This window comes from Nostoc sp. UIC 10890 (assembly GCF_054786515.1).
This window is the reverse complement of the sequence record NZ_JBSGKF010000001.1, coordinates 2088357-2203699: the sequence shown is the minus strand read 5'-3', so window position 1 is coordinate 2203699 and position 115343 is coordinate 2088357. Positions and strand designations below refer to the sequence as shown.

The window sequence follows — 115343 nt, the reverse complement described above, 5'->3', positions numbered from 1 at the left end:
AGTCCCAGTAGCGCCAGCAAAAGATGATATTACCCCTGATAAAGCATTGCAAGAATTATTAGATGGAAATGAAAGATTTGTTCAAGCAAAACGTCGCAATCCTCACCAAAGTCAATCACGTTTAGTCGAAGTTGCCAAAAGTCAAAAGCCCTTTGCTTCTATTCTAGGCTGTGCAGATTCACGAGTGCCTTCAGAGATTGTTTTTGACCAAGGGCTTGGAGATATATTTGTCTGCCGTATAGCTGGTAATATTGCCACAACACAGCAAATTGGTAGCTTAGAATTTGGCAGCTTAGTATTAGGTACTAAAGTCATCATGGTAATGGGACATGAAAGATGTGGTGCAGTAGATGCCGCAATTAAAGGTGCTCAAGTTCCAGGGCAAATTGGAAGTTTACTTGAAGCAATTAAACCAAGCGTAGAAAAATCAAAAGATGAATCAGGAGATAAGTTAGAAAACGCTTGTAAAGCAAATATTTTAGCACAAGTTGAAAAATTGAAATCATCGTCAGTTTTATCTGAGTTAATCAAGGCAGAAAAGCTGAAGGTAGTTGGTGGTTATTACGATTTAGATACTGGCAGAATCAGTCTAGTTAGTTAGATTTTTGTGAGAATTCAGCACCCAGAAGTCAGAATTTAAAAGGAATGCAGGATGAATTAGTACATTTATGTATCAAATTTTCTCCTAATTCTTTTAAAGATTCTGAATTATGTTATGAATAGCGGGGCGTTTAGCTCATTTTGATTCATGAATTCTTACGATTTTTTAAGTCTCGTTTCCAGGTTCCACCTGGAAATGTACTTCGTTGATCTGCTACCGCGAATTCAGAGACATTTATAACAATTACCAATTTTCTAAAATCCCAAATTGCCATGTTAAGTGTTTTGATTTGGCTGCCAATTTTAGCTGCTGCTCTCATAGCAATATTACCTGTAAGCTTCCCTCAACATCGCATTCGTTTAACAGCATTAATTTTTTCTGGTATAGTTCTTTTTTGGAACCTTTTTATTCTGCTAAAATTTGATATTAGCAATCCAGGGATGCAATTTAAAGAGTATTTGCCCTGGAATGAAACTCTGGGATTAAGCTATCAATTAGGTGTCGATGGGCTTTCTATATTAATGTTGGTGTTAAATAGCCTGCTCACCTGGATTTCTATTTACAGCAGTAGTAAAGAAACTGAGCGACCCCGGCTGTTTTACTCCATGATTTTATTAGTTAGTGGAGGAGTTGCAGGCGCTTTTCTAGCAGAGAATTTACTATTGTTCTTCCTATTCTACGAGCTAGAATTAATCCCCTTCTACTTACTAATTTCCATTTGGGGAGGGGCAAAACGGGGTTATGCTGGGATGAAATTCCTGATTTATACTGCTGTTTCGGGAGCATTAATTCTGGCGACCTTCTTAGGTATGGTGTGGCTGAGTGGTTCTACCAATTTTGCTTTTGATGCAGTCTCTACAGAAAACCTGTCAACAGCAAAGCAAATCCTTTTACTAGCAGGAATAGTATTAGGTTTTGGGATTAAAATTCCCTTAATTCCCTTTCATACTTGGCTACCCGATGCTTACGTTGAAGCTTCAGCACCAATTGCGATTCTTCTTGGTGGCGTGTTAGCAAAACTGGGAACCTATGGACTGCTACGATTTGGTTTGGGTATGTTTCCCCACGCTTGGAGCATTATTGCGCCGACTTTAGCAATTTGGGGAGCAATCAGCGCTATCTATGGAGCAGTAATTGCGATCGCTCAAACAGATATCAAGCGCATGGTAGCATACAGTTCCGTCGGTCACATGGGCTATATTTTGTTAGCTGGTGCTGCTAGTACTCCCTTAGCACTCGTTGGTGCAGTCGCCCAAATGTTCAGCCACGGTATCATCCTAGCCATTCTCTTCCACTTGGTAGGAGTTGTAGAAGCCAAAGTAGGAACCCGCGAGTTAGATAAACTCAACGGTTTAATGAGTCCCATACGCGGTTTACCTCTAATTAGCGCCTTACTAGTTTTAAGCGGGATGGCTAGCGCAGGTATTCCCGGTTTAACAGGATTTATCGCGGAATTTATTGTCTTTCAAGGTAGTTTCTCTGCTTTCCCCATTCCAACAATTTTGTGTATAGTAGCTAGTGGATTAACCGCAGTTTATTTTCTCATCCTCCTCAACCGCACCTGTTTTGGCAGACTAGATAACTTCGCCTACTATCCCAAAGTCCTTTGGTCTGAGAAAATACCAGCTTTAATTTTGGCAGCTTTTATCATCTTTTTAGGAGTACAACCCACTTGGTTAGTCCGTTGGAGTGAATCTACAACGACAACAATGGTGGCTGCAATTCCCTCCTTAGAAAAAACTGTAATCTCCGAAGTAGCCCTAAAATAGGAAATCCATCAAAACACTTGTAGAGACAGCGATTTATCGCGTCTCAAAACCTATCCCCCCAGACACAATTTATCGCGTATCAAAACCTATCTCACAGACGCGATAAATCGCGTCTCTACAAATTTACAATTACCATGACAGCAATTAAAACAGCAATTAAATTACCTCCTTCTAAACACGAATTTGCCGATGTAATTCATCGCTTAGAAGCTGGCGGTGCAATGTTACCCGATACTCCAGAAAATTTGATGCAAATTATCGGTTTATATAAAGCTTATGCTGTACCGATGGATTTTTACTGGCGTGACCTACTTTATATTGCCGAACGCGAATTTTTAAACCCGCTTCCCTTCTTTAAATACTTCTTACCCAAAGAGTATTTAGAACTGCATAATCATTATGCTGGCGATGATGCCGATTTACGAATTTGGCGCGGTGAAGCTACTGCACATCCAGAACTTTTAGCATTTATTGAAAAGGGTGAAACCTTCAAAATGCCAAAGTTGTTGCATCACTTGTTCCACGATCGCATTAACATGGAATTTGCAGAAGCTTGTATGCGGGCAATGTTGTGGCATAGAGGCATGGGTGGACAATTTGACCCTTACCTAGATTCAGACGAATACAAAGCCAACGCCGACAGAGCAATTAAAGCTTACTTCCAAGGGAACCCCGTCATGCTGGGACTTTACAAGCTGTTCCCCGATATGTTTTTGGAACAGTGTCGCCAGATGTCATACTACGCTAATCTGGGCTTATTCTGGGAAATCATGGCCCCTGTATTCTTTGAAATGTCCGACCGCTATGACGAAGGTACGATTAGCAGCGTCCCAGAGGCGATGAATTTTTTAGTTAATGGTATATTTGCGATCGCAGGTCGTCCAATTTACCATCACGTTTATATTCGTGGCGAATGCTACGAAATTGTTCCAAAATCCAAGGGTTTCATGTGGCTATATGAAGCCGCATTACCATACGTCGAAGCTGTTTTCTACCGCACCGCACCCTTCCGCGGCACAAAATCTTATAATGCTCAAGCGCGTCAAGTACCAGAAGACCAAAAAGACTTTCACTATGGTATTCTTTACGCTGATGTATTCCCAGTCGGTACTGCCGGCATCCCCCCAACATTATTAATGCAAGATATGTTGCACTTTTTGCCACCCTATCTTGTTGATTACTACAGCCAACATTGCCGGGGTGAAGAAGATATGTTGATTCAGTTGGGAGTTAGTTTTCAACGCTCAATGTACTGTGTCACTTCTGCGGTAATTCAAGCTTTGCGAACTGCACTTTTATATCCATTAGATGACCAAAATCCTAAGCATTTACAAGCCAATCGAGATTTTTTTGAAATGCAGTTAAATCGCTTTACTCGACCCGAATATAACATTCGTGATGCTGCTCGCTTGGGGAGTATTCAGAGTCAAGATTATAGATGAGAGATGCCCTCAACCCCCGTTAAAATGGGTGAAAAATGTGCAGGTAAAGTCAAGAAAGTGAGAGGTAAAGCAATAATTCCGGCAGTAGCAAAATTAGCGGGACAAAAAGCCCCGCTAATTATTAATTCTTGAAGTTAGACTTTAGTCTACTTCCAGCCATTATCTGCTTGTGAAAGCACATAAGCAGTTACATCTTCAATCTGGTTAGCTTTCAAACGACTGCCGAAAGCAGGCATGGCATTTTTACCTTTTGTAACTTGGGCGATAATCGCCTCTGCTGAGTACATACCATACTTTTCTAAAGCGTCCTTCTTCAGGTTCTTCGGAGCTTGAACCAGATTCTTACCTCCCGCATGACAAGAAGCACAATTGGCACTAAATACTTTAGCTCCACTAGCAGCATCTCCTGCCAAAGCTGGACTGCTGAAGGCAAAGGTGAAGATTGCTATGCCTAACAGCATCACTGTAATCATTTTTTTCATTTCGTGTTCTCTCTGCAATAACGGCTTATTCGGTGCAATATCCTCCATAATTGTCAGTTGAGCCGCTGCCATAGTCAAACGACAAGCTGTCAAACTTCGCTTAAAAGTTTTTGGATTTTTAATCTTTGTGGTTTTAGATTTAGGGTTGTTAGCACGGAGCGATATCTAACCACAAGGTGCTTTTTTACAAAACACCAAGCGTAACTTCCTTATTTGCAGAAGTATGAATTGATGCTGATAATTAAAATACAAACTTATGTAAGTTTCAATACTTTATAAACAATAAATATTGAAGAAGAATTCTGTTCTATAAAAATTTAAGGATGAAATATTAAAGATAAAAATTGTCCCGATTTATCCTTTATACTTCATCCTTTGTTTTTTATTTTACAGATCCTAACTGAGTAAGCGCATCTTCTGTGACGCGACAAATTCTCCAATCATCTAATATAGATGCTCCCATACTACGGTAAAATGCTTGGGCTGACTCGTTCCAATCCAAGACACTCCACTCTAACCGCCCACAATCACGTTCTACAGCTATCTGGGCTACTTTAGTCAAGAGAGCTTTACCAATACCTTGCCTACGATATTCTGGTAAAACAAATAAATCTTCCAGATAAATTCCTGGCTTAGTCAAAAATGTTGAATAATTATGAAAAAATAGGGCAAAACCAATAGCTTGATCCCCAGATTCTGCTAAAATTGCCTCTACATATCTCCGTGAACCAAATAAATGCTCCTTAAGTGCCAGAGCATTGCCAGTGATAGCGTGAGATAATTTTTCATACTCAGCAAGCCCTTCAATTAATTTAAACAGTACGCTGCAATCGTCTGCTTGGGCAAAACGCACAATTAAATTGCTACACGAAGTCATTAGTCTATAGTCCATAGTTGATAGTCCATAGTCTATAGGTAACTGTGCAATTTTTTTTGAGTAATGACTAAACGAAAGCCGAAAAAAGGTACAAAACGCCCAGTTTTTACGAATTGCGAAGCTAATTAGGTCAGGTATTGTATCTCTATCTTCATCAATGTAATTAAATTAACCAACCTTTTAAGCGTTTGGCTATGTGAGGACGCCGCAATTTTCGCATGGCTTTGCTTTGAATTTGACGCACCCGTTCACGAGAAAGATTGAACATATTGCCAACTTCTTCTAAGGTACAGGGTTCGCTGGTTGTCAAACCATAGCGCAGAGAAATCACATCTTTCTCCCGTGGAGTTAACACGTCACCCAAGACTTCCCAAATTTCCTGACGCATCATGTTTTCATTCATTTTTGCTTCTGGAGACAGGTTATCTTCATCTTCTAGCAAATCCATCAATTCCGTGTCTTCTTCTTTACCGACGCGGTGGTTAAGAGAAAGTGCTTGACGGCGTAGTTGTTGTAGCTGGCGTAGTTGCTGCACACTAATTTCCAAAGCTTCTGCCATTTCACCTTCGGTAGGATTACGACAGAGTTTTTGTTTGAGTTCTCGTTGTGCTTTTTTTAGCTTGTTAAGCTTTTCAACAATATGAATAGGTAGCCGAATTGTCCGCGCATCGTTAGCTATAGCCCTGGTAATCGCTTGTCTAATCCACCAATAGGCGTAAGTCGAAAACTTATATCCTTTATCGGGATCAAACTTTTCTGTAGCGCGATTTAAACCCATTGCTCCTTCCTGAATTAAATCCAGAAAAGGCACTCCCCGATTTAGATATCGCTTGGCAATAGATACTACTAATCTCAGGTTTGAGCGAATCATTTTGCGTTTCGCTACTCTACCCTGATATAAGCGACTTTCTAATTGCTTTTCCGTCATTTCTAGCTCGGAAGCTACTTCTAATTTACTGGGTTCATGTTCCAGTTTTAACTGTAAAGCCGCTTGTATTTCTCTGAATTCTTCTAGAAATCTGACTCGTCGCGCTAACTCTACTTCTTCATCAGGTTTTAGGAGCGGATAACGCGCCATTTCCTTAAAAAACGCGCCGACAGCATCATCATGTTCGGTTTTATTGTATCCCGAAGGACGAGCTGCCGCCATCTCATCCCCCCCGTCGCGCTCCTCTGATTCCAGATTTTCGACTACAATTGGAGATTCTTCTTCTGCTACTGCATTTAAACTATCAAGTGATGGTTCATCGATATCAGCAGCATTCTCCAATATTTCCATTTTTCCCAATTCAACAATATTCATAGTTTCCTTTAGGGATTGTTGCTTTGTTTGGTACATAATTTAGTGACAGCTACTCGTTTGAGGCTTGGTAGTTTTCCCTAATGGACAATGCACCCGTTTATATAGTGAAATACAGGCTGATGCTAATTTATCTACAGAGATTAGGAGGCAGAAGGCAGCAGGCAGAAGGCAGAAATAACCAACCCTTAAAAGTCCGGGACTTAAGCTGTGAAAGCTTTGTATCTCGCAGCACTTTCCACTCGATACAATTGTTCTTTTTATGGGTTTTATACCCAGAACTAAAGCTTTCATTCATAATTCTTTGCTTCTGCTTTATTCTCTATCCCTCCTGCCTTCTCTTATAAAATTGGCATCTACCTAGCATCTATGGTTACGGTTCTATACAACCTATAACGAAACTGGTCTTAGCACCCAACAAAACTTTGTTCTTAGGCTCCCAACAGATATATTCTTCATTTTTTTCCGAATTATCAAATATGTCAAACCCCCTCAAACTTTCTCAACTTTAACAAACATAAAAATCTCAGCTAACCATCCACATTTCTTAAACTTTCATATATTTTTCTAAATATTTTTAATGTCTTAGGCGTTGGAAGTCACTGGATAAAACAAAAACCTGGTATTAATGTTATGCATTCCCGATTTCAAGTTACCCACATGATACAAATTACAATAATGGCAGCTTAATTTCGGGATGTTCTTATTTGTATAAAAGCATCTCATAAGCAGAAAGGGTTGAATATCTATCGATAGGCGGAAAAAGGCTACTCCCTATTTAGTAGATGAGTAACTGTTGCAGCAAGAGCCGACATGTTTTTATTTGTATATTGGGTACCAAATATTTATTGCACGTCTAGTTGATACGAATTTGTCTAGTAGATTACATAAGAGGAAACTTATCAAGTATTATGAAGGATAACAGTATTGAGAAATACCATTTAAATTTAAGAAAGCAAAAAATTAGAGTTGACTTAGCTAGGTTAATTTAGACCAGGGATGTGAGGAAAATATCTAACTATAAAGTCAGAAACTATGTATATTAATGACGTAAATTTATCTCCTTTAGTGGTATCTGAACCTAGAGAATCATACCAGTCAGGTGCAACTCTTAATCGGTGGGTTGAAGTACTGGTAGACTGTCCAGGAAGTACAGGACTATTTACTTATCGATTGCCAGCCCAGTTAGAAATCAAACCAGGGGATATTTTAAGCGTGCCGTTTGGAGCACAACAATTAGGAGCGATCGCAATTCGGTTACTGACACAATTAAATGTCGATTTACCACCAGAAAAAATCCGGGAAGTAGAAGATATAGTTAGCGTTGGGTTTTTCCCAAGTGCTTATTGGGAATTACTCAATCGAGTTGCTGCATATTACTATACGCCGTTGATTCAAGTAATCCGGGTTGCCCTGCCACCAGGGTTGCTGGGGCGATCGCAGCGGCGCATCCGCGTTGTGAGAGGCGAGGGGGCAGGGGGGAGTCGTTATTTACTGGCATCTTCTGATCCTTTGGCTTTTCTGACTCCAACTGCGCGGCAAGTTTGGGAGCTTTTGCAAGGGCAGCCGGCGGGGGACTATAGTTTTGTCTACCTCCAACAAAAAGTCAAATCTGCTTATCGGGGAATTCGGGAGTTATTGCGATTTGGTTTAGTGGAAAGCTACTTAGAACCGCCACGACTGACTCGACCAAAGTTGCAAAAAGCAGTTACCCTCACAGGTACAATTGATCGAGATTTAACCACTCGCCAACGAGAGATTTTAGAAGTGCTGCGGCGGCGTGGTGGGGAATTGTGGCTAAATGAATTCCTACAGATTTGTAAAACAACTACTCCTACCCTGAAAGGGCTGGAGGAAAAAGGCTACATCGTCATCGAAGAACGAGAAGTATTGCGAACTGAACAAGGCCCAGCTTTAGTAGGCGATAGTGCTAAATCTTTAACTACTGCCCAAGCTAGCGCCTTAGAAACAATTCAGACATTAAATGGATTTGCTCAAGTTTTATTGCATGGGGTGACAGGCTCAGGAAAAACCGAAGTATATTTGCAAGCGATCGCACCTCTCCTCAACCAAGGCAAATCTGCCCTGGTTTTAGTCCCAGAAATCGGACTTACACCCCAGCTAACTGATCGTTTTCGCGCCCGTTTTGGTAATAAAGTCAGCGTTTATCACAGCGCCCTCTCCGACGGTGAACGTTACGACACTTGGCGACAAATGCTCACGGGAGAACCCCAAGTTGTGATTGGTACTCGTAGCGCCGTTTTCGCCCCTTTGCCCAACTTGGGTTTAATTATTTTAGATGAAGAACACGACAGCAGCTTTAAACAAGACTCTCCCATACCCACCTACCACGCCCGCACCGTCGCCCAATGGCGAGCCGAATTAGAAAATTGCCCCCTGGTTTTGGGTTCCGCTACGCCTTCCTTGGAGAGTTGGGTAAGCGTTAGGGGGCAGGGGGCAGGGGAGCAGGGGGGCAGGGGAGCAGGGGAGCAGGGGAGCAGGGGAGCAGGGGAGCAGGGGAGCAGGGGGCAGGGGGCAGAGGGAGAATTCGTAACTCCTAACTCCTCACTCCTCACTCCTAACTCCTCACTCCCAACTCCTAACTCCTCACTCATTACTCATTACTCATTACTCATTACTCATTACTTAAGTTTGCCTGAGCGCGTCAACTCCCGCCCTTTACCGCCGGTGGAAATAGTTGATATGCGGCAAGAATTGCAGCAGGGAAATCGTTCTATATTTAGTAGATCGCTGCAAGCAGCTTTGCAAGAGTTGCAAGAAAGAAAACAACAGGGAATTTTATTTATCCATCGCCGGGGACACAGTACTTTTGTATCTTGCCGCAGTTGTGGATATGTATTGGAATGTCCGCACTGTGATGTTTCGCTGGCGTATCACCACACCGAAGAAAAAGCGCCGGAATTATTGCGGTGTCATTACTGTAACTATGCGCGATCGCATCCTAAATTCTGCCCTGATTGTAGTTCCCCTTACCTGAAATTTTTCGGTAGCGGTACTCAACGAGTCACCCAGGAACTAGCGCGACAGTTCCCAGAGTTGCGCTTGATTCGTTTTGATAGCGATACCACCCGCAACAAAGGCTCACACCGTACCTTACTCACCCAATTTGCCAATGGCGAAGCGGATTTATTAGTCGGTACGCAAATGCTTACCAAAGGTTTGGATTTACCACAGGTGACACTTGTGGGGGTTGTAGCTGCCGATGGATTGCTGAATTTATCAGATTATCGCGCCAGTGAACGGGCATTTCAAACCTTGACTCAAGTCGCTGGACGTGCTGGGAGAGGCGAAGATCCCGGTAGGGTGATTGTGCAGACTTATACTACAGAACATCAGGTAATTGCAGCAGTGCGATCGCACGATTATCAATCTTTCTCTGAAGCTGAGTTAGAACAACGTCAAGCACTCAATTATCCCCCTTATGGGCGGTTAATTTTGTTGCGCTTAAGTAGTCTTGACCCGATTCAAGTGCAAAATACGGCGCAAATTATTGCCACAACCTTGAGTACAGAAGAAGAATTCGAGATATTAGGCCCAGCACCAGCGAGTATTTTACGGGTAGCTAATCGTTATCGCTGGCAAATATTAATTAAATTTGACCCCGATGCTTTACCAAAGTTACCCGATTGGGAAGAAGTGCGATCGCTTTGTCCTTCGTCTGTGAGTTTAACTATTGATGTAGACCCGATTAATATTATGTGATCATAAACTTACGCGATATGCGACTTATTCTTGAAACCACTCTCTAAACCTCTGCCCGAAAGGTCGATAGGCTTTGATTAATGAACCATAAATCAAATGCTTGTAAATACTCGATTTCAAACATCTGGTTGTTATACTTTTAGCTAATCGGCATTTAAGTTGCATAAAAGCAGGGCTGAAGCCCTTACTACAAGCGAATCATTCTGGAAAAATGAATGATGATTAGCTTAGTTAAGTAAACTACAGCAAACGGATAAATATAACACCTAATCTCTTTCTTGCGAGGGAAGAAAAGAAGTAAGATTTGTGCTAAGAAAAATTAACAATATGTTTTTGCGTTGCTTCTCTCTATTTCTTACAGGAGAAGCTAGTTACGAGAAATCTGTAGAACTGTTGTTAAAAAAGAAAAATTGTTTGACTATCTTGCCAAAAAACCGTAACACCTGATGAGAGAATAAGACACTACAACAAAGCGATCGCTATTTAATTGTTAACAAGCCTGTTGAAACAATTCGCACTCTTGCTAACGCCCCGCTCCGCTAACGCAATTCGCAATGACGCTCTCTACGAGACGCTAAAAGCGTAGCTTGCTTCTCTGAAAGAGTACGCGGACTCGCTATCGCTACGCTAACGCAATTACGTTTTGCGTTAGCGAGTCTGCGAGCGTCCGGGGATTTAGACCCCGACCCAAAACGGGCTGCCTGTCTTGCTGGGGACTTCAACCCCCAAAGTTCGTTAATCAGTCCTAATTTTTTGAGTTCAAAGAGAAAAAAAGCCTTATTGAGTACAAAGTAGAAGGTTAGTGCTTTAAAATACTCCCGAAAGTCAGTCTTTATTGAATAAGTTTTGTGTAGAATTTGTTGGTGAGGTTATTTACCTGATTTTCAATTGCAGCAATCCAGGTTTCATTTATGAGTCAGTCTTTTTCTCAAAACCAAGCAAGACGAAATCGTAAACAAAGACTGTGGCAACAAAAGTGGAGTTTAAAGACTAAAGCGATTGTTTGGGCACTAAGCATCAGTGTCCTTCCTGTGGTTGCAATTGGAACAGTTACTTACTACTACGGCATTAATTTAATTACCAAACAAATTCCGCAAGTAAGACTTGAGAGTGCAAAAAGTTCAACCGAAACAGAACTTGCTCTACAGAGACAATTATCACTCCTGTTAACTGGTATGGGAGTAACAGCAATTTTGGCAGGTGCGATCGCTGTTTTTGTGACTAATCGAGTTATAAGTCGAGTCAGCAAGGCAGCTGCAATCTCTAATATCATCAAAACAAAGCTACGTCCAAATAGCGAGTTTACTGAAGTTTTCATCGCTAGCCAAGATGAATTAGTGATGTTAGAAAGAAACATCACCTTATTCACAGACCTGCTTTCGGTTTTGGTACAAGAGAAAGAAGCCGAAGCTGATTACTCCCAGCTATTGATAAAAATTACCCGCTGGATTCGAGAATCATTCAATGAAGAAGATGTTCTTAAAACTACCTCAGAAGAAATTCGCAGAGCTTTAAGCATTGATCGCGTCACCATTTTTTGCTTCAACTCCAACTGTAATGGAACCTTTATCACCGAATCAGTAGCACCTGGCTTACCGAAAATCTTAGGGGTTACAGTCTCTAATCCTGGATTAGAGGTAGGGTATGTAGAAAAATACCAGAGTGGTAGCATCCGTGCTATTGATGATATCCATAAAGCCGATCTCAGTGATAGTGATATTGAATTGCTGGAACAATTTGCAGTTAAATCTCATTTAGTAGCACCCATTCTCAAAGGTAAGCAGCTATTTGGTTTATTGATTGCACATCAGTGTTCTAGACTTCGCTTTTGGCAGCAGTCTGAAATTGATTTGTTCGCTCAGATAGCCATGCAAGTAGGATTTGCCCTTGACTACACCAAACTTCTAGAACAGGTAGATACCAAAGCAGATAAAGCTCAGTTATTCATAGAAATTACCCGCAGCATTCGCCAATCCCTCAACGAAGAGGATGTCCTCAAAACCACTGTGGAAGAGGTTCGGAAAGTACTGAGTACTGATCGAGTGCTGGTTTATAGCCTTAACACTGATTTGTCTGGAATTATCATTGCCGAATCAGTGGTTCCAGGTTATCCCAAAGTTTTGCGGTCTGAAATCCAAGACGTATGTTTCGGTCAGGGTTATGTAGAAAAGTATCAATCTGGTCGCGTTGTAGCCACAAACAATATTTATGAGTCCGGTTTGGCTGATTGTCATATTAACCTGCTCGAATCCTTTGCTGTCAAAGCAAATTTGGTCGCCCCTATTCTCAAAGATGAACAGCTATTTGGCTTGTTAATTGCCCATCAATGCTCCAGACCCCGTGATTGGCAACAGCCTGAGATTGATTTATTTTCCCAGATAGCAATGCAAGTAGGATTTGCTCTTGACCATGCCAGATTGTTGCAACGAATCGAGGCTGAAGGTGTACAAAGTCGGTTACTGGCAGATACTATCGGCAGCATTCGCCAATCGCTCAATGAAGAGGATGTCCTCAAAATCACCGTAGACGAGGTTCGTAAGGTACTGAGTACTGACCGAGTGATGATTTATAGCTTTAATGCTAATTGGTCTGGAACTGTGATTGCCGAATCAGTTGTTCTCACCTACCCAAAAGTTTTGCGAGCTGAAATCCAAGACCCATGTTTTGGTCAAGGCTATGTAGAAGAGTATCAGTCTGGTCGGGTTCTTGCAATCAACAACATTTATGCAGCCGGTTTGGCTGATTGTCACATTAGCTTACTCGAATCCTTTGCTGTCAAAGCAAATTTAGTTGCCCCCATTCTTAAAGATGAGCAGCTATTTGGCTTGTTAATTGCACATCAGTGTTCCAGACCTCGTGATTGGCAACAATCTGAGATTGATTTATTTGGCCAAATAGCCATGCAAGTAGGATTTGCTCTAGATCATGCCAGACTCCTGCAAAGAATCGAAGCCGAAAGGATGCGAAGTCAGTTGCTAGTGGATATTATCCGCAAGATTCGCCAATCGCTTAACGAAGAGGATATCATCAAAACCACTGTGGAAGAGGTTCGCAAAGCACTAAGTACTGACCGAGTGCTGGTTTATAGTTTTTACGCTAATTGGTTCGGAATTATCATTGCCGAATCAGTGGTTTCAGGCTATCCCAAAGTTTTGCGGTCTAAAATCCACGATCCCTGTTTTACTCAAGGCTATGTAGAAAAGTACCAGTCTGGTCGCGTTGTTGCAATCAACAACATTTATGAGTCTGATTTGGCTGATTGTCACATTAACTTACTCGAATCCTTTGCTGTCAAAGCAAATTTAGTAGCACCCATTATCAAAGATGAGCAGCTATTTGGCTTATTAATTGCACATCAGTGTTCTGAACCCCGTGATTGGCAACAGCCTGAGATTGATTTATTTGCCCAGATAGCGATGCAAGTAGGATTTACTCTCGATCATGCTAGGCTCCTACAAGCGCATCAAGCTACTGAAGCATAGCTTTGTGAGAGACTATGCAGTTTTGCATTTTTAATTCGCAATTGGGTTTTGGGTAAAGGGAAAAGCTTTTGTATTTTACCCTTCCCCTTTAACCTTTACCCTTTCCCCCTCTTTTTCATATAAGGCTGACTGTAGCTTTTGACGAAGAAGCTGCCAGAGCGATCGCTAATGGTAAAATTCGATGTTCCTGAATTTGAATCCTGGCGTGGAGTGTTTCTGCTGTATCATCCGGCAATACTGGTACTGCGGCTTGCATCAATATTGGGCCACTGTCCATTTCTAAACAAGCGATATGCGCTGTACAACCAGTGATTTTTACCCCAGATGCTAAGGCTTGTTCTACAGCATGGATTCCCTTGAAACTAGGCAACAAACTAGGATGGATATTAATAATTTTGTCAGGAAAGGCATCCATGAAAACTGATGTTAACAATCGCATCCAACCAGCCAAAATCACCCATTCCACATCGTAGTGCCGTAATGTCTGCACAATTTTCTCATCAAATTCTTCTCGGCTTTGATAGTTGCGGTGATTTAATAAAACAGCTTCTACACCTCTATTAGTTGCTCTTACAGCTGCTTTCGCCGAGGGGTTATTGTAAATTAAAACTTGAATTTGGGCATTTAGCTGTCCATCTTGGATAGCTTGAGCAACTACATCAAAATTGCTGCCATTCCCAGAAGCCATAATTCCCAGTTTTAAAGGGGCGACTTGTTGGCATACATCGCTAATGCTGGGAGAAACCAAGCTAAGGGCAGAATCAGGGCGGAGGGTCATAACAGCTAAGAGGGAAAATTATAGATGCCAAAAAAATATACTAAATCGTGGTTGGATAATGATACAGTAGCCGCCTAGATTTTTATGACATAAATAGGTAGAATTTGATTCTTTGAATTAGCAATGTATTCTTCGATCTTGCGATGTCTAGGACGGGCTACGCCTACGCTTGATGAAGTTAGAGAGACGCGATAAATCGCCGTCTCTACAGGGAATTTACCCGTAAATTAGTTCTTGACAGACTACTATTCCGGTTGATAGAGATGATATTCTAAAGCTTGGTATAAGGGAAACAAGACAGAGATTAAAGCCGCATCAGATTTGATCGCAGCATAGGTGAGTTAAATGGCGAAGGTAGCATTGCTGATTGGGGTCAGTGAGTATGAGCCAGGGCTGAATCCTTTGCCCAGTGCAGTTAGAGATGTGGAAGCAGTGTGCGAGGTACTGCTGCATCCAGAGATGGGCGGATTTGCTGCATCAGATATTACCCTGCTAAAAAATCCAGAGCGACAAGTTGTAGAAATTGCGATCGAAACGCTATTCTCTGGACGGCACAAGGATGATTTGCTACTACTGTACTTTTCAGGACACGGCATCAAAGACGATCGCGGTAGGCTGTATCTAGCGACTCGCAACACCAGTAAGACGCAGCAGGGCGAATTGATTCGCTCAACGTCGGTGTCTGCCAATTTTATTCACGATCGCATGAGCGAAAGCCGTTCCCGGCGGCAGGTGGTAATCCTAGATAGCTGCTTTAGTGGCGCGTTTGCTGAGGGGATGTCCGCCAAAGATGACGGCATGATTGACATCCGGGAGCAGTTAGGCGGTGAAGGACGAGCAGTGTTGACTTCTTCTACTTCGACTCAATATTCCTTTGAGGAGGAAGGGCAAGATTTATCGATTTACACTCGTTTTTTGGTTGAAGGTATCAAGTCGGGAGAAGCCGATCGCGATCAAGATGAGTTTATCTCCATTGATGAACTCCATGAATACGCCAGTCAGAAGGTGCGAGAACTTCAACCTGCGATGAAGCCGGAAATCTATGCAATTCGAGAAGGCTTTAAAATTCGACTGGCAAAGGTGGCTCCGGGCGATCCCAGACAGCGATATCGTAAAGAGGTAGCGCGATCTGACTTTTCCCGTTAAGTCTCTTTTGCAAGCTGCGATTCGATTACTTTGCTAAAACCAATAGCGAGAATCTTCCAAGAATCCTTACAGCTAAATCCTGATTAATGGAGAACAACAATTTTCTTGGTACGTTTAGTAAACTGCTTTTCCATCCACCATGATTCGGAAGTTCCAAGCAAGGACACGTATAGAAATAATCCAATACTTCGTACCCTGTATCTTTTAGGGTTGCTAGTGCAGTTTCCTTAGTAAAATAATGGATATGCCCATACAAAAGCCTATCTTTCAATATAGGAGAACTGCGTAAAACAGTTTGCACTGACAAATCTAGAGGGATATGGAATAGTTTGTATTTTCCCTTCTCTTTTAGTTTCCGTAAGAAACCAAAATATTCCTCTACGTGTTCAAATACATCAATGGCCATCACCAAATCAAATATTGCTTCTTTCTCATTCAGCAAATCCTTCAAAAAAAAATGAAGTTTTTTATCGCTTTTAGTCTTACATATTTCAAATGCATTAGGGGATATTTCATATCCATAAAAGCTTGTTTTATCACTAAATTCAGTTTGCAGAGAATTCAATATTTCGCCAGCCCCACATCCAATTTCACATATTGTTAATAGATTCAGATTATTTCTCTTGATTATCTTGGCTATTTGCTTGGCTTTCCACGGCGAATCTTCTTCATGCCAGGTTGGGTGATTTTGAAGGTATGTACCATCTTCATAAATAGTATTCATAGCTTTGTATTGCCATAGGCAACATTTATTACAACGAACTATTACCACAGAAAAAACTATCAAATCGCAGTTAGTAATAAAAATTCAAGTAGCATGATGTTAGCCCTCTTTTATCAGCCTTGGAAAAATTAACGAATTTTCGGCGTTTTAGCCAACGAAAAATTAAGGTTTTACCCCAGAGTGATGGAAGAGCGTTAGAGAACTCCACAAAAAAATGATCCATTGAAGAAGGCAGTTCTTGCTGGAGGCAGAGGGCAGAAGGTTCAATTTAGAAGGGGATTCAATACCGTACTTAATTGGGGCCACAAAACAAGAAAATTTGGTGGGGGTCTTAAACCCAAATTCGGTTTGGTCACGGGCAGAGAGCAGAAAACAGTATTCCAACTGAGCCTCCTGCCTTTTGCCCTCTGCCTTCTTGATAAAGCGTACAATTTTCTTAAAAGCGCCTCCAGAACATAGTTATGCTGCCAGAACTGACCAACTAATCTGCAATGGCTTGTTTTTTCTCTTTCATTGGTCGCCTTCCCCAAGGCTTTAGAACCGAGATTCCAATGATGAGAACAAGAAAGAGAACTTGAATTAAAGTTCCAGTCAACACTCCTCTAGCGTCAAACGAATAGATTGGATTATCAAACGCTTGTAACCCTTCTTGTGCCGAGATATCTTCTGCAAAATTTCCCCAAGGAAATAGCCAGAAGGTGCCAAATACAACCAATCCAGTCGTCAAAATCCACTTCGCAATAACCCAGTAGAACTTGGTGAATCCATAGTTGGTTGTCCAGCAAAGAAACGTTGCCGTAATGACTGAACCAATCGCTGAGGGAATTACAATATAGTCATCAAGCAAATTAATTGCTGAGTTAAGCGCATAGAGGGCATCTGCGTTAGTAGCCTTCGTGTTCCTCAGTGACAGAAGAAACATACTTAAGACGGTTCCTGTCCAAAGTGCAGCAAACCCGATGTGTGCGGACAGCAACCAATTTTTCAGTTTGACACTCAGTTTTGGCATTTTTCCTCCTGGATTTATGCGTCCAACTCCGATCTGTACAAATCGAAGCCTGCGTTCGTTTAGATTGTGTGCGGGAAATACTTAATATATTGATAGTTAATATATTAAGTATTTGCCATTAGGTCAACCTCGAAAGTCTGAAATCCTTTAAAGAAAGTTGTGGACGATTTGATCTAATATTTTCAAGGCGGCTGAAAGTTCTACCTCTGATATGCCTTCAGTTGCCTTGTTGATTGTCTGTGCGCCTACAGACGGTAGGACTTTCATGAAATGCCTTCCTTCGTCGGTGAGCCAGATTCGGACAATACGGCGATCGTCAGGATCGCGCTCTCGATAAACGAGGTTACGATCTTCCATCCGATCCACAACTCCAGTTAGCGTTGCGCCCAATTGCTTGAGCTTGTCAGCAATTCCAGATGTTGAAAGACCATCCTCTTCCCACAAACAGCACAAGACAAGGTAGTGAAATGGAGTCAGTCCGTAGGGTTCTAGCCGCTCTAGGAAATCCCGATACATCAACTGGGATACCAGTTTGACTTTATACCCTAAGTTGTAAGGTGCTAGGGCATATCGCCACTGAGTAAGAAAATCAGCATTTGGGGATGAGTTGGACATTTCACAAAGTTGATTGCTGAGGCAGATAGTTAACTTATTAACTATTTTATAAAGTTCATCTCGTTAAAAGCCTCAGAATGGGGTATGGCCCGCCACCAAAACAAAAAAACCTTGTTTTTGTTGGGTAGGCATGGAGGAATTGAGAATGGGGAATGGGGCGATCGCGTTCCTTTATATTACTTATGTAGTATTAAAGTAGTTTAAATTGCTCCAAGTGATTTGAAAATTACTCAAATCCATTTTTGACTGTCAAAAACTTTCCGCCAAAGATGGCGTACTGTGCGTCAAAAAAAGATGGATTCCAAGGCTTATGCACTCTAAAGCGTGTTTAATAACTCGTTGGCAAATATGGGGATAAATCGGGTGACTTTTGGGAATTATTGGGAATTATTGAGCTAATGAGAATTTGGTGACTGGAAGATGTTGAAGAGGTAAAAAAATCAGGGATGAATTTGAATTTGCGTTCTGTAGGATTGGGATATATTGAGTTTAATTGGTGAGAATTGGTGAAAATCGAGAATTTGGGCGATTTTCGGTGTCATGCACAAAACAGCAAAATCAAAGCACAATTGTAATCTTTCACAAGATTTATTTACAAAGGCTGAAAGTATTACGGTATAGGCGTTTTAGCCTTTTAGGAATAATTCTTAACAAGGGGTCAAAAACGGGGTAAATTTTTGTAGATTTAATGTTGAATCTTGGTTCTCTTTCCAGGGGAATGCTCAAGGCTTACTTCGTTAGATATCAAAGAGATTAACCGTAATTCCCGCAGGTTGTGTCAACCTAATCCAAGATAAAATCAGGAGCGGGAAAAATGAAATTGATGATGAGCCAGGGGTAAGCTATGGAAGTCAAAAGCGAAGTCACAATAAAATTTAGTGGCTCACTGCCTGATGCTAAACCAGCAGAGAATAAAAAAGTTGCAATCGAGTTGACTGATCAGAACGGCATAGTCTTTACCGCTCAAGTTAATGCAAAAAGTTGGCGGAAGGCTGAAACTAGCGCCTCGGAATTCGCAGACTGGGCTGGGGCTGTATCCGGCAAGCTTGGCCAACGAACAGAAAACGGCTTTGAGATCATTGACGCAGGAATCCAACTTTTTGAGAAAAAAGCGAAGGAGGTAAAACCAGAGGTAGGGGTTACTGTATCTGAAGCTGGCGCTTCTTCATAGACAGATTTTCTGTCGCGTTTCGGTTTTCTTTAAAAGCGATCGCAATAATATGGTTAGTGTTTTCAATACACCTTGATGGGAGCAACGGATGATAGACTCCAGGAAAATTGCCACCATGCGTCGATGGGTGATGATTTCACTGTTGGGCTTACTTGCCCTGATCATCGGTCATGGGATGGCATTGATTTACCGCATTCAGCCTGGAGTCTCGCTGTGGTTCCCCCCATCAGGGGTAGCGATCGCCTTAACTTTTTGGTTTGGCCCTTTTGGTATTATTCTCACCGGACTAGCATCTTTTTTGATGTCCCCGGCTTGGGGGTTTCATGGTTGGGAGCGATTAAGTGCTTTGGCGGATATGATAGAACCTCTAGTTGGCTGGTTGCTTTACCGTCGTTTTTGGAGAGGTTCTCGAACACTAAATACCCTCAAAGATGCTGCCGTTTTTATTGTCAGTGTACCTCTGATTGCCAGTGCTACCTTAGCGATCATTGGTAACTTAACTTTTTTCGCAATAGGTAAAATGCCTATTAGCAGCTTAAGTACTAATACTCCGCATTGGTGGTTAGGCAATGCAATGGGAGTCATGGCTATTGCACCTACTGCCTTGTTAGTCATCACCCCTTATCTCCAGTCTCAGGGCTGGTTATTAAGTGCTGAACCATTAAACTCTTCATTAGACCCGTCCATTTTTCCACGTTCTCGTCGCTTTCTACTAGAATTCAGCACTATAATACTGCTTTGTGTAGTAATAGCAACCATCACTGTTGCCGAAACTAATCAGAATGGCTTTAGATTTCAGCAATTATCTTTTTTGAGTTTTGTGCCTGTAATTTGGGCAGCAACTCGCTTTGGTGTCACCTGTGGGATGTTAACCTCCAGTTTTTGCGTACTGGTGACGTTGTTTTCCTATCTAGTTGCATACCCCAGCGCTATATCCTTGTCCACGTTTCCCTTAGAGGCGGAAGTACTGTACGTTCACAAGTTTAGTTTATTGGTACAGTGTATTGTTAGTTTATTAGTGGGCATTGCCATTACAGAACGGTCAAAAATTCAAGTAGAGTTAGCAGTAGAAAGAGTCAGACTGGGGGAATATCAGTCCCGTGCTGAATTATCAGAACAACTTATCCAACTCAATAAATCACTGGCGCAAACCAATACTTCCTTAGAAGAATCCTACCAAGAAAAAGATGAATTACTCAAGCGCGAACAAGCTCTCCGCAGTCGTTTGAGTAATATTTTGTCAAGCATGACTGATGCTTTTATTGCCGTGAATCGAAATTGGGAGATTACCTATGCTAATCACCAAGCGGCAAAAATTCATAATTTAGCACCAGCAGACTTGATTGGTAAAAACTATTGGTCACAGTGGACTGGGACTAGAGGTACAGAGTTTGAGCGAGAATATCAGCGATCGCTCAAAGAAAATATCCCTGTTCATTTTCACGTATTATACGCACCGTGGGATATGTGGTTAGAAATTCACGCCTACCCTGCTGAAGATGGACTGGGGATATTTTTTAGAGATATCACTGAACGCAAACATGTAGAACAAGAACGTGAATATATGCTCATGCGTGAGCAGATTGCTAGAAGTGAAGCAGAAAAAGCCAATCGTTTAAAAGATGAATTTTTAGCAGTTCTTTCCCATGAATTGCGTACTCCCCTGAACCCAATTTTGGGTTGGGCAACGCTGCTGAAAAAGAATAATTTGGAAGAAGCTAAAAAAATACGGGGAATAGAAACTATTGAGCGCAATGCTAAATTACAAATTCAACTAATTGATGACTTATTAGATGTCTCCCGCATCCAACAGGGGAAAATGGCTTTAAATATGCAGCCTGTGAATTTAGCTAATACTATTAAAGAAGCCAAAGAAACTGTAAGACTAGCAATTGAAGCTAAGAACATTAGTCTGGAAACTGTACTAGACCATAACATCGGCATGGTTGCAGGTGATGCAGGTCGTTTACAGCAAATTATCTGGAACCTGCTTTCTAATGCTGTTAAATTCACTCCCTCAGCCGGAAAGATAAAAATCATATTAGAACAAGTTAATAGCTATGCCCAAGTTCAAGTTCAAGATAATGGTAGAGGCATTAGCCCAGAATTTCTCCCCTATGTATTTGATTATTTCCGTCAAGCAGATGGCACAACCACAAGACAATTTGGAGGGCTAGGTTTAGGGCTAGCTATTGTTAAGCATCTGATAGAATTACATGGTGGTACTGTGAAAGTAGACAGTGCAGGAGAAGGCATGGGGGCAACATTTACAGTCAGATTACCATTCATGCCTGATAGTCCCCAAATAATACCAAAAATCCGACAATCCAATAATGCTTTAAGTTTGCCAGGGTTGCATATATTAGTGGTAGATGATGATGTAGATACAGGTGAATTTCTCACCTACATATTGGCACAATCTGGAGCAAAAGTGACATCGGTTACATCAGCAGGTGAGGCTTTAGAAATCTTAGCCAAAACTCAAGTAGATTTACTATTGAGTGATATTGGTATGCCAGGAATAGATGGTTATATGCTGATGCGATTAATTCGAGCTATGCCGTTAGAAAAAGGAGGTAAAATCCCAGCGATCGCACTCACAGCTTATGCTGGAGAAATTAACCAAAAACAAGCATTAGCTGCCGGATTCCAAATGCACTTAGTTAAACCTGTAGAAACAGAGAGATTATTTCAAGCAATATCAGAAGTTTTAGCTAAATGTCTATAGGGTTATCGGCATTCCTGAAGATACCCACGGGGGGAACTGGTATACAGGTTAGGTGAACGCTGAGAAATGAGTCGAGCTTGATGTTACCCAAACAGGTGATAACTCTTATACTACCAGGATTACATCTTCACCAATATTGAAACCCATATTCCGCAGGTTAGTTAAGAAAGAAGATAATATTTTCGACAAGGGGCACCAAAGAACTGGAGAATCCATAGCCTTTCCGGGTTTAAGTTGGAAATTTGCTTGATTTGCTCAACTGTAACCAAATGAATCGACATAAAACATTGAAACACCCAGCGCAAGGTAGGAGTAGAAGTCGGTTTACCCAATTGATTATCAATAGTTTTTTTCGCCCGTTCCAATGCTTGGCGTAGAGCTTTTTGACCCAGACTATAAACAAGCAGACATAAACCCATAACTGTAACGACCTGCAATACTAATCGCTCAAACCTGCAATCAAGACATTTACAAACGGGGGTAAATGAGCATCCGTTCCGAAACTTACGCTAAGGACTTGATGAGCCACTTTCAATACTGCGATCGCTAGGATTAAAACTGTACCAATTGAAGTCTCTGAAATTTAGAAGCCTCAAAGCCTTGTTGTGCCGTACTAAATCGCTGCACCAAATAAATTATAGGTTAATTGGTTCTTGGCAACTTTTGGTGATGATGAAAGGTTACGCGCCTTAAGGCAGAGGGCAGAGGGCAGAAGGAAGAAAGAAGAAAACTCCATAAATCATTGCGTTGCAAGGGTTACAGAATATATGCATCACAATCTTGTCTTGAAATGAGATTTGAACCTTTGTCACCGGTTCCACGATGACAGACAAAATCTTTAAAACCCTTCTGCCTTAAAGCGCGTAACCTGTCATCATCACCAAAAGTTGCCAAGAACCTTAATGTGGTTTCAAAAATGGCTTGTTTGCAGTTTTAACGATTTATGTTTGCAGTTCGCTACACCTATACAGTAACCGGGGCATTGAATTTATGAAGCCCCATGTAAATTTCTGGCGTGAGCTAAAGCTGCTCTCTTGTCAAAACTTGAGAGCAGTAAAAGTATTCTCAATCAGTAACAACATCAGCAGTTGCTGAAACTTTCCGAACTACCGCTGCATATAATTGTCAAAATATTAAGCCATCTTATCAGCTAAACAACAAGCCTTTCTAACTACATTTAGAAAGGCTTGTTGTAAAAATAGAACCTGGCATCGAGCTATTTTTGCGTAGGGCTACCCCTAAACTATCGTGGCCGCAGCAGCGTTTCACCTCTGAGTTCGGGAAGGGTTCAGTGTGGTTCCACCGCGCAATAGACACCAGGAAAACTTGGAGAGTTATGAGTTAGGAGTGAGAAGTTAGAAATAAAAGAGTTTATTCATTGATAACTCTTAACTCCTAACTTTTAACTCCTAACTACTTCAAAACCCTGAAGACTGCAAGTAACGCGAATTATTAATAAGTAGAGCAAATGAGTTGTGAGGTCAAGCCCTCGGTCTGTTAGCACGGCTCGGCTACATACATTACTGCACTTCCACCTACCGCCTAAGAACGGGTGTTCTGCCCGTGACCTTACCCACTTATTGTGGTGAGAGCACTCATCTTGAGGTGGGCTTCCCACTTAGATGCTTTCAGCGGTTATCCGCTCCGCACTTGGCTACCCAGCGTTTACCGTTGGCACGATAACTGGTACACCAGCGGTGCGTTCCTCCCGGTCCTCTCGTACTAAGGAGGACTCCTCTCAATGCTCTTACGCCTGCACCGGATATGGACCGAACTGTCTCACGACGTTCTGAACCCAGCTCACGTACCGCTTTAATGGGCGAACAGCCCAACCCTTGGGACGTACTTCCGCCCCAGGTTGCGATGAGCCGACATCGAGGTGCCAAACCTCCCCGTCGATGTGGACTCTTGGGGGAGATCAGCCTGTTATCCCTAGAGTAACTTTTATCCGTTGAGCGACGGCCATTCCACTCTGCGCCGTCGGATCACTAAGGCCTACTTTCGTACCTGCTCGACTTGTCAGTCTTGCAGTCAAGCTCCCTTTATGCCTTTACACTCGTCGCACGGTTTCCAAGCGTGCTGAGGGAACCTTTGCGCGCCTCCGTTACCTTTTAGGAGGCGACCGCCCCAGTCAAACTGCCCACCTGAAACTGTTCCCTGACCGGATAACGGTCATGGGTTAGAATTCTAGCTTCGCCAGAGTGGTATCTCACCGTTGGCTCCATATTCCCCACAAGGAATACTTCATCGCCTCCCACCTATCCTGCGCAAGCCAAGCCCGAACACAATTCCAGGCTACAGTAAAGCTTCATAGGGTCTTTCTGTCCAGGTGCAGGCAGTCCGTATCTTCACAGACATTCCTATTTCGCCGAGTCTCTCTCTGAGACACCATCCAGATCGTTACGCCTTTCGTGCGGGTCGGAACTTACCCGACAAGGAATTTCGCTACCTTAGGACCGTTATAGTTACGGCCGCCGTTCACCGGGGCTTCGGTCGCTAGCTTCAAGGTTTCCCCCTGACCAACTTCCTTAACCTTCCGGCACTGGGCAGGCGTCAGCCCCCATACTGCGTCGATTTGACTTTGCGGAGACCTGTGTTTTTGGTAAACAGTCGCCTGGATCTCTTCACTGCGACCCACGTCTTAGGTGGGCACCCCTTCTTCCGAAGTTACGGGGCCATTTTGCCGAGTTCCTTAGAGAGAGTTATCTCGCGCCCCTTGGTATTCTCAACCTCCCTACCTGTGTCGGTTTCGGGTACAGGTAACTGTAAGTTAACGTGTTTAGAGCTTTTCTTGGAAGCTAGACTATGCCACTTCCCCACCGTAGTGGGTCGTACTCACGCCTCAACTCGAAACGTTTTCGCCGTCTCTCAACATCTTGACGCTTGAACCGGTAACCAACATCCGGCTGACAATTATCTTCTCCGTCCCTCTGCACAACCTACAATCAGTACGGGAATTTTAACCCGTTGTCCATCGACTACGCCGTTCGGCCTCGCCTTAGGTCCTGACTAACCCTCCGGGGACGAACCTGGCGGAGGAAACCTTAGGGTTTCGGGGTATTGGATTCTCACCAATATTTGCGCTACTCAAGCCGACATTCTCACTTCCGTTTCGTCCACAGCTGCTTGCCGCTACTGCTTCTACCTACGACGGAACGCTCCCCTACCGATTAACATAAGTTAATCCCACAGCTTCGGTACATCGCTTAGCCCCGTTCATTTTCGGCGCGAGAGCGCTTGACTAGTGAGCTATTACGCACTCTTTCAAGGGTGGCTGCTTCTAGGCAAACCTCCTAGTTGTCTGTGCACTCTCACCTCCTTTATCACTTAGCGATGATTTGGGGACCTTAGCTGGTGGTCTGGGCTGTTTCCCTCTTGACAATGAAGCTTATCCCCCACTGTCTCACTGGCAATGTGTGCTCTGGGTATTCAGAGTTTGTCTCGATTTGGTACCGGTCTCCCAGCCCGCACCGAAACAGTGCTTTACCCCCCAGATATAATCATTACCGCTGCGCCTAAACACATTTCGGGGAGAACCAGCTAGCTCCTGGTTCGATTGGCATTTCACCCCTAACCACAACTCATCCGCTGATTTTTCAACATCAGTCGGTGCGGACCTCCACTTGGTGTTACCCAAGCTTCATCCTGGCCATGGTTAGATCACCAGGGTTCGGGTCTATAAACACTGATTATCGCCCTTTTCAGACTCGGTTTCCCTTTGGCTCCAGCATTCTCGCTTTAACCTACCAGTGCCTATAAGTCGCCGGCTCATTCTTCAACAGGCACGCGGTCAGACTTTAAATAGTCCTCCCACTGCTTGTAAGCTAACGGTTTCATGTTCTATTTCACTCCCCTTCCGGGGTTCTTTTCACCTTTCCCTCGCGGTACTGGTTCACTATCGGTCACACAGTAGTATTTAGCCTTACGAGGTGGTCCTCGCTGATTCACATGGGATTCCTCGTGCCCCATGCTACTCGGGATTCAGCTACTATCCTTTGACTTTCGACTACAGGACTTTCACCTTCTTTGGTGCAGTATTTAGCTGCTTCGTCTAGCCTCTAGATTCGATCTCGCTGTCCCACTACCCCAATCGGTAAACCAATTGGTTTAGGCTCTTCCCCTTTCGCTCACCACTACTCAGGGAATCTCTGTTTTGATTTCTCTTCCTCCAGCTACTAAGATGTTTCAATTCGCTGGGTTGGCTCTCTCCTGCCTATATATTCAGCAGGTAGTATTAAGGGTTGCCCCATTCGGAAATCTCCGGATCTAAGTTTGCTTCCAACTCCCCGGAGCATATCGTCGGTAACCACGTCCTTCATCGCCTCTGTGTGCCTAGGTATCCACCGTTAGCCCTTATTAACTTGACCACTCAAACATTTGCTGTTCTACAATTTTGCATTCACAAATAGTTAGTCCTGCTTACCTCATCACTTTGCACTGATTTCACTCAGCACTCAGCACTCAGCACTCAGCACTCTCAATGTCTGTGTCTGCCTGCTAATTTCGCGTTACTATGCAGTTTTCAAGGTTCTGGCTGAGAACTAACTCAGCAGTCTGACTTAACATTAAGTCATGTTGCTGATTTCTCACTAGCTTTTCTGTTTTGGCAATCGCCACAGGTGGAGGTTAGCGGACTCGAACCGCTGACATCCTGCTTGCAAAGCAGGCGCTCTACCAACTGAGCTAAACCCCCAGATACAATTAAAAATTGATAATTTTAAATTAAAAATTGAATTTTCTTCATTTTTAATTTCTAATTTTACATTTTTAATTGATTCAGGTGGGCCATCCTGGACTCGAACCAGGGACCTCACCCTTATCAGGGGTGCGCTCTAACCACCTGAGCTAATAGCCCATATCGAACCAAATCATAGTTTGAAAGCTTTCAACAAATGTCTGCGACCGACCTAGGTTAGACCAACTTACTATCTATATAGCTGTATGCTTTTCGATATGTAAGGGGTATAGGTCTCCCTAAAAAGGAGGTGATCCAGCCACACCTTCCGGTACGGCTACCTTGTTACGACTTCACCCCAGTCACCAGTCCTGCCTTAGGCATCCTCCCCCCCGAAAGGTTGGAGTAATGACTTCGGGCACTACCAGCTTCCATGGTGTGACGGGCGGTGTGTACAAGGCCCGGGAACGAATTCACTGCAGTATGCTGACCTGCAATTACTAGCGATTCCTCCTTCACGCAGGCGAGTTGCAGCCTGCGATCTGAACTGAGCTCCGGTTTACGGGATTTGCTTGCATTCGCATGCTTGCTGCCCTCTGTCCGGAGCATTGTAGTACGTGTGTAGCCCAAGGCGTAAGGGGCATGCTGACTTGACGTCATCCCCACCTTCCTCCGGTTTGTCACCGGCAGTCTCTCTAGAGTGCCCAACTTAATGCTGGCAACTAAAAACGAGGGTTGCGCTCGTTGCGGGACTTAACCCAACATCTCACGACACGAGCTGACGACAGCCATGCACCACCTGTGTTCGCGCTCCCGAAGGCACTCCCAGCTTTCACCAGGATTCGCGACATGTCAAGCCTTGGTAAGGTTCTTCGCGTTGCATCGAATTAAACCACATACTCCACCGCTTGTGCGGGCCCCCGTCAATTCCTTTGAGTTTCACCGTTGCCGGCGTACTCCCCAGGCGGGATACTTAACGCGTTAGCTACGGCACGGCTCGGGTCGATACAAGCCACGCCTAGTATCCATCGTTTACGGCTAGGACTACTGGGGTATCTAATCCCATTCGCTCCCCTAGCTTTCGTCCCTCAGTGTCAGTTGCGGCCTAGCAGAGCGCCTTCGCCACCGGTGTTCTTCCTGATCTCTACGCATTTCACCGCTACACCAGGAATTCCCTCTGCCCCGAACGCACTCTAGCCATGTAGTTTCCACTGCTCTTATCTAGTTGAGCTAGACTCTTTAACAGCAGACTTACATAGCCACCTGCGGACGCTTTACGCCCAATCATTCCGGATAACGCTTGCATCCTCCGTATTACCGCGGCTGCTGGCACGGAGTTAGCCGATGCTTATTCCTCAGGTACCGTCATTGTGTTCTTCCCTGAGAAAAGAGGTTTACGACCCAAGAGCCTTCCTCCCTCACGCGGTATTGCTCCGTCAGGCTTTCGCCCATTGCGGAAAATTCCCCACTGCTGCCTCCCGTAGGAGTCTGGGCCGTGTCTCAGTCCCAGTGTGGCTGATCGTCCTCTCAGACCAGCTACTGATCGTCGCCTAGGTAGTCCTTTACACTACCTACTAGCTAATCAGACGCGAGCTCATCTTCAGGCAGTTAACCTTTCACCTTGCGGCACATCCGGTATTAGCCACCGTTTCCAGTGGTTGTCCCAGACCTGAAGGCAGATTCTCACGCGTTACTCACCCGTCCGCCACTAAATCCGAAGATTTCGTTCGACTTGCATGTGTTAAGCATACCGCCAGCGTTCATCCTGAGCCAGGATCAAACTCTCCGTTTTGTATTGGAAAGCTCTATAGCTCAATTAGCTGCTCTTTTAAAACTTCAGCTTAGTTCTCTTTATTTGCTTGACGCAGGCCACTTGTTGTATAATGGCTTTCAAACTATAATATTTTCAAGGTTCGGCGTCCTTCAGGCGTCGCTTTTTCGCGCTCGTCTCTCAGGTGCTTATCAAATATAGCGAGTGCAAATTTTTTTGTCAACTATTTTCCCATTTTTTTTTTGGGAAGTCTGTCGATGCAGATGTAATCCTTAAATTGCAAGGGTTTTACTCTATTAAGTATTTATGGAAATCTTCGGATAAAATTCTGGTTGTAACCAACTTTGGGTCTTGTCAGCTTTTGGTGATTAATAGTGGGCTGGTTTAGACATCTATGCTGAGGGCAGAAGGAAGAAAGAAGAAAACTACAGAAAATCCTGCGTTTCTTGGGTTACAGAACCTCTACATCACAAGAAAAGTCTTCAAGTTGGATCTGAGTCTTTGTCACAACTTCTACGACGACAGGCAAAATCTTAAAACCCTTCAGCATAGCTGCCTTCTGCTTTAAAGCGCGTAACCTTTCATCATCACCAAAAGTTGCCAAGAACCTTAATCCTGGCTGAAGCACAATTATAGTTGCAGATAATCCTGGTTTGTAAATGTCTTGATTGCAGGTTGGGTGATTTATAATTGCAGGTCGCTACAGTTAAGGAGCGTTTTATGTTGAAGCGGATGGTTGTTGCTGTTTTACTTTTTTCGAGTGTAGCGCAGGCTGCTCCTGTAAATAAAGTTGACTATCAACAGATGTATAGCAAGTGCTTGAAGGCTGCTGGTGTTACGAATAATAGTTCAGTGGATCAGTGTTTGCGCCAAACGTTTAAGGCTTCGGAGCAGGAAATAAATCGCCTCTACGGTAAAATTTATCACCAAATTGCATCTCAGCAGGCGGAAGACGCGAAAAAGTTTGAACTTTCTCAAAAGTTTTGGTTGAGCTATCGAGATAGTCATTGCAAGCTGGCTGGAGCTTATGTTGGTTCACCGATGTACTCATACTGCCCAATGCAGTTAAATATTTCACGGGTTGCTGAATTAAGAGAGTTTGCTCTCGAATGACTTGTTAGGGAGTCCCAAATCTGAAGCAAATGGGTCAGGGAGTTTATTAGCAGCCAAGTTATTTTCATTAGGAACTTTTAACGTTCCATCAATCCTTTCGTAGAAAATGGTAGGAGTCATACGCTATTAAGGTATTAGACCTTTATAGTATTAGCCAGATTAAGCATTTGCTTTTGCATCAAAGTTACGTGGGATGCCTAAATATATAAACGTATTAAAGTATTAAACCTTTATGCTATAAACTCATTAACGTTTTAACTTTTAAACAGTGATTGTTATCAGTGTATTCAACTTTAAAGGTGGTACAGGCAAAAGCTCTACCGCCCTGAACTTAGGAGCGTTTCTAGCATCTCCCAAACGCCAAACTCTGCTGATTGATTTAGATGGACAGCGTACTCTCTCGTTCGGTCTGGGCATGGATGGTACTGAGCCAACCTGACTTTTCCCGTTAAGTCTCTTTTGCAAGCTGCCAGCCCTCACAGAGGTCGTGCAATTTTAACCAACCTCGCCACAGTACCTGAATACCAATGGGTGTTTTACTTCGATGTACTAAGTAGCCGCCAAGACGAGCAACGGCTTCAACAGCCCAGCTAACTGTTAGGACTTTGGGAAGTTTAGGGGACTTAGCTTTTAAAATCCTAAGTTCAAGGGGGTTAAGGATCTCAATGGCAGGAACTGAAGGCTGAGTGCGGTGTAGATAAGTTAGTTGCAATAGTTCTACCGCAATCACACTCAAGAATCCAATTAGAGTTTTCATGCCCTCAGCAGCAAGTCTATATTTTTCTACCTGACATCCAGACTTGAAAATTTTATGATATTCTTCAATGCGCCAACGGTAAGAGTACCAGCGTAAAATCGTAGAAGCCATCTGGATATCTGCGACAACTTCTGTGGTTAACAACATCCATTCCACAGGTGATTCACCATCTGGACAATCAATTTCAGTGGCATAAACAGCATAGACGGGTAAAGGGTCACGGTTATCAAAACGGTAAGGAGTGCGAAGATTAACAGCACAAAATCTGATAGCCAGTTTGGTTTGGCGGGCAGGACGCTTTTGAGTCTGCGGTAATTCGATTTCCTGTTCAAAACTAATGGGTTCTGCTTCTAACTTTGACCAAAGACGTTCGCTATCGGAATCTAAAGTGCGGTTATGAGCCGCGCGAACCAGAACTCCGGTGTGCTGAAGTTGACGAACTTTATCAAAAAGTTCTGTGATATCACCTTCTCGGTCGAAAACATGAATCACTTGCGTGTGCTTACTCACAAGGTTTTCTACAGTGGTGAGCGCTTCTACCCACCTGTAAGATTCTTTATCTTCAAAGGGACGTTTTCGGGCTTCAACTCTTGCTGCTGCAAGGCGAATTTTCTTCTTGGCTGGTGTTTCATTTTTGGGTGGCTTCTCTTTTGGTTCTCGATTCCAGAGTTTTTGCCACAAAAGACCTATGGATTGACCACTCTCAGGTTTTATAGCTAATGCACTGTGCAATATTAAGCCGTTACCGCCTTTTCCAATTGGGCCGTAACCTTCTTTTTTAGACTCAATACTGCCATAATCAAGAAAAGTTGTGTCTCCGACGCACAGCATTACATCGCTTTCTGCAACAGTCTCCGCCGTCATTTGACAGTGCGGCTGAATCATGCTTTGAAATTGCACTTTTGGGTTAGCAAAAACTCATAGGCTCTTTTAAGTACTGTTCCATTGCTGAAGATTTCTGACAGTCCTTTCCCAAATCCAAGGCTTAGAGCATAGCCTATCGACATTGCACGCTCATTCAATCGGCGATCGCCTAGTTCTAGGGTTGCAAAATTTTTCTCCCACCAGTCCAGCATTGCTTGTCACCTTTAGCACTCGATTGCAATTACTTTACCGAATTTGCTGTGCTGTCTCTTAAATCCTTTACTAGTAAGGCTTTCAAGACTTAACGGGAAAAGTCAGAATAGGGTTCGGTTTAAGACAAGACGCGATAAATCGCGTCTTTGCGAGATATAGGTATGTCATCAAAAAACCTGATCCAAACCGTATTGCGATCGCACCTGCTGGGCTACGAGATTAAGCTAGAATATGAGTACGAATTATTTTTGCTACTAATTGGTAGGAAGATGAATGTAGAAAAACTCTCTATTTCCTTGCCACCGTCTTTAGTGGAGTTTGTCGAAAACTACAAGCGCAATAAAGGCTGTAAATCTCGTTCTCAAGTAATTGAAGAAGCATTAGAATTGCTACGAAACCGAGAATTAGAGGTAGCTTACCGAGAAGCATCTGCTGAAGTTGATAACGATTGGGATGTGACAGTGGCAGATGGTTTAACAGATGAAACGTGGTGATATTTATTACGCAAATCTTAGTCCGGTGATGGGTTCAGAAATGGGTAAACGTCGTCCAGTTTTAATTATCAGTAATGATATAAGTAATAGTGCTGCCACCACTGTGACAATTTTACCGCTTACTTCTAATGTTAACCGTGTTTATCCCTTTGAAGTTCTGCTGAATCCAGAGATTAGCGGTTTAACAAAGCCTTCTAAAGTACAGGCGCAGCAAGTGCGAACAATTTCTAAGCAACGAATTACTAGTGAAGTATTAGGTAGTTTAAACGAAGAGATGATGGTACTAATTGATGCGGCGTTAAAATTGCATTTGGGATTGGTTTGAGTTTGCAGAAAAATAGCGATGTTTAAGTGAAGGCTCCAAGTAGTGGTCTATCGCATTAATTTTCCTGGGCTACGAGATCCCCGACTTCTTGAAGAAGTCGGGGATCTGACCACCGCTAATCCTGGAAGAAATCAAGCTCAGGGTAAAATCAGGGCGGAGGGTCATACAGCTAAGAGGGAAAATTATAGATGCAAAAAAAATATACTAAGTCGTGGTTGGATAATGATACAGCCGCCGCCTGGATTTTTCTCACACCAGCACTAATTTTGCTCGGCGTTTTTATCATTTGGCCGATCGCTTATTTGTTCTACCTCAGTTTCACTGCCGGTAGTTTCACCTTAAAAGGTACTTATTGGATAGGCTTAAAAAACTATTGGCGCTTGCTACTCAACCCCGACTTCTGGCAAGTTCTGGGTAACACCTTTTATTTTACTGTTGCCACCATCATTCCCACTTTAGTTATCTCTTTGGGATTGGCTGTGCTATTAAACCGCTCTATTCCTTTGCGGGGAATCTTGCGGAGTGCCTATTTTCTGCCTTCAATTATCTCACTTGTGGCGGCTGGTTTGGGATTTCGCTGGCTATTTCAAACATCAGGGCCAGTGAACGGACTTTTAGATTTTGTTGGCATTCCAGATATACCCTGGCTAGGAGACACATTTTGGGCAATGCCGGTACTTATTTTAATGAGTATTTGGAAACAACTCGGTTTCAATATGGTAGTTTTTTTAGCAGGGTTGCAAGCAATTCCTCCCAGTCGTTATGAAGCAGCAGATTTGGATGGAGCAAATGCTTGGCAACAATTTTGGTATATTACTCTGCCTGGATTGCGCCCTACTTTGATATTTGCAATCATTACTACCGCGATTTTTACATTGCGGAGTTTTGAGCAAGTTTATGTGATGACTGGCGGTGGCCCACTGAATTCGACTAATTTGCTGGTTTACTACATTTACCAAGAGGCTTTTGGCCAGTTTGATTTTGGTTATGCAGCAGCAGCAGCGACGGTGTTATTAGCAGGGACGCTGGTACTAGTTTATTTGCAACTGCAAACTTGGGGAGAGGAGTAGGGGGCAGGGGGCAGGGGAGGCAAGAGGGAATTTTGGATGTTGCTAAATCATCGTGCAAATATGCAACGCCCTACTTTTTATATAGGCTGCGATATTCCCAAGGATTAGTAAATTTAGCATCACTCCAAACACCAAGCCGTTGTTCCTTCGCTTTAGCTTCGGCTTGTTGAACTAAGTCTTTGCTAGGACATTTGTTTAAATAGGGACGATACACTTTTGCCAATCCTTCTTGCAACAATACCTGTTGCACAAAAGTGCCATTTTGTAAACGAACTTCGGCAACTTTGCGTCCATAGCGATCGCTATCGGTAATATTCAAAGTCACGCGATCGCCTCCTTGTTGCACCAGTTGTTGTACTCTTTCTTGGGCTTTCACACCCCAAGTAAATTGATTGCGATCGCTAATGCGTTTACTCTGCTTTTCTTTGTTGGTATGAGCTATCTCTGGCGCATCTACACAAGCAAAGCGCACTGTAACATTTTTACCATTGGGATCTTTCACCACTAAAGTATCACCATCACTGACTCGCTCAACTGGTTCTCCAGAAGTACCGATAAAGCGATCGCAGCCTATCAAACCTAAAATTAGGATAGTTGCACAAAGCCAAAATCGCACTGATTTAGTTAATTTCTCCATCCAAATTTACCAAATTATCTCTGTGGAATCGGACATTATACACTAACACTGTATGCTTTGCATTAGTGTAGAAGTATGTTACTTAAACTCTGCGATCGCAATATTTGTGAAACTGAATTTATTCAAAAACTTTGACTCTCGACCCCGGCTGATAATTGCTGTTGGACTCGCTGTATTAGTTTCAGTAATCCTTCCGGCTTGGCTGCACTTACCCATTCGCATTCTCTGTGCTTGGAACTCCGGCATTGACTTTTTCTTAGCCGTGACTTGGTGGAAAATGATCAAAGCTAACCCAGAAAAAATTCGCCGTTATGCTGAGAGTGAATATGAAGGACATTTGGCTATATTCATGCTGGTGATTGCTGCGGCTTGTGCTAGTGTTTTAGCCATTGGGTTTTTACTAATTGATAAAAAAGAGTTATCAAATATTCTACTTACCCTACATGTCATACTTTCAATTATGACCATTGTCGGTTCTTGGCTATTAGTGCATACAATGTTTGCAGTGCAATATGCACATAGCTATTACAAATATATTAATCGTAATAATAATAAAGAAATCACCGGAGGTTTAGATTTTCCTCATAACGACTATCCAGACTATTGGGAATTTTTATATTATTCTTTTGTAATTGGCATGACTAGCCAAGTTTCGGATGTGCAGACGACATCACGCGATATGAGGCGCTTGACTCTGTTACATGGCATATTATCCTTCTTTTTCAATACCACCATTTTAGCTATGAGTATTAATATCATTGCATCGCTGATTTAAATAATAGACAAGAGACGCGATGAATTGCAGACAAGAGACGCGATGAATCGCAGACAAGAGACGCGATAAATTGCAGACAAGAGACGCGATGAATTGCAGACAAGAGACGCGATGAATCACAGACAAGAGACGCGATGAATCGCCGTCTCTACAAAAGACTGATTATTGTAGAGACGGCGATTTATCGCGTCTTTGTACTTTACAGTACAGTATCGCGTCTTTGTACCTTACAGTACACTGTGTTAAGAGTGTCACTAAATTAACTCGCGTCTTCCCAATCACTGAGTAACTCATGCTGTTGTGCTGTTTTCTTACATTTGCGAAATGGTATTTTAGGAGTACCAATATTCATGCCAGGAAAAGACTGTTTTTTCGTCTTAGTGGGTCTATTTTCTTTTGTTGTTGAACTGATCTGTTGGGTTTCCATTGGTAAATAAATTTCTGATTAAAACCTGAGAACCAATGTATAACATCAATTTCCAAACGGCAAATTTCTGGAGAGGGATAAAAAATACATATTCCGCCCGTAAAAGTATATTTTGTCAACTTCAATCATCCACGGCGGCTTTCAAAACACCACATCTTTACGCAATGTGAGATTTTGAATGCGAGTATCTTCGGCGGGTGGCACATCCCTCTGAGTAAATGGAATCTGCTTAAAGTTAGCAGCCAGATATTCTGCTAATGCATCTTGCTCAGAACCATCAGCAGCAAAGGTAGCTAAACCTGTGCGTTTGCTATTATCAGCATCTTTTGATGTCAAATCAACCCGTTCTCTTTTGGGAAAAGGATAGCCATCACCACCACCTGCTAGGAAGTTGAGGGTAACAGTGCGGAAAATCCGATTAGAGTCACCCACTAACTCGGCATTTTTAACTACTACATCAATAATTTTGCCTTTTCTATCTTTGATTGCCAGGGATTTGACACGCTTCCCGGCTGGCAAGTTTGGGTCAAAGCTAAAGGCTAATCCCGCTACTTGGGGAAAACTGCCAGGGGTAGCACCGGGTGCTATAGCCGCTACGCTGTGTTCAATCACCGCTAGTAGTTCTGCTGCATTCAGAGTAACTAAAGTCAAACCATTGTTGAACCGTAAAGCATTGATGATATCAAGTTGGGAAATTTCTTTTTCTTTCTTACCTGCTACAGGATTTGCTTGGGGCGGCAGTTTGATAACATCCTGTAAGCGAGTCGAACCTGGGGGAAAGGTATATATACCGATATTGTCACGGATACCACCGCCATTTTTGATGGAAATGACAGTTTTAGGATCATATCGTTTGGCGATCGCTAAATTAGCTTCGGCTGTCAAATTCCCGAAATTGGTTTCTTGGGTGCGAACATCACCCCGCCAGCCGTTGAGGAAAACGTTGGTTTTCCCAAAAATCAGACTATCTTGGGCAATAATCACTTTTTTGAGTGCTTCTGTAATGGCGACAATTTTGGCATCGGGTTTCCCACCAACAGCTGCTACTCCTGGGGAATCAGTCGCATAAACACCACTGATTTTGGAGTCAATACTAAACGGAATAATCACTCCATTGGCATCAAAGTTAACTACTAAACGACCAACATAGCGATAGTTGCCATCGGTATTAACTACGGCTATGGGATTACCATCCGCTGCTTTTTTGAGGATTGGATAAGTTCCAGCAGATTTATCACCGACTCGAAGACGGTCTGTTTTGTCGGCTAGTAAGGTATTGGAACCACCAGCAACAATAATATCTACTCCCTTGAGTAATTCTGCTAACTTTTGCTCAATCGCAATTTGCTGCATGTGTGCCAACAGAATGATCTTATTAATCTCTGGGTTTTTTGTTAACAGTGTATCAACAGAAGTTTGAATTTCAGCAGCTAAGGCGGCGATGTCTGCGGCATCACGGTCATTAAATTCTTTAGGTAAGACAGTCACACCACCGGGAGAAGAAATAGACCGCAGTGTGGGAGTTGTCGCCCCAACTACACCAATTTTTTCACCATTGACGGTAATGATCGTGCTACGGGCAATTTTATTAGGGATTTTACTTACCTCTTGACCATCGGCAGTAACTAATTTTGCCAGGTCTTTATCAGTGCTGAAGTCTAGATTCGTGCTGAGATAGGGAAATTTTGTACCTGGGTAATCTTCTTGAGGACGGATTAAGTCGGCAACAACACCCGTACCTAAGTCAAATTCGTGATTACCAAAGGCGATCGCACCAAACCCAAGAGCATTTAGAATTAAAATATCTCCTCGCCCTTGTCCACCAAACACTGTGTCACTGGCAAATAAGAAGGGACTGGGAATATAAGCATCTCCAGATGAAAGGATTAAGGTATTGGGATAATCAGGTTTGCCGTCACCATTAGCATCTTGATTTTTGAGTGCATTCAACACCGCCGAAAAGTTTGGCACATCCTTCAGCGCTGGAACACCTGCTTCTTGGTCAGAAGTATGTAAAAGTTGTAGTGTGAACCCTGACTTATGTGCTGTTTTAACTTGCGCCACACCAACGGTAGTTCCTAGAAATAAAAAAATGCTAGATGTAATTAGCCAACTCAACTGGCTAGCACTTAAATCTCGACACATAAACCGATTACTTGGTTTTTTTGCTTGTTTTGACATGAGGTTATTTTTGTAACTTAGCAAAATACTTGGTCACCATTGCTAAATGCGATCGCAACATACTTATAAATTTTCCATCCCCGTGAGGGGAAGTTGATGAAAAAGAAGCTTAGATAACCTCTTTGCGATTGCGCTTATTATAAGGTTTCCATCCCCGTGAGGGGAAGTTGATGAAAAAGTTCTGTGAGAAGCCGGCCCTTGCTGGCGGCATCACATAGTTTCCATCCCCGTGAGGGGAAGTCGATGAAAAAGCGTTAGGTCAAACCCTTACTACCAAATGTCCTGACAACAAAAGTTTCCATCCCCGTGAGGGGAAGTTGATGAAAAAGGTCTATGGCACCGTCTGTAGTGCCTATGATTCGAGGAATACGGTTTCCATCCCCGTGAGGGGAAGTTGATGAAAAAGTGCTCAGTTTGTAACCGTCAAAGCTGTTAAAAAGGATGGGTTTCCATCCCCCTGAGGGGAAGTTGATGAAAAAGGTGGAGGAATTGCTATTCCTTTCACTTATGCAAAAAAGTTTCCATCCCCGTGAGGGGAAGTTGATGAAAAAGATGTATATCAGAGATACCAGATAGGTTTGAAAATAGAAAGTTTCCATCCCCGTGAGGGGAAGTTGATGAAAAAGGATAAGCCAGATCCATCCGATCCGAGGTACCACCTGTGTACCTACAGTTTCCATCCCCGTGAGGGGAAGTTGATGAAAAAGGCTACTCTTCTAGAAGCTTTATCACAATTGAGCTTGAGAGGGGTCAATCTGAGGGGGTCGTTTTTCCAGGGGAATAGTTGATAAATTCTTTCAATAAAACTGATTCTGACACACCTCAAAGGCTTACTCAGCAAGCTATCTAAGGGGGTCAACGAAAGAATAAGGGTTTCAGCCGTTGCCTGACCCCCTCAGATGCTTATCAATCAATGACTAATTTATAAGTTTGTCAAATGATTAAGAGTAGTTAGAAACACTAGCTTTAAAGTTAGGTTTATTAATTTTTCATGGTTCAGTAAATTTAGTAATCAGCGTATAGAAATCTACTAAAAAAGTCAAGGTGAAGTATAAAGTATAAAATCACTCACTCCACTTAGTGGCTCATTTTAGTCATAGTCTAAAGTTGATTTCGCGCTTTGAGTTGCAGATATCGCTCAACCAACTGATCGGCAATTTGATTTGCTGGTGCATCTAGTACCAATACACCTTTTTGTTTCAGTTGGGCAAAGGCTACTTGTCGTTGCATTAATAAATCTAATGCCACTGCACGTCCATAAGCACCTGCAACATCATCTGTGAAAGTGTGTGCTAAACGATCAACTTGCGGATCTCGCAGAGTTACGCAAAATGGCAGATAGCGGGGTGCTAGTTTCGAGAGTGCGGCTAGGAGTTCTGTAGAGGCAGTGACATCAACTAAATCGGTAATAACTACTACAAGCGCCCTCCGAGTTTGTCGCTGCAAAACATTTGTCACCGCCCCCAAATAATCAGATTCAAACAATACTGGTTGAATTGGAGTTAGCCGATCAATTAGCTGATTCAAATGATTTTGACCGCGTTCTGGGGGAATCCACGTATGCATCTGGCGGTCAAATACACCAACACCCACGCGATCGCCTCGATGTAAACCTGCCAAAGCCAAGGATAAAGTTGCATTCAAACCCCAGTCAAAGCGCTGCAAACTCTGCACTTTGGCCGTCATCAACCGTCCGCGGTCGAGTAAAATCAGTAACGTTTGTTCCTGTTCCGGTTCTAGAACCCTCACCAGTGGCGTTGCATTACCATAAGCGCCAACCCGACGGGCGGTAGCTTTCCAATCAATAAATCGCAAATCGTCGCCAGTACGATAGTTTCGCAATTCGGCAAACTCTGTACCAATACCAGTTTTGCGAGATTGGCGGATTGATCCCGATGATTGCACTGTCAGACGAATTGTAAGCGATCGCAATCCCACTAAATCAGGATAAACTTTCACTGGTAAACTTTGGGGAATTTGCCAATCATCCCAAGCTAATCCCCAAAGTCCCAACTGTCGGACTTGAATATTTCCCCAAGGAAACTCTCCCCGTTGCGTCGGGTGGACGGTATACGTTAACTCTTCGGTGCTGTTACTGGGAACAATGGCGCTTAGTGCAGGTGTAGATACGCCAAAACCTGTTGGATAATAGTCGCGGATTTCAATTTGGGCGTTAGTATTTTGTGACATCACTTTTAGCACCACAGGATTATCCCGCCCAATGGATAATCGTGATGGTAATTCGCGGGTAATTTGCACACGAGAACGCCGTACCCGTAAACCATCTACAATCATCAATCCTAGAACGATGGCATCAAATAGCACAGTGATGACGATGGTTGCTCTGATAGTGGGAAATAAGGATAAGATCGGGGCGTAGGCGTAGCCCGTCGTAGATATCACTATACCCAAAACCAACAATAAATAAACTCGTCTGGAAGGAACCATTTTTTATAGCGAGAAGTTAGGAGTTAGATTTTAGGAGGCAGGGGGCAGAATTAACACACGTTTAAAAGTGTGAAACTTAGGTTGTGGAGACTTTGTATCTCGCTGTACTCTACTCTGTTCTCTGTTCCCTTATTCAGTAAATTTCAATGTAACCGAAATAGGAAGACTTGCTAAGAGGTTGTTGGAAAAGTCTAAATTATTACTTGCCTCTGCGACTAGAAGTCGTGGCTACACATACAAACCCCGAAACCAAAACAATGTCTGACTTTCTTAATTACGAATTACGAATTACGAATTACGAATTACGAATTACGAATTACGAAATGCATAATAGAACGAAATTATCGATTTAACTGAGGAAAATCTACAATTTATGAATAGCAAAACTAAATTATTGACTTTTGCCACAGTAACACTGGCAGTTTCTTCTTTGACTGTCAGCACAGTTGTAGCAAAGGCAAAACTAACCAACCAGTCAAAAATTTTTATCAATGGCATCGGTACAATAAAAGTTGGCATGACTGTTTCCCAAGCAGCAAAGGCTGCTGGTACTAAGCTAGTGGGCGATCCACCAAATAACAATTGCTACTATGTTAAGCCACAAAATGAACCCAAAAATCTTTCGTTTATGGTGACAAAAGGTCGCATTTCTAGAGTAGATATCCGGCAAAATACTCAGATTACTACCCTCAAAGGTGCAAAAATTGGCGACACTGAAGCACAAATCAAGTCTCTTTACCCAGGACAAATTGAAGTCACACCTCATAAATACGTCCAAGAGGGACATTACCTAACTTTCATCCCGAAAGATCGTGCCGATCGCAACTATCGTGTAGTTTTTGAGACTGATGGTAAGCTTGTAACTCAGTTCAGAGCGGGTAAATTGCCGGAAGTTGAATATGTTGAGGGCTGTTCTTGAGGCTGGGCATTACCCAGCCTACTAGACATCTCCAAAAATGATGTGATATCTTCCAAGCTAGTAGTCTGTCAAATTCATTTTGACGGTTAGAGAGACGCGATAAATCGCCGTCTCTACAAGGAATTTATCCATCAATTATTTATTGACAGACTACTAGCTTCAGACTCTCCGCTTGTGACATCGATCTGAAGGTTATCGAAGTTAGCGATCGCTTGTTGTAGTTTATCCACAACTTGATCGACAGAAATACTACCTAAGTCTCCAGAGGCACGGGTACGGATACTCAAGGTGTTGGTTTCCACTTCCTTAGCTCCCACCACAGCCATCACGGGTATTTTTTCTTTCTCTGCATTGCGAATCTGTTTACCCAAGCGATCGCCACTGGTATCAACTTCTGCACGGATGCCCAACGCTCTCATCTTCGCCACGACATCTTTAGCAAAGTCTAGCTGTGTATCACCCACCGGCAGTAATCTCGCTTGCACTGGCGCTAACCACAAAGGAAAATCGCCCGCATATTCTTCAATTAAGATCCCAATCAACCTTTCCAGTGAGCCAAAAGGCGCACGGTGAATCATCACTGGGCGTTTGCGAACACCATCTTCGGCAACGTACTCTAACTCAAAGCGTTCTGGCAAATTGTAATCTACCTGCACAGTTCCTAATTGCCACTCCCGATCTAGGGCATCACTAAAGATAAAGTCAAGTTTGGGCCCATAAAAAGCCGCTTCTCCAATCCCTTCAAAGTGTTCCATCCCCAAAGTTTCAACTGCACGGCGAATTGCACCTTCGGCTTTGTCCCAAACTTCATCGGAACCAATGTACTTATCACTAGCTGGATCGCGGAAACTGAGTCTAGCTTTAAAGTTTTTCAGTTGCAGACTATTGAACACCGACAAAATCAAATCCACCACATTGAGGAATTCACTATCTAGCTGTTCTGGGGTGACGAACAAGTGAGAATCATCGACAGTAAAACCTCGCACCCGCGTTAAACCGCCCAATTCCCCTGATTGTTCGTAACGGTAAACAGTACCAAATTCTGCCAAGCGCATCGGCAGTTCTCGATAAGAGCGTAACTCACTCTTATATATTTGGATGTGAAAAGGGCAGTTCATCGGCTTCATAACGAAGCCCTGTTCCTGTGCGGCAGCTTCCTCATTATCTGCCATTAAGGGGAACATATCTTCTTTATATTTTTGCCAATGTCCAGAGGTTTTAAATAAATCTACTCTGGCAATATGAGGCGTTACTACAGATAAATAACCCCGTTTTAACTGTTCTTGCTTGAGGAAGTCTTCTAAAGTACTCCTTAACAAAGTGCCTTTGGGTGTCCACAAAGGTAAACCCGGCCCTACCAGATCGGAAAATATAAATAATCCCAGTTCCTTACCAAGTTTCCGGTGATCTCGCCGCAGCGCTTCTTCTTTGCGTCGCTTATATTCAGCGAGTTGTTCAGGGCTTTCCCAGGCTGTGGCGTAGATGCGTTGTAGTTGGGCTTTGGTTTCATCCCCACGCCAATAAGCGCCAGCAACGCTTTCTAGTTCAATTGCTTTCGGGTTTAATTCACTGGTATTTTCCACATGAGGCCCTGCACACAAATCCCACCATTCATTCCCCAGGTGGTAAATCGTGATTGGTTCGTTTTTGATATCTGCCAGAATTTCTAGCTTGTAAGGTTCCTTAATTTCCTGAATCCGGCGTTCGGCTTCTTCTCGGCTGACTTCTTCCCGAATTACCGCCAGTTTGCGATTGATAATCTTTACCATCTCTTTCTTGATGGCTTTGAGATCGTTTTCGCTAAATGGTTCTGGACTGTCGAAGTCATAGTAAAAACCATTTTCAATCCAAGGGCCGATTGTAACTTGTGCCTTGGGAAACAGCTTTTGTACTGCCATTGCCATAACATGGGAAGCAGTGTGGCGAATCTTTTTTAAGTTCTCTGATTCGCTGGTACGCGGTAAATAAATTTTTTCAACTTGTTCTGAGTGTTCTGACTGATTAGATGATTTTAGCGACATTGGCTGCTGAACCGTTGGCGAAGTGATTACAAAAGATTTATCTGAATCTGTAGGCTTATTCAACTATAACGACTTTGATTTTCGCCAGTTCAGCTTATCAAAAAAGAATTCTAAATTCAGAATTAATTGGAGTCCGACTGGCGGATAGCGCAGTGTAAACCCAGATTTATCACAAGGGGAGACGCTACCGCCATTGGTGTCAACTTAAGGTAAAAGCCAGTCTAGAAGAAGCTTTTAAAGATCATATCTAATCTCGTTCCCAGTCTCAGACTGGGAATGCCATCCTAAAGGCTCCGCCTTCCTTACTGGCGGCAGAGCCGCTTTTGAGTTGCATTTCCAGCCAGAGCCTGGAAACGAGGTTTGAAAGGAGTTTTAAGCTTAAGTTGACACCAATGGGCTACCGCAAACACCAACGGCATAGCAAACTCTTAGAGGGAGTCTTGCGAGTGTTTGAATTAAGGGGTTTAATACTCCCCGCTAAATACGCTTTCTCTTAGTGGTGATTTTAAGAGACGGGTTTAAATTCCCCACTATATTGATTATGACTTCTGGCTCCTGACTTCTGAATTCTTCTTCAATCAAGCATAAAGATAAATTTTTGATTTGTTACATGAGTGTCAAATTCAGGATTCCCCGCGATCGCTAAATTAGCTGATGAATTGTAGCTCGGTGTCATATATACCTATAGACGCCTACCCAAAGGCACTGTACAATCCCGACATCAAGAATATATAATAAATTCTGTGTTCTTTGTTACATATTTTTCTATCCTCAAATTATGAGATAAATCACAAAAGTGTTAAGAAACGTAAATAACGTTAATATTAGTAAGCAAGTTTGAAATATGCCTTTCATTTATGTCAGACTCAAATTTACCAGGGACTGAGTTGCTAAAAACAGTTTTAGAACCTCTGCTGGAAGATTTTCAGCATTGGTTTACGCGATCGCGCCATTTACTCGAAACTGAGCAACTATCATTTATGAGTCACCAAGAGCAATCTGACTTGCTCTTGCGAGTTAAGCAAGCGCAAGATGAACTAAATACGGCGAAGATGCTTTTTAATGCAACTGATAAACAAGTCGGGATTGATATGGCAACGTTAATGCCTTGGCATGAATTAGTCACAGAATGCTGGAATGTCGCAATGCGCTTTCGTCAAGGGCGTGAAGTCTAAGCAACTGGGAGCATCTTCCTTCATTTTGACAGACAACTTACTAATGTCTAACCAAAAGCAGAGGAAGCGTCTATGCAAGATGGTAAATCAGTCATCAAAGAGATAGTAAAAAAATCTTAACAATTTCTTAACATTATTTGGATTAACAAAATAATGTATCCTATGCTACCGTAAGTGGAATAACGGTTGACAAATAGCTCCATATAAATGTAAGCGCACGAAGAGTGTGTTCAATACTCGTCTTAACTGTGAGTCACAGTATCGGCGAACAAAGCGTTACAAAATAAAGTTTTAAAAATTGCTGCTCTGGAGGAAAATCCAATGTTACATCTGCTTTACATTCTTGCTTTTACAATCCTTGCATTTATAGCTGTTGGCAACTTAATTCGTAACCTGATCATGTTCAGTTTTGATCGAGAGCGAACTTACCCGACGAATTCCTCGCCAATGAATAATCAAGGCAGCTATGGTTATTATTCATCAAAAAAACAGTTTGCACCCCATCCAGAGTTATTAGATAGCGCAGGCAACTTAATTAAAGAGCCACTTTTGGTAATGCGTTCGATTAACGTTGAAGATGCACGTCAACATCTTGATGCCCTTTACGAAGCATCCCCAGGACATAAAAGAGAAAATTCAGAGGAAGCATAAAACTTAAGAGTTAGGGTGTAAATTATTGTTGTTTTTGCATCCTTAACTCTTCTTTTAACAGAAATTTATTATAAGAAATATGCCGAAAACCTCGAAGTTAAACATATTAATATCATGTCCGTATAATTAGTTGTGATTCCTACAGTCATTGCACCCCATTAATCCCCTCCCCGCAAACCTACGGTGTACACACAAGTCTGAAATAGCTAATTAACCAAGGTTTGACCCCACCCTAACCCTCCCGATGCATTGGGGAAGGAACAGGATTTTCCGGTTTCCCCCCAATGCATCGGGGGGATTAAGGGGGGTAATTAGACTTGTGTATACACCGTAGCCTGCAAACGGAGAGGCGAGACAAAGCATGGCTTTGACCGGGTGGTATTCTTCGGGTCTAATAATACCAATTTGAAAAAAGAATGCCACAAATAGACCATTTGTAGAGACGCGATTCATCGCGTCTTTACCCAAGGATGTGTTGCAATCATTCATTGAATTGGTATAAGTAATTAAGCGGACAGGATATAATTTGTCCAGCAACGAAGAAAATCTAAATCTACTTCTCGCCAGTCAAACAACCTCACTGGGAGATATTTTATTATCTGGGAATAAAAGCCACATTCCTTGGCTTTAGCCTGGTGAGAGTTAATATATAGTAGTTTGCAAGTAACTGAGGTACAAAATGCAGAACTCACGCATCAGATATGAAGAGTCTCTGCCTCCTGCCTCAAAACCTGTAGCTTTGTACTTCATGCAAAAGAAAACTGAGTTTAACAGGCTCAAGTTTCATTTTACTTTGAGAATGAGAATACCACCAACTAGCGATCGCTCACTTAACTAGTCATACAGTTTATCTGTACTACTTTGATTACACCTCTACTTACCACTTTGTCAAAATTTAGATACCCTTGCCGTCCCTCTGCACCTGAGTCCCTACAAAGAAGTTACAGCAATTATTCTTTATTAACTATTTTAAATATTTTAACTATTAGCTTAACTGTCTTAAATGTCTTAACTGTCCCCTTAACTGTCTTAACTGTCTTCTTAAATGTCTTAACTGTCTAGTTGGCAGTCTTAATCGTCTAGTTAACAGTCTTAAGTGCTATTGCATTTTCTTGATAAAACTGAGATTATCTGTTGTTAGGTGAAATTCTAAGTAAGTTGATTTCAAAAAAGCAAGTTTATTTAATCTAAAATTAATTTTATAATCTACCAACCAATAAATCGATGAGCGTTGTAGTTTTTTATCAAACTAAATATGATTTTTTAGGAAGAAAATTGCTAAGAATCTGAAAAACTAAAAGCCTATATTTTTATACTTTAAACAATAAAGACTAAGTTATCAAATAAGGGTAAATTATTGTACCCTGAAAAATGTTTGAGCCAAAACGAAAATATTTTAGGTAATTAAAATGAACAAAATAGTTAAAAAGCAATCCTGATTTCCAACAAAAAGCGGTGTTTAGGAAGGATATATAAGCTAATGATATGGTTAGTTAATTAATATAGTTTTTAAATATATTTATTGCTTCTATAAAGACTCTATCCGCAGAATATTCAGATTATTATCGTCAAAATTGTAAGATTCTCCAGGAATTCTAATGAACAGAAAACTAAAAGAAAGCTATCCGCTCTCCTCTGGTCAACAAGCAATGTGGTTTATCTACCAAATGGCTCCAGAGAGCGTTGCTTATAATATATTTAATACGGTAAAAATTAATTCATATTTAAATATTTCTACTTTCATCAGTGTATGGAACAAGATTGTTGAACGCCATCCTATTCTCCGAACCACATATACCACCCACCAAGGTAAACCGATCCAGCAAATTAATGAACAACAAAAATTTAGTATTGACTTAACAGATGCCAACCATTGGAGCCAAGATTATCTAAAAGAGAAGATATTTTCCGAAACTGACCGCCCTTTTAACCTAGAAAAAGATTCCGTTTTGAGGGTTAATTTATTTAGTCAGTCAGTAAAAGAACACATTCTTTTGCTAACAATGCACCACATTGCAGGTGATCTGCGGTCTGTTGATTTACTGCTCAGTGAATTTCAAGCTTTGTATACCGCTGAAATCGATCAAGCTAGTCAAGAGCAGACAGAGGCAACTAAAGATTCTTTGACCAAGAATAAATCTTATGCAGAGTTTGTCCACTGGCAGTCAGAAATGCTATCCAGTTCGAGGGGAGAAAAACTTTGGCAATACTGGCAAGAACAATTATCTGGTGAATTGCCAATTTTGAATTTGCTCACAGACAAACCCCGCCCGACTGTACAGACTTATCAAGGGGAAACATATATTTTCAAGCTAGATGAACAGTTAGTTCAAAAAGTTAATCATCTAGCTATAGTCTCTGGAACAAGTCTTTATAAGCTTCTACTAGCAGCATTTTACATATTAATTTATCGCTATACAGATCAAAAAGATATCCTCATAGGAAGCCCAATGAGAGGTCGGTGGGGCGGAGAGTTTCAAAAAATTATTGGCTACTTCGTTAACCTCATCGTTTTACGAACTTCTGTATGGGAAAATGCCACATTTCAAGAATTCCTTACTCAAGTTAGTAAAACGGTAAAAGATGGCCAAAAACATCAACATTACCCTTTTTCCCTCTTAGCAGAACAACTTCAGCAACAACGAGATCCAAGTCGTTCTCCTTTGTGTCAAGTTGGTTTCGCTTGGCAAGCACAACGTTGGTATGAACTAACAGAGAATTCACTACACAGTCAAGAACAAGTGCTTCAGATGGAGCCTTACTTGATTGGACATCAGCGTGGTGCACACTTGGATCTGAACTTAATGGTGATGGAAGCTGAGGGAGTTTTGCAATTATGCTGGCAATATAATACTGACTTATTTGACGCTACTACAATCACGCAAATGGCAAGTCATTTCCAGACTTTACTTGCGGGAATTGTGGCGAATCCACAGCAACCCATTTCCCAATTACCCCTAATCACGGAAGTTGAGCAGCATCAACTATTAGTTGAGTGGAACAATACACATGTAGATTATCCCCAAGATTTGTGTATCCATCAGTTGTTCGAGCAGCAAGTAGAGCGCAACCCGGATACAGTGGCGGTTGTATTTGAAAATCAACAACTGACTTATGGTGAACTGAATTGTCGGGCTAACCAGTTAGCGCACTATTTGCAGTCTTTGGGTGTAGGTGCAGATGTGCTGGTTGGTATTTGTGTAGAACGTTCTCTGGAGATGCTGGTTGGTCTACTTGGTATTCTGAAAGCGGGTGGTGCTTATGTACCCCTCGATCCAGAGTATCCCCAAGAACGCCTGAGTTTCATGCTCGCAGACACTCAGGCGAAAGTGTTGTTAACCCAACAACCACTAGCTGAGAAACTAGGAAAGCATGAGATACCCGTAATTTATTTAGACTCTGACTGGGAAAAAATTGCCCAATTAGATGAAAAGAATCTCGAAAATACAACGACTCCCAAGAATTTAATCTACGTGATCTTCACTTCTGGATCAACTGGTAGAACTAAGGGTGTGGCAATTGAACACAGACAATTACTTAATTATCTAGATGGAATTCAGGAAAGATTATTCCAGGAACCAGGTGGTAGATTTGCCTTAGCCTCGACATTTGCCGCTGATTTAGGGAATACAGTCATATTTCCCTGTTTATCTAGTGGTGGATGTCTGCACATCTTATCCCAAGAAAGAATATCTGACTCAAATGCCTTTTTAGAATATTGCCAACAAAATCCTTTTGATTATCTAAAAATAGTTCCTTCGCACCTAGCGGCTTTGTTGTCGTCTATACAATCCGAAACTAGATTACCTTGGCAGCAATTAATCTTGGGTGGTGAAGCTACCAGTTGGAATTTAGTCGAGAAAATCCTAATTCATGCTCCGCAGTGCCAAATCTTCAACCATTACGGCCCAACTGAAACCACTGTTGGTGTACTGACTTTTAAGGTAGAGTCTGAAACAATATCTAATACAACCTCTTCTACACAAACTGTTCCTTTAGGTCGTCCCCTATCGAATACACAAATTTATCTACTCGATCGCTATCTGCAACCTGTTCCCATTGGTGTACCAGGAGAATTGTACATTAGTGGTGCTGGTTTAGCGCGAGGCTACCTTAACCGTTCAGAGTTAACACAAGAGAAATTCATCCCCAATCCGTTTAAGGATAGCGCGGCGGTAGCGAGTCCGCGTTCGCATAGCGTCTCGCAGAGAGCGTCGGCAGGAGGCAGGAGGCAGGAGGCAGGAGAAAGTAGATTATATAAAACTGGGGATTTAGCACGCTACTTGAGTGACGGTAATATCGAATACTTGGGACGCATTGATAACCAAGTAAAAATTCGTGGTTTCCGCATTGAGTTGGGAGAAATTGAAGCCGTACTGAGCCAACATGAAGATGTACAGGTATCTTGCGTCATTGCCCGCGAAGATGTCCCAGGTGAGAAGCATTTAGTCGCCTACATCGTGCCACAAAAAGAGGCGACACCCACAGTAACCATTCTGCGGCAATTCCTGAAAGCCAAGCTACCAAAATACATGGTGCCTAATGCTTTCGTGACGTTAGAATCCCTACCACTAACTCCCAATGGGAAAGTAGACCATCGCGCTTTACCCACACCAGATTTACACAGCGAAGCATTAGACAAATATGTTGCCCCACACACTCCCATTGAGGAAATGCTGGCACAAATTTGGGCACAAGTCCTAAAAGTAGAGCAAGTGGGCATTCATGACAATTTCTTTGAACTAGGGGGACACTCACTACTAGCAACGCAACTGGTTTCACGCATCCGCAACATTTTCAAAGTGGAACTACCATTGCGTGAGTTGTTTGCTGCACCAACAGTAACCGAATTGGCGCGATCGCTTGGGCAGTTACAGCAACAAAACTTAGAACTGACCTCCCCACCCATTTTACCAAGGGCAAGGGATGCAGAATTACCACTATCTTATGCCCAAACACGGCTGTGGTTTTTAGACCAGTTCGAGCCGAACAGTGCCTTATATAACATACCTATAGCTTTGCATCTAGTTGGAACTCTCAATCAAGTTGCCTTAGAACAAAGCTTAGAAGAAATAATTCATCGCCACGAAGCGTTACGCACCAACTTCATCACAGTTGATGGAAAACCTTCTCAAATCGTTCAAACAGAAACTAATTGGACGGTATCAGTTGTTGACTTGAAGCATTTATCTACAAATGAACAAGAAATAGCTTCACAGCAATTAGCGCGACAACACGCTATTCAACCCTTTGATTTGGCAAGACTTGCATTAATTAGAGCAACATTATTAGTGCTGTCTGAGACAGAACACGTGTTGTTAGTTTGTATGCATCACATTGTTAGTGATGGCTGGTCAAGGAGTGTATTTGTCCAAGAACTAGCGGCGCTGTACAATGCTTATTCTCAAATTCAGCCTTCTGGTGCGTCCGCTACGCGTAGCTTGCTTGCACCCTTAACCCCACTGCCGATTCAGTACGCAGATTTCGCAATTTGGCAGAGACAGTGGTTGCAAGGAGATGTACTGCACAGCCAACTGAGTTACTGGCAAAAACAACTAAAAGACGCACCAGCTTTATTAGTGTTACCCACTGACCGACCCAGACCGCCTGTGCAAACTTTCGCTGGGGCACATCAAGAGTTTGCACTCTCTGTTGAGTTAACTCAAAGACTGACTCAGCTGTGTCAGCAACAAGGGGTGACTTTGTTCATGACGCTGTTGGCAGCGTTTGATACCTTACTTTATCGCTACACAGAACAATCAGATATTTTGGTGGGGACACCAATTGCTAACCGTAATCGCAGTGAAATAGAAGGGTTGATTGGCTTTTTTATCAACACTTTAGTGATGCGGACTGATTTATCAGGCGATCCTAGCTTTAACGAATTACTTGTTCGCATTCGGGAAATGGCAATGGATGCATACTCTCATCAGGATTTGCCTTTTGAAATGCTAGTAGAGGCATTGCAGCCCCAAAGAGATATCAGCCATACACCGCTGTTCCAGGTAGTGTTTGTGCTCCAGAATGCCCCCATATCTCAAGTAGAACTGACTGGGTTAACTGTCACTTCATTGCCAATAGAAAATGCAACGGCAAAATTTGATCTTACCTTAGCAATGGAGAACACTGCTACAGGACTGGTGGGTGTGTGGGAGTACAATACCGACTTGTTTGATGGCAGCACGATCGCACGGATGACGGGTCATTTTGTGACAATGCTGGAAGCAATTGTGGCTAATCCCCAAGAGCGAATTTCCCAATTGCCCCTGCTGACAGAAGTTGAGCAACGACAGTTATTATTTGAATGGAACAATACACAAGTAGATTATCCTCAAGATTTGTGTATCCATCAGTTATTTGAGGCGCAGGTAGAGCGTACACCCGATGCGATCGCAGTAATATTTGAAAATCAACAACTTACTTATAGTCAGTTGAATGATCGTGCTAACCAATTGGCGCACCATCTAAAGTCTTTGGGTGTGGGAGCCGATGTGCTAGTGGGTATTTGTGTGGAGCGTTCTTTAGAAATGCTGGTAGGATTACTTGGTATTCTCAAGGCAGGTGGTGCTTATGTGCCCCTTGACCCTGAGTATCCCCAAGAGCGTTTGAGCTTTATATTAGAAGATGCTCAAGTTTCGGTGCTGTTAACCCAACAGCAATTAGTAGAGTCTGTTGCTAAACATCAGGCGCGTGTTGTTTACTTAGACAGCGATTGGGAAAAAATTGCTCAAAACAGCGAGTCAAACCCGAAAAACGAAGCTACAGCCAATAACCTAGCTTATGTAATCTACACATCTGGTTCCACAGGTAAACCCAAAGGCGTTTTAGTCAATCACTATAATGTTGCGCGTCTATTTGAAGCAACAGAGCCTTGGTATCACTTTGATGAACAAGATGTATGGACACTATTCCACTCTTATGCATTCGATTTCTCTGTTTGGGAAATGTGGGGTGCTTTGCTTTATGGTGGACGACTGGTAGTAGTACCATATTTAGTGACGCGATCGCCCGAATCTTTCTACAAGTTGCTGTGTCAAGAGAAAGTCACAGTTCTCAATCAAACACCTTCAGCCTTCCGCCAGTTAATTCAAGCCGAACAGTCAATAGCATCTGTTGGCGATTTGAACTTACGCCTAGTTATCTTCGGTGGAGAAGCCTTAGAACTATCGAGTTTACAACCTTGGTTTGACCGTCACGGCGACCAGCAACCCCAGTTAGTGAATATGTACGGGATTACGGAAACCACTGTACATGTAACTTATCGTCCATTGAGCAAAGGCGATTTGAATGGTACAGCAAGTGTAATTGGTCGTCCGATTCCAGACTTACAGGTGTATCTGCTAGATCAGCATTTACAGCCAATGCCGATTGGAGTTCCAGGTGAGATGCACATCGGTGGAGCCGGGATAACTCGTGGCTATCTCAATCGTCCTGAACTGACAGCACAACGGTTTATCTCTAATCCCTTTGGTCGAAGCAGGGGAGCAGGGGAGCAGGGGAGCAGGGGAGCAGAGGGAGCAATCCCCAATCCCAGCCTCTACAAAACAGGAGACTTAGCTCGTTATCTGCCCAATGGCGAGTTGGAGTATTTAGGGCGAATTGACCAGCAAGTAAAGATTCGTGGCTTCCGCATTGAGTTGGGAGAAATTGAGGCATTACTGGCGCAACACCCAAATGTTCGGGAGAGTGTGGTGGTGGTTCGGGAGGATGAACCGAGCGACAAACGTTTAGTGGCTTACGTGATACCGAAGGTGGAACAATCTCTTGAAGCGATCGAACTACGTCGCTTTCTGAAGGAAAAGCTACCAGAGTACATGTTGCCAAATGCAATAGTTATTCTAGAAGCCATACCACTTACTTCCAACGGCAAAGTAGACCGCCGCGCCCTACCTGCTCCAGAGTTACACAGTGAACTAACAGACAAATTTATCGCACCCCGCAATCCAATCGAGGAAATGCTGGCACTAATTTGGGCACAAGTCTTGAAATTAGAGCAAGTAGGCATTTACGATAACTTCTTTGAACTTGGAGGACATTCCCTACTAGCAACGCAACTGTTATCACGCATTCGCAACATTTTCAAGGTAGAACTACCGTTGCGTAGCCTGTTTGTCGCAGCGACAGTAGCCGAATTGGCACAAGAGATTGGGCAGTTACAGCAGCAAAACTTAGAACTTACTTCCCCACCCATATTACCAAGGGTTCATAATACAGAATTACCACTGTCTTATGCCCAAACACGGCTGTGGTTTTTAGATCAGTTCGAGCTTAACAGTTCTTTCTACAACATATCTATCGCTTTGCATCTAGTTGGAACTCTGAGAGTGACAGCCTTAGAACAAAGCTTAGAAGAAATTATTCATCGCCACGAAGCGTTACGCACCAACTTCATCACAGTTGATGGACAAGCCACTCAAATCATTCAAACGAGAAGGGAACAGGGGACTGTATCAATTGTTGACTTTAAGCATTTATCTACAACCGAGCAAGAAATAGCAATAAAGCAATTAGCGCAACAACAAGCTATTCAACCCTTTGACCTAGCAACACAAAGATTAGTGAGGGCAACATTAGTAGTGTTGTCTGAGACAGAACATGTATTTTTAGTGTACATGCATCATGTTGTCTCTGATGGCTGGTCAATGGGTGTGTTTGTCCAAGAACTAGCAGCCCTGTACAATGCCTATTGTCAAGGTCTGCTTTCACCCTTAGCGCCACTACCAATTCAGTACGCAGATTTCGCAATCTGGCAGAGACAGTGGTTGCAAGGGGATGTACTGCAAAGCCAATTGAGTTACTGGCAACAACAATTGGCAGATGCACCAGCTTTATTAGTGCTACCCACTGATCGATCCAGACCTGCTGTGCAGACTTTCGCTGGGGCACATCACAAGTTTGCACTCTCTGTTGAGTTAACTCACAAGCTGACTCAGTTGTGTCAGCAACAAGGGGTGACTTTGTTCATGACGCTGTTGGCAGCCTTTGATACCTTACTTTACCGCTACACAGGACAATCAGATATTTTGGTGGGGACACCAATTGCTAATCGTAATCGTAGTGAAATAGAAGGGTTAATTGGCTTTTTTGTCAACACCTTAGTTCTGCGTACAGACTTATCAGGCAATCCTAGCTTTAGCGAATTACTCACTCGTGTTCGTGAAATGGCAATGGATGCATACGCTCATCAAGACTTACCGTTTGAAATGTTGGTGGAAGTATTGCAGCCACAACGGAACTTAAGCCATACACCACTGTTTCAGGTAATGTTTGTTCTGCAAAATAATCCTATGTCTCCAATGGAGTTAACTGGGTTAACTGTCAGTCCACTAGAGCTAGAAAGTACAACTGCCAAGTTTGATCTTACCTTGTCAATGCAGAACACTGCTACTGGACTAGTGGGGGTATGGGAGTACAATACTGATTTGTTTGATAGCAGCACTATTGAACGGATGGCAGGTCATTTTGTGACTTTACTTGCGGGAATTTTGGCGAATCCACAGCAGCCCATTTCCCAATTGCCCCTGCTGACAGAAGTTGAGCAACATCAACTGTTAGTTGAGTGGAATGATACACAAGTAGATTATCCTCAAGATTTGTGTATCCATCAATTGTTCGAGCAGCAAGTTGAGAGTAGACCGGATGCGATCGCAGTAATATTTGAAAATCAACAATTAACTTATCAACAGTTAAATGAGCGTGCGAATCAGTTGGCTCACTATTTGCAAGAAAAAGGTGTAGACCCAGAAGTATTGGTAGGAATTTTTGTTGAGCGTTCTATTGAGATGATAGTAGGACTGTTAGGAATTTTAAAGGCAGGGGGAGCTTATGTGCCTTTAGATCCTAACTATCCAGCAGAGCGATTGGCTTATATGCTCTCGGATACAGGGGTGTCAATATTGCTCACCCAGCAATCCTTGGTAGAATTTTTACCAGAAAATCAAGCCGAGGTACTGTCTTTAGATAGTGATTGGCAAGTAATTGCCAACTACAGCCAGCAGAATCCCGTTAGCCAAGTAAATTCGGAAAATTTGGCTTATGTCATTTATACCTCTGGCTCTACGGGCAAGCCAAAAGGTGTGATGAATATTCATCGGAGCATTTGCAATAATTTATTGCGGACGACTAATGACTACCCACTCACAGTAAGCGATCGCATCCTGCAAATAGCTCCTTTTAGTTTTGATGCTTCAGTCTTGGAAATCTTCTGGTCTTTAACCTCTGGAACAACTTTAGTAGTAGCTAAACCTGAAGGTCATAAAGACACTGCTTACTTAAGCAATTTGATTGCCCAGCAACAAATTACTCAAATATTTTTTGTTCCCTCATTTCTGCAAGCTTTTCTGCAAGAACCAAACTTAGAAAAATGCCGTTGTTTAAAGCGAGAGTTTTGTGGTGGAGAAGCACTATCTTATGAACTGACTCAAAGATTTTTTGAGCAGTTTGACTGTGAATTACATAATCTTTACGGCCCAACGGAAACGGCAATTAATGCCACTTCCTGGCAGTATATACCACAGTCTACTTATCAAGTAATTCCCATTGGTCGTCCCATTGCCAATACCCAGATTTATATCCTCGATCCTGATCTGCAACCAGTTCCCATTGGCGTTGCTGGAGAATTGCATATTGGGGGTGTCCCTTTAGCGAGAGGCTACCTCAACCAACCAGAATTAACACAAGAAAAATTCATCCCCAATCCGTTTGAGAAGGCAGGATGCAGGAGGCAGGGGGCAGGAGGGAGTAGATTATATAAAACTGGGGATTTAGCACGCTATTTGCCAGATGGCAACATTGAATACTTGGGACGCATTGGCAATCAGGTAAAAATTCGGGGTTTCCGCATTGAGTTGGGCGAGATAGAAACAGTACTGAGGCAACATAGCGAAGTCAATACAGTTGTAGTCATCGCCCGCGAAGATACAACCGGGGATAAACGCCTAGTTGCTTACATCGTGCCACAAAAAGAGGTGACACCCACAGTAAGCGTTCTGCGGCAATTCCTGAAAGCCAAGCTACCAGAATATATGGTTCCCAATGCTTTCGTGATGTTGGAGTCAATGCCATTAACTCTTAATGGGAAAGTAGATCACCGCGCTTTACCCACACCAGATTTACACAGCGAATTCAAAGACAAATATGTAGCCCCACGCACCCCCAGCGAAGAAATGCTGGCACAAATTTGGGCACAAGTCCTAAAAGTAGAGCGAGTGGGCATTTACGATAACTTCTTTGAACTTGGGGGACACTCACTCCTAGCAACGCAACTGGTTTCACGCATCCGCAACATTTTCAAACTGGAATTACCATTGCGTGAGTTGTTTGCTGCACCAACAGTAAGCGAATTGGCGCGATCGCTTGGGCAGTTACAGCAACAAGAGTTACAACTTACTTCACTACCTATCTTACCAAGGGTTAGTAATACAGAATTACCACTATCTTATGCCCAAACACGGCTGTGGTTTTTAGATCAGTTCGAGCCGAACAGTTCCTTCTACAACATACCTTTAGCTTTGCATTTAGTAGGAACTCTCAATCAAGTTGCCTTAGAAAAAAGCTTAGAAGAAATCATTCATCGCCACGAAGCTTTACGCACCAATTTCATCACAGTTGATGGAAAACCTTCTCAAATCATTAACTTAGAAACGAATTGGACTGTATCAGTTGTTGACTTGAAGCATTTATCCACAACCAAACAAGAAATTGCTTTACAACAAGTTGTTAAACAACAAGCTATTCAACCCTTTGATCTAGTAAAACAAGCATTAGTTAGAGCGACATTAGTCGTGCTGTCTGAGACAGAACACGTGTTGTTAGTCTGTATGCATCACGTTGTCTCTGATGGCTGGTCAATGGGTGTATTTGTCCAAGAACTAGCGGCGCTGTACAATGCTTATTCTCAAGATCAGCACTCACCCTTAACTCCACTACCGATTCAGTACGCAGATTTCGCAATCTGGCAGCGACAATGGTTACAAGGGGATGTACTGCAAAGGCAATTGGATTACTGGCAACAACAACTAAAAGATGCACCAGCTTTATTAGTGTTACCCACAGACCGACCAAGACCTGCTGTGCAGACTTTCGCAGGGGCACGTCAAAAATTTGCCCTCTCTTTTGAATTAACTCAAAGACTGACGCAACTGAGCCAGGAACAAGGGGTGACGTTGTTCATGACACTGTTGGCAGTGTTTGATACTTTACTTTACCGCTATACAGAACAATCAGATATTTTGGTGGGGACACCAATTGCTAACCGTAATCGCAGTGAAATAGAAGGGTTAATTGGCTTTTTTATCAATACTTTAGTTTTGCGTACTGATATCTCAGGCAATCCCAGCTTTAACGAATTACTCACTCGCATTCGGGAAATGGCTCTGTCTGCATACTCTCATCAGGATTTGCCCTTTGAAATGTTAGTAGAGGCATTGCAGCCAGAAAGGGATCTCAGTCATACGCCACTGTTCCAGGTGATGTTTTTACTTGAGAGTGCGCCCACATCTCAATTGGAATTAACTGGGTTAGATATTAGTCCATTGCCAATAGAAAATGCGACGGCAAAATTTGACCTAACCTTGTCAATGGAGAACACTGGTAGTGGACTGTTGGGTTCGTGGGAGTACAACACAGACTTATTTGATAGCAGCACGATCGCACGCATGACAGGTCATTTTGTGACACTGCTGGAAGCAATTGTAGCCAATCCCCAAGAGCGAATTTCCCAGTTGCCAATGCTAACAGAAGTTGAGCAACAACAATTATTTGGAGAATGGAACAATACTCAGGCGGATTACCCTGGGGATAAATGCATTCATCAGTTATTTGAGTCACAGGTAGAACTGACCCCAGATGCGATCGCAGTAATATTTGAAAATCAACAGTTAACTTATGGTGAGTTAAACACCCAAGCTAATCAATTAGCACACCACCTACAATCTGTTGGTGTGGGGCCAGAAGTTTTAGTAGGGATTTATTTAGAGCGATCGCTATCGATTATCGTCGGATTGTTAGCCGTCCTCAAAGCCGGTGGCGCTTACGTCCCCCTAGACCCTGATTATCCCCAGCAGCGATTAGCCGACATATCCCAAGATTCACAAATTTCCGTGCTGATCACCCAGCAGAAATTACTTAATTCCTTACCAATCCAAGGGGTAAAAGTCATCATCTTGGACACAGAATCTACGGTGCTGACGAATCAAAGTCAAGAAAATCTGGTGAGTGAGGTAAAACCAGAAAACTTGACTTGTATACTGTACACCTCTGGGTCTACCGGCAAACCCAAAGGCGTAATGCTGACTCACGCAGCTTTAGTTAACCATAGCAGTGCAATTAGTGAAGTATTTGGTTTAACAAGCAGCGATCGCGTTTTGCAGTTTGCTTCCTTCGGCTTTGATGTTGCTGCCGAAGAAATCTTTCCCACTTGGTCGAAAGGTGCAACTGTAGTATTAAGACCCGCGCAAATGTTCCCAGACTTTGCCAGCTTTGCCCAATTTATTGAACAACAAAAGCTGAGTGTCTTAAATATCACCCCAGCCTATTGGCATGAATGGGCGATCGCAGTATCTCAAAAGGATGCAACAGTACCGCGAAGTCTCCGCTTAGTCGCCATCGGTGGGGATGCAGTTCTACCAGAAACAGTAACAATATGGCAGCAATTGGTAGGCGATCGCGTCAATTGTCTTAACGTCTACGGCCCCACCGAAGCATCGGTGACAGCGATCGTCCACGATTTGCTTGATCCCAAATCAGAAAAAACCAATTCTGTATTAATTGGTCGTCCCATTGCCAATACACAAGTTTACATCCTTGACCGTCACCTCCAACCAGTACCGATTGGAGTCAGAGGCGAACTGCATATATGTGGAGTTCGTTTAGCACGAGGTTATCTCAACCGCCCAGAATTGACAGAGGAAAAATTCATTCCCAATCCGTTTGAGGAGGCAGGAGGCAGGAGGCAGGATAGCGCAGCGGTAGCGAGTCCGCGAGCGTCGGCAGGAGGGAGTAGATTATATAAAACAGGGGATTTAGCTCGTTATCTACCTGACGGTAACATTGAGTGCTTTGGACGCATCGACAATCAAGTAAAAATCCGGGGATTCCGCATTGAGTTGGGAGAAATTGAGGCAGTACTGAACCAACATATTCATGTGCAGACATCCTGTGTGATCATTCGCGAAGATGCGATCGGGGAGAAGCGCTTAGTCGCCTACGTAGTACCGCACGAGCAAAAAATACCCACCATTAGCGAATTGCGTCAGTTCCTCTCTAATAATCTGCCTCTTTACATGGTGCCCCAAGCTTTCGTGATTCTGGAGTCGCTACCGCTCACAACAAACCGGAAAGTAGACCGTCGTGCTTTACCAGCACCAGATTTATATAGCGAACTAGCAGACAAATATGTTGCTCCACGTACCCCCAGCGAAGAAATGCTGGCACAAATTTGGGCACAAATCCTGAAAGTAGAGCAAGTGGGCATTCATGATAACTTCTTTGAAATTGGGGGACACTCACTACTAGCAACGCAACTGGTTTCACGCATCCGCAACAGTTTCAAAGTCGAACTACCATTGCGGAGCCTGTTTGCCGCAGCGACAGTTGCTCAATTAGCACATCTTATTGGGCAGTTGCAGCAACAAAATTTAGAACTCACAGTACCACCCATTTTACCAAGGGTTCATAATGCAGAATTATCACTGTCTTATGCTCAACAGCGTTTGTGGTTTTTAGACCAGTTACAGCCGAATAGTGCTTTATATAACATCCCCCTGGCTTTGCGTCTAGTCGGAACTCTCAATGTTGCAGCCTTAGAACAAAGCTTGCAAGGAATCATTCAGCGTCATGAAGCGTTACGCACCAACTTCATCACAGTTGATGGACAACCTTCTCAAATCGTTCAAACGATAAGGGAACAGGGAACTATATCAATTGTTGACTTCAAGGATTTATCCACAAACGAGCAAGAAATAGCTTCAAAGCAATTAGCAATTACACAAGCTATTCAACCCTTTGATTTAGCAAGACAAGCATTAGTGAGAGCAACATTAGTCGTGCTGTCTGAGACAGAACACATTTTACTAGTGTGTATGCATCACATTGTTAGTGATGGCTGGTCAATGGGTGTGTTTGTCCAAGAATTCACAGCGTTGTATAGTGCTTATTCCCAAGGTCAGCCTTCCACTTTAGCGCCATTACCGATTCAGTACGCAGATTTCGCAATCTGGCAAAGACAGTGGTTGCAAGGGGAGATACTGCAAAGCCAACTGTCTTACTGGCAAAAACAATTGGCAAACGCACCAGCTTTATTGTCGCTTCCCACAGATCGACCTAGACCTGCTGTGCAAACCTTTGCTGGCGCACATCAAGAGTTTGCACTTTCACCTGAGTTAACTCAAAGACTGACACAATTGAGTCAGCAACAAGGGGTAACTTTATTCATGACGCTATTAGCGGCATTTGATACATTACTTTACCGCTACACAGGGCAATCAGATATTTTGGTGGGGACACCAATTGCTAACCGTAATCGCAGTGAAATAGAAGGGTTGATTGGCTTTTTTGTCAACACTTTAGTGATGCGGACTGATTTATCTGAAAATCCTAGTTTCCAAAATTTACTCACTCGTGTTCGGGAAGTGGCTTTGGGAGCATACGCTCATCAAGATTTGCCCTTTGAAATGCTGGTGGAAGTATTGCAGCCTGAACGAAACCTTAGCCATACGCCACTATTCCAAGTAGCGTTTGTGATTCAGAATGCGCCCATCTCTCAAGTAGAATTAACTGGGTTAACTATCAGTGATTTGCCAATAGAAAATGTAACTGCCAAATTTGATCTTACCTTGGCAATGGAAAACACTGCGACTGGACTGCTGGGACTTTGGGAGTACAATACTGACTTGTTTGATGCAAGCACTATTGAGCGGCTATCGGGTCATTTTATAACTTTGCTCTCTGCAATTGTGGCGAATCCACAGCAGCAAATTTCCCAGTTGCCAATGTTGACAGAAGTTGAGCAGCAGCAGTTATTAATTGATTGGAATGATACTCAGATAGACTATCCCCAAGATAAATGTATTCATCAGTTATTTGAAGAACAGGTTGAGCAGACTCCAGATGCAGTGGCGGTGGTGTTTGTAGACAATCAACAATTAACTTACCAGCAGTTGAATAGTCGCGCTAATCAGTTAGCCCATTACTTACGCTCATTGGGTGTGGGAGCCGATGTGCTGGTGGGTATTTGTGTCGAGCGTTCTTTAGAAATGATCGTAGGACTACTTGCCATTCTCAAGGCGGGTGGTGCTTATGTGCCCCTTGACCCTGAGTATCCCCAAGAACGCTTACAATATATTCTCGAAGATGCTCAAGTTTCGGTACTACTCACCCAACAGCGAGTTCTTGATAGACTACCTGAACATCAGACGCAGCTTGTCTGTTTGGATGAGATTTGGCCACAAATTGTCCAAAATAATCAAGATAATTTCACCAGTGGAGTTACATCTGCTCACTTAGCTAATCTAATTTATACTTCCGGCTCCACAGGTAAGCCCAAAGGTGTGATGGTTGAGCATACCGGACTTGTTAACTTAGCTCAAGCTCAAATTCAAACTTTTGGCTTGCATTCTGATAGTCGCGTTCTCCAGTTTGCTTCCCTTAGTTTTGATGCTTCTATCTGGGAAATCATCATGGCTCTGGGATCAGGAGCAAGACTCTACTTAGGAACAAAAGACTCTTTAGCGCCTGGTACACCGTTAATTCAGTTATTAAGGGATTATTGTGTTACCCATGTTACCTTACCACCCTCGGCACTAGCAGTCCTGCCTGTTGAGGAACTCCCGGCGTTGCAAACAATAATTGTGGCTGGGGAAGCTTGTTCTGCTGAATTGATCAGACAATGGTCTGTTGGTAGAAACTTCTTCAACGCTTATGGGCCAACAGAAGCTAGTGTTTGTGCCACGATCGCTAAATGCACCGAGAGCGATCGCAAAATCTCTATCGGCCGCCCAATAGCCAACGCGCAAATCTACATCTTAGACTCGCACTTACAACCAGTTCCCGTTGGTGTACCAGGAGAATTACACATTGGTGGTGCAGGATTAGCACGAGGTTATCTCAACCGACCTGAGTTAACACAAGAAAAATTCATCTCTAATCGCTTCGGTCAAAGCAGGGGAGCAGAAATTCTTCTCAATCCCCAATCCCCAGTTCCCAATCCCCGACTTTATAAAACTGGAGATTTAGCACGCTACTTGAGTGACGGCAACATCGAATACTTGGGACGTATTGATAACCAAGTAAAAATTCGTGGCTTCCGCATTGAGTTGGGAGAAATTGAAGCTGCACTGTCCCAGTTACCTGAAGTACGAGAAGCAATAGTCGTCTCACGGGAAGACCAACCGAATAACAAACGCCTAATAGCTTATGTTGTACCGCAACAGAAAAATCTCGAATCATCAAAGAAACCAGAAAATTTATCAACAGACAAATCTTTAAGAGCAAATCTCAAGAAACTCTTGCCCGACTACATGATACCCTCCAGGTTTGTGGTGCTAGAGAACCTGCCCTTAACACCAAACGGCAAGATAGACCGCCGCGCCCTACCAACAAATGAACTAACTCTTCTAAATGAAGCCGATTATTTCATGCCAAATACAGAAGCAGAAAAAATCATTGCTGGTATTTGGCAAAAAACACTACAAGTAGAAAAGGTGGGTCTTTACGATAACTTCTTTGAACTAGGGGGACATTCTCTATTAGCTACTCAGGTAATTTCTCGCTTACAGTCAGCCTTTGGGACTTCCTTACCCTTACGCTATATCTTTGAATCACCTACAGTTGCCCAGTTAAGTGAAGCTATTTTAGCTCAACTTGAAACTGGTTCAGGTCTGGCATTACCGGCGATGGCTACGCCCGCCGCAGGCATCGCACCTGCTTCCAGAGACACAGATATACCCCTATCATGGGCACAAGAACGCCTATGGTTTGTAAATCAATTAGAAGGCGAAAGTAGTGCCTACACAATAGATTTCACCTTACGTTTAGTGGGAAATCTCAACATCAAAGCTTTAGAACAAGCCTTTGGGGAGATAGTGCAGCGCCATGAAGTTCTGCGGACTCGTTTTGAAATCAAGAATGACAAGCCAGTACAAGTAATTGCTCCCCATCTAAGCGTCACCTTACCAGTGGTGGATTTACAGAATGTGCCAGACCCTTGGAAACAAGTTGAGCAACTGGCAACAGCAGAAACCTGCAAACCATTTGATCTAGCGAATGGCCCTGTGCTGCGAGTCAAGTTGTGGCAAATTACTCAAGACGAGTATGTATTGGTATTCGCAATTCACCATATTGCTGCTGATGGTTGGTCGATGGGCGTTTTCATCGGCGAACTGTCAGCCTATTATCGAAGCTCTGTAACAGGTAGTTCTGTTGAGTTACCAGAGTTACCCATACAGTATGCCGACTTCGCCGTGTGGCAACGTCAGTGGCTAACAAATCAGGTACTAGAGCGTCAGTTAAGCTACTGGAAGCAACATTTAACAGGAGCGCCACCTCTATTAGAACTACCCACAGACCGCCCCCGCCCAGCCGTACAGACTTTTCGAGGCGGTACAGAGCGACTGCAATTAGATGTCTTGCTAACGCAGCAATTGAAAAAGCTCAGTCAAGAGTCTGGAAGCACACTGTTTATGACACTGCTGGCGGGTTTTGTAGTGTTAATGTCTCGCTACAGTGGGCAAACAGATTTGGTGATTGGTTCACCGATCGCAAATCGCAACCGTACAGAAATTGAAGGGTTAATTGGCTTTTTTGTCAATACTCTGGCACTGAGATTCGATTTATCCCCAGAACCGACCTTTGAAGCTTTACTAGCGCAGGTGCGAAAAGTTACTCAAACCGCCTACGACCATCAGGATTTACCCTTCGAGATGTTAGTCGAAGAATTGCAACTTGAGCGGAACCTGGATCGCAACCCATTGGTGCAGGTAGTGTTTGCCCTCCAGAATGCTCCCTCATCCGATTGGGATCTACCTGGTTTAAAGGTTGAAGGGATGCCTTCGGGACTGGACTCAGTTCGGCTTGACCTAGAAGTTTACCTGTGGGATATGCCCGAAGGTCTTGGGGGCTTTTGCTCTTACAACGCCGATTTATTTGATGCCGCAACCATCGCCCGCATGATGCAACATTTTGTGACAATCCTTGGAGCAATTGTTGCAAATCCCCAGCAGCCAGTGGCATTACTTCCATTGCTGACACAGCGCGATCGCCATCAAATATTAATAGAGTGGAATGATACTCAAGCGGACTATCCGCAGCATAAGTGTATTCATCAGTTATTTGAAGCACAGGTAGAGCGGACACCTAATGCAGTGGCGGTGGTATTTGAAAACGAACAACTCACCTATCACCAGTTAAATTGTCGCGCTAACCAGTTGGCGCAATACTTGCGGTCTTTGGGTGTAGGAACCGATGTACTAGTGGGATTGTGTGTAGAGCGATCGCTTTTAACAGTCGTTGCATTGTTGGGGATTCTGAAAGCGGGTGGTGCTTACGTGCCCCTTGACCCCGATTATCCCCAAGACCGTCTGAGCTTTATGCTTGAAGATGCTCAAGTTTGGTTACTTCTGACTCAACAGCACTTAGTTGATAAACTACCGCCAAATCAAGCAAACCAAGTCTTTTTAGAGGAAATCTGGTCAGAAATTGCCCAAAATAGCCAGGATAACCTGACTGGGGTTGTAACGGCCTTTGATCTAGCGAATGTGATTTACACTTCCGGCTCTACTGGTAAACCTAAAGGGGTAATGGTTGAGCATAAAGGATTGTGTAACCTAGCTCAAGCTCAGATTCAAGCTTTTGGCTTAGATTCTGGTAGTCGAGTTCTCCAGTTTGCCTCCTTCAGTTTTGATGCTTGTATCTCGGAAATCTTGATGACTTTGGGATCAGGGGCAACCCTTTACCTGGGAACAAAAGACTCTTTAATGCCCGGTACGCCGTTAATTGAGCGGTTACGCGATTATGGCATTACCCATGTCACCCTACCACCATCAGCTTTAGCAGTTCTGCCAGTTGAAGAACTCCCGGCATTGCAAACACTAATTGTTGCTGGAGAAGCTTGTTCTGTTGAACTGATGAAGCAATGGTCTGCTGGTAGAAACTTCTTCAACGCTTATGGGCCAACAGAAGCTAGCGTCTGTGCGACGATCGCAAAATGCACTTCTGAGGATCAGAAAATTTCAATTGGTCGCCCCATTGCCAACACTCAAGTCCACATTCTAGACTCGCACTTACAGCCAGTGCCGATTGGTGTCCCAGGAGAACTGCACATTGGTGGTGTCGGATTAGCCAGAGGCTATCTCAATCGACCAGAGTTAACCCAAGAGAAATTCATCTCTAATCCCTTCGGTCAAAGCAGGGGAGCAGGGGAGCAGAGGAGCAGAGGAGCAGGGGAGCAGGGGAGCAGAGGGGCAGAAATTCTTCCCAATCCCGAATCCCCATTGCCCCTAATCCCCAGAGGGGGCCCCGAGTTCCCCAATCCCCGACTTTATAAAACAGGGGATTTAGCCCGCTATTTACCTGACGGGAATATCGAATACTTAGGACGCATCGACAATCAAGTTAAGATTCGCGGCTTCCGTATCGAGTTAGGCGAAATTGAAGCAGTTTTGAGCCAGCACTCCTTGGTACAGGAGAGTGTCGTCGTCACCAGAGTTGATTCCTCTGGGGATAAAAGTCTGGTGGCTTACTTAGTGCCCGGTTTCAAAAGTCAAATATTACCCCAGCAGCTTGCTCAATGGCAGAGTGAGTATGTGAGTGACTGGCAAAGGCTTTATGAACAAGCTTATGGGCAAGTTGAAGTATCCACAGATGACCCCACGTTCAATATCAGTGGTTGGAACAGTAGTTACACCAGACAAGCCATCCCAGATATGGAGATGCGGGAGTGGGTTGAAAATACGGTGAGCCGGATTCTGGCGGTTGAACCAAAACGGGTATTAGAAATTGGTTGCGGAACGGGGTTACTGCTATCGCGCATTGCCAAGGGTTGCCAACAATATTGGGGAGCCGATTATTCCATCGCCGCCATCAAGTACGTTGAGCAGGTTTGCAGCACGGTTGAGGGTCTAGAACATGTGCGGCTGCTGCACCAAATGGCAGATAACTTTGCAAGTATCCCCCAAGGAGAATTCGACACTGTAATTGTGAACTCTGTAGTCCAGTATTTCCCCAGTGTTGAATATCTGTTACAAGTTCTAGAAGGAGCGATTGCCACAATTGGCCAAGAGGGGACAATTTTTGTGGGCGATGTCCGCAGCTTGCCGCTACTGGAGCCATATCACGCAGCTGTGCAGTTATCCCAAGCAATTGATGAAAGAAGTATTGAGCAATGGCAGCAGCAGGTACACCAGAGTGTAGCCGCTGAGGAAGAATTGCTCATTGATCCCAGGTTTTTCATCGCTCTCAAACAACGTTTTCCCCAGATTTCTTGGGTGGAGATTCAGCCCAAACGCGGTCATTCTCAAAATGAGTTAACTCAATTCCGCTATGATGTCACTCTGCATCTGGGTACTGATGTTCAAACACCAGTAGTTCCTTGGTTAAACTGGCAACTAGACCAACTTTCCTTTACCCAAATTAAAAATCAACTGCTTTCAGAGCAGCCGGAATTCTTGGGAATCAGACGTGTACCAAATCAACGGGTGCAGCAAGCATTACAAATTTGGGAATGGTTGTCTAATCCTCCTGGTGTCGAAACAGTCGGTCAATTGCGGGAAATACTGGCACAACAGCCAAAAGTTGGGATCAATCCAGAGCAGTTTTGGGAACTGGGGCAGGATCTCGGCTACGCTGTTCACTTGAGTTGGTGGGGCAGTAGTCAGGATGGTTCATTCGATGTGGTGTTTTGCCGCAATAGTTCAACGCTAAGACACCAAGCGATCGCTTTTTGGGATAGTTCAACGGTTACTACTAAATCCTGGACTGACTACACTAACAATCCTCTACACGGTAAGTTAGTCCAGAAGTTGGTGCCCCAGGTGCGGGAATTTATCCAACAAAAGCTACCCAATTACATGGTTCCGAAAGCTTTTGTCCTGCTCAATGCTTTGCCCCTGACACCTAATGGCAAAGTGGATCGTCGGGCGCTCCCAACACCTGATACGGCTTCCAGAAATCTCTCAACTGGCTTTGTTTCTCCTCGAACTCCAATTGAAGCTCAACTGGTTCAAATCTGGGGTGAAGTTCTGGGACTGGAACGGATTGGCGTTAAGGATAACTTCTTTGAATTAGGGGGACATTCGTTGCTGGCTACTCAGGTTATTTCACGCAGCAATTCAGCTTTTGGACTTGATCTCTCTGTACAGAAGATGTTTGAGTTTCCCACTGTTGCTGCGATCGCATCCTACATGGAAGTAATGGATTGGGCAGCTGAAGATTTAGCGGAACCTGATATCACTGGCGAAATAGTGGAGTTTTGAGAATGACTAACAACACATTTGATTTTCTTTGTCAACTCAGAAATTTAAGTATTAATCTAGAAACCGATGGCGATCGCTTGCGCTGTCATGCACCTGAAGGAGCGTTAACTCCAACCCTGCGCCAAGAAATCGCCCAGCGCAAAACAGACCTGATTTTATTATTACAGGAGGCAAAGCAGCTTAAAGTCTCCGAGCAGTTGTCCATTCAACCCGTACTACGGGATGGTAAGCTACCACTGTCTTTTGCCCAACAACGGCTCTGGTTTATCCACCAGATATCACCCGACAGTACTGCTTACAATATGCTGGAAGCTCTGCAACTAGACGGTTCGCCCAATATTGGGGCACTGGAGCAGAGCCTCAGCGAACTGATTCGCCGCCACGAGATATTAAGAACCACTTTTCCCACAGTAGACGGAAACCCGATCCAGCTAATTGCCCCTCCCACTGCCTTAACTTTGCCAATCCATGACTTGCAGGGGTTTTCCACCGAGGAGCAAACTGAGCAAATTCGACAAATAGCCAAGTCCATTGCATCCGAGCTTTTCGATCTGGCTGCTGAACCATTAGTACAATTCACCTTACTCCAACTGAATTCCCAGGAGTATGTACTGCTGTTGAAGATGCACCACATTATCTACGATGGCTGGTCTTTGAGCATCTTTTTCCGTGAGTTATCTCAGTTATATGCAGCTTTCACTCAAGGATTACCCAACCCACTAGCCCAATTACCTATCCAGTACGCCGACTTTGCAGTTTGGCAACGCCAGTGGTTGACTGGCGAAGTTCTTGAGCGCCAACTCAATTACTGGCAAAAACAATTAGCAGGTGCGCCTCTAGTACTAGAACTCCCTGCTGATCGAAAACGTCCCCCAGTTCAGACCTTTCAAGGTGGAGTTGAGTGTTTTCAACTGGATCGCGACCTCACACAACGCCTCAAGCAATTAAGCCAGGAGTCAGACACAACCTTATTTATGACCCTACTGGCAGCTTTTTTGGTCTTGCTCTCTCGTTACAGTGGTCAGTCAGATATTGTTGTTGGTTCTCCGATCGCTAACCGTAACAGTCCAGCGATCGAACAGCTAATGGGGTTTTTTGCGAATACCCTACCATTAAGGGGCAATCTGTCTGGAAACCCCACCTTTACTGAGTTCTTAGCGCAAGTGCGGCAAACCACGTTGTCAGCATACTCCCACCAAGACTTGCCCTTTGAAATGTTGGTAGAAAAGTTACAGCCAGACCGAGATTTGAGTCGTAATCCCCTGGTACAAGTAATGTTTTCCCTCCAGAATGCGCCACAATCTTCTGCTAATTTGCCAGGTTTAACTATCCAAAATGTGCCGTTACCACTTGATGTCAAAGTCAGGTTTGATTTGGAAGTGAACTACTGGGAAAATCCAGAAGGTCTGGAAGGTGTTTGGTGCTATAACACTGATTTATTTGATGCCACCACAATTACTCGCATCGGCCAACATTTTCAAACTTTACTCAAAGCAATTGTCGCAAATCCCAGAATGGGAATTTCTGAATTACCACTATTGAGTTCAGCAGAAAGACATCAATTGTTGGTGGAGTGGAACGATACTCAAGTAGATTATCCCCAGGATTTGTGTATCCATCAGTTATTTGAGAAGCAAGTTGAGAAGACACCCGATGCAGTGGCGGTAGTGTATGAAAATCAACAACTGACTTATGGTGAGTTGAATATTCGTGCTAACCAGTTGGCACACTATTTGCGCTCCTTGGGCGTGGGAGTAGATGTACTGGTCGGGTTGTGTGTAGAGCGATCGCTAGAGATGATTGTGGGACTACTGGGAATTCTCAAGGCGGGTGGAGCATATCTGCCACTTGACCCAGAGTATCCCCAAGAACGCTTAAGTTTCATGCTTCAAGATGCTCAGGTAAAAGTGCTGTTGACTCAAGAAAAATTAGTAAAGTCTCTGACTCAACATCAGTCGCGTGTCGTCTGCTTAGACACCGACTGGCAAAGTATTAGCCAAGCAAATCAGGATAATCTCAACAGCACAGTCAGTTCGGAAAACCTCTCGTACATAATTTATACTTCCGGTTCTACAGGCACACCCAAGGGAGTAATCGTAACTCATCAGGCTGTAAATCGACTCGTGTTGAATACCAACTATGTGGAGTTAACACCTAATGACTGCGTTGCTCAAGCTGCCAATATTGCTTTTGATGCTGCAACCTTTGAAATTTGGGGAGCATTGCTGAACGGAGCCAAGCTAGTCATCATAAATAAATCTGTATTGCTGATCCCGACAGAATTTGCCGCAAATATCCGCGATCGCCAGATCAGCGTCTTATTTTTAACCACAGCTTTATTCAATCAGTTAGCCAGTTTTGTCCCCGAAGCATTTAGTTCTCTAAAATATCTACTATTTGGTGGTGAAGCGGTTGACCCCAGATGGGTGCAAGAAGTACTACAAAAAGGCGCTCCACAGCAACTTTTGCATGTTTATGGGCCAACAGAAAATACCACTTTTTCTTCTTGGTATTTGGTAGAGAACTTAGCAACTACAGCCAAAACTATCCCCATTGGTCGGGCAATTTCCAACACACAAATCTATTTACTAGACCAAAACTTACAACCTGTACCGATTGGCGTACCCGGAGAATTGTACCTTGGTGGTGCAGGATTGGCACGCGGCTATCTCAACCGACCAGAGTTAACACAAGAGAAATTCATCTCTAATCGCTTCGGTCAAAGCAGGGGAGCAGGGGAGCAGGGGAGCAGAGGAGCAGAAATTCTTCCCAATCCCCAATCCCCAGTTCCCAATCCCCGACTTTATAAAACTGGAGATTTAGCACGCTACTTGAGTGACGGCAACATCGAATACTTGGGACGTATTGATAACCAAGTAAAAATTCGTGGTTTCCGCGTTGAGTTGGGAGAAATTGAAGCCGTACTGAGCCAACATGAAGATGTGCAGGTATCTTGCGTCATCGCCCACGAAGATACCCCAGGTGAAAAGCGGTTAGTCGCTTACATCGTGCCGCACCCACAGGTGACACCCACAGTCAGCGTTCTGCGTCAGTTCCTTGCTAATAAACTACCTGCATATATGACGCCAAATGCTTTTGTGATGTTGGAGTCCTTGCCACTAACACCCAATGGAAAAGTAGACCGTCGCGCCTTGAAAGCACCTTCTAACACCAGCAACTTAGACAAATTTGTTCAACCTCGTAACCAATTAGAACTGCAACTAATACAAATCTGGTCAAAGATTCTGAAAGTTGACAAAGTGGGAGTACAAGATAACTTTTTTGACCTTGGTGGTCATTCCCTTTTAGCTCCCTACTTAATGACTCAAATTAAACAGCAGCTTGGTAAAGATGTCACCTTAACTAATATTTTTCAAAATCCAACTATTGAACAGTTGGCGACAATTGTACAAAAAGGCGCTGATTACTCTGATTCGTCTTGTTTGGTAGCAATTCAACCAAACGGTTCAAACTTGCCTTTCTTCTGCGTTCCCGGAGCAGGTGGCAGGCCTTTTTACTTCTATCACTTAGGACGTTATTTAGGAGCAGATCAACCATTATACAGTTTTCAAAATGATTTATATAGTGACTTAGAGTCAGTCACTCGTATTGAGGATATGGCTAGTATTTACATTCAAGCAATGCAAGCTGTGCAGCCCCAAGGCCCATACTTTTTAGGAGGACATTCCTATGGTGGGAACGTCGCTTTTGAAATGGCCCAACAGCTAGTTTCTCAGGGACATGAAGTTGCATTGCTGGCGATAATTGATTCTTCAGCACCGACTTATAAGGATAAGCAAATGCTGATTGATTATATTAATTGGGATGATGCTATGTGGCTAGCGGAGGTGAGTAAAGGAATAGAACTTTATTTAGAAAAAAGCGTGGATATTTCCTACGATACTCTTCAAACCTTGACTATGGAGGAGCAACTCAAATACGTTTTACACTATTTTAAAATGGCTAATATGTTGGCTCCTAATGCTGAAATTACGCAGCTGAAAAATATCGTCCAAGCTTATAAAACTAGCTGTTTATGTCTCGTTGATTATCTACCAAAACAGATTTATCCGGGTAAACTTACGATTCTACGAGCTAACGAGGATATGCCAGAAGACCCTAATAGTGAGTTAAATGCTGAGGTTTCAAAGGATTTATCCTTGGGCTGGAGCGAGTTTTGTACCGAACCAGTGGATATCCATTTTCTGCTAGGTAACCATATCACGATTATGGCTGAACCCCATGTCCAGGTTTTAGCCGAACGCTTGAAAGCTTGCATCCAGCAAGCATCAGCAAACTAAGTACAAAGATGCTTATTACTGATTATTCAGTACTAAAAAGTGCTAAATCTGATTATAAAAGATTTCAATTTATTTCTCAAATATGCCAACCCAAGCTGTTCAAGCTCAACCCATAACAAATGCTTTTTCAAGTTTTACTCAATTTTGGGAAGATGTAAAAGCGATCGCAGGCCCTTACTGGTATCCAACCAAGCCAGGTGATAGAACATTTCCAGACGTTCTTCGCGCTTGGGCAATGCTTATTCTTCTGATATTACTAATAATCGGGCTTGTGGGCGTAACTGCTTTTAATAGTTTTGTTGGTCGCTATTTGGTCGATAGTCTTATTCAAGACAAAGATTATGATAAGTTCCTTAACACCTTAGCAGTTAATATTGTTGGGTTAGTCTTGGTAACCCTGTTAGTAGGATTTTCTAAATTTGTCAGAAAAAAAATTGCTCTGGATTGGTACAAATGGCTAAACAATCATATTTTAGATAAATATTTGAGCAATCGTGCTTATTATAAAATTAACTTTCAAGCCGATCTTGATAACCCAGATCAACGCTTATCTCAAGAGATTGAACCTGTTACCAATAGTGCTTTGAATTTTTCAGCTACTTTTTTAGAAAAAGTACTGGAAATGACAACTTTTTTAATAATTGTCTGGTCTATTTCCCAACAAATCGCTGTTGTTCTACTTGCTTATACGATCATAGGTAATTTTATTGCTGTTTACTTAAATCAAACATTGAGTAAAATTAATCAAGAAGAACTTGGATTTAAAGCTGAATACAATTATTCCTTGACTCATGTTCGGAATCACGCTGAATCGATAGCTTTTTTTCAGGGAGAAAAACAAGAATTAAATATAATTGGACGCCGATTTAGTAATCTGGTTAACAACACGGAACGTAAGATAAGTTGGGAAAGAGGTACGGAAATTTTTAGCAGAGGATATCAATCTGTTATCCAAATCTTCCCCTTTTTAGTACTCGCGCCTTTATATATTAGAGACGAAATTGATTTTGGACAACTAGGACAAGCCGCTTTAGCTTGTAATATGTTTGCTGTTGCTCTGGGACAATTAATAAATGAATTTGGTACTTCAGGACGCTTTTCTAGTTACGTTGATCGTTTAGCTGAGTTTTCAAATTCTTTAGAAGAAGTAACTAAGCAACCAGAAAATGTAAGTACTATTAAAACAATAGAAGAAAATCATCTCACTTTTGAGCATGTCACCTTACAAACGCCCAACTATGAGCAGGTGATTGTCGAAAACTTATCACTTTCTGTTGAACCGGGAGAAAGTTTATTAATTGTTGGGCCTAGTGGTCGAGGTAAAAGTTCTCTGTTAAGAGCGATCGCTGGCTTATGGAATGCGGGAACTGGTCGTCTGGTGCGACCGCCTTTAGAACAAGTCTTATTTTTGCCCCAACGTCCTTATATAATTTTGGGAACTCTGCGCGAACAGTTACTCTATCCTCATACAAATCGTCCTATGAGCGATCGAGAACTCAAAGAAGTTTTACAACAAGTTAATCTGCAAAACTTGCTTAGTCGAGTCGATGGTTTCGATACAGAGGTTCCTTGGGAAAATATACTCTCCTTGGGAGAACAACAACGCCTTGCATTCGCCCGATTATTAATTACTCATCCTAGCTTCACCATATTAGATGAAGCAACAAGTGCTTTGGATTTGGATAACGAGGAGAGCTTGTATCAAAAGTTACTAGAGACAAAAACAACATTTATCAGTGTTGGACATCGAGAAAGTTTGTTTAATTATCATCAATGGGTTTTAGAACTATCACAAGATTCTAGTTGGCAACTTGTTACCGTGGAGGATTATCGGCGTCAAAAAGCAACAGAAATAGTCACTAATTCTCCTGAAAATACTGAAATCATCATAGATGTTTTACCCAATAATCAATCCCAAAACCCACCCGAACTAGGGACAATAACAGGCACGATTGAAGGGCTTTCTCATAAAGAAATGCAGGAATTAACAGACTATTCCGTTGCCAGTATTAGAAGTAGAGCAAGCCTTGGTAAGTCCACTACTGGCAAAGATGGCTTCACCTACCACTACAACAAAGACCCCAAGGTGTTGAAATGGGTGAAAATTTAACGCTTACTAATGCTTTTACCTAAAAATGAGCAAACTTTTTAAGCATAAATAGAGCAAAAAATAACATAATTTCGTACTCCAGCTAATTTCAATATTAGGTGTAAAAATGTCAACAATATTTGCAGATAAACAAGAATTAGCCAAACAAATAGTTCAATATATTAAGCAAGATGAAATTGCCATTGCTGTCAAAAAACTGCGTCAACAGGCGACAAACTCTTGTGAACTTCCTTCAATTTGGCTACTCAACACAGCAGATGCTTTAGAAAATAACGATTGGAGTATCTTGTCTGAAGGCTTTATTAATATGGATTTTATTGGTAAAAATGGTTATTTCTTGATAATCGCACCTTATCAAATAAATCGACAATGCCAAAGCCAGGTAACTTTAAGTGCAATTTACGGCAAAATGCACGATAACTCTCAGCCATCTATTGAACAATTAGAAAATCTGAGTCGCGAAAAATTTGGAACCCTAAGCCAACCAATTCCAAGAAACCTTTCTTTTACCGAAATTGCTAGTTGCGGTAATGTCAGTGGTGAAATTAGTGAAGCCTTCATCGTCCCAAATGGATGGTCATTTCCTAACAGTGTTTGTGGCCCAGCATTAAACAATGCAAGCGAGCAGCGACGACGTTTTTTAGGTTCTAGTCGCGAATGCATTCAAAAAGTATTTGAACATGAAACAGCAAATTTACTATTAGGCCCCTTAGAAGACGAAATCAATAGTGAACGCTATCGCCATATAGATACTCAAGTTCATGAAGCAGGACATGCTAGTGGTTTGGGATTTGACTTCAAAGTAAAGCATAATCTCTTCCAAAACTATGCCTATGCTGGTGTAGAAGAATGGCGATCTGATAGTTTAGGGTTTGAGTTTGCAGCTTGCATTTTACCTGCTCAAGAAGCTGGGAAGTTGGTAGCTGTTAATTTCTGCATTCGCTTTGGCTTAGATGCTCACCGTTTAGGAGGCATAGAAAAAGATACGGATGTATATGCTAGCCTTCTAAGCTTAGAACATCTTTTTCAAAATGATGCTATATATATTACTAAAAAAGGTCAATTAGCTTTACGTAATTTGAGTTATCCAGGTTTACTCCAAGCTGTTGAACTCCATCGGGCACAAGCGTTATCTCTTACTCGAAGAGAGTTAAACCTTAAAAGTCCTACAGGTATTTTCTATCTGTACAAAATAGACATTCATCCATCAACTCAATCAATTTTTCAAGGGCTAGTTATGGAACGCTGTCAAGGAATTTGGGCAGAGTTACAATAATTAGCAATACTTCTCGGTTAAGCATTTTTAATTCAGAATCGGGTTTTGGGAAAAGGGCAAAGGGTAAGGGTTAAAGGTTTTTTATTTCCCCTTTTCCCCTTAACCGAGAAGTATTACAATAATTAGTTTTCCCCTCTTTTTGGCGTTGTCGCATGAGCATGGGGAATATTAAAATAATTCGTAATTCGTAATTCGTAATTCGTAATTAAGTTTTGTAACGGATATTTTATCTACTTAACTGTCTTAACTGTCTTAACTGTCTACTTAACTTTCTTAAATTTCTTAACTGTCCACTTTTACTGTCTTAACTGTCTACTTTTAATGTCTTAACTGCTATTGCATTTTCTTGATAAAGCTGAGATTATTTGAGAGTAGAGATTAAGCGCGTTGCCATACTACTAGATTTGTGTATTTTTAACTTGTAATTGAGTTCATTCTCAAGCTTAGATGGTAAAAGTTAAGGATTTTTCTTTACCTTTTGCCCTTAGAGGATGTTTGAAAAATCCTCTTGTCGTCGGCATCAAAAATTTTAGATCCCCCTAAATCCCCCGATAAATTGGGGGACTTTGATTCCGGTTCCCCCCCCTTTTTAAGGCTACGGTGTACACACAAGTCGAAAAAAGATCAATTTCTCATTGTTCTCTCGTTTATATCGTTCCTATGCTCTGCATAGGAATGCCTAATTAGGGGCTGCTGCCTCTAGTCAGATATTGAGTCAGAGACTCAATGAATGCATTCCCAGTCTGAGACTGGGAACGAGGAAATGCTTATCAAGCTAGGTTTTTAGGACTTGTGTGTACACCGTAGCTTTTTAAGGGGGTAGAGGGGATCTAAAAGTGGCTAAAGTCACAGTGACATACTTTTCAAACAACCTCTTAACCGACAAGTTTTGAAGCACGTTGATTTAATAAAAAAATTAATCTTTGGCTATAAAAAATTACTAATTTCCGATAAATTGCCTAATTAAGGTAAAAATATGTTTAACGCAGGTAGTTCAAGAGATTTACCAACAAATATAGTTTATTCATCTATTGCATTGATTAATTAGAATTACGAATTACGAATTACGAATTACGAATTATCCTATTTGGAGATTAAACTCTTGTGACAAACCAGGTATATAGCCAATCAGTTCTGACATTTGATGGCCAAGATGATTACATAGACTTTGGCAAAAATGATTTTTCTGGTGTTTTTGCTCAAGGAAGTTCGGCCTTTACGATTTCTGGATGGGTGAATCCTCATCAGCTAACAGATAAAGCCACTACATACGGCACGCGCAATGTTTTTTTTGCTCGTTCTTCAGATAGATATAGTGATAATTTTGAGTTCGGCATCAGTGAATCAGGGAACCTAGATATATTTATTGATGAGACTATTGAGAAGAAAATTAAAACTTTTGGCAATGGAGAATTAACTATCGGACAATGGCACTTCTTTGCCATTGTTTTTAATAAAGGTCAACTGAGCATATATCTTGATGAGAATGAGTATTTTGGGTACTTTACAGGAGACTCTTTAAATAAAGCAACTAGTTCTGTAACACTGGGCGCGACTTTACACAACAACATATATTTCACAGGTCAATTAGCGAATATTAGCGTCTGGAATTATCCCTGTCCCCCAGCAGAAATCCAAAGGCATCGAGATCAGCCTTTAGTTGGGAATGAACAAGGATTAGTCGCTTACTGGAGATTAAACGAAGGACAAGGAAAAACTGTAAAAGACCAAACTGAAAATGGTCTTGATGGAAACTTGCGTGGCAATCCTAGTTGGGATTTAGCACAACTTCCATTTGGAATTACACAATCATCAAACGAGAGTGAGCCACAAGAACAGACAGCGAGTAGTTCCGAGGAGAGAAACCTTGCGGGAACTGTGGTGCTGGAGCCAGAAAGCCAATCTGTTGCAGAAGTTGTCTCCGTTGAAGTAATTGCTGTCAATGAAGCTGAGTTGCAGCAAGAGTCCGTTGAGGTTCCTCCAATTGTAGAAACTGGCATCCCAACCCAGACAACAACTGTGTTAGCGCCAGAGGAGCGTCACCCAAAGGCAAAAAAAGGGACAAAAAGACAGAGCGAAAAATCTGCAAACATTCAAACTCCCCAGCCAAAAGAGGAGAAAGCCGAAACAGTTCCAGTCGATATTCAACAGCAAACATTAACTCAGGAGCGATCGCCAAAAACTATGAATACGAAAGCTAATCCTAAATACAAAATACTTGCTATTGATGGCGGTGGTATTCGGGGCATTATCCCAGCCCTGCTGCTAGCAGAAATTGAAAAGCGGGCACAAAAGCCGATTTTTAGTTTGTTCGATTTAATTTCTGGCACTTCCAGCGGTGGAATTCTGGCACTCGGATTAACCAAACCCCGATTAGACTTAGAAGCCACTGATAGCTCACCCACCGCCCAATACAGTGCTGAGGATCTAGTCCAAATATATCTTGAGTATGGGGCTGAGATATTTTACGAGCCATTTTGGGAACAAATACTCGGTCAACTAGAAGATATATTCGTCCAACCAAAATATTCTTCTGAAGGCAGAGAAGAAATTATCAGGCAATATTTTGGCGACACTCCTCTAGAAAATAATCTCAAAGAAGTTTTCGTAACTAGCTACGATATCGAGCAGCGAATTCCTATATTCTTTACTAATAAAATCGAAAAGCAACAGACAGAATCGAAAAGATTCCGCAAGTTATGCTCAGGTTTTACCCTCACAGATGCGGCATTGGCAACTAGTGCAACTCCGACTTATTTTGCTCCCTATCGCGTTGCTAGTTCTCATAATACCAACGGCTTCTATACTTTAGTTGATGGCGGAGTAGTCGCTAATAATCCAGCTAATTTGGCTATTTTAGAAGCGCAAATTAGTAGACAAGAAAATAAACAAGTCTTGAATACAGAGGATGTCTTGATAGTATCCTTGGGTACCGGTTCCCTGACAAGTGTCTACCCTTATGACGAAGTGAAAAAATGGGGACTATTGCAATGGGCAAAACCGCTGTTAAATATTGTGCTTGATGGTGGCAGCGAAGTAGTAGCTGGAGAATTAGAAAGGTTGTTTGAGGCTAATAATAAAGGTAGTAAAAGTTCTTATTATCGATTTCAAACATTCTTAAAAAGTGAACTCGAATCAATAGATAATGCCAAGCCAGAAAATCTGCGGCAGTTGCAAACTTTAGCTAATACACTGATTCAAGAAAAAAGTAAAGAAATCGATGAGTTGATTAGTATTTTATCAACCTAAATCTGAGCTTTTCTTGATGTTAATGGAGTTGAGCCAGTAATTTTTAATAGGTCGAAATGGGGTCTTTAAGTAAGCCATATTATCGGATCGTCGCCATTCTTGGGGAAGGAATTGGGTCAGAAGTTGTGGAAGCTTCCTTAAAAATTCTGCAACACGTCGCTAAAATTGAAGGATTTACCTTACAGGTAGACTATGGCTGGCTCGGTGCAACTGCCTTTGAACAACTGGGTAGTTACTTCCCTCAAGCTACCGCCGAATTGTGCGATGGAGCCGATGGCATTGTATTTGGTGCAGTTACCCAAGGCGGACTACTAGAACTCCGAAAGCATTTCGACTTTTTTTGCAATCTTCGTCCGATCCGTAGCGTTAAAAGTCTCGTACATAAATCTAGTCTTCGACCAGAGAAAATTCAAGGAATTGATATTCTCATCGTTCGAGAACTAGTCAGTGGAATCTATTTTGGCCCATCTGGACGTGGCTCAGATGATAAAGGAGATTATGGGTATCATACGATGCGCTATTACGATGAAGAGATTCGTCGAATTGCTCGCAAGGCTTTAGAACAAGCCCAATATCGCCGAGGATTACTCACCGTAGCCCACAAAGAAAATGCCTTGCCTTATTTGCATTGGACTCGTCTAGTGGAAGAAGAAGCCAAAGAGTTTCCTGGCGTTGTTATCGAACCAATGCTGATAGATAACTTAGCTATGCAAATGGTTCTGAATCCCCAACGGTTTGATGTAATTTTAGCGGGCAATTTATTTGGAGATATTCTTAGCGATATTGGTGGTGCATTAATTGGCTCAATTGGTTTATTAGGATCGGCGAGTCTTAATGCTGATGGATTTGGTTTGTACGAAGCGATTCATGGTACAGCCCCAGACATTGCTGGGAAGGGAATTGCTAATCCCCTTGGCACCCTTGGAGCTTGTATTTTAATGCTTCAACAATGGGGGGAAGTGCGGGCTGCCCAACTGATTATTGCAGCGCAAGACCGGATTTTAGCTAAAGGATACCGAACAGCTGATTTATTTAGCCAAGGAGAAGAAATTTTAGTCAATACTACAACCTTAGTTGACCTTTTACTTGAAGAACTTTCAGTTGTGCAACATTCTCAATTAGGAGTGCTTCATGAGTCATGCAAATAACGTTTTGCACCTGGGAGATGATATCAATACCGATGATATTATTCCTGCCAATCGGGCGACAACAGATGACCCTGATTACTTAAAAAAGTATGCTTTAGAACATATTATTGGAGCAGGTGAACTGCTAAAATTCAATGTGATTGAAGCAGGAGAAAATTTCGGCTGTGGTTCCAGTCGAGAAGTTGCCCCCATTGCCTTGCAAGCTGCGGGAATTGAGAAAATTCGGGCGCGATCGTTCGCTGAAATTTTTTATCGTAATAGCATCAATATTGGACTAACCTTAGAAATTCTGGGGGAGAAACAGGAGAATCCTGTAGTTGATGCGATCGCACTAGCCGGTGGGTTAATGTCTTTTAATCAGCTGCGTCGTCAGGGTAAAATCACCATTCCTCGCAGCCTCACCCCGCCACGCCCCATGACTTTAGTCGAAAAACTCTTGGCTAAAGCCTCTGGAAATTCTTACGTCCAGCCGGGAGAAGTGGTTTTTGCCCAGGTCGATTTAGCCTTATCCCATGATGCTGTAGCCGGGCCTGTGGCCAAGATATTTTATCAAGAGTATGGAGAAGGAGCAAAGTTATGGGACTCCCAAAAGGTAGTTTTGGTAGCCGATCACTTTATCCAAGTTAACGACATCCGGGCTGATCACAAAGCTCATGTCATGTATGACCAGATGATTCAGTTTGCTAAAGTCCAAGGATGCCACTTATTTGATATGGTTTCCCCTGGTGAAGCAGCGGGCATCTGTCACGTTTTACTCCCAGAAAAAGGGTTTGTCCGACCAGGAATGCTGATTGCCGGTACAGATTCCCATACCTGCACCTACGGGGCATTGGGAGCCTTTTCCACAGGAGTAGGAAGCACCGATATGGCTAATATTTATGCCACAGGAGATATGTGGATTCGTGTTCCTCCAACCCTAGTATTTGAGTTGTCTGGAACCTTGTCTCCTAAAATTAGTGCCAAAGATATTATCCTATTTATCCTGGGAAAAATCGGCTGTGCTGGCGCTAGCGGTAAGGTAATAGAGTTTAGAGGGTCAATCCTTGCACAACTGCCCTTTGATGAAAGGTTAACTCTAGCCAATATGGCTGTAGAGTGTGGTGCAATATGTGGCTTGATTGTTCCTGATGAGGTGACACGTGAGTATGTAAAAAACCGAGCTTCAGAAGAATTTGCAGAGATTATCGGTGATGCTGATGCTGAGTACGAAAGGGTTTATCAATTTGACCTTAGTGATTTAGAAGCACAAGTGGCACGTCCCCCAAAACCGGATCAAGTAGTTGCCATTAGTCAATTAGAAGATATTCCGATTACCAAAGCTTTTATTGGCTCTTGTACTGGGGGTAAACTCTACGATTTAGCTCAAGCAGCCGAAGTTTTGCACGATCGCCAACTGGCAGACGGTGTAAGCTTGTTTATTGTACCTGCAACCATTGAAATTCGAGAACAAGCCCAAGAGTTAGGCTATCTCGATATTTTTGAACAAGCAGGAGCACAAATTCTCAAGACAGGTTGTGGGGCTTGTATCAATTCTGGACTTGGGGTTTTGGCAAAAGAAGAAACAGGGATTTATGCAACCAATCGCAATTTTAAAGGACGTAGCGGCGATCCAACGGGCAAAAATTATTTAGCCTCACCAAGAACAGTGGCTATCTCTGCTGTAAATGGGAAAATTAGCGATCGCTTTGATTGAACTGGGGATGGGAGGAATGCGATTGTGTGAGATGGGTAAGCAGAGGCTACCGTGTACACACAAGTCTTTTTCACCCCCTCTAACTCCCCCTTGGTAAGGGGGAGAACCGGATATTTCCCTGCTTTGTAAGGGGAAGAACCGGATATTTCCCCCCTTTGTAAGGGGAAGAACCGGATATTTCCCTGCTTTGTAAGGGGAAGAACCGGATATTTCCCCCCTTTGCAAGGGGAAGAACCGGATATTTCCCCCCTTTGTAAGGGGAAGAACCGGATATTTCCCCCCTTTGCAAGGGGGGATTAAGGGGGGTAAATCCAGGGATTGGGGATTGAAACCTCAATTAAATCGAATTATCAGAGCGTGTTTTAACCAAGAAAAAAAGGATTTTAGGTAATTACAATGGACGAAATCGTTAAAAAACTTGCTGGTCTGGGTCTTCCTGGCATCATTATCGTGATTTTAGCAGTCACATCAGCAGGTAGTAATGCTGCTATTGTTGCTGCCCTCACAGCCTTGGGAGGGCCCTTCGGTATTGTCGGAGGTATAGGTATACTTGGTCTAATAACGGTTGTAGGGGATACTGTCGCGGGATATGGAATTGAAGCTGTTCTCAAGGCCGTCTATACAGAACGTAGTAAAACAGAATCAGTGAGATATCTCCTCAAAGAAATTAAAGATTTACCCATTTCAGATGAGCTAAAACTCAAACTGAGAAATGAACTGAGTCCAGAAGTTATTATTGATACTGAAGAGATTCAGCCACCAAAAACAATTGAAATTGTCGAGGAATAATTTCACTATTAGAGGTTGTTTGAAAAGTGTTTCGCTGTGACTTTAGGCACTTTTAGATCCCCCCTACCCCCTTAACAAGCTACGGTGTACACACATCTTGGTAATGAAGCCCAAATCCTGGATTTACCCCCCTTAGTCCCCCCTGCCAAGGGGGGAAATATCCGGTTCTCCCCCTTGCTAAGGGGGAGTTAGAGGGGGTGAGAAGGACTTGTGTATGCACCGTAGCATTAAAAGGGGGGAACCAGAATCAAAGTCACCCTTTGTAAGGGGATTTAGGGGGATCTAAAATTTTTGATACCGACAAGAGGACTTTTCAAACATCCTCTTACATTCGGTGACATTTTAAATCAAATAGCACTAATACTATTTTGGATTTTAGATTGGGATTTGGGAGCCTGAAAAGCTGACTGTATTTTGCTTTGAGACATCTATCCATTCGTATTCTATTTTCCGATTGGCGTCAGTAAAGCGATCGCAGTAAATTGCTCTGATTTTTCCAAAAAATAGCTATAGAGCCAGTTCAACCATATATTCAAAAACTATAACTGTACTAAATTTATTATGGAAGAAATTATCATTAACTCTACTCAGTATGTTGATGATTTTTGTGCTTTAACTGAGCAGGAACAACATAAAGTATTAGTTGAATGGAATGATACAACGGTAGATTATCCCAAACATCTATGCATACATCAGTTATTTGAAGCACAAGTAGAAAAAACTCCAGATAATATTTCTGTCGTCTTTAATGAGGAACAACTAACCTACAAAGAGTTGAACCACCGAGCCAATCAATTAGCACATTATTTGCGAATTCTAGGAGTAGATACAGAAGTTCTAGTAGGCATTTGCGTTGAGCGCTCCTGGGAAATGGTAGTGGGCAGTTTGGGCATTCTCAAAGCGGGTGGAGCTTATGTGCCGTTAGATCCATCGTATCCCAAAGAGCGTCTAGCGTTCATGCTCTCAGATTCACAAGTGCAGGTGTTATTAACGCAGCAAAAGTTTGTTGAAGAATTTTCTGAAAGCGGAGTGAAAACAGTTTGTCTGGATAAGGATTGGGAATCGATTGATCGCCAGAGCCAAGATAATCCTACTAGCGATGTGACGGCTGAAAATCTAGCTTACGTTATTTATACATCCGGTTCTACAGGAACACCAAAGGGAGTCGCTATAACGCATCGGGCTGTCAATCGGCTAGTGTGCAATACTAATTACGTGCAGTTAGAACCAAGCGATCGCATGGCTCAAGCCTCAAATACTTCATTTGATGCAGCCACTTTCGAGATTTGGGGATCTCTCCTGCATGGGGCTACCTTGGTAGTAATTCCTCAGAATATTGTGCTTTCACCACAGCATTTTGCAGCCTACATACGCGAGCAAGGAATTAGTGTATTATTTTTGACTACTGCCTTATTTAATCATTTAGCTAACGTTGTTCCCCAGGCATTTAAAGACCTGCGACACTTGCTATTTGGTGGCGAGGCTGTAGATCCAAAGTCAGTCAAAGCAGTTCTGAGGAATGGAGCGCCACAGCGATTGCTGCACGTTTACGGCCCTACTGAAAGTACAACATTTGCTTGTTGGTATCTGGTGCAAGATGTACCAGAAGGGGCAAAAAATCTACCGATTGGTCGCCCGATCTCCAATACACAAATATATATACTGAACTCCAAACTTCAACCAGTTCCTATTGGTACTCCTGGTGAATTATATATTGGTGGCGACGGTTTGGCACGAGGCTACCTGAATCGCCCAGAGTTAACCGAGGAAAAATTTATCCCCAGTCCTTTTGAGGAGGCAGGAGGTAGGAGACTTTACAAAACTGGTGACTTAGCCCGTTTCTTACCAGACGGAAATATTGAGTTTTTGGGCCGAGTCGATAATCAGGTAAAAATTCGCGGTTTCCGCATTGAACTTGGAGAAATTGAGGCGCTTTTGACTCAACATTCGGATGTACAGCAGGCGGTAGTAATCGTCCGTGAAGATATCCCTGGTGATAAGCGCCTTGTTGCCTATGTTGTTCTTAACCAAAAACTTGATAGTGCCAGTACTTTAAAACGCTTTCTCCAGGAAAAGCTGCCCCATTACATGGTGCCAGCAGTCTTTGTCATCTTAGACTCGTTGCCCCTTACACCCAATGGTAAAGTGGATCGTCGGAATCTTCCAGGTTGCGATCGCACACGCCCCGCTCTCGAAGAAACTTTTGTCGCACCTCGTAGCCCAATTGAGAAGACTTTAGCAGTCATCTGGGCTGAGTTACTAGCACTTGAGGAGATTGGAGTCAATGACAATTTTTTCCAGTTGGGTGGTCATTCCCTAATTGCAACTCAGATCCTTTCCCGCGTGCGCGAAGTTTTCCAAGTCGAGTTGTCTTTTCACCACATCTTTGAAAACCCCACCATCGCAGGTTTAGCTCAACTAATCGAACAGCATAGTCAGTTAGAACAGCCGTTGCAGCGTCCCACCATCCAACGAATTGGGCGTGAGGGACTCTTACCAGTTTCCTTTGCCCAAGAGCGAGTGTACTTTATTCAGCAAGTGGCTCCTGAAAGTAGTGCCTACCAATTCCAGGCAACTATGCGATTTAAAGGTCAGCTGAATGTGGCGGTATTACAACAATGCCTCAACGAAATTGTGCGCCGTCATGAAATATTTCGCACTACTTATCCGGCGATAAATGGACGGCTATTTCAGATAATTCACCCAGCGTCACCAATCAGCTTTAAAGTTATTGACCTCCAGACATTTTCTGAATCTGAGCGGGAAGCAGAAGTTCAGCGCCTAGTTGAGGCAGAAGTACAAAAGCCGTTTGACTTGAATCAACTACCACTAGTTAAATGGGTTTTGTTAAGGTTGAGCGACCAAGAACATTTATTGCTCCACATTGAACATCACATAATTCATGATGGTTGGTCATTTAATGTATTTCTGGGTGAGTTGCTTGAACTTTATCAAGCCTTCTGTTTGAGTAATCCTTCCCCATTGACTGAGCCAATCCTCCAGTTTGTGGATTTTGCCCATTGGCAGCGACAGTGGGTCAAAAGCCAAGAAGCCCAAACCCAATTAACTTATTGGCAGCAGAAATTATCCGGTAGTTCACCGTTGTTGGAATTACCATTAGATCGCCCGCGACCACCGGAGCAAACTTATAATGGCGATCAAATTAGGGTGGAACTTCCCATCAACTTGTGCGAATCTCTGCGAGTTCTGAGTCGTCAAGAGGGTGTCACCTTATTTATGACCATGCTGGGAGCTTTTTTGGTAATATTGCACCGATACACTGGGCAAAACGACCTAAGCGTAGGAACTGCTGTTGCCAATCGGCGGATGCACGAAGTAGAAAAGTTAATTGGGATGATTGTCAATAACTTGGTTCTACGCACTGATTTGTCTGGCAATCCCACATTTCAGGAATTACTCGGCCGAGTACGTCAAGTCACACTGGAAGCATATAACAACGAAGATTTACCTTTTGATAAGGTGGTGGAAGTTCTCAAACCAATACGGAATTTGAGACACAATCCCCTATTTCAAGTGATGTTCAGCTTCCATGATTCTCCCATGCCGGACTTGAGTCTCCCAGGCTTGGACATTAGCTTGCATGAACCGATTAGCAATAAATCAGCAAAGTTTGATCTGGATTTCCTGGTTATACCGCGTTCAGAGCAACGCGTGCAGAACGGTTCTAAAACGGGAGCGAAGGGAATCACGCTAATTTTAGAATACAACAGCGATTTATTTGATGCTGCCACAATCCAACGAATGCTAGAGCAGTATCAAAATTTACTAGAGGGAATTGTTGTTAATCCAGAGCAGCGAGTTTCAGAATTACCACTGCTAACGCAGACTCAGCAGCAATTACTGGTGGAGTGGAATCAGACTCAGAAAGAGTACAGCTTTAATCAGGGTATTCATGAGTTATTTGCAGTTCAGGTGGAGTTAACTCCCGATGCTGTAGCTATTCAGCAAGAAGATCAACAGCTAACTTACCGTGAATTGAGCGATCGCGCCAATCAACTTGCACACTATCTACAAACTTTGGGAGTCAAACCAGAAACCTTAGTGGGTATCTGCATTGAGCGTTCTCTAGAAATGATTATCGGCTTACTCGGCATTCTCAAAGCGGGCGGTACATACATTCCCCTTGACCCTAGCTATCCCCAAAAGCGACTGGCTGATATTCTCGAAGATACGCAACTGAGCATTCTGCTGACTCAAGAAAGATTTCAGGAAAAATTACCAGATTATGCCGGAAAAACCATCTGTTTAGATAAAGACTGGGAAATAATTGCAGGGCAGAGTACAACCAATCCGATTACTAACGTTCAGCCGCATAACCTCGCCTACATTATTTACACCTCTGGTTCTACGGGTAAACCTAAAGGAGTGATGATTGAACAGCGATCGCTAATGAATTTTGTTATCAGTGCTATGCATGAATATGGAATTAATGCAACTGATAATATTCTGCAATTTGCATCTCTCTGTTTTGATACATCTATTGAAGAAATCTTACCTTGTCTTTCAGTCGGCGCAACATTAGTACTGCGAACCGAAGAAATGCTGCACTCCAGCGATGAATTTTGGCGGTGTTGCCGAGAATGGCAGTTAACTGTTTTGGATCTTCCCACAGCGTACTGGCATCAATTAGTAGCGGAACTTACACCTCAAGATTCCCGAATTCCTGAAAGTTTGAGAATGGTGATTATTGGTGGAGAAGAAGCTCAACTCGAAAAAGTGCAGCACTGGCACAGTAGTGTTGCTCACCTCTGCAATCCACCCCAATTACTTAATAGTTACGGGCCAACGGAAGCAACGATTATAACTACCTTAGCTCGCTTAACCTCAGCTAACTCCGTTTCAATTGGACGACCGATTAGCAATGCTCAAGTTTATATTTTGGATCAATATCTGCAACCAGTACCAATAGGAGTTCCCGGAGAATTGCACATTGGCGGAGCCGGATTAGCTAGAGGGTATTGGCAACGCCCTGAACTTACGACGGAGAAATTTATCCAAAATGCAAAATTGGCTCGACTCTATAAAACGGGGGATTTAGCACGTTTTCGCGCCGATGGCAACCTAGAATATCTCGGACGAGTTGACAATCAGGTGAAGATTCGCGGCTTCCGCATTGAGTTGGGAGAAATCGAGACGGTGCTGAGACAACACCCACAGGTATTTGAGGCTGTAGTTATTGCTCGTGAAGATATCCCTGGACAAAAGCGCCTTGTGGCTTATGTTGTTCCGCACCAGCCGCAACCAACCGCGGATAAACTGCGCCATTTCCTGAAACAGAAGTTGCCTAATTATATGGTGCCCTCAGCGATCGCACTCCTGAAAGCCCTACCAATGACTCCGAACCAGAAGGTAGATTACCGCGCCCTTCCAGCCACCGAACTTTCACTGAGTGTAGAAGATAATTTTGTTGCACCGCAAACTCCGACAGAAGAGAAATTAGCGGCGATTTGGTCGGAAATTTTAAGGCTAAAACAAGTCGGCATCCACGATAACTTCTTTGAATTGGGCGGCGACTCCATCCTCAGTATTCAGGTAATTTCAAGAGCCAATCAGGCGGGTATCCAAATTGCCCCTAAACAGCTATTTCAGTACCAAACAATTGCTGAATTAGCTGCTGTGGCAGGAATTGCTCGCTCTGTCAAAGCCGAACAAGGGTTAGTGACAGGTACAGTAGCGCTGACACCCATCCAACACTGGTTTTTCGAGCAGAAATTGCCCGAACCTGATTACTTTAACCAGTCAGCCCTGCTAAAAGTGCCGCCAGACTTACAACCAGAGCTATTGCAGCGAGTCGTGCAACAATTATTGATGCATCACGATGTTTTGCGTTCGCAGTTTATACAAGAAGGGGAAAACTGGCAGCAGATTAACGCCCCTACCCAGGAAGTTGTGCCATTTAGCGTCATCAACTTGTCGCACCTGTCGCCAGAAGAACAACAAACAGTAATGAAAGCGACGGATGCTGAACTCCAGGCTAGCTTGAATCTATCAACTGGAGCGATCGCACGAGTAGCATTGTTTCAATTAGGCAATAATCAACCCGGCAGATTACTGTTCATCATCCATCACTTAGTAGTAGATGGCATTTCGTGGCGGATTTTGCTCGAAGATTTGGCTACAGCTTACCAGCAAATCAGCCGTGGCGAAGCTATTAAACTACCACCGAAGACAACATCCTTTCAATATTGGAGCGATCGCTTAACAGAATACGCCAAATCATCAGATGAGTTGAATTATTGGCTAAATGAGTCTAGTAGTTCGCCAAGTGAACTTGGCGGGGTAAAGGGTAAAGGGGAAGGGGGAAAGGTTTTAAATCCCTTAACCTTTCCCCTTTCCCCTTTCCCCAGACCTCACCTAGCATCTTTGGGTTGGCAGACTACTAGTTTGAAAGTTACCGCCTTGCCAGTAGATTATCCTTCAGATCAAGAAAATAACACCTTAGCTTCAACCGCTTCTGTGTCACTTTCCTTAACTGAAGAACAAACCCGCGCCCTCTTGCAGGATGTACCCTCTGCCTACAACACTCAAATTAATGATGTACTGTTAACTGCCCTAGTGCAAAGCTTTGCCCAATGGACAGGAGAACGTTCTTTACTCGTTGATTTAGAGGGACATGGACGAGAAGACTTGTTTGAGGATGTGGATTTGTCGCGGACTGTGGGCTGGTTTACTACCATATTCCCCGTTCATTTACAGCTAGAAGAAGTTGAACAAGAGGCAGGAGAGGCTTTAAAGTCAGTCAAAGAACAACTACGGCGCATCCCCAACCGGGGCATCGGCTATGGCGTGTTGCGATATTTGCACCCGGATGAGAAAATTCGCACGAAATTACGGGATTTACCCCAAGCACAAGTAAGTTTTAACTACCTTGGTCAATTCGATCAGGTGCTTAAGGCATCTGCTGTATTGGGTTTGGCTGAAGATTTTAAAGATGAACAGAGTTTAGTTAATCAGCGCAGCCACCTATTAGGAGTAAGCGGATTTATTCGTGCAGAAAGGCTGGAAATGACTTGGAATTACAGCGAAAAAGTTCATAAACGAGACACCATCGAGGGTTTAGCTGTTGGGTTCATGGAGGCATTGCGATCGCTCATTACTCACTGTCAATCCCCTGGTGCGATCGGTCATACACCTTCAGACTTCTCAGCAGCCAGACTCAGCCAAAAACAGCTTGACAAATTCCTCGCCAAAATTAAAACGAAGTAGTCATTTGTCATTGGTCATTTGTCATTGGTCATTGGTCATTTGTCATTGGTCATTGGTCATTAATTATTCTCCTTCTTGCCCCCTGCTCCCCTGCCCCCTGCTCCCCTGCTCCCCTGCTCCCCAATCCCCAATCCCCAATCCCCAGTCCCCAATTTCATGAACAATATCGAAGACCTTTATGAACTTTCACCCATGCAGCAAGGGATGCTGTTTCATACCCTTTATGCGCCAGAGTCGGAAGTTTATTTTGAGCAGTTGCTTTGCACCCTCTCTGGAGAATTAAATTTTCTTACCTTCCAGCAAGCTTGGCAGCTGGTTGTGGCGCGACATCCAGCTTTACGCAGTTCCTTTTATTGGGAAGAGATAGAAAAGCCTTTGCAAATGGTGAGTAAACAAGTGGATCTCCCGTTGGAAAAGCTGGACTGGCGGCATTTAACAGCGGATGAACAACAACAGCAGCTAGAGAATTTTTTGAAATGCGATCGCCAAAAAGGATTTGATCTAGCTCAAGCTCCTCTAATGCGCTTCACTATCATCCAGCTAGGAGAGCAAACTTACCAATTTATTTGGAGTCATCATCATATCCTCTTTGATGGCTGGTCGATGCAGATTGTTCTCAAAGAAGTTTTAGCTTTTTATGAGGCTAATCAGCGAGGTGAACATTTACGCCTCCAACCTGTTCGCCCATATCGAGAATATATTCAATGGTTACAGCAACAGGATATTGATCAAGCCAAGACTTTTTGGCAAAAAACTCTCCAGGGATTTGAAACTCCTACTTTTTTAATAGCTAACAGAGAAAAAGAACAAAGAATATATAATGAGCAACCGTTTCAATTATCTCAAACGGTAACTGACAAGCTACAATATGCGGCGCGACAGCACCATTTAACTTTGAATAATTTGGTGCAGGGAGCATGGGCATTACTAATTTCCCGCTACAGTGGGAAAAATGATGTGGTATTTGGTGCAACTGTATCCGGTCGTCCATCAACGCTTGTAGGAGTAGATTCGATGGTGGGGCTATTAATAAACACCCTCCCCATACGGGTACAAGTCAGTGGAAAAACAGAGTTATTACCCTGGCTAAAGCATTTACAAAGCCAGACATTTGAGCAGGAACAGTATGCTTATTATTCCCTGGCAGAAATTCAACAAATGAGTGATATTCCTCCAGGTATACCACTGTTTGAAAGCATTTTAGTATTTGAAAATTATCCGATAGATGCGGCTAAACAGGAAACCAAGAAAACTTTAGAAGTTAGTCATATTAGTTGTTTTGAACGCACGAATTATCCTCTGACTGTAGTGATTAATCCTGCTTCACAATTATCTGGCAGGGTTGTTTATGATACCAGCCGCTTTGACAAACAGGCAATTGTCCGCATAATTGAAAATTTCCAAACATTGCTCACAGGAATAGCAACTAATCTACAACAATATATTTCTCAATTATCTCTACTCAGTGCAACTGAAGAAGAACAGTTAATTCTGCTAGAAAATCAACAACCAATAAATTCTATTAATTACAAATGTATTCATATTTTGTTTGAAGAACAGGTAGAAAAAAGCCCAAACGCATTAGCAATTGTATATAAACAACAATATTTAACTTATCGGGAGTTGAATAACCGCGCCAATCAATTAGCTCATTATCTACAAGCATTGGGAGTTAAACCCGAAGTGCGGGTGGGAATTTGTGTCGAGCGATCGCTAGAAATGGTAATAGGAATACTGGCTATCCTCAAAGCCGGTGGGGCATACATTCCGCTAGATCCAGCTTATCCTCTAGAAAGACTGGCGTTCATGCTGGAAGATGTACAGACATCGATTTTATTAACGCAAACTAATTTACAAAATAGACTGTCAATCCATAATCAAACTGTGGTGAATCTTGACTCAGATTGGGAAATCATTGCCCAATACAGTGAAAACAATTTGCTCAGTGAAATTAATCCAGAAAACTTAGCTTATATCATCTATACTTCTGGTTCAACGGGAACACCAAAGGGAACGGAAGTTACCCATCGCAGCATTATTGGTTTCATGTTTGGAGTTGATTATATTCACCTTAATGCAGAACAAATCTGGCTACAACATTCATCGATTTCTTGGGATGCACTAACTTTAGAACTTTGGCCGCCCTTGCTTTACGGTGGGTGTTGTGTGCTTTACCCAGAAAGAATTCCCACACCTGAACATTTAAGCCGCGTCATCCAAGAACAAGGGGTTAACACCCTGTTTCTGACTACTGCCTTATTCAATCTCATGATTGATACAATGCCACAAGGTTTGTCAGGCGTGAAACAACTGCTATTTGGGGGAGAGTCTGTTTCTGTACCTCATGTTCTTCGCGCTTTAGAATTGTTGCCGAGAACGCAATTAATTCATGCTTATGGCCCTTCTGAATGTACAGTTTTTACTTGTTGTTACCCGATTCCCAAACAACTTGCTGAAAATGTTCATTCAATTCCCATTGGTAAACCTATCGGCGATAGGACAGTTTACATACTAGATGGGGATTTACACAGAGTTCCAATTGGCGTTCCTGGGGAACTTTATGTGGGTGGGGCAAGTGTTGCGAGAGGTTACTTAAATCAACCAATATTAACTAGTGAAAAGTTTATTTTCAATCCTTTTATTGAGGGAGATAAACTCTACAAAACCGGAGATTTAGCACGCCGTCTCCCTGATGGAAATATAGAATTTATCGGTCGAATTGATACACAAGTAAAAATCCGCGGCTTTCGGATTGAATTAGCAGAAATTGAAGCAATTTTAATTCAATATTCTGACATTCAGCAAGTTGTAGTTATGGCGCGGGAAGATGAACCTGGGAAAAAATATTTAGTGGCTTATCTAGTTACTAAGGATAATCAACCAACACCTAGCATCCTGCAAAATTTCCTCAAGAAAAAGCTGCCTGATTACATGATTCCCGCCACTTTCATATTTCTAGAAGCATTCGCCCTAACGCCTAATGGTAAAATCAATCGCCGTGCTTTGCCCGCTCCAGATATTTCCCAAAGAAATCTAGAAGTTGATTTTGTTGCTCCTCGCACGCCAACGGAACAAGAATTATCCACGATTTGGGCTGAAGTTCTCAAAGTCAAACAGGTGGGAATTCACGATAACTTTTTTGAGCTAGGGGGACATTCTTTACTTGCTACTCAAGTTGTTTCTCGTTTAAGAGAAGCCTTTTCTCTAGATTTTTCTCTCCGTTATCTGTTTGAAAATCCGACTATTGCTGAGCTTGCAAAAAAGGTGAGCGAACAACAAATTGAACAAGCAGAAAATGATGCCCTAGCAAGAATTTTGACGGAGGTGGATCAGTTGTCAGAGGCAGAAGTTACCCAACAATTAATTTTCTAGAAGTATTTTTAATTACGAATTACGAATTACGAATTATTATGAGCGATTTATTAAAACGTCTTGAAAGCCTTTCTCCAGATAAGCGAGAATTAGTTCTACAAAAACTGAAGAAGCAACAACAATCTCCACTCTTCACATCCGTATCAAGAGAACAACCCCTTCCCCTCTCCTTTGCTCAACAAAGACTGTGGTTTCTAGATCAATTAGAAGGCGAAAATTGTGTCTATAACGTCCCGTTTTTCTGGCAGATTAAGGGATTTCTGAATATAACTGCTTTAGAACAAGCTATTAGAGCAATTGTTCAACGTCATGAAGTCTTACGTACTAGCTTCTCTATTGTCGATGAGTCGCCTATACAAGTGATTCATCCTCATCTTCAATTGACAATGCAAGTGCTAGATTGGCGACAATTGACTGAAGAAAATCAGTTAAGCAGAGCCACTCAGTTAGCTACAAAAGAATTGCAACAGCCTTTTGATTTATCAAACCCACCTTTGCTGCGGGTAAAGTTGTTGCAACTGAATGACCAATCTTATCTGTTGTTGCTTGTCATCCATCATATCGTTTGTGATGGCTGGTCAATGGAAATATTTCGCCGTGAATTGTTCAGCCTTTATGCATCATTTTCCGCCGGAGAATCTTCTCCCTTAACTGAATTACCGCTACAATATGCCGATTTCGCCTACTGGCAAAGACAATGGTTACAAGGTAAAGTACTCGAAACTCAACTCAATTACTGGCAAAAACAATTAGCCGCAGTCTCGCCTCTGTTAGAATTGCCCACTGATAAATCCCGCCCATCAGTTCAAAGTTTCAGAGGGCGTAGCGAGTTTTTGGAACTCAATCAGGATTTAACACAGAAGTTAAAGCGTTTGAGTCAGGAGTCAGGAACTACTCTGTTTATGACAATGCTTGCAGCATTTACGCTGTTACTTTCACGCTACAGTGGACAGGAGGATATTGTTGTTGGTTCTGCGATCGCTAATCGCACCCATAGCTACACAGAACCATTAATCGGCTTTTTTGTCAATATCCTAGCATTACGTACCAATCTACAAGGAAATCCAACTTTCTTAGAATTACTTGAGCGAGTCAAGCAAGTAACCCTGGATGCTTACGATCATCAAGATTTACCCTTTGAGAAACTAGTTGATGAATTGGGTAAGGTGCGTAGGCGTAGCCCATCGGAGCGATCGCTTTCTCATCATCCCCTATTTCAAGTGGCTTTTAGTTTGCAGAATGAAACCCAGCAGCAACTAGAAACCAATGAATTAACCCTGAAACGTTTCCAGTGGGAAAACACCACAACTCTGTTTGATTTGTCGCTGATTTTCCGGGAAACAGCCCAAGGGTTAACAGGAGAATGGGAATATGCAACCGATTTGTTTGAGGCTAAAACCATTCAACGGATGGCGGGACATTTTGCAGTTTTACTTCAAGGAATTGTCGATAATCCTCAACAATCCATCAATACTCTACCGTTGATGACAGAGGAGGAACTTCAGCAACTCCAAAACTGGAATCAAACTCAAACTGATTATCCCCTCAATCAAACTTTGGTTGACTTGTTTGAAGCTCAAGTTGCCAAAAACCCTAATAATCTTGCTTTGGTGTTGGAATCCCAAAGCCTAACTTACCAACAACTTAATCAAAAAGCGAACCAACTAGCTCATTATCTAATTCAAAATCACCAAATTCAGCCAGACACTTTAATTAGTATCTGCGTTGAACGGTCTTTAGAAATGATTATTGGTGTACTCGGTATCCTCAAAGCAGGTGGAGCATACCTGCCGATTGACCCCAATTATCCTAAAGAACGCATTGAGTTCATGTTAGAAGATTCTGGGACATCGTTGTTGCTGACCCAAAGTTTCCTATTAGACCAATTACCTTTAGCTAAACTGCAAGACCAGATCATTTGTTTAGATCGAAAAACTTTTAATACGGCGTTAACAAATAATCCCAATCCTCAAAATAACCCTGATAATTTAGCTTATATAATTTATACCTCCGGTTCAACGGGACGACCCAAAGGAGTGATGATTGAGCATCGCGCAATTGTCAATCTAGCTTTAGCCTGGGCTGAAACTTTTCAAGTTCAAAACCATAGCCGTTGGCTTCAGTTTGGTTCTTTTAGTTTCGATTTGTCTATTGGTGAAATTGCCACTGCTTTATCCGCAGGTGCTTGTTTGTATTTAGCCAACAAGGAAACTTTGTTACCTAGTCAAGCTTTGGTGGACTTGTTGTGCGATCGCAAAATTTCCCATTTCACCTTACCTCCTTCCGTCTTATCTGTATTACCTCAAGCCTCATTACCTGATTTGCAAGCCGTGATCGTTGGTGGTGAAGCTTGTACAGCAGAGTTGGTGACACACTGGGGAAAAAAACGGCGTTTCTTCAACTGCTATGGGCCGACAGAATCGACAGTTATCGCCAGTATATTTAGTTGTGAAGCCAATGGAAAAAAACCCTCTATCGGTCAACCGTTATCTAATATCCGCATTTACATCTTAGATACTCATGATCAACCGTTACCAGTTGGTATTCCTGGAGAATTGTGTATTGCGGGAGTGGGTTTAGCACGAGGCTATCTCAACCGTCCCGATTTAACCACCGAGAAATTTATTGAAGTTGAATTATTTGGCAAAACTGAGCGAATTTACAAAACTGGTGACTTAGCAAGATGGAACTCTGATGGAAACCTTGAGTATTTAGGTCGCATTGACGAACAGATTAAATTACGGGGCTTCCGAATTGAACTTGGTGAAATTGAATCGCTATTATTGCAAAATTATTTAGTTAAAGAAGCGGTTGTTATTTTATATGAAACTGATAATAATCCCAGGTTAGTAGCTTATATCACGGCAAAGGAAAAATCCAGTAATTTAGCGAGTCAACTCAAAGACTACCTGAAGATTCGCCTACCGAATTATATGATTCCTAGCCAGATTATGGTATTGGATAAGTTGCCCCTTTCCCCTAACGGAAAACTAGATCGTAGAGCGCTACCAACACCAAATACAGCCACTTCTACGGACTTTCAAATGCCAGTCACGCCAACTGAAGAACTGTTGGCTAACTTATGGCAAAGTCTCTTAAAAGCTAAGTCTGTTGGTCGTCAAGATAACTTCTTTGAATTGGGTGGACATTCTCTATTAGCAACCCAATTAGTTACCCGCATTCGTGACACTTTTGGGGTAGAAGTACCTGTCCGCAAGGTATTTGAACAGAGTGTTTTGTCTGATTTGGCAACAGAAATTGACAAAGCATCTTTAGTAATTGCTTTACCACTTATCACACCACAACCCGAAAATGCTCCTAAAAATCTGTCATTTGCCCAATCAAGACTCTGGTTTTTAGCCCAACTTGAAAACACTGGAACCTCAGCTACCTACAATATGTCAACGGCGCTAGAACTTGAAGGCAAGTTGAATATAGAAGCGTTGCGTGCAAGTTTTGATTATCTCGTCGATCGCCATGCTATTCTACGCACTTATTTCCCCGCACTAGAAGGAGAGGCGCAAGTAGTCGTCCAAAATCTAGAGGATATAGAAGTGCTGGCGATGCCTGCGGCGGGCTGCGCCTACGCAGATTTACAGTCACTTAATCTCCAAACTCAAGCAGAAACCGTACAACGGTTATCAGATAACCACGCTCAAGAACCCTTTGACTTAAATACTGGCCCCCTATTCAAAGCGAAACTGCTGCAACTGGGTGAACAAAAAAATGTGCTGCTGATTAATATGCACCACATTATTAGTGATGGCTGGTCAATGGGAGTGTTTAAACGTGAATGGGAACAGACTTATGCTGCTTTGGCTGCGGGGAATGCTCCAAATTTGTCACCGTTGCCGATTCAATATAGTGATTATGCAGCTTGGCAGCGCAATTGGTTACAAGGGGAGATTTTAGAAAATCAGGAAAATTACTGGAAACAACAACTAGGTGATGCTCCCCGATTGCTGGATTTGCCCACTGATCATCCCCGTCCAGCGCAACAAAGTTATCAAGGTGGGCGTGAGGAATATCGTTTGAGCCATGAAGTGACTCAGAGACTTAAAGCTATTAGTCAACAACAGGGAGTTACTTTGTTTATGACCCTGTTAACGGCTTTTAGTATTTTACTATCTCGTTACAGCCGTCAAGAGGATTTATGTATTGGTAGTGCGATCGCTAATCGCACCCATAGCCACACAGAATCACTAATTGGCTTTTTTGTCAATACCTTAGTATTGCGGAGCAAAATCAAGCCAGAGCAAGTATTTAGTGAGTTACTCCAACAAACTCGCCAAACTTGCTTAGATGCTTACGCTCATCAAGATATTCCCTTTGAATATTTGGTAGAACAGTTACAACCAGAACGCAGTTTGAGCCATAACCCCTTATTCCAAGTCATGCTCGTGTTGCAAAACACCGAAGGAGCGGGGACAAAAGTTAATCTACCAGGACTTGATATTAAATGGTTGGATCAAAACTATCCCTTTGCCAAGTTTGACCTGACACTCGATCTCTGCGAAAGAGATGGTCAACTACATTGTATGTGGGAATATGCCACCGATTTATTTGAGGCAGAGACAATTGGACGCATGGCGGGACACTTTGAAGTCTTGCTCAAAGCAATTATCGAAAATCCTCAACAGCCAATCAGTAAATTGCCCTTGATGACAACAGCAGAAATCCAACAACTGCAACTTTGGAATCAAACCAACATCGATTATCCTCAAGATCAGACATTGGTAACAATGTTTGAACAACAGGCAGCACGAACACCCGATAACATTGCCGTGGTGTTTGAAGACCAAAGCCTGAGTTATGAAGAACTGAACCAGAAAGCTAATCAGTTAGCGAATTATTTGTTGGAACTGAAAACAGAGCAACAATTGCCTGATAATCCATTAATAGCGATTTGTGTGGAGCGATCGCTAGAGATGGTCATTGGCTTGTTTGGTATTCTCAAAATGGGCGGGGCTTATGTGCCAATTGACCCCAATTACCCACAAGAACGGATTCGTTTTATGCTGGAAGACTGTGGGGTAAGGGTTTTGCTAACTCATAGTCAGCTTAAAAATAGATTAGCGATTAAAGAGTGCGATGGGCAATACCAAATACTCTATTTAGATCGAGAGGGAACAGGGAAGAGGGAACAGGGAACAGAAAACCCGAAAATCCAAAATCAAGATGATTTAGCTTATGTAATTTATACATCAGGTTCTACTGGGCAACCAAAAGGTGTAGAAATACTGCACCGTGGTTTAAGTAACTATTTGCACTGGGCAAAAGACTTTTATGCAGTAGCGCAAGGGCAAGGTACGCCTGTACAGTCTTCTCTGAGCTTTGATGCAACCATTACCTCCCTTTTTCTACCTCTAATTTGTGGGCGTACCACCACCTTGGTGAGAGAAAAACAAGAAATTGAAGCTTTAGCAAACATCGTCAAACAGAACAAACATCTCTCCCTTGTCAAAATCACGCCGTCCCATCTGGAAATTTTAAATCAGCAACTCAATCCTGATGCTATGCCAAATCGAGTTAATGCCTTTATTTTAGGTGGTGAGGCATTACAGGCTAACCAGATAATACCGTGGCTGACTCATGCCCCTAATACCCGCTTGATTAACGAATATGGGCCTACAGAAGCGGTTGTGGGGTGTTGTGTCTACGAAGCAACTGGAAAAAAGGATGTAATAGGCGATTTATTAATTGGACAACCAATTGCCAATGCACGAATTTACATTTTAGACAACCAAAACCAACCCCTACCTCCAGGTATTCCTGGTGAACTTTGTATTGCGGGTGCTGGTTTAGCCCGTGGCTATCTAAACCGCGCCGAATTCACAGCAGAGAAATTTATCGAACTGGAATTATTTGGGGAAAAAGAACGAGTTTATAAAACTGGAGATTTAGCAAGATGGTTGCGAGACGGGAACTTAGAATATCTGGGGCGGATTGATAACCAAATAAAACTGCGCGGTTTTCGGGTCGAATTGGGTGAAATTGAAGCTTTATTAGCTCAACACCCCAAAATTCAGCAAGCAGTTGTGATTTTAGCAGGAGAAAGTGCGATCGCTCAACGCTTGCTAGCTTACATTGTACCCACACCAACAGATAACAACTTTGAAGATAAAAGTCTGCAAGTTGAACAGGTTGAATTATGGCAGCAAGTTTTCAATGATAGCTACTCTCAGCAACAAGCCCCAACCGAAGATCCAACTTTGAATCTAGCAGGCTGGAATGATAGCTACACAGGAAAACCAATTCCTCAAGCGGCGATGCAAGAATGGCGAGATACAACAGTTGCTCAAATTCTGGAACTCAAAGCACAACAAATTTGGGAAATTGGTTGCGGAACAGGGCTGCTATTATTTAGAATTGCACCTCATTGTCAACAATACTTGGGTACGGATCTTTCACCTGAAGCATTGCACTATATTGAACGACATCTCAAACAGCAATCTCTCGAAGACAAAGTTAGCTTAAAAGCTAGTGCTGCGAATCAGTTTGACGGCATTGAAACAAATGCTTATGACTTGGTAATCATGAATTCAGTTATCCAGTATTTTCCCTCCTTGGATTACTTTTTATCAGTATTGGAAGGGGCTATCAATGCTGTGACAAATCAAGGATCGATCTTTATTGGAGATGTGCGAAATCTGCATCTCTTGAAAGCTTTCCACACCGCAGTCGAGTTTCATCGCGCCCCCGATGAGTTATCAATTAAGGACTTACACCAACAGATTCAAAAAAGCATTGAAACTGAAAGTGAATTACTTATTGATCCTGATTTATTTATCGCCTTAAAACAAAGATTTCCGCGAATTAGCCATCTGCAAATTCAATTGCAACGGGGTTATGCCCAAACGGAAATGAGCCGTTTTCGTTATGACGTTATTTTACATTTGGATCGAGTAGATATTCCTGTTGCATCACCTCAATGGTTAGATTGGCAAGCTGAAGAACTGAATTTGGAAACAATTGAGAAAATTTTAACGACTCAGCAACCTGATTTGTTAGGTATCAAGAATATTCCTAATGCTCGTCTCACCTCAGAAATGACTCTGTTAGAAGAAATTGCTCAATTAGATGGTACTGTTGCAGATTTAAAAGCGGCAATTGCTCAAGCGAAACCGGGTATAGAACCCGAAGCATTCCGAACTTTAGCGGGAAATTTGCCCTATACACCTTTTATCCAAAAAAGCCCCACAAATTGTTCTGATTACAATGTTATTTTTCAACAAAATCTTTCCGAACAAGTGACATTACCACGATTTAGTCAAGGGGAAAATTCGCAACTGAAACCTTGGCAAGATTATGCAAACCAACCATTACAATATCGTACCAATCAAGTCGATCCAACCTTATTAGCTGAATGGCGGGATTTTCTGGGAAAAACGCTCCCTGATTATATGATTCCTAGCCATTTCACTGTTTTAGAGCAACTACCACTAACACCAAATGGAAAAGTAGACCGTAAAGCTTTACCTGTAGCAAATGCAACCGTTGCATCAAAAGATATTGAATTGCCTGTAAACTCGACAGAGAAATTGCTTGTCGAATTGTGGGCGAAGCTGCTTAAATGTGAAGCCATCTCCCGCTATGATAACTTCTTCAATTTAGGTGGACATTCTTTATTAGCCACCCAATTAATTGCCCGCATCCGTGATAAATTCAAAGTCGATTTACCTCTACGTAAAATATTTGAGTTTCCCACCCTCACTGAATTAGCGAGTTATCTTGATACCTGCATTTGGGTTAATTCCTTCACCACAGATATGCAAATTTTAAACTCAGACGAAGAGGAAATTGAACTATGAACATGACACAAAATCAGCAAGTAGTTTCTTTAATGCTTCGTTTGCAGAACATGGGATGCAAAATTTGGGCTGATAACGATAAGTTACGAATTCGTACTAGTAAAAACGCTTTAAATTCTGAACTCAAGCAGGAAATCCAAGCCAACAAAGCAGATATATTAGCATTCTTAAATTCTGTCAAAACCACAACTGTGATGACAGAAGAAATTCCGACCTTGCCAGATGATGCCCCCAAGTGCCTTTCCTTTGCTCAACAACGCCTCTGGCTGTTAGCACAACTTCAAGGCCCATCAGCCAGTTACAATATGCCGATCGCTTTGCAACTGGATGGAAACCTTAATATTGATGCTTTGCGCTCTAGTTTGGCTTATCTGCTTAATCGGCATGACAGTCTGAGGATGTATTTTCCCACAATGGCAGGACATCCTCAGGTTGCGATGCCTGCGGCGGTAAACTACGCAAATTTAGACGACATCGAAGTTTTAAGGGAATGGGGACTGGGGACTGGGGACTGGGGAAGAGTTTTACCAATAACGATTTCTGACTCCCCCAATATCCAGCGTTTGATTGATGCTCATGCTCAAGAACCGTTTGACTTAAATACTGGGCCTTTGTTTAAAGCGAATCTGCTGCAACTCAAAGAGCAGAAATACGTGCTACTCATTAATATGCACCACATTATCAGTGATGGCTGGTCAATGGGGGTGTTTGTCCGTGAGTTACGACAAGTTTATACCGCCTTTGTCCAAGATCAAACCCCAAACCTTGCACCATTGCCCATTCAATACAGCGACTACGCAAACTGGCAACGAAATTGGTTACAAGGGGAAGTATTGGAAACCCAGATCAACTACTGGAAAAATCAACTCAAGGATGCTCCCCCATTATTGGAGTTACCTACCGATTATCCCCGTCCAGCATTGCAAAGTTACCGAGGCGATCGCGATCGCTATTCCCTATCGCCTGACTTAACTCTTGCCATCAAAACTTTCAGTCACCAGCAAGGTGCAAGTTTGTTTATGACTTTGTTGGCGGCTTTCAGTATTCTGCTTTCTCGTTACAGTCGTCAAGAAGACTTATGTATTGGTTCTCCTATTGCTAACCGCACCCATAGCCAAACAGAAGGATTAATCGGTTTTTTTGTCAATACCTTGATACTACGTAATCAAATCAAGCCTGAGCAAAGTTTTATCGAGTTTCTGCAACAAACTTGCCAAACTTGTTTAGATGCATACTCCCATCAAGACATTCCCTTTGAGTATCTGGTAGAACAGTTGCAACCAGAACGCAGTATGAGCCATAACCCCTTATTCCAGGTCATGTTAGCACTGGAAAATAATGAAAGTCCCGACCTAAGTTTGCCAGGAATAGAGATTGAATGGCTCCCATTAACCTATCCCTTTGCTAAATTTGACTTAGTACTTCTGGTCATAGAATCTGATAAGCAGTTAGATTTAATTTGGGAATACGCCACCGATCTCTTTGAGAAAAGTACTATACAAAAGATGGCGGAACAGTTTGAAGTTCTACTTCAGGGAATTGTTGATAACTCTCAAAAACCTATTAATACGCTCTCTTTGATGACAGCGCCCGAAATTCTAAAACTACAACGCTGGAATCAAACTCAAACTGATTATCCCCACGAGAAAACTCTAGTTGACTTATTTGAACAACAAGTTGAAAAAAATCCTCATAATATCGCTTTAGTCTTTGAATATCAACAATTAACTTATCAGCAACTCAATCAAAAAGTAAACCAACTAGCTCATTATCTAATTGAAAATCACCAAATTCAGCCAGACACTTTAATTGCTATCTGTGTTGAACGGTCTTTGGAAATGATTATTGGTTTACTCGCTATCCTGAAAGCGGGTGCAGCATACCTGCCGATTGATCCAAATTATCCTAAAGAACGGATTGAATTCGTGTTAGAGGATTCTGGAACATCGGTATTACTAACCCAAAGTTTCCTTTTAGACCAATTACCTCTAGCTAAACTGAAATACCAGATAATTTGTTTAGATCGAGTAACTTTTAGTTTGGCATTAATAGATAATCCTAATCCTCAAAGTACTCCTGATAATTTAGCTTATGTAATTTATACTTCTGGTTCGACGGGGCAACCCAAAGGGGTGATGATTGAGCATGGAGGACTGGTGAATTTAACTTTGGCGATCGACAAAGTTTTGCAAATTAAACCTCAAAGCCGATTGCTTCAGTTTGCTTCTTTCAGCTTTGATGCCTCAATTTGGGAAATTGCTACTGCGATCGCCGCAGGGGCTTGTTTGTATCTGGCAAAGCAAGAAACCTTATTACCTAGTCAAGACTTAGTGAACTTCTTAGAAGAACACAAAATTTCCCATATTACTTTACCGCCTTCAGTCTTATCCTTATTACCGCAAGCCGCTTTACCCGATTGCCAAACCATAGTTGTTGCTGGTGAAACTTGCCCAACAGAATTAGTGGCAAAATGGGCAATAGGACGAAGTTTCTACAATGGCTACGGGCCAACAGAATCTACAATTTGTGCTAGTATCGCACTCTGTCATCCTAATGGTAAAAAACCACCTATTGGTCAACCAATATCTAATATCCGCATCTATATATTAGATGCTCACAATCAACCATTACCCCCTGGCATCCCTGGAGAATTGTGTATTACGGGAGTGGGTTTGGCACGAGGATATCTCAAACGTCCTGATTTAACCGCCGAGAAATTTATCAAAGTTGAGTTATTCGGTAAAATTGAGCGAATTTACAAAACTGGCGACTTAGCAAGATGGGGGTTTGATGGAAATCTTGAGTATTTAGGTCGCATTGATGAACAGATTAAATTACGGGGTTTTCGGATTGAACTCGGTGAAATTGAATCGATTTTGTTGCAACATCCATCAGTTAAAGAAGCAATTGTTACCTTATATAAAACTGAAATTAACCAAAGTTTAATTGCTTATGTAACAGGAATCAATAATGATTTGTCTACCCAATTAAAAAATAGTCTTAAATCCCGGCTACCCGATTATATGATACCTGCTCAGATCATCGTATTGGATGAGTTGCCTTTAACTCCCAATGGTAAAGTTGACCGGAAATCTTTACCTGCTCCAAATGGTGTAAATGAGGACTTATATGAACCTCCACGGAACGAAATTGAAAAACAATTGGTGCAAATTTGGTCTGCTGTACTCGAACATCAAGACATTGGGATTCATGATAATTTTTTCGACTTGGGTGGTCATTCTTTATTAGCAATTAAATTGCTAAATAATATTCAAGAAGTATTTGAGCAACAACTTTCTTTAAGTAGTTTATTTCAAAATCCTACTATTGCTCAACTAGCAGAACAACTTTGTAATACTGAGGTTCAACAGTCAAATCCCGATTTACTGTCACTCCAACATCAAGGACATGCAACACCTCTATTTTTTCTTCCTGGCGCAAACGGACACGGCTTTTATTTTCGAGATTTGGCAATCAATTTAGGAACTGAGCGGCCAATATATGGACTCGAAACTCCAGGACGAGACGGCTCTAGTGTACTCCCTGAATCAGTAGCAACTCATGCAAGTCAACTGATTAATCTATTACGTCAAAAGCAAGCTAAAAGTCCATACATATTAGCAGGATACTCTTCAGGTTGTGCTGTTGCTTTTGAAATGGCTTCCCAACTCGAACAGCAAGGTGAAACGGTGAGTTTACTAGCTATCTTGGACGCTGGAATCGTTTCTAAACCTGAGTATTTTACTGATAGAGCAGAGATTGATTGGATCTGGCAATTGATTCGACGAATTGAAGTCTTAAAGGGAGTTTATTTAGGACTGCAATATGACGATTTAGCTGCTCAACCCAATGACCAAACCAGGTGGGAACTGGCAGCAGAACATTTGTACCGAAATAATATTTTACCCGAACACTCCACCCTTTCTTTACTTAAAACCAATATGAAAGTGATGAAATTGCTAACGCTCAACTATGCGAATTATCAGCCTACTAATCCAATTTCTGCTCCCATTGTTTTATTCCGCGCTCAAGAAGTTAAGGAGATTATTTTACAAGAACTACAAGCCTTTTCTGATTACCATCTACCCGATTGGGGATGGCAAACCTATACTCAAAAGCCTGTCAAGGTAATCTCTGTACCTGGAAACCACGGTCAAATGCTTTATGAACCCCATGTCAAACTATTAGCCACACAATTAGCCTTGATGGCAAATGGAGCAGAGCAGAGTATTCTGAATTCTGAATTCTGACTCCTTATTTAACATAATTTTGCAAGAGGTCTAATGAAAACACTTCCTATCAAAATTTACGATGAAACCCTGCGGGATGGAGAACAACAAGCAGGCATTTTTTTTTCTTCCCCAACTAAACAAAAACTCGCCCATTTAATTGCTCAAACCGGAGTCGATGGACTCGATGTTATGCCCTGTGTATGTGAGCAAGAATCTGAACTGACTAAAACATTAGTATCAGAGGGATTAGATAGATTAATTACTGCCGCTACCTTAATGGACAAGAAATATATTGATCAAGCAAAAGACTGTGGTGTTAAGCGCATTATCCTTTTTCATGGTCTTTCTGATCGACTCTTGTTTCTACGAGATCCTCAGATCCGTCTGATGAAAGAGTTTAAAGGAAAAACTATTGATGATGATGTTCCCGTTAACGTTATCAATAGAATTCGCCAAAATGCTATTGATGTAATTGTCGAAAATTTGCACTATGCTACTACGGTTGCTGGACTTACCGTAGACTTCGCCGCCGAGGATGCCTCAAGAACCGATTTTGACTTTTTAGTGCAATGTATCCGCTCTTTTGGCCCTTATATTGAACACTTTTTGCTTTGTGATACAGTCGGAGTCCTCAGTCCAGAAAAGAGCTATGTCTGGATTAACGACCTGCTCCAACGTACAACTGCGGTTGCTTTTGGGGTACATTACCACAATGATATGGGCTTGGCTCTCGAAAATACTCTCCAATCCGTCATAGCTGGAGCGACTTTAGTATCGGGTACTTTTTGCGGGATTGGGGAACGAGCCGGAAATGTTGCCATTGAGCAGGTTTTAAATGGGTTGCGAGTCCGCTTCGGCATTGAAGTAAAGGGGATTAATTATGATGCTATCGACGCGGTGACCGATTACATCGAGCAATTGGGAGTTCGTCCAGCGCCACCTTACTCTCAAACCGCTCAACGCCACGAATCAGGTATCCATGTCAATTCTTTGTTTTGCGACCCTCAAAGCTATACTGCTTTGCCTTATAACACTATAGAGGTTCTCTTCGGCAAATGGAGTGGAGTCAGTAATTTTCAATATCTATTTGAAAAGCAACTGCAAAATCCTCAATCAATGAAGCAATATGAAAAAATGCGCTCAGTGATTAAATCTCTTTCTGTGGAGCAAGAACGCTATTTTACGGCCAAAGAGATATTGGAACTATGGCAAAATGGAGTCTTTAAATAATCCATATTGTCATGTATTAGCTAAGTAAAAAAGATTAATTCAATATTTCTTTGCCTATTAAATTTTTACTTTTGCCTTGTTCAGTCAATATAGTAAAATACCAAAGTTATTCAGTCAGCCTCAAGAGCCTCAACTGATTTTTACAACATACATGCAATCCAAAACTGTTATTAATAAACCCATAATGAATCCTCCTTCAGCTTTTACTCAATTTTGGGAGGATGTGAAAGCGATCGCAGGGCCTTACTGGTATCCCACCGAGGCATGGGGAAGGGCATTTTCAGACGTGATTCGTGCATGGGTTATGCTCTTTGTTCTGATATTATTAATCATCGCGCTCGTGGCTGTAACTGCCTTTAATAGCTTCGTTAGTCGCTATTTAGTCGATGCGATCGTTGAAGAGAAAGATTTTAGTAAATTTGTTGATATGTTATTGGTTTATGGCGCTGCCCTAATCTGTGTAACACTCTTAGTAGGAATTTCTAAATTTGTCAGAAAACAAATTGCTCTTGATTGGTACGAATGGCTAAATAACCAGATTTTATCAAAATATTTTAGCAATCGTGCTTATTATAAAATTAACTTTAAATCTGATATTGATAACCCAGATCAACGACTAGCACAAGAAATCGAACCCATTCCCAGAAGCGCTCTCAGTTTTTCAGCTACTTTATTAGAAAAAGTGCTGGAAATGATCACTTTTTTAATAATTGTCTGGTCAATTTCTCAATTTGTGGCAATTTGTTTGGTTGCTTATACGATTGTAGGTAATGTAATTGCTGTTTACTTAACTCAAGAATTGAATAAGATTAGTCAAGAGGAACTCGAATTTAAAGCTGACTACAATTATGCACTGACTCATGTTCGTAATCATGCTGAATCAATAGCTTTTTTTCGGGGAGAAAACCAAGAGAAAAATATAATTAAGCGAAGATTTAGTAATATTGTCAAAAGTACGAAACGCAAAATTAATTGGGAGAGAAATAAAGATATTTTTAGCAGAGGATATCAGGCTGTTATCCAAATATTTCCATTTATAGTGCTCGGCCCTTTACAGATTAGAGATGAGATTGATTTTGGACAAGTTGGCCAAGCCAGTTTAGCTTGTAATCTGTTTGCTATTGCTCTAGCAGAATTAATCAATGAATTTGGAACTTCTGGAAGATTTTCGAGTTACGTTGAGCGTTTAGCTGAGTTTTCAGATGCGTTAGAATTTGTTACCAAAGAACCAGAGAATGTAAGTACTATTAAAACAATAGAAGAAAACCATCTCGCTTTTGAAAATGTCACTTTACAAACGCCAAACTATGAGCAGGTGATTGTCGAAGACTTATCACTTTCTGTGAAAGCAGGTGAAGGTTTATTGATTGTTGGGCCTAGTGGTCGAGGTAAAAGTTCTCTGTTGCGAGCGATCGCTGGTTTGTGGAATGCTGGCACTGGCCGTCTGGTAAGACCTTCCCTAGAAGAAGTATTGTTTTTGCCCCAGCGTCCTTATATAATTTTGGGAACTTTGCGCGAACAGTTAGTATATCCTAATACAAATCGTCAAATGAGCGACGCAGAACTCAAAGAAGTTTTACAACAAGTCAACCTGCAAAACTTGTTGAGTCGAGTGGATAGCTTTGATACTGAAGTTCCTTGGGAGAATATATTATCGCTGGGAGAACAACAACGCCTTGCATTTGCACGATTGCTAGTTACTCATCCTAGATTCACTATATTAGATGAAGCAACGAGTGCTTTAGATTTGAATAATGAAGAGAGCTTGTATCAAAAGTTACAAGAGACAAAAACAACATTTATCAGTGTTGGACATCGAGAAAGTTTGTTTAATTATCATCAATGGGTTTTGGAACTATCACAAGATTCGAGTTGGCAACTTGTGAGTGTACAGGATTATCGACTGCAAAAAGCAAAACAAATTGTCATTAATTCCCTCTGAAAAAGCCTACGGTGTATACACAAGTCAAAAAAGGGGGATTTTTCAAAACTGGGGTGCTTAAGGAGAGGTTTGAAAACACACCCTAAATTTGGAAAGTCCATTGCTACTAAGGATGGCTTTCTTTACCTACCGCTATGACAAACACCCGGAGGTTTTGAAATGGCTAAGAGATTAACAAATATTCATACTTTTGCAAATCAAGGTTATGTTAACTAAACAGCAAAGACAACTAATTACTTACGAAGCTATTTCAATTTATGAACGAAGCTATCAATTGCCAGTTCTCAAGAATAACGGTGTAAAAACAGTTCAGAAAAAAATTAGAGAACGTCAAAGATTAATTAAAGAAGGTGTACGATATCATCATCAGTTTGGTGGGATAATTAAACGAAAAGAAGAAATTAGCCAGGGAGAAATTTTTGATGAAATCCAATTATTTATTAAGGACTACAGTCATATTATTGATTTTCTAGAAACTTATCAGGATAGTTATCATAATTTTTTACTAACTCTTACAGACGATTTAAAAACATTATTCAAACAAAAGTATTTGGAAATAAAAAGTTTAGAAGATGAAAGAAGAAAATTAGAGCTAAAAAATGAGAACAACCCGAAAATACTTGATGGCTTAAGATGGGAGAAGCAAGAGAACTTTAAAGCAGTTTTACTTTTGAGTAATGCTTATTTTTTAATGTTAGAAAAAATTCGATTGCTTGGTGAAGGAATTAAAAACCTTGCAGAAGATACTAAAAATCAAAAAGAGATTGTTCGGCAAATAGTTAAAGATTTGGAAATACATCAAGAAATTTACGAATATCAAAGAAAAGCCTATAAGGTTCGTCAAGATATAGCAAAAATTGCCCATACTGCAATTAATTTTGAAAATTCTTTACAAGATTACTTTAGTCCCTTTCAATCTTTAATAGATGAAATCGTAAAAGTAGATGAATATTTCTATACAACTGTCGGAGATATTAAAAATTTAGGTGATAGTATTTTAAAGAATCAATCCAATTTATTTAACCTTGAAGAAAACGAGGCAATTTCTGAAACTTTTCTCGATTTTATGGTGACGAGTTATGATAAAAAAACCAGATTAAAAGATGCTTTTATTCAATCTCAATTACTAGATTGGCAAATCCATAATTTTGATTTGAGCGAAAATGGCGTCTTTTTAGACAAGGGTATTGATTTAATATCTAACTATATATCCAAGCAACTCACAGATCAAAGATCAGAAGTAACTTTTGTCTCTACAGCATCTCTACCTACTGTTAAAGAAACAGGATTGATGGGACTGACTAATAACAATGTTAGGTTGACAAAAGAATTTTCCAGCAATAAAGATATTGATTATACCCAATTGCAGGATCTCCTCGCGCAGCATAAGTGGAAAGAAGCTGACATTGAAACCACTAAGCTAATGCTAAAAGTCATGAATAAGAATTATTGGAATGAAGTTTATAAGGAAGATATTGATAACTTTTCTTGTCAAGAACTCCACACCATTGATCAACTTTGGGAACAATATAGTTATGGTTATTTCGGCTTCGGTATTCAGCAAACTATCTGGAGCGAAATGGGTGGTCAAGTAGACTATGAAACAGAAAAGAGACTTGGCGATCGCCTTGGTTGGCGAAAAGAGGGAAACTGGCTAGACTATGAGCAATTAACTTTTAAATTGTCTCCGATGACACCAATGGGACACTTACCAGCCAAATGGTTACACTATGACCAAGAGAGCTTTGACTTATCCTCAAAATCATCTACAGAACACCTTTCAATGGTAGCTTGGCGGGTAAAATCTTGGTTAGTTTGGCAGATGCACTTATTCTTTTCTCGTGCAAAAAGTTGTAGCGAAACTTTGCCATGTGTTAATCACACATTTGTTAATAATAGGAAAAACTAGAGCTAAAGCTAATTTGAGGATAAACATGAGTAATAGTAAGCATTCTGATGTAGAAATAGAAATTTTGCTTTTGGGAAAATGGCGTTTTGATACGTATTCAGAAAAAATAACTATTGAATTTAAAGATGATATGACTTATGAGCAAAACAGGGTTCAAATGCTTCTTTTCTCTAAACCTAAAGAACTGATAACAGGTAATAAATTTACTGGTGTATGGTACGTAACTAAAAAAAAATTGCATTTAAATGTTAAAACTATGCCCAAATCATTTTTTAATTTAAAGATACCACTAGCTTTTAAGATTTCTCTTGCAGATATGATAGCTACTTTAGGTTCTGTGTTTATGCCAGAAAGTTATGAAGTTATTAGAATTAATAGTTCTAAATTTTTGATCAAGGATAAAGAGCAATCAATTATTGGGACAAAGATAAATAATACTAGTAAGTGGCAGAGTTTCTAAAATCACTCTGCTATTACTGCATAGCTTTGACCACACAATGAAGCTGACTTTTCACGGCATCTGAAAAACCTCTCTCTAAATCTCTCTCCTAAAAGGAGAGAGACTTTGAATTTTCCCCCTTCCCGCGACGTGTTGGGGGTTAAGGGGTTAGGTTTTTGGTGGACTTTTCCACATAACGTGAAAAGTCAGCACAATGAAGAGGGGAGGGGAGCATCTCAGTTTTGCAAATATACCTGGCGATTAGAAATTGCTGGCTACACAAACTTTCGTCCGCCTGCACGGACTTAAGAAATTGGAAACCCGCGTAGGCGGGTTTTGTCTGTGTAGCCGCGAATTCCATTCGCTAGGCTTTTTACTCCTACTCCCTACTGCCTTTCTAAGCTTCGATAACTACCCGCAAGTTGCCCCGTTTTTTCGCAACGCGACAAGCAGTCGTAGTTCCAGAACGCTCGAATTCCAAATCGAGGATGGTGGGGCCGACTCGCAAATTATGAAATGACAGACGATTAATCGATTCTGGCAAAGCAGGGTCGATTATTCGCAAGCAGTTATTTTGAGCATCAGGCACCAAGTTGACCATCATTTGTAGGAGTTGGAAGATACTACCCGTCGCCCAAGCTTGGGGAGTGCAGGCAACTGGATACTGCACAGGAGCATTATCACCATTCCGTTCGTAGCCGCAGAAAAGTTCTGGAGGACGTTGATAGGGTTGCTGCTCAGTCATATCGAATAAACCTTGGAAAAGTTCCAGAGCTTGATCGATCAGACCGAGCGATCGCAATCCCATTGCAATCAGAGCGTTATCATGGGGCCAAACCGAACCAATGTGATAACCCATCGGATTATAAGCGGGTGACAAACTACTCAGAGTCCGAATGCCCCAACCATTAAACATATCTGGTGCCCGCAACCGTTCTGCTACACTATGAGCTTTTTCGTCTGTGAAGAGTCCCAAATGCAGACAATGCCCAGGATTTGAGGTAATACTGTCTACTGGCTTGCCGTCTCCATCCAAAGCCAAGGCGCAGAAATCCTGGTCTTCCACCCAAAAATCTCGATTAAAACGAACCTTAAGATTTCTGGCCTCTTCTTGCCAACGATCTGCCAAATCAAGCCGCTTTTTCATCCTAGCTATTTCTGCTAGGCGCATTTTTGCAGCATAAACATAAGCTTGCACCTCACAAAGGGCAATTGGCCCGTTGGCTAATTCTCCCTTGTGGTTTACGATACAGTCGCCAGAGTCTTTCCAACCTTGGTTAGCAAGACCGCGTTTAGATGTACGGAAGTAACTGAGGTAGCTGGTTTGTTTGGTGTTGCGATCGATCCACTCCATTGCTGCTAGAGCATTGGGCCAAAGTTGCTCTAGGAGTTCTTGATCGTGAGTCCAAGCATAATGTTCGGCATAGAGCAGCAGCCACAGAGGAGTGGCATCAACTGTACCGTAGTAAGGTGTATGGGGAATTTCTTGACAACGAGCCATTTCTCCTAAACGTAACTCGTGCAAAATCTTACCCGGTTCTTCTTCGCGCCATTCGTCGTCAATTTTACCTTGGTATGTCGCAAGTAATATTAGGGTTTCCTTGGCGATTTGCGAGTTTAACATCAGGGTTTGAGAAGCTGTAATCAGCGAATCTCGCCCAAATAATGTCGAAAACCAAGGTACTCCGGCGGAAACAGTCTTATGCTTCCCAAAAGATTGGCGCAACAAATACATATCTTGTTCAGCCCGCTCAATCACTCGATTGAAGGTACTCTTATCTGAGCTAATGCGGGTAATTTGTTGTACCCAGTGTTGCTCCTCCATCCACTCAGCAGCTTTCGCTTGTCCTAAGGTAGTGGCGGCGCTCACGGTTGAACTGGACTGGTTGTTTCTCAACATATTCACTCGGTAGCCCAGCTTTTGAGTTTCGTGAGAAGCTAACTCTAGCTGCCAAACCGCAGTGTACCCTTTGAAATAGTCTGGTTGCCGATGCTGGAATAGAATTCGGGATTCCATCACCGAGCCATCCAAACCTTGATAGGCGAGTGTCAAGGATTCTTCTTTAGGGGCGGATGGCTCTTTGTGTACAGGCGCAACGCTATCGACCTGAGAAAATGTTCCTTCTTCAGCCGTCGGTTCCACTAGACGTAAAAGCCGACCTCGTTTTTCTCTGTCATAGCCCCGGACTTCAAATAAATCAACAAAATCCGCATCAAAGCTGATACTTAGTTCAAAATTGACAGTGGTTGTGCTGTAGTTAGATACTTCTATTTCTTCAAATAGCGCTCCATTCAGAACTATTTCTCGGCGAATTCCGATAGTCTCGGCTTTCAGGCGTTCATCGATTCTGGGGTTAGTACACAAAATTGAGAGTGAAAACCCTTTTTCAGCAGTACTACTGAGGAGTACAGGCGATCGCCCTTCAATTTGCAGTTCCAAGCGATTGAGAAATCTCGTATCACAACAAAACAGTCCCATGCTGGGATTGCCATCGTTGAGGGAACAGCCAGAAATATTCCCAATAGTATCTGTCACAAAAAATAAATCATCATCTTTAACCGTCAGTGTCGGTTGTGGTCTTTCACTCACAACACAAGGCCACTCAGGGATAGGTAATTGTTCGGCAGGAATAAAAGTTTTTCCATCCAGGAAAATTTTTTCCGGGGTCATTAATGTATCCGGTGTCATGAGCCAAAGTTCCGTGTACAGGTATATATTTTTGTGATCTTTTGAGTAGAGGTCTTTTACGCAAGAGGCAGCGGGGAAAGAAAAAATACCCTTTTGCTTTGGGACAGAGCAACTAGATTTATTCAGGTTGAAAAAAGAAAGATTTGGGTCAAGACACGCAGTCTAAACAAAAAACAGCATCTCGTAGAGAGACAAAAGGTGCAAAGTCAGGTCAATTATCTTACCCCTACTTTTAAGTATGGGATTTTCCCCTGCCCCCCATCTCTCTCCTTCTTGTTGATCCTCACAACTTCCGAAAAAAGAGGCTGTCTAAAACTCGTTTGAGCCATTGGAGCCAAAATAATCCTTACACACTGCTAAGAAAATAGCAGCGCTCAAATCTATATAAACAAATATTGATAATTTTATATTCTATAAGGCTCAAGTTAAGACTGAAAACTGAGGGTTTTGAGATAATTCATTAGTCGTTGAACTTTCAGAGACACAGGATATATAGTATACTCAGAAAAAATGCGTACATTCACAGTTTTTGTTGGTATACAGAGCATTTGTTCCATACTATTATACAATTTTGTTTTAAATATCTTTGGTATTTGATCAGACTAAATTATGATAATTAATTAATTTATTAAATTTAATCACTAATCATGGGCTAAATTATGTGAATGTCAATGATCAGTGGTGATTAATAAACACAGTAGTTAAAAGCATACAATAATTAGTGTTTTAGTACTTAACTCCTGAAAGATTTTACCTGTGCAAGTAAATGGCAAAGTTGGGCGAGAATGTATATTGGGCTTATTAGGTTGTCAATCAACAAATCAAGTTCCACGCACTCCTCCTAGTGGTCTGCCAACCCAAAAATGCCGGGTAAAGATTGGTTAAAGTTTAAAGGGGAAAGGGCAAGGGATAAAATACCTTTTGCCTCTAATCTTTTCCCTTGACCCCGCCAAGTTCCCTTGGCGAACTACTAGTTGGTAACGAAGTGTTACGCCTGCTTTAGCGAAAAGCGCTTTTTAGCGTTCTTTACATATTGCAACTGTCTATTTAACTTGAGAGTCCCTTGGAATTTGTACAATGCAGCTGTGACGTGGATCTTATCGAGGTTGAGCGTTTAACAATAATTCATGAGCATTTCGACTTCTGTGCTGAGTGATCTGCTAAAGTCCCTACCCTACTTGCGGCCCCAGCTATATTTTAAGGCTTCATTAACGGCGCTCTCCCACGCGATGGAAGATCAAGTTTTGGCTGCGACTTTAGCTCAACCCCTTGTAATTGCTAGTTTCCAGCGAGAGCGATTCTACCGCCAAGAAGCTCATCGCTACCAGCGACTGGCCTTGCGAAGTAATCAAATATACGTATTATCTGCTCCAGAAACGGATTTTGCCAACAGTTCAGAACACTACGAAAAAGTCGCTTTTGAGCCAACGGATGGCTTAAGTCAAGAGTGGCACTTGGTAGTGATTGCTGACAATTATGCTACTTGTCTGGTTTGTCGGGAAAACCTTGGTTCTCTTGCCAAAAACAAGCCACTAACGGAACTAAGCCCTAATCTGGATATCGATACAGCGCGAAGATTTGAGGGAATTTGGACATCGGAAAGGGGAGTTAGCCTCAAAGCCGCCGAATTGCTGTTAGACAGGATTTTAGTTTACAGACCAGAACTGGCAAGTAAAATTCAACAAGCACGTCAGAGGTTTGGCATCGGGGAGCCGCGCAACCACTCTGGAGCCGAACAGGACAATGAATATGCTTGTGACATTGATACAGATCCCTTTGTGCAGCGCTTAGTAACTTATTTGCAAGCTAGTCAGTACAAATTGCACAAAGCCTACCGTTCCATTGCTGCCCAAGCACGAAAAGAACGATTAGTCAATTCGATTAGCACTGCCATTCGGCGATCGCTCGATCCTCACGAAGTTCTCCAGGTGGCGGCACAAGAATTAGGACAACACTTAGAAGCTTGTCGCTGTTTAATTTACCGCGCTCAAGCCACAGATAGCCAAGCCATAATTGAACACGAATTTTTGACACCCGGCGTTTTATCTGTTCGTGGGCAAACCTGGGAGTTAGAGCAAAATTCCCTATTTCGGGACATAGTGCAACAAGGCGAAGGTGTTTGTATTAGCGATACGCTCAATGACCCTCGTGTTAATAATTCGCCAGGACTTTCCTTGATTGCTAAAAAGTTTGCCATTCGTTCTTGGCTGATGGAACCAGTATTCTATCAGGGGCGATTATTGGGCATTGTAGAATTGCACTATTGCCGGATGCCACCGCACGAGTGCCAACCTGGGGAATTGGATTTAGTAGAAGCGATCGCTACCCAAGTAGGAGCAGCTCTTATCCAAGCGGAAGCTTATGCTAACCTAGAAGAACTTAACCAGCAGCTAGAAGCTCTAGATCGCACCCGCAGCAACCTCATAGCCATTACCGGACATGAACTGCGTACCCCCCTATCCACAATTCAAGTGTGCCTAGAAAGTCTCGCTACCGAACCGGATATGCCCTTGGAGTTGCAGCAGATCATGCTCAACACCGCTCTTTCCGACTCGGAACGGATGCGAAAACTGGTACAAGATTTCCTCACACTTTCCAACTTGGAAAGCGGCCGGGTGGAATGGCACCCAGAATCCCTCACCTTACAAGAATGTGTGGATTTAGCACTTAGCCGAAATCGCACGCGTTCTTCAACGGAAAAGCCGCCCCACGTTAAAACTCAAATTGCCGAAAACCTACCTTTGGTAAGAGCAGACGGTGATTGGTTAGTAGAGGTACTGGCAAAACTCATGGACAATGCTTTTAAATTTACGCCACCCCAAGGAGAAATCACCATTAAAGCGATTTACAACAGCCGTCAGATGGTCGAGGTGAGTGTAGTTGACACTGGACGCGGCATTGAACCGAATCGATTAGAAGTAGTTTTTGACCGCTTCTATCAAGAAGAGGGAGCGCTACGTCGTACTACTGGTGGAACTGGACTTGGTTTAGCAATTTGCCGTCAAATTGTTAACGGCTGGGGTGGGGAAATTTGGGCGGAGTCAACTGGCAAAGACCAGGGTAGTCAGTTTCACTTCACTATCCCGATTGTTCAGAG

Annotated in this window: 49 protein-coding genes, 2 tRNA genes, 3 rRNA genes, 2 pseudogenes and 1 CRISPR repeat array (2 of these 57 cut by a window edge); of the genes and pseudogenes, 35 read left to right on the top strand and 21 right to left on the bottom strand. The window is 42.4% G+C overall.

Annotation, left to right across the window (positions count from 1 at the left end; translation table 11 throughout):
- The 3 genes from ACWATR_RS08625 to ACWATR_RS08615 all read left to right on the top strand — a co-directional run.
- Nucleotides 1-601: the 3' portion of a carbonic anhydrase gene (locus ACWATR_RS08625; protein ID WP_460331419.1), read on the top strand. The gene continues 125 nt to the left of window position 1, outside the view; the window shows 601 of its 726 coding nt (coding positions 126-726); its start codon lies off the left edge, out of view; its stop codon occupies nt 599-601.
- A 272-nt stretch (nt 602-873) separates the two neighbouring features.
- Nucleotides 874-2370, top strand: coding sequence for an NADH-quinone oxidoreductase subunit M (locus ACWATR_RS08620; protein ID WP_460331417.1), 1497 nt, complete (start codon nt 874-876; stop codon nt 2368-2370).
- A gap of 134 nt (nt 2371-2504) precedes the next feature.
- A complete protein-coding gene (locus ACWATR_RS08615; protein ID WP_460331416.1) occupies nt 2505-3812 on the top strand; it encodes a CO2 hydration protein in 1308 nt (435 codons plus the stop codon).
- Nucleotides 3813-3958: 146 nt separating this feature from the next.
- Here ACWATR_RS08615 and petJ read toward each other — a convergent pair whose 3' ends face one another.
- The 3 genes from petJ to ACWATR_RS08600 all read right to left on the bottom strand — a co-directional run bounded on the left by petJ (nt 3959) and on the right by ACWATR_RS08600 (nt 6510).
- Entirely contained in the window at nt 3959-4294 is a 336-nt protein-coding gene (petJ, locus tag ACWATR_RS08610; RefSeq protein WP_181932669.1) for a cytochrome c6 PetJ, read from the bottom strand.
- Nucleotides 4295-4676: 382 nt separating this feature from the next.
- Nucleotides 4677-5171 (bottom strand): GNAT family N-acetyltransferase, encoded by a 495-nt coding sequence (locus tag ACWATR_RS08605; protein WP_460331414.1) that lies wholly within the window; start codon nt 5169-5171, stop codon nt 4677-4679.
- Between the two features lie 163 nt (nt 5172-5334).
- Entirely contained in the window at nt 5335-6510 is a 1176-nt protein-coding gene (locus ACWATR_RS08600) for an RpoD/SigA family RNA polymerase sigma factor (protein WP_460331412.1), read from the bottom strand.
- A gap of 996 nt (nt 6511-7506) precedes the next feature.
- Here ACWATR_RS08600 and priA point away from each other — a divergent pair.
- Entirely contained in the window at nt 7507-10194 is a 2688-nt protein-coding gene (gene priA, locus ACWATR_RS08595) for a primosomal protein N' (protein ID WP_460331410.1), read from the top strand.
- A gap of 911 nt (nt 10195-11105) precedes the next feature.
- On the top strand, nt 11106-13676 hold the full coding sequence (locus ACWATR_RS08590) for a GAF domain-containing protein (RefSeq protein ID WP_460331408.1): 2571 nt from the start codon (nt 11106-11108) through the stop codon (nt 13674-13676).
- A 115-nt stretch (nt 13677-13791) separates the two neighbouring features.
- On the opposite strand, the gene purN is transcribed toward ACWATR_RS08590, so the two are convergent.
- On the bottom strand, nt 13792-14454 hold the full coding sequence (gene purN / locus ACWATR_RS08585; protein ID WP_460331406.1) for a phosphoribosylglycinamide formyltransferase: 663 nt from the start codon (nt 14452-14454) through the stop codon (nt 13792-13794).
- 345 nt (nt 14455-14799) lie between these two features.
- On the opposite strand from purN, the gene ACWATR_RS08580 reads away from it, so the two are divergent.
- Nucleotides 14800-15600 carry a caspase family protein gene (locus ACWATR_RS08580; RefSeq protein ID WP_460331404.1) on the top strand — a complete coding sequence of 267 codons (801 nt, stop codon included), beginning with the start codon at nt 14800-14802 and terminating at the stop codon, nt 15598-15600.
- A gap of 25 nt (nt 15601-15625) precedes the next feature.
- Here ACWATR_RS08580 and ACWATR_RS08575 read toward each other — a convergent pair whose 3' ends face one another.
- The 3 genes from ACWATR_RS08575 to ACWATR_RS08565 form a co-directional block, all read right to left on the bottom strand.
- Nucleotides 15626-16324, bottom strand: a complete 699-nt coding sequence (locus tag ACWATR_RS08575; protein WP_460331402.1) for a class I SAM-dependent methyltransferase — start codon at nt 16322-16324, stop codon at nt 15626-15628.
- 481 nt (nt 16325-16805) lie between these two features.
- Entirely contained in the window at nt 16806-17333 is a 528-nt protein-coding gene (locus tag ACWATR_RS08570; RefSeq protein WP_460331400.1) for a hypothetical protein, read from the bottom strand.
- A 147-nt stretch (nt 17334-17480) separates the two neighbouring features.
- Nucleotides 17481-17948: a MarR family winged helix-turn-helix transcriptional regulator gene (locus tag ACWATR_RS08565; RefSeq protein WP_460331398.1), complete on the bottom strand. Its 468-nt coding sequence runs from the start codon at nt 17946-17948 to the stop codon at nt 17481-17483.
- 844 nt (nt 17949-18792) lie between these two features.
- Between ACWATR_RS08565 and ACWATR_RS08560 the strand changes: the two genes are divergently transcribed.
- Together ACWATR_RS08560 and ACWATR_RS08555 are read left to right on the top strand one after the other, a co-directional pair.
- The gene (locus tag ACWATR_RS08560; protein WP_460331396.1) at nt 18793-19119 is read left to right on the top strand and encodes a hypothetical protein; all 327 of its coding nucleotides are present in this window, start codon (nt 18793-18795) and stop codon (nt 19117-19119) included.
- A gap of 88 nt (nt 19120-19207) precedes the next feature.
- Nucleotides 19208-21847 carry an MASE1 domain-containing protein gene (locus ACWATR_RS08555; protein WP_460331394.1) on the top strand — a complete coding sequence of 880 codons (2640 nt, stop codon included), beginning with the start codon at nt 19208-19210 and terminating at the stop codon, nt 21845-21847.
- A gap of 161 nt (nt 21848-22008) precedes the next feature.
- Here ACWATR_RS08555 and ACWATR_RS08550 read toward each other — a convergent pair.
- The 7 genes and pseudogenes from ACWATR_RS08550 to ACWATR_RS08520 form a co-directional block, all read right to left on the bottom strand.
- Nucleotides 22009-22272, bottom strand: a pseudogene (locus ACWATR_RS08550) (IS1634 family transposase); the annotation flags it as partial.
- A 778-nt stretch (nt 22273-23050) separates the two neighbouring features.
- A 5S ribosomal RNA gene (gene rrf / locus ACWATR_RS08545) occupies nt 23051-23168 on the bottom strand.
- A 156-nt stretch (nt 23169-23324) separates the two neighbouring features.
- Nucleotides 23325-26214, bottom strand: a 23S ribosomal RNA gene (locus ACWATR_RS08540).
- Between the two features lie 253 nt (nt 26215-26467).
- Nucleotides 26468-26540 (bottom strand) — tRNA-Ala (locus ACWATR_RS08535).
- Between the two features lie 88 nt (nt 26541-26628).
- Nucleotides 26629-26702: transfer RNA gene (locus tag ACWATR_RS08530), tRNA-Ile, on the bottom strand.
- A gap of 123 nt (nt 26703-26825) precedes the next feature.
- Nucleotides 26826-28314 (bottom strand): 16S ribosomal RNA (locus tag ACWATR_RS08525).
- Together the 16S, 23S and 5S rRNA genes with 2 tRNA genes alongside form the textbook arrangement of a ribosomal RNA operon.
- A gap of 430 nt (nt 28315-28744) precedes the next feature.
- Entirely contained in the window at nt 28745-28897 is a 153-nt protein-coding gene (locus ACWATR_RS08520; RefSeq protein WP_460331393.1) for a hypothetical protein, read from the bottom strand.
- 116 nt (nt 28898-29013) lie between these two features.
- Between ACWATR_RS08520 and ACWATR_RS08515 the strand changes: the two genes are divergently transcribed.
- On the top strand, nt 29014-29406 hold the full coding sequence (locus ACWATR_RS08515) for a lysozyme inhibitor LprI family protein (protein ID WP_460331391.1): 393 nt from the start codon (nt 29014-29016) through the stop codon (nt 29404-29406).
- A 268-nt stretch (nt 29407-29674) separates the two neighbouring features.
- Nucleotides 29675-29845 carry a ParA family protein gene (locus tag ACWATR_RS08510; RefSeq protein WP_460331389.1) on the top strand — a complete coding sequence of 57 codons (171 nt, stop codon included), beginning with the start codon at nt 29675-29677 and terminating at the stop codon, nt 29843-29845.
- 9 nt (nt 29846-29854) lie between these two features.
- Here the strand turns inward: ACWATR_RS08510 and ACWATR_RS08505 are convergent.
- Nucleotides 29855-31239, bottom strand: a pseudogene (locus ACWATR_RS08505) (IS4 family transposase).
- Between the two features lie 270 nt (nt 31240-31509).
- On the opposite strand from ACWATR_RS08505, the gene ACWATR_RS08500 reads away from it, so the two are divergent.
- The 3 genes from ACWATR_RS08500 to ACWATR_RS08490 all read left to right on the top strand — a co-directional run bounded on the left by ACWATR_RS08500 (nt 31510) and on the right by ACWATR_RS08490 (nt 33129).
- Nucleotides 31510-31734 carry a ribbon-helix-helix domain-containing protein gene (locus ACWATR_RS08500; RefSeq protein WP_460340294.1) on the top strand — a complete coding sequence of 75 codons (225 nt, stop codon included), beginning with the start codon at nt 31510-31512 and terminating at the stop codon, nt 31732-31734.
- Nucleotides 31721-32059, top strand: coding sequence for a type II toxin-antitoxin system PemK/MazF family toxin (locus ACWATR_RS08495; protein ID WP_460331387.1), 339 nt, complete (start codon nt 31721-31723; stop codon nt 32057-32059). Before ACWATR_RS08500 ends, ACWATR_RS08495 begins: the two co-directional genes overlap by 14 nt.
- 188 nt (nt 32060-32247) lie before the next feature.
- Nucleotides 32248-33129: a carbohydrate ABC transporter permease gene (locus ACWATR_RS08490; protein WP_460331385.1), complete on the top strand. Its 882-nt coding sequence runs from the start codon at nt 32248-32250 to the stop codon at nt 33127-33129.
- A 70-nt stretch (nt 33130-33199) separates the two neighbouring features.
- On the opposite strand, the gene ACWATR_RS08485 is transcribed toward ACWATR_RS08490, so the two are convergent.
- Nucleotides 33200-33766, bottom strand: coding sequence for a thermonuclease family protein (locus ACWATR_RS08485; protein WP_460331384.1), 567 nt, complete (start codon nt 33764-33766; stop codon nt 33200-33202).
- A gap of 52 nt (nt 33767-33818) precedes the next feature.
- Here ACWATR_RS08485 and ACWATR_RS08480 point away from each other — a divergent pair, with 52 nt between their 5' ends.
- Nucleotides 33819-34541 carry a DUF1345 domain-containing protein gene (locus ACWATR_RS08480; protein ID WP_460331382.1) on the top strand — a complete coding sequence of 241 codons (723 nt, stop codon included), beginning with the start codon at nt 33819-33821 and terminating at the stop codon, nt 34539-34541.
- Between the two features lie 259 nt (nt 34542-34800).
- Here ACWATR_RS08480 and ACWATR_RS08475 read toward each other — a convergent pair whose 3' ends face one another.
- The 3 genes from ACWATR_RS08475 to ACWATR_RS08465 all read right to left on the bottom strand — a co-directional run bounded on the left by ACWATR_RS08475 (nt 34801) and on the right by ACWATR_RS08465 (nt 39597).
- Complete coding sequence (locus ACWATR_RS08475) at nt 34801-34968, bottom strand: hypothetical protein (protein ID WP_460331380.1); 168 nt, start codon at nt 34966-34968, stop codon at nt 34801-34803.
- A 141-nt stretch (nt 34969-35109) separates the two neighbouring features.
- A complete protein-coding gene (locus ACWATR_RS08470) occupies nt 35110-37149 on the bottom strand; it encodes a bifunctional metallophosphatase/5'-nucleotidase (RefSeq protein WP_460331378.1) in 2040 nt (679 codons plus the stop codon).
- 71 nt (nt 37150-37220) lie between these two features.
- A CRISPR array of direct repeats spans nt 37221-37856; the repeat unit is 34 nt; unit sequence TTTCCATCCCCGTGAGGGGAAGTTGATGAAAAAG.
- Nucleotides 37857-38250: 394 nt separating this feature from the next.
- Entirely contained in the window at nt 38251-39597 is a 1347-nt protein-coding gene (locus ACWATR_RS08465) for a DUF58 domain-containing protein (protein WP_460331376.1), read from the bottom strand.
- Between the two features lie 373 nt (nt 39598-39970).
- On the opposite strand from ACWATR_RS08465, the gene ACWATR_RS08460 reads away from it, so the two are divergent.
- Complete coding sequence (locus ACWATR_RS08460) at nt 39971-40516, top strand: hypothetical protein (protein WP_460331373.1); 546 nt, start codon at nt 39971-39973, stop codon at nt 40514-40516.
- A 131-nt stretch (nt 40517-40647) separates the two neighbouring features.
- Here ACWATR_RS08460 and thrS read toward each other — a convergent pair whose 3' ends face one another.
- Entirely contained in the window at nt 40648-42537 is a 1890-nt protein-coding gene (gene thrS, locus ACWATR_RS08455; RefSeq protein WP_460340292.1) for a threonine--tRNA ligase, read from the bottom strand.
- Between the two features lie 857 nt (nt 42538-43394).
- Between thrS and ACWATR_RS08450 the strand changes: the two genes are divergently transcribed.
- The 19 genes from ACWATR_RS08450 (at nt 43395) to ACWATR_RS08360 (ending at nt 109578) form a co-directional block, all read left to right on the top strand.
- A complete protein-coding gene (locus ACWATR_RS08450) occupies nt 43395-43712 on the top strand; it encodes a DUF2605 domain-containing protein (protein WP_069068150.1) in 318 nt (105 codons plus the stop codon).
- 321 nt (nt 43713-44033) lie between these two features.
- Nucleotides 44034-44363 carry a DUF2973 domain-containing protein gene (locus ACWATR_RS08445; protein WP_435027016.1) on the top strand — a complete coding sequence of 110 codons (330 nt, stop codon included), beginning with the start codon at nt 44034-44036 and terminating at the stop codon, nt 44361-44363.
- Nucleotides 44364-45042: 679 nt separating this feature from the next.
- Complete coding sequence (locus ACWATR_RS08440; protein WP_460331370.1) at nt 45043-45201, top strand: hypothetical protein; 159 nt, start codon at nt 45043-45045, stop codon at nt 45199-45201.
- A gap of 760 nt (nt 45202-45961) precedes the next feature.
- The gene (locus tag ACWATR_RS08435) at nt 45962-66829 is read left to right on the top strand and encodes a non-ribosomal peptide synthase/polyketide synthase (RefSeq protein ID WP_460331367.1); all 20868 of its coding nucleotides are present in this window, start codon (nt 45962-45964) and stop codon (nt 66827-66829) included.
- 2 nt (nt 66830-66831) lie between these two features.
- Nucleotides 66832-71130, top strand: coding sequence for an amino acid adenylation domain-containing protein (locus ACWATR_RS08430; protein WP_460331365.1), 4299 nt, complete (start codon nt 66832-66834; stop codon nt 71128-71130).
- An 82-nt stretch (nt 71131-71212) separates the two neighbouring features.
- Entirely contained in the window at nt 71213-73240 is a 2028-nt protein-coding gene (locus tag ACWATR_RS08425) for an ABC transporter ATP-binding protein/permease (protein ID WP_460331363.1), read from the top strand.
- 106 nt (nt 73241-73346) lie between these two features.
- Nucleotides 73347-74516: a DUF6014 family protein gene (locus ACWATR_RS08420; protein ID WP_460331360.1), complete on the top strand. Its 1170-nt coding sequence runs from the start codon at nt 73347-73349 to the stop codon at nt 74514-74516.
- Nucleotides 74517-75620: 1104 nt separating this feature from the next.
- Nucleotides 75621-77765: a patatin-like phospholipase family protein gene (locus ACWATR_RS08415; protein WP_460331357.1), complete on the top strand. Its 2145-nt coding sequence runs from the start codon at nt 75621-75623 to the stop codon at nt 77763-77765.
- 56 nt (nt 77766-77821) lie between these two features.
- Nucleotides 77822-78913, top strand: coding sequence for an isocitrate/isopropylmalate dehydrogenase family protein (locus ACWATR_RS08410; protein WP_460331354.1), 1092 nt, complete (start codon nt 77822-77824; stop codon nt 78911-78913).
- Nucleotides 78897-80606: an aconitase/3-isopropylmalate dehydratase large subunit family protein gene (locus tag ACWATR_RS08405; RefSeq protein WP_460331351.1), complete on the top strand. Its 1710-nt coding sequence runs from the start codon at nt 78897-78899 to the stop codon at nt 80604-80606. The genes ACWATR_RS08410 and ACWATR_RS08405 overlap by 17 nt, the downstream gene beginning before the upstream one ends.
- Nucleotides 80607-81002: 396 nt before the next feature.
- On the top strand, nt 81003-81395 hold the full coding sequence (locus ACWATR_RS08400) for a hypothetical protein (protein WP_069068158.1): 393 nt from the start codon (nt 81003-81005) through the stop codon (nt 81393-81395).
- A 561-nt stretch (nt 81396-81956) separates the two neighbouring features.
- Nucleotides 81957-88622: an amino acid adenylation domain-containing protein gene (locus ACWATR_RS08395; protein WP_460331348.1), complete on the top strand. Its 6666-nt coding sequence runs from the start codon at nt 81957-81959 to the stop codon at nt 88620-88622.
- Nucleotides 88623-88778: 156 nt separating this feature from the next.
- Nucleotides 88779-91994, top strand: coding sequence for an amino acid adenylation domain-containing protein (locus ACWATR_RS08390; RefSeq protein WP_460331345.1), 3216 nt, complete (start codon nt 88779-88781; stop codon nt 91992-91994).
- A 38-nt stretch (nt 91995-92032) separates the two neighbouring features.
- The gene (locus tag ACWATR_RS08385; protein ID WP_460331342.1) at nt 92033-99805 is read left to right on the top strand and encodes an amino acid adenylation domain-containing protein; all 7773 of its coding nucleotides are present in this window, start codon (nt 92033-92035) and stop codon (nt 99803-99805) included.
- Nucleotides 99802-104055, top strand: coding sequence for a non-ribosomal peptide synthetase (locus tag ACWATR_RS08380; protein ID WP_460331340.1), 4254 nt, complete (start codon nt 99802-99804; stop codon nt 104053-104055). Before ACWATR_RS08385 ends, ACWATR_RS08380 begins: the two co-directional genes overlap by 4 nt.
- Before the next feature lie 33 nt (nt 104056-104088).
- Nucleotides 104089-105267, top strand: a complete 1179-nt coding sequence (locus tag ACWATR_RS08375) for a 2-isopropylmalate synthase (RefSeq protein WP_460331337.1) — start codon at nt 104089-104091, stop codon at nt 105265-105267.
- Nucleotides 105268-105418: 151 nt separating this feature from the next.
- Nucleotides 105419-107209, top strand: a complete 1791-nt coding sequence (locus ACWATR_RS08370) for an ABC transporter ATP-binding protein/permease (protein WP_460331334.1) — start codon at nt 105419-105421, stop codon at nt 107207-107209.
- A 205-nt stretch (nt 107210-107414) separates the two neighbouring features.
- Complete coding sequence (locus tag ACWATR_RS08365) at nt 107415-109118, top strand: GUN4 domain-containing protein (RefSeq protein ID WP_460331332.1); 1704 nt, start codon at nt 107415-107417, stop codon at nt 109116-109118.
- 25 nt (nt 109119-109143) lie between these two features.
- Nucleotides 109144-109578, top strand: a complete 435-nt coding sequence (locus tag ACWATR_RS08360; protein ID WP_460331330.1) for a hypothetical protein — start codon at nt 109144-109146, stop codon at nt 109576-109578.
- A 376-nt stretch (nt 109579-109954) separates the two neighbouring features.
- Here ACWATR_RS08360 and ACWATR_RS08355 read toward each other — a convergent pair whose 3' ends face one another.
- Nucleotides 109955-112246 carry an amylo-alpha-1,6-glucosidase gene (locus ACWATR_RS08355; protein ID WP_460331327.1) on the bottom strand — a complete coding sequence of 764 codons (2292 nt, stop codon included), beginning with the start codon at nt 112244-112246 and terminating at the stop codon, nt 109955-109957.
- 1127 nt (nt 112247-113373) lie between these two features.
- Between ACWATR_RS08355 and ACWATR_RS08350 the strand changes: the two genes are divergently transcribed.
- On the top strand, nt 113374-115343 hold the 5' portion of the coding sequence (locus ACWATR_RS08350) for a DICT sensory domain-containing protein (RefSeq protein WP_460331325.1). 40 nt of this gene lie beyond the right edge of the window; only the first 1970 of its 2010 coding nucleotides appear in the window; its start codon is at nt 113374-113376; its stop codon lies off the right edge, out of view.

Coding starts and splice junctions, on each gene's coding strand:
- ACWATR_RS08620 (WP_460331417.1), top strand. CDS start 874: ATGTTAAGTGTTTTGATTTGGCTGCCAATTTTAGCTGCTGCTCTCATA.
- ACWATR_RS08615 (WP_460331416.1), top strand. CDS start 2,505: ATGACAGCAATTAAAACAGCAATTAAATTACCTCCTTCTAAACACGAA.
- petJ (WP_181932669.1), bottom strand. CDS start 4,294: ATGAAAAAAATGATTACAGTGATGCTGTTAGGCATAGCAATCTTCACC.
- ACWATR_RS08605 (WP_460331414.1), bottom strand. CDS start 5,171: ATGACTTCGTGTAGCAATTTAATTGTGCGTTTTGCCCAAGCAGACGAT.
- ACWATR_RS08600 (WP_460331412.1), bottom strand. CDS start 6,510: ATGTACCAAACAAAGCAACAATCCCTAAAGGAAACTATGAATATTGTT.
- priA (WP_460331410.1), top strand. CDS start 7,507: ATGTATATTAATGACGTAAATTTATCTCCTTTAGTGGTATCTGAACCT.
- ACWATR_RS08590 (WP_460331408.1), top strand. CDS start 11,106: ATGAGTCAGTCTTTTTCTCAAAACCAAGCAAGACGAAATCGTAAACAA.
- purN (WP_460331406.1), bottom strand. CDS start 14,454: ATGACCCTCCGCCCTGATTCTGCCCTTAGCTTGGTTTCTCCCAGCATT.
- ACWATR_RS08580 (WP_460331404.1), top strand. CDS start 14,800: ATGGCGAAGGTAGCATTGCTGATTGGGGTCAGTGAGTATGAGCCAGGG.
- ACWATR_RS08575 (WP_460331402.1), bottom strand. CDS start 16,324: ATGAATACTATTTATGAAGATGGTACATACCTTCAAAATCACCCAACC.
- ACWATR_RS08570 (WP_460331400.1), bottom strand. CDS start 17,333: ATGCCAAAACTGAGTGTCAAACTGAAAAATTGGTTGCTGTCCGCACAC.
- ACWATR_RS08565 (WP_460331398.1), bottom strand. CDS start 17,948: ATGTCCAACTCATCCCCAAATGCTGATTTTCTTACTCAGTGGCGATAT.
- ACWATR_RS08560 (WP_460331396.1), top strand. CDS start 18,793: ATGGAAGTCAAAAGCGAAGTCACAATAAAATTTAGTGGCTCACTGCCT.
- ACWATR_RS08555 (WP_460331394.1), top strand. CDS start 19,208: ATGATAGACTCCAGGAAAATTGCCACCATGCGTCGATGGGTGATGATT.
- ACWATR_RS08515 (WP_460331391.1), top strand. CDS start 29,014: ATGTTGAAGCGGATGGTTGTTGCTGTTTTACTTTTTTCGAGTGTAGCG.
- ACWATR_RS08500 (WP_460340294.1), top strand. CDS start 31,510: ATGAATGTAGAAAAACTCTCTATTTCCTTGCCACCGTCTTTAGTGGAG.
- ACWATR_RS08495 (WP_460331387.1), top strand. CDS start 31,721: ATGAAACGTGGTGATATTTATTACGCAAATCTTAGTCCGGTGATGGGT.
- ACWATR_RS08490 (WP_460331385.1), top strand. CDS start 32,248: ATGCAAAAAAAATATACTAAGTCGTGGTTGGATAATGATACAGCCGCC.
- ACWATR_RS08485 (WP_460331384.1), bottom strand. CDS start 33,766: ATGGAGAAATTAACTAAATCAGTGCGATTTTGGCTTTGTGCAACTATC.
- ACWATR_RS08480 (WP_460331382.1), top strand. CDS start 33,819: ATGCTTTGCATTAGTGTAGAAGTATGTTACTTAAACTCTGCGATCGCA.
- ACWATR_RS08475 (WP_460331380.1), bottom strand. CDS start 34,968: ATGGAAACCCAACAGATCAGTTCAACAACAAAAGAAAATAGACCCACT.
- ACWATR_RS08470 (WP_460331378.1), bottom strand. CDS start 37,149: ATGTCAAAACAAGCAAAAAAACCAAGTAATCGGTTTATGTGTCGAGAT.
- ACWATR_RS08465 (WP_460331376.1), bottom strand. CDS start 39,597: ATGGTTCCTTCCAGACGAGTTTATTTATTGTTGGTTTTGGGTATAGTG.
- ACWATR_RS08460 (WP_460331373.1), top strand. CDS start 39,971: ATGAATAGCAAAACTAAATTATTGACTTTTGCCACAGTAACACTGGCA.
- thrS (WP_460340292.1), bottom strand. CDS start 42,537: ATGTCGCTAAAATCATCTAATCAGTCAGAACACTCAGAACAAGTTGAA.
- ACWATR_RS08450 (WP_069068150.1), top strand. CDS start 43,395: ATGTCAGACTCAAATTTACCAGGGACTGAGTTGCTAAAAACAGTTTTA.
- ACWATR_RS08445 (WP_435027016.1), top strand. CDS start 44,034: ATGTTACATCTGCTTTACATTCTTGCTTTTACAATCCTTGCATTTATA.
- ACWATR_RS08440 (WP_460331370.1), top strand. CDS start 45,043: ATGCAGAACTCACGCATCAGATATGAAGAGTCTCTGCCTCCTGCCTCA.
- ACWATR_RS08435 (WP_460331367.1), top strand. CDS start 45,962: ATGAACAGAAAACTAAAAGAAAGCTATCCGCTCTCCTCTGGTCAACAA.
- ACWATR_RS08430 (WP_460331365.1), top strand. CDS start 66,832: ATGACTAACAACACATTTGATTTTCTTTGTCAACTCAGAAATTTAAGT.
- ACWATR_RS08425 (WP_460331363.1), top strand. CDS start 71,213: ATGCCAACCCAAGCTGTTCAAGCTCAACCCATAACAAATGCTTTTTCA.
- ACWATR_RS08420 (WP_460331360.1), top strand. CDS start 73,347: ATGTCAACAATATTTGCAGATAAACAAGAATTAGCCAAACAAATAGTT.
- ACWATR_RS08410 (WP_460331354.1), top strand. CDS start 77,822: ATGGGGTCTTTAAGTAAGCCATATTATCGGATCGTCGCCATTCTTGGG.
- ACWATR_RS08405 (WP_460331351.1), top strand. CDS start 78,897: ATGAGTCATGCAAATAACGTTTTGCACCTGGGAGATGATATCAATACC.
- ACWATR_RS08400 (WP_069068158.1), top strand. CDS start 81,003: ATGGACGAAATCGTTAAAAAACTTGCTGGTCTGGGTCTTCCTGGCATC.
- ACWATR_RS08395 (WP_460331348.1), top strand. CDS start 81,957: ATGGAAGAAATTATCATTAACTCTACTCAGTATGTTGATGATTTTTGT.
- ACWATR_RS08390 (WP_460331345.1), top strand. CDS start 88,779: ATGAACAATATCGAAGACCTTTATGAACTTTCACCCATGCAGCAAGGG.
- ACWATR_RS08385 (WP_460331342.1), top strand. CDS start 92,033: ATGAGCGATTTATTAAAACGTCTTGAAAGCCTTTCTCCAGATAAGCGA.
- ACWATR_RS08380 (WP_460331340.1), top strand. CDS start 99,802: ATGAACATGACACAAAATCAGCAAGTAGTTTCTTTAATGCTTCGTTTG.
- ACWATR_RS08375 (WP_460331337.1), top strand. CDS start 104,089: ATGAAAACACTTCCTATCAAAATTTACGATGAAACCCTGCGGGATGGA.
- ACWATR_RS08370 (WP_460331334.1), top strand. CDS start 105,419: ATGCAATCCAAAACTGTTATTAATAAACCCATAATGAATCCTCCTTCA.
- ACWATR_RS08365 (WP_460331332.1), top strand. CDS start 107,415: ATGTTAACTAAACAGCAAAGACAACTAATTACTTACGAAGCTATTTCA.
- ACWATR_RS08360 (WP_460331330.1), top strand. CDS start 109,144: ATGAGTAATAGTAAGCATTCTGATGTAGAAATAGAAATTTTGCTTTTG.
- ACWATR_RS08355 (WP_460331327.1), bottom strand. CDS start 112,246: ATGACACCGGATACATTAATGACCCCGGAAAAAATTTTCCTGGATGGA.